Annotated in this window: 106 protein-coding genes (2 of these 106 running past the window's edge); 35 read left to right on the forward strand and 71 right to left on the reverse strand. The window is 64.4% G+C overall.

Annotation, left to right across the window (positions count from 1 at the left end; all coding sequences use genetic code 11):
• Positions 1 to 36 carry the 3' portion of an ABC transporter permease gene (locus tag GGD62_RS19810; RefSeq protein WP_183709692.1) on the forward strand. It extends 849 nt beyond the left edge of the window, so the window shows 36 of its 885 coding nt (coding positions 850-885); the start codon falls outside the window, past its left edge; its stop codon occupies positions 34 to 36.
• 118 nt (positions 37 to 154) lie between these two features.
• On the opposite strand, the gene GGD62_RS19815 is transcribed toward GGD62_RS19810, so the two are convergent.
• The 9 genes from GGD62_RS19815 to GGD62_RS19855 form a co-directional block, all read right to left on the reverse strand.
• Complete coding sequence (locus GGD62_RS19815) at positions 155 to 901, reverse strand: hypothetical protein (RefSeq protein WP_183709694.1); 747 nt, start codon at positions 899 to 901, stop codon at positions 155 to 157.
• Between the two features lie 9 nt (positions 902 to 910).
• Positions 911 to 2161 (reverse strand): adenylate/guanylate cyclase domain-containing protein, encoded by a 1251-nt coding sequence (locus tag GGD62_RS19820; protein WP_179739457.1) that lies wholly within the window; start codon positions 2159 to 2161, stop codon positions 911 to 913.
• Entirely contained in the window at positions 2158 to 2547 is a 390-nt protein-coding gene (locus GGD62_RS19825; RefSeq protein WP_018315558.1) for a response regulator, read from the reverse strand. Before GGD62_RS19825 ends, GGD62_RS19820 begins: the two co-directional genes overlap by 4 nt.
• Entirely contained in the window at positions 2544 to 5141 is a 2598-nt protein-coding gene (locus tag GGD62_RS19830) for an ATP-binding protein (protein ID WP_183709696.1), read from the reverse strand. Before GGD62_RS19830 ends, GGD62_RS19825 begins: the two co-directional genes overlap by 4 nt.
• Positions 5142 to 5287: 146 nt before the next feature.
• On the reverse strand, positions 5288 to 8383 hold the full coding sequence (locus GGD62_RS19835) for a MexW/MexI family multidrug efflux RND transporter permease subunit (RefSeq protein ID WP_183709698.1): 3096 nt from the start codon (positions 8381 to 8383) through the stop codon (positions 5288 to 5290).
• Between the two features lie 70 nt (positions 8384 to 8453).
• The gene (locus tag GGD62_RS19840) at positions 8454 to 9647 is read right to left on the reverse strand and encodes an efflux RND transporter periplasmic adaptor subunit (RefSeq protein WP_018315555.1); all 1194 of its coding nucleotides are present in this window, start codon (positions 9645 to 9647) and stop codon (positions 8454 to 8456) included.
• Position 9648: 1 nt separating this feature from the next.
• On the reverse strand, positions 9649 to 10335 hold the full coding sequence (locus tag GGD62_RS19845) for a TetR/AcrR family transcriptional regulator (RefSeq protein WP_183709809.1): 687 nt from the start codon (positions 10333 to 10335) through the stop codon (positions 9649 to 9651).
• A 161-nt stretch (positions 10336 to 10496) separates the two neighbouring features.
• Positions 10497 to 11087, reverse strand: a complete 591-nt coding sequence (locus GGD62_RS19850; protein WP_183237957.1) for a thiamine pyrophosphate-dependent enzyme — start codon at positions 11085 to 11087, stop codon at positions 10497 to 10499.
• Entirely contained in the window at positions 11084 to 11626 is a 543-nt protein-coding gene (locus GGD62_RS19855; RefSeq protein ID WP_183709700.1) for a phosphonopyruvate decarboxylase, read from the reverse strand. Before GGD62_RS19855 ends, GGD62_RS19850 begins: the two co-directional genes overlap by 4 nt.
• Positions 11627 to 11731: 105 nt before the next feature.
• On the opposite strand from GGD62_RS19855, the gene GGD62_RS19860 reads away from it, so the two are divergent.
• The 3 genes from GGD62_RS19860 (at position 11732) to GGD62_RS19870 (ending at position 16324) form a co-directional block, all read left to right on the forward strand.
• Positions 11732 to 12952, forward strand: coding sequence for a cytochrome P450 (locus tag GGD62_RS19860; protein WP_183709702.1), 1221 nt, complete (start codon positions 11732 to 11734; stop codon positions 12950 to 12952).
• Between the two features lie 194 nt (positions 12953 to 13146).
• Entirely contained in the window at positions 13147 to 14361 is a 1215-nt protein-coding gene (gene rocD, locus GGD62_RS19865) for an ornithine--oxo-acid transaminase (RefSeq protein ID WP_092259610.1), read from the forward strand.
• Positions 14362 to 14950: 589 nt separating this feature from the next.
• On the forward strand, positions 14951 to 16324 hold the full coding sequence (locus GGD62_RS19870) for a Spy/CpxP family protein refolding chaperone (RefSeq protein ID WP_246800165.1): 1374 nt from the start codon (positions 14951 to 14953) through the stop codon (positions 16322 to 16324).
• A 164-nt stretch (positions 16325 to 16488) separates the two neighbouring features.
• Here GGD62_RS19870 and GGD62_RS19875 read toward each other — a convergent pair whose 3' ends face one another.
• From GGD62_RS19875 to GGD62_RS19920, 10 genes are all read right to left on the reverse strand, one after another.
• Positions 16489 to 16680, reverse strand: a complete 192-nt coding sequence (locus GGD62_RS19875; protein WP_092259961.1) for a hypothetical protein — start codon at positions 16678 to 16680, stop codon at positions 16489 to 16491.
• 604 nt (positions 16681 to 17284) lie between these two features.
• Positions 17285 to 18148: a sugar phosphate isomerase/epimerase gene (locus GGD62_RS19880; RefSeq protein ID WP_183709706.1), complete on the reverse strand. Its 864-nt coding sequence runs from the start codon at positions 18146 to 18148 to the stop codon at positions 17285 to 17287.
• Entirely contained in the window at positions 18148 to 19338 is a 1191-nt protein-coding gene (locus GGD62_RS19885; RefSeq protein WP_183709708.1) for a dihydrodipicolinate synthase family protein, read from the reverse strand. The genes GGD62_RS19880 and GGD62_RS19885 overlap by 1 nt, the downstream gene beginning before the upstream one ends.
• 136 nt (positions 19339 to 19474) lie before the next feature.
• Entirely contained in the window at positions 19475 to 20626 is a 1152-nt protein-coding gene (locus GGD62_RS19890; RefSeq protein ID WP_092259617.1) for a Gfo/Idh/MocA family protein, read from the reverse strand.
• A complete protein-coding gene (locus GGD62_RS19895; protein WP_183709710.1) occupies positions 20623 to 22020 on the reverse strand; it encodes a hypothetical protein in 1398 nt (465 codons plus the stop codon). Before GGD62_RS19895 ends, GGD62_RS19890 begins: the two co-directional genes overlap by 4 nt.
• Positions 22021 to 22223: 203 nt before the next feature.
• Positions 22224 to 23069, reverse strand: a complete 846-nt coding sequence (locus GGD62_RS19900) for an ABC transporter ATP-binding protein (protein ID WP_183709713.1) — start codon at positions 23067 to 23069, stop codon at positions 22224 to 22226.
• Between the two features lie 151 nt (positions 23070 to 23220).
• Positions 23221 to 24213 carry an ABC transporter substrate-binding protein gene (locus tag GGD62_RS19905; protein WP_179739487.1) on the reverse strand — a complete coding sequence of 331 codons (993 nt, stop codon included), beginning with the start codon at positions 24211 to 24213 and terminating at the stop codon, positions 23221 to 23223.
• A gap of 56 nt (positions 24214 to 24269) precedes the next feature.
• On the reverse strand, positions 24270 to 25079 hold the full coding sequence (locus GGD62_RS19910; RefSeq protein ID WP_018322819.1) for an ABC transporter permease: 810 nt from the start codon (positions 25077 to 25079) through the stop codon (positions 24270 to 24272).
• Positions 25080 to 25394: 315 nt separating this feature from the next.
• On the reverse strand, positions 25395 to 26102 hold the full coding sequence (locus tag GGD62_RS19915; RefSeq protein WP_183709714.1) for a TetR/AcrR family transcriptional regulator: 708 nt from the start codon (positions 26100 to 26102) through the stop codon (positions 25395 to 25397).
• A gap of 211 nt (positions 26103 to 26313) precedes the next feature.
• Positions 26314 to 27162, reverse strand: a complete 849-nt coding sequence (locus GGD62_RS19920) for a VOC family protein (RefSeq protein ID WP_018322817.1) — start codon at positions 27160 to 27162, stop codon at positions 26314 to 26316.
• A gap of 224 nt (positions 27163 to 27386) precedes the next feature.
• Between GGD62_RS19920 and GGD62_RS19925 the strand changes: the two genes are divergently transcribed.
• A complete protein-coding gene (locus tag GGD62_RS19925) occupies positions 27387 to 28280 on the forward strand; it encodes a sugar kinase (RefSeq protein ID WP_018322816.1) in 894 nt (297 codons plus the stop codon).
• Between the two features lie 6 nt (positions 28281 to 28286).
• Positions 28287 to 29201, forward strand: coding sequence for a ribokinase (gene rbsK / locus GGD62_RS19930; protein ID WP_183709716.1), 915 nt, complete (start codon positions 28287 to 28289; stop codon positions 29199 to 29201).
• Here the strand turns inward: rbsK and GGD62_RS19935 are convergent, their stop codons facing one another.
• Positions 29202 to 30422: an NAD(P)/FAD-dependent oxidoreductase gene (locus GGD62_RS19935; protein WP_183709718.1), complete on the reverse strand. Its 1221-nt coding sequence runs from the start codon at positions 30420 to 30422 to the stop codon at positions 29202 to 29204.
• A 228-nt stretch (positions 30423 to 30650) separates the two neighbouring features.
• On the opposite strand from GGD62_RS19935, the gene GGD62_RS19940 reads away from it, so the two are divergent.
• Positions 30651 to 31445: an enoyl-CoA hydratase/isomerase family protein gene (locus GGD62_RS19940; protein WP_183709720.1), complete on the forward strand. Its 795-nt coding sequence runs from the start codon at positions 30651 to 30653 to the stop codon at positions 31443 to 31445.
• Positions 31442 to 32050 carry a histidine phosphatase family protein gene (locus GGD62_RS19945; protein WP_183709722.1) on the forward strand — a complete coding sequence of 203 codons (609 nt, stop codon included), beginning with the start codon at positions 31442 to 31444 and terminating at the stop codon, positions 32048 to 32050. Before GGD62_RS19940 ends, GGD62_RS19945 begins: the two co-directional genes overlap by 4 nt.
• Here GGD62_RS19945 and GGD62_RS19950 read toward each other — a convergent pair.
• The 4 genes from GGD62_RS19950 to GGD62_RS19965 form a co-directional block, all read right to left on the reverse strand.
• A complete protein-coding gene (locus GGD62_RS19950; protein ID WP_092259633.1) occupies positions 32010 to 33350 on the reverse strand; it encodes a TRAP transporter large permease in 1341 nt (446 codons plus the stop codon). The genes GGD62_RS19945 and GGD62_RS19950 overlap by 41 nt on opposite strands.
• On the reverse strand, positions 33347 to 33925 hold the full coding sequence (locus GGD62_RS19955) for a TRAP transporter small permease (RefSeq protein WP_018322810.1): 579 nt from the start codon (positions 33923 to 33925) through the stop codon (positions 33347 to 33349). Before GGD62_RS19955 ends, GGD62_RS19950 begins: the two co-directional genes overlap by 4 nt.
• Positions 33926 to 34111: 186 nt before the next feature.
• Positions 34112 to 35119 (reverse strand): TRAP transporter substrate-binding protein, encoded by a 1008-nt coding sequence (locus tag GGD62_RS19960; protein ID WP_183709724.1) that lies wholly within the window; start codon positions 35117 to 35119, stop codon positions 34112 to 34114.
• A 55-nt stretch (positions 35120 to 35174) separates the two neighbouring features.
• On the reverse strand, positions 35175 to 36890 hold the full coding sequence (locus tag GGD62_RS19965; RefSeq protein ID WP_183237996.1) for an IlvD/Edd family dehydratase: 1716 nt from the start codon (positions 36888 to 36890) through the stop codon (positions 35175 to 35177).
• Between the two features lie 175 nt (positions 36891 to 37065).
• Here GGD62_RS19965 and GGD62_RS19970 point away from each other — a divergent pair, with 175 nt between their 5' ends.
• Complete coding sequence (locus tag GGD62_RS19970) at positions 37066 to 37746, forward strand: GntR family transcriptional regulator (RefSeq protein ID WP_183709727.1); 681 nt, start codon at positions 37066 to 37068, stop codon at positions 37744 to 37746.
• A gap of 39 nt (positions 37747 to 37785) precedes the next feature.
• Here GGD62_RS19970 and GGD62_RS19975 read toward each other — a convergent pair whose 3' ends face one another.
• Both GGD62_RS19975 and GGD62_RS19980 read right to left on the reverse strand, forming a co-directional pair.
• The gene (locus GGD62_RS19975) at positions 37786 to 38199 is read right to left on the reverse strand and encodes a hypothetical protein (RefSeq protein WP_183709729.1); all 414 of its coding nucleotides are present in this window, start codon (positions 38197 to 38199) and stop codon (positions 37786 to 37788) included.
• 127 nt (positions 38200 to 38326) lie between these two features.
• A complete protein-coding gene (locus tag GGD62_RS19980; RefSeq protein ID WP_183709731.1) occupies positions 38327 to 39151 on the reverse strand; it encodes an NAD(P)-dependent oxidoreductase in 825 nt (274 codons plus the stop codon).
• 89 nt (positions 39152 to 39240) lie between these two features.
• Here GGD62_RS19980 and GGD62_RS19985 point away from each other — a divergent pair, with 89 nt between their 5' ends.
• Entirely contained in the window at positions 39241 to 40218 is a 978-nt protein-coding gene (locus GGD62_RS19985) for an SMP-30/gluconolactonase/LRE family protein (protein WP_183709733.1), read from the forward strand.
• 183 nt (positions 40219 to 40401) lie between these two features.
• Here the strand turns inward: GGD62_RS19985 and GGD62_RS19990 are convergent, their stop codons facing one another.
• A complete protein-coding gene (locus GGD62_RS19990) occupies positions 40402 to 41832 on the reverse strand; it encodes an aldehyde dehydrogenase family protein (RefSeq protein WP_026202817.1) in 1431 nt (476 codons plus the stop codon).
• 323 nt (positions 41833 to 42155) lie between these two features.
• Positions 42156 to 44519 (reverse strand): transketolase, encoded by a 2364-nt coding sequence (locus GGD62_RS19995; protein WP_183709735.1) that lies wholly within the window; start codon positions 44517 to 44519, stop codon positions 42156 to 42158.
• Positions 44520 to 44652: 133 nt separating this feature from the next.
• Between GGD62_RS19995 and GGD62_RS20000 the strand changes: the two genes are divergently transcribed.
• Together GGD62_RS20000 and ppk2 are read left to right on the forward strand one after the other, a co-directional pair.
• Positions 44653 to 45114, forward strand: a complete 462-nt coding sequence (locus tag GGD62_RS20000; protein ID WP_028144303.1) for an Lrp/AsnC family transcriptional regulator — start codon at positions 44653 to 44655, stop codon at positions 45112 to 45114.
• Positions 45115 to 45210: 96 nt separating this feature from the next.
• Entirely contained in the window at positions 45211 to 46131 is a 921-nt protein-coding gene (gene ppk2 / locus GGD62_RS20005) for a polyphosphate kinase 2 (protein ID WP_179739524.1), read from the forward strand.
• A 148-nt stretch (positions 46132 to 46279) separates the two neighbouring features.
• Here the strand turns inward: ppk2 and GGD62_RS20010 are convergent, their stop codons facing one another.
• From GGD62_RS20010 to GGD62_RS20060, 11 genes are all read right to left on the reverse strand, one after another.
• Positions 46280 to 47359, reverse strand: a complete 1080-nt coding sequence (locus GGD62_RS20010) for a zinc-binding dehydrogenase (protein WP_183709738.1) — start codon at positions 47357 to 47359, stop codon at positions 46280 to 46282.
• Positions 47360 to 47419: 60 nt separating this feature from the next.
• Positions 47420 to 48361 (reverse strand): DMT family transporter, encoded by a 942-nt coding sequence (locus GGD62_RS20015; RefSeq protein ID WP_018322796.1) that lies wholly within the window; start codon positions 48359 to 48361, stop codon positions 47420 to 47422.
• 187 nt (positions 48362 to 48548) lie between these two features.
• On the reverse strand, positions 48549 to 49388 hold the full coding sequence (locus tag GGD62_RS20020; RefSeq protein ID WP_018322795.1) for an aldo/keto reductase: 840 nt from the start codon (positions 49386 to 49388) through the stop codon (positions 48549 to 48551).
• Positions 49389 to 49434: 46 nt separating this feature from the next.
• On the reverse strand, positions 49435 to 50337 hold the full coding sequence (locus GGD62_RS20025) for an SMP-30/gluconolactonase/LRE family protein (protein ID WP_018322794.1): 903 nt from the start codon (positions 50335 to 50337) through the stop codon (positions 49435 to 49437).
• 205 nt (positions 50338 to 50542) lie between these two features.
• Positions 50543 to 53239, reverse strand: coding sequence for a nitrate reductase (locus GGD62_RS20030; RefSeq protein WP_183709811.1), 2697 nt, complete (start codon positions 53237 to 53239; stop codon positions 50543 to 50545).
• A 28-nt stretch (positions 53240 to 53267) separates the two neighbouring features.
• Entirely contained in the window at positions 53268 to 54485 is a 1218-nt protein-coding gene (locus GGD62_RS20035) for an FAD-dependent oxidoreductase (RefSeq protein ID WP_183709740.1), read from the reverse strand.
• A 10-nt stretch (positions 54486 to 54495) separates the two neighbouring features.
• Complete coding sequence (locus GGD62_RS20040; protein ID WP_179739535.1) at positions 54496 to 54924, reverse strand: globin family protein; 429 nt, start codon at positions 54922 to 54924, stop codon at positions 54496 to 54498.
• Positions 54925 to 55043: 119 nt separating this feature from the next.
• Positions 55044 to 56423, reverse strand: a complete 1380-nt coding sequence (locus GGD62_RS20045) for an MFS transporter (protein WP_183709742.1) — start codon at positions 56421 to 56423, stop codon at positions 55044 to 55046.
• 336 nt (positions 56424 to 56759) lie between these two features.
• Entirely contained in the window at positions 56760 to 57554 is a 795-nt protein-coding gene (locus tag GGD62_RS20050) for an ABC transporter ATP-binding protein (RefSeq protein ID WP_018322789.1), read from the reverse strand.
• Between the two features lie 13 nt (positions 57555 to 57567).
• On the reverse strand, positions 57568 to 58464 hold the full coding sequence (ntrB, locus tag GGD62_RS20055; RefSeq protein WP_018322788.1) for a nitrate ABC transporter permease: 897 nt from the start codon (positions 58462 to 58464) through the stop codon (positions 57568 to 57570).
• Between the two features lie 61 nt (positions 58465 to 58525).
• The gene (locus GGD62_RS20060; protein WP_179739543.1) at positions 58526 to 59845 is read right to left on the reverse strand and encodes a CmpA/NrtA family ABC transporter substrate-binding protein; all 1320 of its coding nucleotides are present in this window, start codon (positions 59843 to 59845) and stop codon (positions 58526 to 58528) included.
• A 673-nt stretch (positions 59846 to 60518) separates the two neighbouring features.
• On the opposite strand from GGD62_RS20060, the gene GGD62_RS20065 reads away from it, so the two are divergent.
• The gene (locus tag GGD62_RS20065; protein WP_092259682.1) at positions 60519 to 61358 is read left to right on the forward strand and encodes a formate/nitrite transporter family protein; all 840 of its coding nucleotides are present in this window, start codon (positions 60519 to 60521) and stop codon (positions 61356 to 61358) included.
• 60 nt (positions 61359 to 61418) lie between these two features.
• Positions 61419 to 63155 carry a bifunctional protein-serine/threonine kinase/phosphatase gene (locus GGD62_RS20070; RefSeq protein WP_018322785.1) on the forward strand — a complete coding sequence of 579 codons (1737 nt, stop codon included), beginning with the start codon at positions 61419 to 61421 and terminating at the stop codon, positions 63153 to 63155.
• Positions 63156 to 63989: 834 nt separating this feature from the next.
• Here GGD62_RS20070 and GGD62_RS20075 read toward each other — a convergent pair.
• Both GGD62_RS20075 and GGD62_RS20080 read right to left on the reverse strand, forming a co-directional pair.
• Complete coding sequence (locus GGD62_RS20075; protein WP_177237258.1) at positions 63990 to 64139, reverse strand: hypothetical protein; 150 nt, start codon at positions 64137 to 64139, stop codon at positions 63990 to 63992.
• Between the two features lie 389 nt (positions 64140 to 64528).
• On the reverse strand, positions 64529 to 65446 hold the full coding sequence (locus GGD62_RS20080) for an intradiol ring-cleavage dioxygenase (RefSeq protein ID WP_183709744.1): 918 nt from the start codon (positions 65444 to 65446) through the stop codon (positions 64529 to 64531).
• Between the two features lie 159 nt (positions 65447 to 65605).
• Here GGD62_RS20080 and GGD62_RS20085 point away from each other — a divergent pair, with 159 nt between their 5' ends.
• On the forward strand, positions 65606 to 66880 hold the full coding sequence (locus GGD62_RS20085) for a serine hydrolase (RefSeq protein ID WP_183709746.1): 1275 nt from the start codon (positions 65606 to 65608) through the stop codon (positions 66878 to 66880).
• A 52-nt stretch (positions 66881 to 66932) separates the two neighbouring features.
• Here GGD62_RS20085 and GGD62_RS20090 read toward each other — a convergent pair whose 3' ends face one another.
• The 3 genes from GGD62_RS20090 to GGD62_RS20100 all read right to left on the reverse strand — a co-directional run bounded on the left by GGD62_RS20090 (position 66933) and on the right by GGD62_RS20100 (position 69847).
• Positions 66933 to 68252: a TRAP transporter large permease gene (locus GGD62_RS20090; RefSeq protein WP_183709748.1), complete on the reverse strand. Its 1320-nt coding sequence runs from the start codon at positions 68250 to 68252 to the stop codon at positions 66933 to 66935.
• Complete coding sequence (locus GGD62_RS20095; RefSeq protein ID WP_018322779.1) at positions 68249 to 68764, reverse strand: TRAP transporter small permease; 516 nt, start codon at positions 68762 to 68764, stop codon at positions 68249 to 68251. Before GGD62_RS20095 ends, GGD62_RS20090 begins: the two co-directional genes overlap by 4 nt.
• 84 nt (positions 68765 to 68848) lie before the next feature.
• The gene (locus tag GGD62_RS20100) at positions 68849 to 69847 is read right to left on the reverse strand and encodes a TRAP transporter substrate-binding protein (RefSeq protein WP_183709750.1); all 999 of its coding nucleotides are present in this window, start codon (positions 69845 to 69847) and stop codon (positions 68849 to 68851) included.
• A 357-nt stretch (positions 69848 to 70204) separates the two neighbouring features.
• On the opposite strand from GGD62_RS20100, the gene GGD62_RS40845 reads away from it, so the two are divergent.
• The 8 genes from GGD62_RS40845 to GGD62_RS20140 all read left to right on the forward strand — a co-directional run bounded on the left by GGD62_RS40845 (position 70205) and on the right by GGD62_RS20140 (position 77138).
• Positions 70205 to 70480, forward strand: a complete 276-nt coding sequence (locus GGD62_RS40845; RefSeq protein ID WP_183709752.1) for a DUF1236 domain-containing protein — start codon at positions 70205 to 70207, stop codon at positions 70478 to 70480.
• 292 nt (positions 70481 to 70772) lie between these two features.
• Positions 70773 to 72230, forward strand: coding sequence for a sensor histidine kinase (locus tag GGD62_RS20110; RefSeq protein ID WP_183237992.1), 1458 nt, complete (start codon positions 70773 to 70775; stop codon positions 72228 to 72230).
• Between the two features lie 166 nt (positions 72231 to 72396).
• Complete coding sequence (locus tag GGD62_RS20115; protein ID WP_018322775.1) at positions 72397 to 73218, forward strand: FadR/GntR family transcriptional regulator; 822 nt, start codon at positions 72397 to 72399, stop codon at positions 73216 to 73218.
• A 151-nt stretch (positions 73219 to 73369) separates the two neighbouring features.
• Positions 73370 to 74191, forward strand: a complete 822-nt coding sequence (locus tag GGD62_RS20120) for an ABC transporter permease (RefSeq protein WP_183709754.1) — start codon at positions 73370 to 73372, stop codon at positions 74189 to 74191.
• Positions 74188 to 74994 (forward strand): ABC transporter permease, encoded by an 807-nt coding sequence (locus tag GGD62_RS20125; RefSeq protein ID WP_183709756.1) that lies wholly within the window; start codon positions 74188 to 74190, stop codon positions 74992 to 74994. The genes GGD62_RS20120 and GGD62_RS20125 overlap by 4 nt, the downstream gene beginning before the upstream one ends.
• Positions 74991 to 75749, forward strand: a complete 759-nt coding sequence (locus GGD62_RS20130) for an ABC transporter ATP-binding protein (RefSeq protein WP_028143059.1) — start codon at positions 74991 to 74993, stop codon at positions 75747 to 75749. Before GGD62_RS20125 ends, GGD62_RS20130 begins: the two co-directional genes overlap by 4 nt.
• Positions 75746 to 76078 carry a hypothetical protein gene (locus tag GGD62_RS20135; RefSeq protein WP_018322771.1) on the forward strand — a complete coding sequence of 111 codons (333 nt, stop codon included), beginning with the start codon at positions 75746 to 75748 and terminating at the stop codon, positions 76076 to 76078. The genes GGD62_RS20130 and GGD62_RS20135 overlap by 4 nt, the downstream gene beginning before the upstream one ends.
• A gap of 4 nt (positions 76079 to 76082) precedes the next feature.
• On the forward strand, positions 76083 to 77138 hold the full coding sequence (locus GGD62_RS20140) for an ABC transporter substrate-binding protein (RefSeq protein ID WP_091965682.1): 1056 nt from the start codon (positions 76083 to 76085) through the stop codon (positions 77136 to 77138).
• 58 nt (positions 77139 to 77196) lie between these two features.
• Here GGD62_RS20140 and GGD62_RS20145 read toward each other — a convergent pair whose 3' ends face one another.
• Both GGD62_RS20145 and GGD62_RS20150 read right to left on the reverse strand, forming a co-directional pair.
• Positions 77197 to 77928 (reverse strand): cytochrome c biogenesis CcdA family protein, encoded by a 732-nt coding sequence (locus tag GGD62_RS20145; protein WP_018322769.1) that lies wholly within the window; start codon positions 77926 to 77928, stop codon positions 77197 to 77199.
• 206 nt (positions 77929 to 78134) lie between these two features.
• Entirely contained in the window at positions 78135 to 78401 is a 267-nt protein-coding gene (locus tag GGD62_RS20150; protein WP_018322768.1) for a hypothetical protein, read from the reverse strand.
• A 481-nt stretch (positions 78402 to 78882) separates the two neighbouring features.
• Here GGD62_RS20150 and GGD62_RS20155 point away from each other — a divergent pair, with 481 nt between their 5' ends.
• From GGD62_RS20155 to GGD62_RS20170, 4 genes are all read left to right on the forward strand, one after another.
• On the forward strand, positions 78883 to 79932 hold the full coding sequence (locus GGD62_RS20155) for a LysR family transcriptional regulator (RefSeq protein ID WP_018322767.1): 1050 nt from the start codon (positions 78883 to 78885) through the stop codon (positions 79930 to 79932).
• A gap of 29 nt (positions 79933 to 79961) precedes the next feature.
• Positions 79962 to 80333: a helix-turn-helix domain-containing protein gene (locus GGD62_RS20160; protein ID WP_020608151.1), complete on the forward strand. Its 372-nt coding sequence runs from the start codon at positions 79962 to 79964 to the stop codon at positions 80331 to 80333.
• A gap of 271 nt (positions 80334 to 80604) precedes the next feature.
• Entirely contained in the window at positions 80605 to 81426 is an 822-nt protein-coding gene (locus GGD62_RS20165) for an enoyl-CoA hydratase (protein ID WP_183709758.1), read from the forward strand.
• A gap of 103 nt (positions 81427 to 81529) precedes the next feature.
• Positions 81530 to 81817 carry a hypothetical protein gene (locus GGD62_RS20170; RefSeq protein WP_018322764.1) on the forward strand — a complete coding sequence of 96 codons (288 nt, stop codon included), beginning with the start codon at positions 81530 to 81532 and terminating at the stop codon, positions 81815 to 81817.
• A 66-nt stretch (positions 81818 to 81883) separates the two neighbouring features.
• Here the strand turns inward: GGD62_RS20170 and GGD62_RS20175 are convergent, their stop codons facing one another.
• From GGD62_RS20175 to GGD62_RS20210, 8 genes are all read right to left on the reverse strand, one after another.
• Positions 81884 to 82963, reverse strand: a complete 1080-nt coding sequence (locus GGD62_RS20175; protein ID WP_183709760.1) for an isocitrate/isopropylmalate dehydrogenase family protein — start codon at positions 82961 to 82963, stop codon at positions 81884 to 81886.
• 129 nt (positions 82964 to 83092) lie between these two features.
• Positions 83093 to 84160 (reverse strand): alcohol dehydrogenase, encoded by a 1068-nt coding sequence (locus GGD62_RS20180; RefSeq protein WP_183709763.1) that lies wholly within the window; start codon positions 84158 to 84160, stop codon positions 83093 to 83095.
• 75 nt (positions 84161 to 84235) lie between these two features.
• Positions 84236 to 85207 (reverse strand): ABC transporter ATP-binding protein, encoded by a 972-nt coding sequence (locus tag GGD62_RS20185; protein WP_183709765.1) that lies wholly within the window; start codon positions 85205 to 85207, stop codon positions 84236 to 84238.
• On the reverse strand, positions 85204 to 86196 hold the full coding sequence (locus GGD62_RS20190; protein ID WP_183709767.1) for an ABC transporter ATP-binding protein: 993 nt from the start codon (positions 86194 to 86196) through the stop codon (positions 85204 to 85206). Before GGD62_RS20190 ends, GGD62_RS20185 begins: the two co-directional genes overlap by 4 nt.
• The gene (locus GGD62_RS20195) at positions 86193 to 87065 is read right to left on the reverse strand and encodes an ABC transporter permease (protein WP_018322759.1); all 873 of its coding nucleotides are present in this window, start codon (positions 87063 to 87065) and stop codon (positions 86193 to 86195) included. The genes GGD62_RS20190 and GGD62_RS20195 overlap by 4 nt, the downstream gene beginning before the upstream one ends.
• Entirely contained in the window at positions 87052 to 88002 is a 951-nt protein-coding gene (locus GGD62_RS20200) for an ABC transporter permease (RefSeq protein ID WP_183258577.1), read from the reverse strand. Before GGD62_RS20200 ends, GGD62_RS20195 begins: the two co-directional genes overlap by 14 nt.
• A gap of 7 nt (positions 88003 to 88009) precedes the next feature.
• Positions 88010 to 89554 (reverse strand): ABC transporter substrate-binding protein, encoded by a 1545-nt coding sequence (locus tag GGD62_RS20205; protein ID WP_183709769.1) that lies wholly within the window; start codon positions 89552 to 89554, stop codon positions 88010 to 88012.
• A gap of 131 nt (positions 89555 to 89685) precedes the next feature.
• Positions 89686 to 90882 carry a CaiB/BaiF CoA-transferase family protein gene (locus GGD62_RS20210; protein WP_183709771.1) on the reverse strand — a complete coding sequence of 399 codons (1197 nt, stop codon included), beginning with the start codon at positions 90880 to 90882 and terminating at the stop codon, positions 89686 to 89688.
• A gap of 193 nt (positions 90883 to 91075) precedes the next feature.
• Here GGD62_RS20210 and glgA point away from each other — a divergent pair, with 193 nt between their 5' ends.
• Positions 91076 to 92491: a glycogen synthase GlgA gene (glgA, locus tag GGD62_RS20215; RefSeq protein ID WP_092259728.1), complete on the forward strand. Its 1416-nt coding sequence runs from the start codon at positions 91076 to 91078 to the stop codon at positions 92489 to 92491.
• Between the two features lie 198 nt (positions 92492 to 92689).
• On the opposite strand, the gene GGD62_RS20220 is transcribed toward glgA, so the two are convergent.
• The 3 genes from GGD62_RS20220 to GGD62_RS20230 form a co-directional block, all read right to left on the reverse strand.
• A complete protein-coding gene (locus tag GGD62_RS20220; RefSeq protein ID WP_183709773.1) occupies positions 92690 to 93640 on the reverse strand; it encodes an oxygenase MpaB family protein in 951 nt (316 codons plus the stop codon).
• 91 nt (positions 93641 to 93731) lie between these two features.
• Positions 93732 to 94880 (reverse strand): patatin-like phospholipase family protein, encoded by a 1149-nt coding sequence (locus tag GGD62_RS20225; RefSeq protein WP_183709775.1) that lies wholly within the window; start codon positions 94878 to 94880, stop codon positions 93732 to 93734.
• Positions 94881 to 94938: 58 nt separating this feature from the next.
• Positions 94939 to 95763, reverse strand: coding sequence for a 3-hydroxybutyrate dehydrogenase (locus GGD62_RS20230; protein ID WP_183709777.1), 825 nt, complete (start codon positions 95761 to 95763; stop codon positions 94939 to 94941).
• A gap of 177 nt (positions 95764 to 95940) precedes the next feature.
• On the opposite strand from GGD62_RS20230, the gene GGD62_RS20235 reads away from it, so the two are divergent.
• Positions 95941 to 96822 (forward strand): LysR family transcriptional regulator, encoded by an 882-nt coding sequence (locus GGD62_RS20235; RefSeq protein WP_183709779.1) that lies wholly within the window; start codon positions 95941 to 95943, stop codon positions 96820 to 96822.
• Between the two features lie 17 nt (positions 96823 to 96839).
• Here the strand turns inward: GGD62_RS20235 and GGD62_RS20240 are convergent, their stop codons facing one another.
• Positions 96840 to 97556, reverse strand: coding sequence for a peroxiredoxin-like family protein (locus GGD62_RS20240; protein WP_183709781.1), 717 nt, complete (start codon positions 97554 to 97556; stop codon positions 96840 to 96842).
• A gap of 85 nt (positions 97557 to 97641) precedes the next feature.
• Entirely contained in the window at positions 97642 to 98151 is a 510-nt protein-coding gene (locus tag GGD62_RS41860; RefSeq protein ID WP_246800166.1) for a hypothetical protein, read from the reverse strand.
• Between the two features lie 13 nt (positions 98152 to 98164).
• On the opposite strand from GGD62_RS41860, the gene GGD62_RS20250 reads away from it, so the two are divergent.
• Positions 98165 to 98647: a cupin domain-containing protein gene (locus GGD62_RS20250; protein ID WP_183709783.1), complete on the forward strand. Its 483-nt coding sequence runs from the start codon at positions 98165 to 98167 to the stop codon at positions 98645 to 98647.
• A gap of 87 nt (positions 98648 to 98734) precedes the next feature.
• Positions 98735 to 99937, forward strand: a complete 1203-nt coding sequence (locus GGD62_RS20255) for an MFS transporter (protein ID WP_183709785.1) — start codon at positions 98735 to 98737, stop codon at positions 99935 to 99937.
• On the opposite strand, the gene ccoS is transcribed toward GGD62_RS20255, so the two are convergent.
• From ccoS to GGD62_RS20305, 10 genes are all read right to left on the reverse strand, one after another.
• Positions 99934 to 100101, reverse strand: a complete 168-nt coding sequence (ccoS, locus tag GGD62_RS20260; RefSeq protein WP_018322747.1) for a cbb3-type cytochrome oxidase assembly protein CcoS — start codon at positions 100099 to 100101, stop codon at positions 99934 to 99936. The genes GGD62_RS20255 and ccoS overlap by 4 nt on opposite strands.
• On the reverse strand, positions 100101 to 102290 hold the full coding sequence (locus GGD62_RS20265) for a cation-translocating P-type ATPase (RefSeq protein WP_183709787.1): 2190 nt from the start codon (positions 102288 to 102290) through the stop codon (positions 100101 to 100103). Before GGD62_RS20265 ends, ccoS begins: the two co-directional genes overlap by 1 nt.
• A gap of 11 nt (positions 102291 to 102301) precedes the next feature.
• Complete coding sequence (locus tag GGD62_RS20270) at positions 102302 to 102793, reverse strand: FixH family protein (protein WP_183237915.1); 492 nt, start codon at positions 102791 to 102793, stop codon at positions 102302 to 102304.
• A 15-nt stretch (positions 102794 to 102808) separates the two neighbouring features.
• Positions 102809 to 104275 (reverse strand): cytochrome c oxidase accessory protein CcoG, encoded by a 1467-nt coding sequence (gene ccoG / locus GGD62_RS20275; RefSeq protein WP_183709789.1) that lies wholly within the window; start codon positions 104273 to 104275, stop codon positions 102809 to 102811.
• Positions 104276 to 104387: 112 nt separating this feature from the next.
• Positions 104388 to 105263 carry a cytochrome-c oxidase, cbb3-type subunit III gene (gene ccoP, locus GGD62_RS20280; protein WP_183709791.1) on the reverse strand — a complete coding sequence of 292 codons (876 nt, stop codon included), beginning with the start codon at positions 105261 to 105263 and terminating at the stop codon, positions 104388 to 104390.
• 6 nt (positions 105264 to 105269) lie between these two features.
• A complete protein-coding gene (locus tag GGD62_RS20285) occupies positions 105270 to 105434 on the reverse strand; it encodes a cbb3-type cytochrome c oxidase subunit 3 (RefSeq protein ID WP_018322742.1) in 165 nt (54 codons plus the stop codon).
• A gap of 13 nt (positions 105435 to 105447) precedes the next feature.
• On the reverse strand, positions 105448 to 106182 hold the full coding sequence (ccoO, locus tag GGD62_RS20290) for a cytochrome-c oxidase, cbb3-type subunit II (RefSeq protein WP_179739619.1): 735 nt from the start codon (positions 106180 to 106182) through the stop codon (positions 105448 to 105450).
• A gap of 11 nt (positions 106183 to 106193) precedes the next feature.
• Complete coding sequence (ccoN, locus tag GGD62_RS20295) at positions 106194 to 107843, reverse strand: cytochrome-c oxidase, cbb3-type subunit I (protein WP_183709793.1); 1650 nt, start codon at positions 107841 to 107843, stop codon at positions 106194 to 106196.
• A gap of 220 nt (positions 107844 to 108063) precedes the next feature.
• Complete coding sequence (locus GGD62_RS20300) at positions 108064 to 108489, reverse strand: HPP family protein (protein WP_092259746.1); 426 nt, start codon at positions 108487 to 108489, stop codon at positions 108064 to 108066.
• A 34-nt stretch (positions 108490 to 108523) separates the two neighbouring features.
• Positions 108524 to 109357 carry a universal stress protein gene (locus tag GGD62_RS20305; RefSeq protein WP_179739622.1) on the reverse strand — a complete coding sequence of 278 codons (834 nt, stop codon included), beginning with the start codon at positions 109355 to 109357 and terminating at the stop codon, positions 108524 to 108526.
• Positions 109358 to 109557: 200 nt separating this feature from the next.
• Here GGD62_RS20305 and fixL point away from each other — a divergent pair, with 200 nt between their 5' ends.
• The 4 genes from fixL to GGD62_RS20325 all read left to right on the forward strand — a co-directional run bounded on the left by fixL (position 109558) and on the right by GGD62_RS20325 (position 113001).
• On the forward strand, positions 109558 to 111078 hold the full coding sequence (gene fixL, locus GGD62_RS20310) for a sensor protein FixL (protein WP_183709795.1): 1521 nt from the start codon (positions 109558 to 109560) through the stop codon (positions 111076 to 111078).
• 13 nt (positions 111079 to 111091) lie between these two features.
• Positions 111092 to 111709: a response regulator FixJ gene (gene fixJ, locus GGD62_RS20315; protein ID WP_018322736.1), complete on the forward strand. Its 618-nt coding sequence runs from the start codon at positions 111092 to 111094 to the stop codon at positions 111707 to 111709.
• Between the two features lie 73 nt (positions 111710 to 111782).
• Positions 111783 to 112199 carry a response regulator transcription factor gene (locus tag GGD62_RS20320; protein ID WP_018322735.1) on the forward strand — a complete coding sequence of 139 codons (417 nt, stop codon included), beginning with the start codon at positions 111783 to 111785 and terminating at the stop codon, positions 112197 to 112199.
• 103 nt (positions 112200 to 112302) lie between these two features.
• Positions 112303 to 113001, forward strand: coding sequence for a helix-turn-helix domain-containing protein (locus GGD62_RS20325; RefSeq protein ID WP_026202804.1), 699 nt, complete (start codon positions 112303 to 112305; stop codon positions 112999 to 113001).
• Positions 113002 to 113079: 78 nt separating this feature from the next.
• Here the strand turns inward: GGD62_RS20325 and GGD62_RS20330 are convergent, their stop codons facing one another.
• Both GGD62_RS20330 and GGD62_RS20335 read right to left on the reverse strand, forming a co-directional pair.
• On the reverse strand, positions 113080 to 114366 hold the full coding sequence (locus GGD62_RS20330) for an MFS transporter (protein WP_018322733.1): 1287 nt from the start codon (positions 114364 to 114366) through the stop codon (positions 113080 to 113082).
• A gap of 23 nt (positions 114367 to 114389) precedes the next feature.
• Positions 114390 to 114621, reverse strand: the 3' portion of a protein-coding gene (locus tag GGD62_RS20335; protein WP_183237911.1) for a PRC-barrel domain-containing protein. Its footprint extends 287 nt past the window's final position; 232 of the gene's 519 nt are visible here — the last part of the coding sequence; the start codon falls outside the window, past its right edge — the gene reads right to left on this strand; it ends in the stop codon at positions 114390 to 114392.

A 114621-nucleotide genomic window follows, 5' to 3' on the forward strand; every position in this document is an offset into this window, starting at 1 on the left:
GGCCTGCGCGACGCGCTCGATCCGCGGCAGCGCTAGCTATTCCTCATGGTAAGGAGCGCGCCCTTCGCGCGCGTCTCGAACCATGAAGGCCCCGCTGCAACCCGCGGCCATCCTTCGAGACGCGGCCTGACGGCCGCTCCTCAGGATGAGGACCTCAAATCACCACTTCCCGCAACACGCGGCGGCAATCCATCTCGTATTCGAGATCGACTACCGGAGGGCGGGCGAAATGCCAGGTCAGGCCGGAGCGCAGCGCGCCACGGCGGACCAGTTCGTCGGCGAGTGCGTGGTGGAAGTCGTGCACGGAGTAGGCCTGCACCGCGGTGGTGTCGCTCCAGCCGAAGCCGAAGGCCGCCATCCGGTTTTCCATCTGCGACGTCGTCGTGAAGCGCACCTTCTCCCGCAGCCCCTCCGGGCTGAGGTCGCGATAGCGCACGGTGCGCTCGACATAGGTGCCGCCGCCCTCGCGCGCCTCGGCGCCGCCTGATATCACGAAGGACGGCGCTTTCGAGCGGGTCGGACGCGTGAACGAGAACGCGTAGAACGACGGCTCTGACGGCGGATCGATCTCGGGACAGACATTGCTGCGCGCCACCGGATTGGTGGTGCCGTCGAAGATGCTCCATTCGGACAGCGTCTTCACATAGTGCAGGTTGAACGCGCGAAAGCCCTCTTCGCTGAAGGCTGCCGGTGAACGCAGCTCGCAGGCGCAGAATGCCGTCAGCGGCCGTCCTGCCTCCTGAATGAATCTTGCCGCCAGTGCAAACCCTTCCGCGAGCGACACCAGACGATCGAAGCGGACACGTTCGACCTCGTAGCCGTCGTCCGCGGCGGCCCCCGCCGAATACTGGAACACGGACGGAATGAAGCGGTAATTGCCGGCAGCGAACTCACGAACCATGGCGAACTCCTATTCCAGTTGCATGCGAATGCCCTTGGCGCCGTTGAGTAGGCGCTTCAGGTGAAAGCCGGCCAGGGAATCGTCGGCGTGCATGCCGACCAGCGCGGCAAAGGCCGGCATGGCCGCGGCATCACCGGCCTCCATCTTGGCGAAAGCCTCCGAATACAGCGCCGTTTCCGGCGCTTCGAACTTGCCCGGTGGGAGCGGCTCGAACGCGCGCAACGGCTCGCTGCGTCCGCGCAGCATCAGCTCCCCCACGGGGCGGCCTTGAAAATTCTCAGCCGCCTCGGCGACGCTGGCGCTGACGCAAATGCGGGTGCCCAGATGCTTGTTGGCGGCCTCCAGCCGCGCCGCGATGTTGATGGAGTCCCCATACGCGGTGTAATCGAAGAAGCGGTTGCCGCCGAAATTGCCGACCAGCGCGGGACCGGCGTGAATGCCGATGCGGGTGGCACCGAAGGTCACGCCCATGGCGCTCTGGCGCGCGCGAAAGTCCTGCGCCCAGGCATCGAGCTCATGGGCGCAGGCGACCGCACGCGTGGCATAATCCGGCTGATCGCCGGGCGCGTTGAAGAGCACCTGGATCGCATCGCCGATGATCTTTGCGACCGTGCCCTCATGGGCGAAGACGATTTCGGTCATGCCGCCGACATACTCGTTAAGCAACTTGCCCAACGTCTCGGGCGGCGCGCTCTCGACCAATGAGGTGAAGCCGGTAATATCGGTGAAGATGGTGGCGACATCGCGCCACTGCACTTCGATGCCCTCGCCGTCGCCGCTGGCGGCCAGACGCTTGGCAAGCTCGGGCGAGAAATGACGCGATAGCGCGGCATGGGCGCGCTCGGCTTCCATCTGGCGCCGCCGCACCTCGCGCAGCATCTCGATATGGCGGATGGTCTTCTCGATGGTGGCTTCCAGATCGGCGAAGTCGATCGGCTTGGTCAGGAAGTCGAACGCGCCGCGGTTCATTGCGGTGCGGATATTGCTCATGTCGCCATAGGCCGAGACAATGATGGTCGACTTCTTGTCCTCGGCCTCCTGGAGTTTCGCGAGCAGCGAGAGGCCATCCATCCTGGGCATGTTGATATCGGAGACCACCATGTCGACCTGCGGGTTCTGCTCGAGCGAAGCCAGCGCCTCGATACCGTCGCGGGCGAATATGATGGCGACCTGTCCGTCGCGGATCTGCCTGCGAAACTTTTGCAGGACCAGCGCTTCGAGATCCGGCTCGTCGTCGACGAAGAGGATGGTCGCGCTCATGCGGCTTGCTCGAGCCTCGTGTCGATCTCCTGTCGCAGCAAGGCAAAGTCGATCGGCTTGGTGAGAAGCCCGACGGCGCCGCGCTCGATCGCCTTTCGCCGCGTCTCGGCGTCGCCATAGGCCGTGATCATGATGACGGGGACGTCCGGATGCGCGGCACGCACCTTCGGCAGCATGTCGAGCCCGCTCATGCCGGGCATGTTGATGTCGGACAGGATCAGGATCAGCGAAGGATCGCGAACCTCGGCGGCCCGCTTGAGCGCATCGGGCGCCGAGGAGGCGAACTCCATCTGGAAGCGGCCGGCGCGCAGCTCGCGCCGGAATTGCTGCCGGAACAGCGCCTCGACGTCGGGCTCGTCGTCGACGACCAGGATGTAAACGTTCACGACTTGCCTCCGGAAGTGCCGTCCGCCGCCATCGTGCGCGGCAGGGTGATGATGAACTCGGTGAATACACCTTGTGTGGTGTTCACGTCGATGGTGCCACCGTGCTGCTTCACGACGATGTCATGGCTCATGGAGAGGCCGAGCCCAGTGCCCTCGCCGGCCGGCTTGGTGGTGAAGAAGGGATTGAACATCTTCTCCTTCACCTCGGGCGGAATTCCCGTGCCATTGTCACGAATCCGGATCTCGACGCTGCCACCAAGGTCTTTTGTTGCTGCGCTCAAACTCGGCTCGAAGGTCTCACCCGCGCTCTCCTTGCGCTTGGCCGTGGCATAGAAGCCGTTCGAGATCAGGTTGAGCAAGACGCGCGTGATCTCCTGCGGATAGATGTCGACCATACCGGCAGCGGGATCGAACGTGCGCTGGAGCGTAACGTTGAAGGACGGCCGTTCGGCGCGCGCGCCATGATAGGCGAGATTGAGGCTCTCCTCGACGATCGCATTGATGTCGACGGCCCGATGCTCGCCGGAACCCTCGCGCGAATGCAGCAGCATGTTCCTGACGATGGAATCGGCGCGCTTGCCGTGCTGCACCACCTTCTCGAGATTGCTCCTGAGCATGCGGGTCAGCTCGTCGACCTCCTCCCTGGTCTTGCCGTCGAGCGCAGCCGATTGCAGCGCCTCGTTGAGCTCATCGATCAGCTCCGTCGAGAGAGCGGAGAAATTGTTGACGAAGTTGAGCGGGTTCTTGATCTCGTGGGCGATGCCGGCGGTGAGCTGGCCGAGCGAGGCAAGCTTCTCGGTCTGGATCAGGCGATCCTGGGCGGCGCGCAGCTCGCTCAGGGATTGGGACAGTGCCTCGGTGCGCTCACGCAACTCTCGAAGCAGCCGCGTGTTCTCGATGGCGATGACCGCTTGCCTGGTGAAGTTTTCGACCAGCGCGATCTGCTTGTCCGTGAAGAGCCGTACCTCCTTTCGAAAGATCGTAATCGCGCCGATCAATTGATCTTCCTTAAGCATGGGGACGACCATGAGCGTGCGGGCTCCGGCAACCTCCACCATCGGAATGACATTGGGAACGCGAGCCAGGTAAGCCGGGCTCTCCCTAAGATCGGGAACCTGCGAAGACTTTCGTGTCTGGACGACAGTTTCAAGCGTGGTGCCGGGATAAGGACGCATCGGTGTGCGTCGCCTGAAATCAGAGAACTCGGATGGAAGGTTGTAGTCCGCAGCCAGATTGAACTCTTCGCCGTCCCAAAAATTCATCGTTCCAAAGGATGCGCCGCACACGCGCGTGGCATTCTCCAGCATTTTGCGAAACACCGGCTCCAGCTCGCCCGGCGAGGAGCTGATCACTTCCAACACTTCGGACGTTGCGGTCTGCTGTTCCAGCGATTCCCGCAGTTCCGCAGTGCGCTGCTCGACCTTGTTTTCGAGGTCGGCATAGGATTCCTGCAAGCGCGCGCCCATGTCGTTGAACTGGTCGGCGAGCCCTTCGAGCTCGTCGCCCGTCCGGATCGAGATGCGCTGGGAGAAGTCGCCACCGCCGATCCGTTCCGCACCGCTGCGCAGGGCCTGGATCGGCCCGACCATGCGGCGCGCAAGGAATACCCCCGCAAGCACCGCGAAGATCGACGCCCCGAGCAGCACGATCGCAAGCCGCTGCAGCGAGGCGTAGAGCGACGCATAGGCCTCCTCGACCGGCAGCTCGACGAACATGGTCCAGTGCAACGGCTCGATTGGTGCCGATGCGGTCAGGACCTTCTGGCCCTGGATGTTGCGCGCTTCCTCGAGCGCGTCCGGCATGGTGCCGCCGGCCGCCTGCGCGGCGCGCACCTGTGCGAGGCCGGACATGTCGGTGTTGCGCAGCACGAGACTGATATCGGGGTGCGCGATCAGGCGCCCTTCCGGGCCGACGACATAGGCATGCCCGTGCTGGCCGACCTTGATCTGCGAGACCACGTCCCAGATCAGCTTGAGATTGACCTCGGCAATACTGACACCTGCATCCCTGCGCGCGCCGGCCAGCGCCAGCGTCATGTAGGGCTCAGACTCCCGGCGGAAATAGACCGGACCGTAATAGACCTTGTGCGCGACCGCCTCGGTGAACTTCGGATCATTGGACAGGTCGATCCCGCTCTCGATCGCATCCATCGCCAGCCGCGAGACCCGCAACCGTTCCTTGCCGGTCGAATCCACCTGGGCAAGCTCGGTGATCCCGGGCACCTGGCGCAGCAGCCGCAGCGCGTCGAACCGGCGCTGCTCGGTCGAGCCCGCCGACCACGGCAGTTGCGTCGTCCATCCGAGCTGGTTCTCGATTTCCTTGACGAATTGGCCGATCTTGGCTGCGGCCGCCTCGGCCTGCTCATGCTGGACCCGGATCAGCGAAGCCTTGTGCTCGCGATAATAGAAGAAGACCTCGAACAGGCCGTTGGCCAGCAGCGCGATGGCGACGACAGCCACGAACAGCGCGACATATTTGGTGAACAGCCGGGTCCTGATCCCCCGCCCCGCACCCGCGCCGGCAGCGACGCCATCCGAGGCCGCGCTCGGCAGCGTCCTGGCTTGCGGGGTGTCGGGATGGAGAGAAAGGCTCATCACCCGGAACCTAGCAAGAAGACGGGACCTTGTCTTTCGCAAGCGCGGGATAAGGCCCCATCCAGTGAGCCCGGCGCCCGGACGCAACAAAAAGGGCGGCAGCGGACCCGCCGCTGCCGCCCTCGTTCGCTTGCTAGCTTGCGGCGTCAGGTCGGCCGCAGGGCCTTGGAGCCAAGGTCGAGCTCATTGACCTGCTTGTTCCGCTCGGAATCGGCGGCCGCGCGATGGTCGGTTGCCAGCACCACATAGACCGCGGGCAGCACGAACAGCGTGAACAGCGTGCCGATCGACATGCCGGCCACGACGACCAGGCCGATCGAGAAGCGGCTGGCCGCGCCCGCGCCGGTCGCAGTCAGGAGCGGGATCAGTCCGGTCACCATCGCGGCCGTCGTCATCAGGATCGGCCGCAGGCGGATGCGGGCCGACATTTCGATGGCCGAGCGGCGGTCGAGCCGCTCGTTGACCTGGAGCTCGTTGGCGAACTCCACCATCAGGATGCCGTGCTTGGTGATCAGGCCGACCAGGGTGAGCAGACCGACCTGGGTGTAGATGTTCATGGTCGCCACGCCGAAGAACAGCGGGATCAGCGCACCGACGATCGCCATCGGCACCGAGATCATGATCACCAACGGGTCACGCAAGCTCTCGAACTGCGCGGCCAGCACCAGGAAGATGATGATGAGCGCGAAGCCGAAGGTGATCGCAAGCTGATTGCCTTCCTGCACGTACTGCCTGGAGTCGGCGAGATAGTCGTGGCTGAAGCCTTGCGGCAGCTTCTTGGCCTCGCTTTCGAGGAAGTCGACCGCCGCACCGACGGTCACGCCGGGCATCGGCACGGCCGAGAACGTCGCCGAATTGAGCTGATTGTAGTGCGTCAGCGAGTTTGGATCGGTCTTGGTCTCGATCGACACCACCGTCGACAGCGGAAGCTGCTGGCCGGTGTTGGTCGTCACATAGAAGCCACCGAGCGATTCCGGCGACAGCCGCTTGGCGCGCGGAACCTGCGGGATCACCTGGTAGGACCGGCCCTCCAGATTGAAGCGATTGACGTAGTTGCCACCCAGCAGGACCGCGAGCGTGGCGCCGAGGTTCTGCATATTGACGCCGAGATCCTGCGCCTTGGTGCGGTCGATCGTGACCTTCACGTTCGGCTGGTTGTAGGCAAGATCGCTGTCGGAGACGATGAACATGCCGCTCTTGCGCGCAGCGTCCTTCAGCTTCTCCATCTGCTCATAGACCGTCTGGAACCCGGCGGTGGAATTGATCACCATCTGCACCGGAAGACCGCCCGGCCCGCCCGGCAGCGGCGGCAGGTTGAACGCGAAGGCCTGCACGCCCTCGATCTTGGAGAGCTCGGCCTGCACCAGCGGCTTCAACTGGATCGACGAGCGCTTGCGCTCCTCCCAGGGCTTGAGCAGCATGCCGGCGATGCCGCCCTGCGGGCCGTTGATGCCGTTCAGCACGAAACGCAGATCGGTCTCGGGGAATTTCGAAAATTCATGGTCGAGCTTGTCGCCGTAGAAATCGACATAGTCGATGTTGGCGTATTTCGGCGCTTTGGTCACCGCGAACACGATGCCCTGGTCTTCCTCGGGCGCCAGCTCCTTCGACGTGTGCATGTAAAGGAAGCCGACGAGTCCGAGGATCGTCACCGCGAACAGGCCCGTGATGGCCTTGTAGTCGAGCGAGCGGTCGAGCCTGCGGCCGTACCAGCGCGTCAGCGCGCCGAACACCTTGTTGACGGTCTTGGCGAAGCGGCCCTCTTCGGTGTTCTTCAGCAGCACCGAGCACATCATCGGCGACAATGTCAGCGCGATCACGCCCGACACGATCACCGAGCCCGCCAGCGTGAAGGCGAATTCGCGGAACAGCGATCCGGTGAGGCCGCCAAGGAAGCCGATCGGCGCGTACACCGCGGCGAGCGTGATGGTCATCGAGATGACCGGGCCGACGATTTCACGCGCGCCTTGCAGCGACGCCTGGACCGGCGTCTTGCCCTCCTCCAGATGGCGATGGATGTTCTCCACCACGACGATAGCGTCGTCGACCACAAGGCCGATCGCCAGCACCATCGCGAGCAGCGTCAGAAGGTTGAAGCTGAATCCCAGCGCCAGCATCAGGGTGCAGACGCCGATCATCGACAAGGGAATCGTGACGACGGGAATGATGACCGACCGCAGCGACGCCAGAAACAGGAAGATGACCACGATCACGATGATCACGGCTTCGCCGAGCGTCTTCTCCACCTCGTCGATCGAGGACTGGATGAACTTGGTCGAGTCGTAGGCGACCTTCATCTTCATCGACGGCGGCAGATTGCGCTCGAGCTCGGGGAACAGCGCGCGCACGCCCTTGACCAGCGTCAGCGGGTTGCCCTGTGGGGTTGCCTGCACACCGATGAAGATCGCGTGCTCGCCGTTGAAGGCGACGCTCGCATCCGTGCTTTGGGCGGCAAGCTCGACGGTGCCGATGTCCTCCATCCGCACGAAGCCGCCGTCCTTGGCCTTGACGATCATCTTCTTGAACTGGTTGACGTCGGTCAGGCCCGTGTTCGTCGAGACGTTCGAGACGATGAGATAACCCTTGGTCTGCCCCGCCGCGGACTGGAAGTTGTTGGCGGTGATCGCCGCCGCGACGTCGGCCGGCGACACGTTGCGGCCGGCCATCTTCTCGGGATCGAGCCACAGCCGCATCGCGAAGGTCTGGCCGCCGAGAATGTCGGCGGAAGCCACACCGTCGACGGTCGACAGCACCGGCTGCACCACGCGCGTCAGATAATCCGAGATCGCCGAGCCCGAGAGCTCCTCGGACGAGAAGCCGAGATACATCACGGCCGTAGTCTGGCCCGTAGTCTTGGTGACGATTGGGTCGTTGGATTCCTTCGGGATCAGGTATTTGACCGAATTCGTCTTCGCCAGCACCTCGGTGAGAGCCTGGTTCGGATCGAAGTTCAGCTTGATGTAGACCTGGATCGTCGAGGTGCCGAGCACCGAGGACGAGGTGATGTAGTCGACGCCCTCGGCGGACGCGACCGCCTGCTCGATCGGCGTGGTGATGAAACCCTGGATCAGATCCGCGGACGCGCCCGGATAGACGGTCGTGATGTTGATGACCGTGTTCGACAGCTTCGGATATTGCCGGATCGGCAGCACCATCGCCGCGCGCAGGCCGATCAGCAGGATCAGCAGACTGACGACGACCGACAGAACCGGGCGTTTGATGAAAATATCGGTAAAGCGCATCGCGGCGATCTCGATCTATATGTCTCAAGAAAAGTGATCCGGCCGAGCCGGATCACTTGAATGCAGAGGGTCAGTAGCGCGGCGGCTGCGCCGGGATCTGCGGAGCCGGGTCGGTCGAAATCGACACCGCCGCGCCCGATTGCAGCTTGAGCTGGCCGACGGCAACGACCTTGTCGCCCGCCTTCACGCCCTTGATGATTTCGACGCGACCTTCGACCCGGTTGCCGGTCTGCACGAAGGTGCGCACCGCGGACAGGCTGGTCTTGCCGTCTTCTTCCTTCTTCTCGGTGATCACGAACACCGAGTCGCCGTACAGCGTGTAGTCGACCGCCGTCTCCGGAACGGTGATCACGGCCGGCTTGTCCGGCAGCACCACCGTGGTGGTCACGAACATGCCGGGCTTCAGGATCTTCTCCGGATTGGCGATCGTCGCCTGCACGCGGATGTTGCGGGTGTCGGTCGAGATTTGCGGTTCGATCGTGGTGATCTTGCCTTCGAAGATACGACCCGGATAGGCATCGACCTTCAACTTGACAGTCTGGCCGACCTTGAGGCTGCCGGAATCCTTTTCCGTCACGGTGAAGTTGGCCCACAGCTCCGACAGATCGGTCAACGACACGATCGCCGTACCCGCCGTCAGATACTGACCGACCTCGACCTTGCGGACGCCGAGATCGCCGGAGAACGGTGCGCGCACCAGCTTCTGCGAGATCAGCGCCTCGGTCTTGGCGATGCCGGCCTGCGCCTGGTCGTAGGCGGCCTGCGCGGTATCGACGGTCGCCTGCGGACCGAACTGGCGCGCGGCCAGCTGCTTGGCACGATCAAGCGACAGCTGCGCGACGGTCGCCTGGGCCTTGTAATTGGCAAGGTCGCCCTGCTCCGGCGCGTCGAACAGCTGGACCAGCGGCGTGCCGGCTTCGACGCGCGTGCCCGGCGCGAACTTGATCTCGGTGACGCGGCCGTTGACGTCGGCACTGACGTCGACCTGGTGCACGGCGACGAGGCCGCCGACCGCGGTGAGCAGGTTCGGCACCACCTCGGACTTGGCCTCCGCCGCGCTGACCGCGGTCGGCGGCGGCTTGTTGTTGGCGAAGAACTGCTTGATCATCTGGCCGCGGAAATAATTGAACCAGACGAGGCCGCCGACCAGCACCGCCAGGAGCGTGCCGACGATGATGAACCAGAGCACCGGCCGGACCGGACGCTTGGGAGCCTTGTTGTCGATCGGTTCGCCCGAAATCTTGTGTTCGGTTACGATGTTCATGTCATGCACTCTCTGCAATCGCCGCCTTGCCGGCATCCGCGGCCTGATTGTGGCCCAGATGCGAAGCAATTGCGGCGTCGTTAAGTCCGATACCCCTCAGGAGAAACTCACACAGCTGCCGCTCGAGGTCTTCAGCCTTGCCGTAAGCGAGGCAAGGCGTGGCCGGCAGCCTGGTCAGCGCCGCAGTCATCACCGAGTGATGCGCAAACCAGAACAGATTGAGTGGATTGCCGCTGCATAGCCGCGCGTCCCCGGCGGCAACGGCACGTTCGAGCGAGGAGACGAAGATCGCCCCGATCAGCGTCTCGATCTTGGCATACAGCAAACGGGCGAATTCGCCATCATCCAAATGGCTCGTGGCCATCAGTCGCAGGCGCTGAGCCTCTTCCTGATCGGGACCATCAGCGATGTGCAGGAAATGCTCGACCATGCCGCGGATCACTTCGACCAGCGTGGCGGTCGAAGGCTCCCGCTCGAGAAGCTCGGTGAGCGCCGGGTCGGCCTCGCATTCGTCGCTGAGGATTTCGGCGTAGAGCGCCGCCTTGGACGGGAAATGCTTGAACAGCAACGCCTCGGAAATGGCAGCGGCGGCCGCCACGCTCTTGGTCGTGGTGCCGGTATAGCCATGTCGGGCAAAGCAGCGTTTCGCGGCTCCGAGGATCAATTGACGCCTCAGGTCGCTCGTCATACGCAATGAGCTCATGCTAGTGAGTAAGCACTCACCCACGCAAAAAGTCAAGCACTATGTTGCATCGCAACCTGAGTGCGTCGTTAATTCAGTGGAAATTGGCCCTGCCTGCACGGCTTCCGTGCAGGACCTGGGCGCCGGTGGGCACGGACAGGGCCGCCCTAGATTGGCTGGAAGCCGAGGTCGCCGCGGATCCGGTTGAGGATGTAAGTCCCGTCCCGGCTTGGCAAAATCCGCTCCAGGCTGGCGCTGTCGATCTTCATATTGGCAAAGCGCGGCCCCGCAGAGACGTCGTGGACGGCTTTGGCAAAGGCCTCGACCTCGGCCATGGTCGTGACGGCCCGGCTATCCCCGATGCCGCAGGCCTTGGCGACGCCAACGAGATCGGCGGCAGCGGAGGTGTGGCTGGTCTGGCCGCCCGTTTCGCCATAGGCCTCGTTGTCGAGCACTGCGATCGAGAGGTTGGACGGCTTCTGCAGCCCGATGGTGGCCAGGCTGCCCATGCCCATCAGCATCTCGCCGTCGCCGGTGATGACCAATACCGGCAGTTTTGGCTGCGCCAGGGCGAGCCCCAGCCCGATCATCGCGGCGCCGCCCATGCCGCCCCAGAGGTAGAAATTGCGGGCGTGGTCGCCGGCCGCGCACATGTCGTTGGTGGAGGCTCCGAGGCCGCCGATCGCGACGACGTCCTTGCGGTTCGCGAGCAGCGTGGACACCACCTGGCGGCGATCGAGGAGATTAGCCTTACTCATTTGGTGAAAACCTTGGCGCCGATCAGGCGCTGCGACAGAAGGACAGCGGTGGGGGTGAGCGCGTTGTAGGCTTGCGACGCAGCGGCTTCGAGCACGGCCGGCGCCTCGGCCGCGCTGGAGGCCCGCAGCACCTGGACACCCGACAGCTCGAACACGCCCTGCGTGGTCGAGCCCATCGGCACCTGCCACGGATTGAACTCGCCCCACTCGCCGCGCATGGTCACCAGCGTCAGGAACGGGAAGCGCAGGATCGGGATCAGCGACAGCATGTTGATGCAATTGCCGACGCCGCTCGACTGCATCAGCAGGACGCCGCGCTGTCCGCCGGCCCAGGCGCCGGCAAGAAGCGCCACGCCCTCCTCTTCCGTCGTGAGCGGAATGCCGCGCATCGTGGACGATGCCAGCACGCGCTGGATCAACTTGGAATGGCCGGCATCCGGCACGTAAGGTACCTGCCTGACATCGAAGCGTTGCAAGGTCGCGAAAATATCGTCGGGCCAATTCGGCGCCGTGTCGGCAGCGTCAGCGCGTGCGTGCATTTTCCTGTCCGGTCGGCTAGCAAGGTGGGCAGACTGTAGACGCATGCATGCGCCGACCAGAACAACAAAAACGGCATAACGGCTTTAACCGGCGAGTATAACGGGATGAACGCAGATGCGAAGGCGCTGGCGGCAAGCTTCGACCTCGAGAAGCTGACGCCGGAATTCTACGACGACCCCTACCCGACCTATCGTGCACTGCGGGAGAACGAGCCGGTCAAGCGTCTGCCGAACGGCACCGTGTTCCTGACCCGCTATGACGATCTCGTCACCACCTACAAGAACACCAAGTCGTTCAGCTCGGACAAGAAGCGCGAGTTCGCGCCGAAATACGGCGACACCCCGCTCTACGAGCATCACACCACCAGCCTCGTCTTCAACGATCCGCCGGCGCATACCCGCGTGCGCCGCCTGATCATGGGCGCGCTGTCGCCGCGGGCGATCGCCGGCATGGAGCCTGACATCGTCAAGCTGGTGGACGATCTGCTCGATGCCATCGCGGCCAAAGGGGCTTGCGAGCTGATCGAGGATTTCGCCGCGTCCATCCCGATCGAGGTGATTGGCAATCTGCTCGACGTGCCTCACGAGGAACGCGGGCCACTGCGCGACTGGTCGCTGGCGATCCTTGGTGCGCTCGAACCCGTGGTGTCGCCCGAGGTCGCCGCGCGCGGCAACAAGGCGGTGACGGATTTTCTCAGCTATCTCCAGACGCTGGTGGCATGCCGGCGCGACAAGCCGGGCAATCCCGAGCGCGATGTGCTGACGCGCCTGATCCAGGGTGAGGAGAATGGCGAGCGGCTGACCGAGAAGGAGCTGCTGCACAATTGCATCTTCCTGCTCAATGCCGGGCACGAGACCACCACCAATTTGATCGGCAACGGCCTCGTCGCGCTGGATCGCAATCGCGACCAGAAGCAGCGGCTGATCGGCAATCCCGACATGATCAAGACCGCCGTCGAGGAGATGCTGCGCTATGAGAGCTCGAACCAGCTCGGCAACCGCATGACCACGGAAAAGATCGAACTCGGCGGCGTCATGCTCGATGCCGGCACGTCGGTGACGCTGTGTATTGGCGCCGCCAACCGCGATCCCGCACAGTTTCCGGACCCCGAGAGCTTCGACATCGCGCGCACGCCGAACCGGCATCTCGCCTTCGCCACCGGCGCGCATCAATGCGCCGGCATGGCGCTGGCGCGGCTGGAGGGCGCGATTGCGATCTCGCGCTTCCTGGCGCGCTTCCCGAACTATGCCGTCAGCGGCCAGCCGGTGCGGGGCGGACGGGTGCGGTTTCGCGGCTTTTTGAGCGTGCCCTGTAGGATCGGCTGAGGGCTCGACACCAAAAACTGCGAAAACAACCCCATGCACAGTAGAGAACCCTCTGATACTTTTGGCAAATCAGATCGGGCTACGCCACCGGAGGGATGAAGACTTCCAAGGCGGCAAGTTGATACCCAGATCAAGCTGAGGGCCGGCGGTGCAGTCGGTTGGCACCGCCGCGCGCAGCCATGGAGTGACGACAGATGAGCGCGTCGGTCATTGATTTCGTCGCAACGGAAGCACGCTTTGGGGCCCATAATTACGAGCCGATCGGGGTCGTCCTGTCCCGCGGCGAAGGTGTCTGGGTCTGGGATACCGAGGGCAACCGCTATCTCGATTGCCTCTCGGCCTATTCGGCGGTCAGCCAGGGCCACTGCCACCCCAAGATCCTGGCGGCGATGGTGGAACAGGCGCACAGGCTGACGCTCACTTCGCGCGCCTTCCACAACGACCAGCTCGCCCCCTTCTACGAAGAGATCGCGGCACTGACCGGCTCCCACAAGGTGCTGCCGATGAACAGCGGCGCCGAGGCGGTCGAAAGCGCGATCAAGTCGGTGCGCAAATGGGGCTACGAGGTGAAGGGCGTGCCGGACGGCCAGGCCGAGATCATCGTCTGCGCCAATAATTTCCACGGACGCACGCTGGGCATCGTCGGCTTTTCAACCGACCCCGACACTCGTACACATTTCGGCCCGTTCGCGCCGGGCTTCAAGATCATCCCGTTCGGCGACGCCACGGCGCTGGCGGAGGCAATCACACCAAACACGGTCGCCTTTCTGGTCGAGCCGATCCAGGGCGAAGCCGGTGTCATCCTTCCTCCAGCCGGTTATTTCGCTGAGGTGCGGGAGCTCTGCACCACCAACAACGTGATGCTGGTGCTCGACGAGATCCAGACCGGGCTCGGCCGCACCGGCAAGCTTCTCGCCGAACAGCACGAGGGAATCGAGGCGGACGTGACGCTGCTCGGCAAGGCCTTGTCCGGCGGCTTCTATCCGGTGTCGGCCGTGCTCTCGAACAACGACGTGCTCGGGACATTGAGGCCCGGCCAGCACGGTTCGACGTTTGGCGGCAATCCGCTTGCCTGCGCGGTGGCGCGCGCGGCGCTGCGCGTGCTGACCGAGGAAGGCATGATCGAGAACGCGGCCAGGCAGGGCGCGCGCTTTCTGGAAGGCTTGAAAGACATTCGTGCCAACACGATCCGCGAGGTGCGCGGACGCGGCTTGATGCTGGCGGTTGAGCTGCATCCCGAGGCCGGCCGCGCCCGCCGCTACTGCGAGGCGCTTCAGAGCAAGGGCATCTTGGCCAAGGATACCCACGAGCAGACGATCCGCATCGCTCCGCCGCTGGTGATCACAAGCGACCAGGTCGACTGGGCGTTAGAGCGGCTCGCCACCACCCTGACGCAGGATTTCTCTTGAGGCAGCCTGCGTCGGAAGATCGCAATGCCGGCCGCGGCCGGCAACGAACGATTCCGCCAGCTGTGCGTTGAACGTCGTGGGCGATTACGAGCTGGGAGCGACAATCATGCTTCCGCATGGCGCTTGCCTTACGGCTGCTTTCATTGGTGTCTCGATGCTGGCGACGAGCGTCGGCGCGCTCGCCCAAGGACCCGGCCAGGGACATGGAAGGGGCGGACCTGCCGGTCCGGCCGCAGCGCCGGCAGCACGGCCAGCAGCACCGCCGGCCATGGCCCGTCCGGCGGCGCCGCCAGCGATGGCACGTCCCGCCGCCCCGGCATTCCATCCACCGGCCATGCCGCAGCGACCGGCCGTGGCGCCGCGCCCGGCGCCCCACATCGCCGCACCGCCGCCGCGTCCGGGCCCCCGTTTTGCAGCACCACCGCCGCGAGCCGCCCCGCACGTGGCAGCGCCGCGACCTGAAATCCACCGGGCGCCGGCAGCACCACAACGTCCGGCCATGGCCCCGCGGCCGACGCCGCATATCGCCGCCCCCTCGCGTCCAAGCGGGCCATCGGCTGTGACCGCGCGGCCGCCGCGACAGGAGGGGATGGAGCAGCGCGCGCAGCAGCATCAGCAGCAGATCCAGCAGCGACAGCAAATCGTGCAGCAGCGGCAGCGCGAGATGCTCACGCGTCAGAGCTCGGAACGGCAGAGCCGCATCGATCGGATGCAACAGCGCGTGCAGCAATTGCAGTCGCAGAAGCCGGAAGGCGTGCGGGCGCAACGTGCACAGGAGCGGACGCTGCAGACGCAGAACCGCCTGCTCCAGCGCGAACAGAGCATGCAGCAGCGCGATCAGGCACGCCTGCAGCGGTTGGGCCCCGAGCCCGCCACAGTCGGGCGAGCCGCCACTGCCGTCGCCGCCGTGCAGGCGGCCGAGCGCGGGCGATTTGCCGAACGCTTCCGCGAGCAGGCCCCTGCGCAAGCCCAGGCGGCGCTCACCACCCGCCAGAGCGGCTGGGCTCCCCGGCAGGCCTGGCGACACCGCCATCCCGCGGTGTTCGTGGCGTGGCTTGGGCCGGTGTTCTGGCCTTACGCTTATTCCGACATTTTCAACTACACGTTCTGGTCCTATGGCTACGAGCCCGGTTATTGGGCATATGCCTATGACGACTTCGTCGACACCGTGTTCTGGGGTGGTGACGGCCCCTATTCCGCCTATGCCAGCACCAACCCGTATGATTATCCGCAAGCCGGCGGCAGCAGTCGCGCCCGTCCGCGCGCGAGCGTGAGCCCGCAAACGCTACAGCAATTGTGCGGCACACCGGACAAGGGCGTCACCGCCTGGCCGCTTGCCGATATCGCGAAAGCGGTGCGGCCGACGCCGGAGCAACGCGCGCTGCTCGATGAATTGAAGACCGCGGCGGCCAGCGCTGCCGGCGTGTTCAAGGACTCCTGCGCGGAGACCTATGCACTGACTCCCCCCGGCCGCCTGCGCGCGATGATGAACCGCATCAGCGCGACGCTGGAAGCCGTCAAGATCGTTCGACCGGCCCTGGACAATTTCTACAACTCGCTCAGTGACGAGCAGAAGGCCAGCTTCAATGCGCTCGGCCCGAATGTCGGCGAGCGCTCGCCGCAGCAACAAGCCAACGTCGAGGGCTGCGGCGATCCGAAATCCAGCCTGACCCAGCTGCCGATCCAAAGGATCGAGGCTGTGCTCCACCCAGCCGGCAAGCAGAAGGAGGCGCTCGACCGCCTCAGTGAAGCGACAGCCAAAGGCGTTGAAGGCCTGCAAGCGGCTTGCCCGAACGATGTGCCGCTGACGCCGGTCGGACGGCTGGAGGCGATGCAGCACCGGCTCGAGGCGATGCTGACGGCCGCCAAGCTGGTAGAGCCTGCGCTGGACGAGTTCTATGCCACGCTGAGCAGCGAGCAGAAGGCGCGCTTCAACACGCTGCAACAGGTCGCGGGGCCGTGAGGACGGCATCGCGTTCTCTCGTTGCAATTTGCGTCGCGGTCGAACGAAGCGGGGTCACGTAATCGTCCTGCTTCAAAGCTCAACGAGACCATGTATGTCGCTGCCGCGCACTTTCTGTGAGGGTGCGGCGGCACGTAACGCAAGCGACAGCCTCGTTTCCGACCTCACGAGGACTGCCCAGCCTCATTCGTGTTTGTGATCGCGTTGCATTGCTGGAAGTGAGAAGACAACTCGAGATTAGCCAGATGATCCCAGTATTCCGCTTCTGCGAGCAGCTTCCATTTGTTCATGCTGTTGTACGCGGCCTGTTGGCGGCATAGTGAGCTCATCGCACGCAAACGCTGCACCTTATCCACTGCGAACCTCTCTTCACGCTTGCTTGTTTGCAAGCGCATTCTGTTGTCACAGCTTCGCAGATCGAATTGACAGGTGATAGTCCGGTGTTTGACGGTGAATCAATGATAGCGCAATCGTCCGACTTTTCGGCGAACGGCCGTGGCCGACAAATTCGATCGCAAAACCAGTTTGGCACGGCGCATTGAATTGCAGATCGTCCTTGGCGGTCCTTCGCCGCGCCAAAGCACGCCAGTGCCTTCGGCAAAGCTCGCCAGCCATGTCACGCCGGACACGGCAATGGCCCCGACGGTTGCACGTCGGGGCCATTCAAGGTCAACAGGCATGGGTACATCCGCCGTCCCTGCTGATCGTTGATGCCACTGATTACCGCATCCGATCTGGCACAGACTGTGGCGAGGCTGCGGCATCGGCATGATGACATTCTGCCTGAAAGCTGATGGCAGTCCACCACATCTTTGGTGGTACTCCGACCAGCTCGCCGCCTCGCCAGCGGGGCGAACTTGCGCTGGACCAGTTCTATCGACGCCGAACAGCGGGCAGAACGTCCGCTTCAACACGCTGCAACAGCTCGCCAGCCCGTAGGGGCCGCCACTCGTGGTAACTTTACACCGCCGCCTTATGCCGCGCGATGCAGGTCCGCAGCACCTCCTCCATCGGCTTGCCCCACCAATCGTGGGAGAAGATCTCGATCTCGGAATAGCCTTCAAAGCCCTCCGCTTCGACCGCCGCCCGCACGGATTTGATGTCGATGACGCCGTCGCCCATCATGCCGCGGTCGTTGAGGATGTCCTTTGTCGGCACCAGCCAGTCGCAGACATGGAACGCGAGCAGGCGATCCTTGCCGGCGCGCGCGATCTGGCTCATCAACTCCGGATCCCACCAGATGTGATAGACGTCGAGCGCGACGCCGAGCATGCCGCTGCGAGCAGGATCGAGCCGGTCGCAGATGTCGAGCGCCTGCTTCGTCGTATTCACGCAGGCGCGGTCGGCTGCGTAAGCCGGATGCAGGGGCTCGATCGCCAGCGGCAGCTTGGCCTGCCTCGCGTAGTCGAGCATGTCGGCGAGAGCCTCCTCGACCTGCCCGCGTGCCCGCACAATGTCCTTCGAGGCCTCGCTGCCCGGCCGCGAATATTGCGGCAGGCCGCCGACGACCAGGACGATGCAGGGCGCGCCCAGCGCCTTGGCTTCGTCGACGCAGCGCCTGTTGTCGTCGCGCACTTCGCTCCGGCGCGATGCGTCCGAGGTGAACATGCCGCCGCGGCAATAGCCTGAGAGCTCGAGGCCGGCATCGCGCACTGCGCGCACGGCGCGGTCGAGGCCGACGGATGCCACCTGGTCGCGCCAGGGATCGATGGCGGGGATGCCTTGCTTTGCACAGGCATTGATGATCTCGACCAGGTCACCCTGCTTGCGGACGGTCGCCGTGTTCAGCGACAGCCAGCGATGGTCGGACGAAAAATCGCGCATCAGGATTCGATACCGTGGGTGGCGAGCACGGTCTTCATCCGCTGCGTCGCGAGTTCAGGGTTTGCGAGCAGGCCGGCCTTGTCGGCCAGACGGAACAGCTCGGCCAGATGCAACGTGGAGCGCGTGCTCTCCTGTCCCCCGACCATGGTGAAATGGTCCTGGTGGCCGTTGAGATACGCCATGAACACCACGCCGGTCTTGTAGAACCGCGTCGGCGCCTTGAAGATGTGGCGCGACAGCGGCACCGTCGGCCCCAGCACGTCGTGGAATCCGGCCTCATCCCCGGCCGCCAGCCGCGACAGTGCGTAGGATGCCGCCGGCGCAATGGCGTCGAAGATGCCGAGCAGCGCATGCGAAAAGCCCTGCTCGTCGCCGGCGATCAGCTCCGCATAGTTGAAGTCATCGCCGGTGTACATCTTGATGCGCTTGTCGAGGCGCCGGCGCATGTCGATCTCGCGCTGCTTGTCGAGCAGCGAGACTTTTACGCCATCGACCTTGGCGGCGTTGCCGTTGATGATGGCCACGGCCGTGTCCATCGCCTTGTCGAGATCCGCGGTGCCCCAATAGCCCGCCAGCGCCGGATCGAACATGTCGCCGAGCCAGTGAATGATCACGGGCTCACGGACCTGCGACAGCACGCGGTCATAGACCTTGGCGTAATCGTCAGCGTTGCGGCCAAGCTTGGCCAGCGCGCGCGATGCCATGAGGATGATGCGGCCACCGACCTTCTCCACCGCCGAGATCTGCTCCTCATAGGCGCGGATCACGTCGTCGAGGCTCCTGGCATCCTCGACCGCGAGATGGTCCGTGCCGGCGCCGGAGAACACCAGCGCGTTGCGGCGCTTGGCGGCGGCGACCGAGCGCGTGATCAGCTCCAGCGAGGTCGGCCAGTCCAACCCCATGCCGCGCTGCGCGGTGTCCATGGCCTCGGCAACACCAAGACCGAGGTCCCAGACGTGCTCGCGGAAGGCGATGGTCTTGTCCCAGTCGACGGCAGCCGACAGCCAGGGATCGTTGTCCGCGAAGGGATCGACGACCGTGTGCACGGCCGAGAAGGCTATGCGGTTCAGCGGTCCTTCGAGCTTTGCGGGAAACGTACGGGAGGCTGCGAGCCGGTAGGTCTCGATCGACCGGTCGGCCTTGGGCAGCTTGAGCGACAATGACGACATCGGCAGAACGGGCTTGTTCATGACTTCAGACCTCTCCCCGTCATTGCGAGGAGCGAAGCGACGAAGCAATCCAGACTGCCTCTGCAGAAAGACTCTGGAATGCTTCGCTTCGCTCGCAATGACGGCTTAACAGACATCGAGACTTATCCAATCGATCTCACGCCTTGATCGGCGCGACGTCGATCCAGCGCCGTTCCTTCCAGCTCTTCAGCGCGCATTCGGCGAGCTGCACGCCCTTGACGCCTTCGAGCAGCGTGAACTTGTAGGGCGCATCCTCGTAGACGTGACGGATGAACATCTCCCACTGCTCCTTAAAACCGTTGTCGTAGCTGACGTTGTCGGGCAGCTTCTGCCAGTCGCCGTAGAAATCGTGCAGCCGCTTCTCGTCGGGATTCCACACCGGCCTCGGGGTGGCCTGCCGCGCCTGGATCATGCAGTCGCTGAGCCCCGCGACCGCCGAGCCATGGGTGCCGTCGACCTGGAAGGTGACGAGGTCGTCGCGATAGACGCGCGTCACCCAGGACATGTTGATGTGGGCGATGACACCGCCTTCGAGCTGGAAGGTCGCATAGGCGGAATCATCCGCGGTCGCCTTGTACTTCTTGCCCTGCTCGTCGAAACGCTCGGGGATGTCGGTGTTGCCGATGCAGCTCACGCTCTGGACATTGCCGAAGAGGTTGTCGAGCACGTAGCGCCAGTGGCAAACCATGTCCAGAATGATGCCGCCGCCGTCTTCGTCGCGATAGTTCCAGGACGGCCGCTGCGCTTCCTGCCAACCACCTTCAAACACCCAATAGCCGAACTCGCCGCGCACCGAGAGGATGCGGCCGAAGAAGCCGCTATCGCGCAGGAAGGCGATCTTCTTCAGGCCGGGCAGGAACAGCTTGTCCTGCACCGTGCCGTGCTTGACGCCCTTGGCATTGGCGAGCTTGACGACTTCGAGCGCCTCCTCAAAATTCGTCGCGATCGGCTTCTCGCAATAGACGTGCTTGCCGGCATTGATCGCCTGGGTCAGCAAACCCGGCCGGGCCTGCGTCGTCGCGGCATCGAAGAACATGGTGTCGTTCTTGTCGGCGAGCGCCGCATCGAGATCGGTGGTCCAGCGCGTGATGTTGTAGCGCTTGGCGAGCGCCTCGACCTTCTCGGCGCTGCGGCCGACCAGGATCGGATCCGGCATCACGCGGTCGCCGTTCTTCAGCCGTACACCGCCCTGCTCCCGGATCGCGACGATCGAGCGGATCAGATGCTGGTTGAGCCCCATGCGGCCGGTGACGCCGTTCATGATGAGGCCGAGGCGTTGGGTGGTCATGTCAAATGCTCCTGAAGTGATCTCGGCTGTTCGAGCGGGCGGAGCGCCGACCAGTCCGGATGAACCGACGTCGCAAAGCCCGTTGCGTGAAGCGATCCCGTCAGGAGATCGCCGTTGCGAATGGAGAGGCGGATGCCCTGCCCGGCATCGCCATAGAGATCGGGATGCGCGGCGGCGAACGCCTGCGCATCGGCGAGAGACGTGTCGCCAAAGCCGTCAACATAGTGATGGCCGTTGCGTTCGGCGTGGGTGACGCCGATGAAGGCGCCGAGCGCGAGGTCCTGCTGCACGGCGAGGCCGGCCTGGCAGGTCAGATCCTCACCTGTGATGAAAAACGTTTCAGCGCCGGTAGTCCATTGCGCGGCGCGGGTCGCATTAAGGATCGATTTGTAGAGACCCTTGCAGGATTTCGAGGAGATGCCGCGATAGCCGAGCGGCCTCATCGCCAGAAACGTTCCGTAGGAATCATCGGCTTCGTCAATGATGAAGTCACGCGTGGCGAGCGACCCGAGAGCGGTCTGGAATGTAATATCGCGCGGCATTGGCTGCTCGATGTAAAGAAGCCGGGTCGAGATTCCGTGCAGGGCTGCGTCGCCATCAAGGCGATCGATCAATGCACGCAATGCAGCAAGGTCGGCGTATTGTTCGTTGGCGTCGAGGGAGACCTTGTAGTCACGATCCAGATTTCCGAGTTCTTTGCCGATGCGCGCCAGCCGTGCCACATCTGCTTCCGGATCGCCCGACAATTTGAGCTTGAAATAGCGAGCGCCAGCGTTTTCGCGTACGTCCGCTACCCCACCCTCGCCCTCGATCTTGTCATCGAGGCCAACCGTGTGCCGTATAGCAACCCGCGGCAGAGGCGTTCGGCCCTTCAGAAACCCTGCGATCTCGGCGCCGGTCAGATCGAGTGACATCCGCCCGTCGATCCCCGCGATGTTGTCAGCCATTCCCTCGAAAAAGCTCGCACCGACCGCGCGCAGGAGCGCGTCGAGGATCGCCTTGTCGATTTCCGCCGGACCATAGCCCGCTGCAAGCGGCGGAATATCCTCTTCCGCGCACGCCTTGACTTGGGCGGCAATACACGACGCATGCAATCCAAACGCTGGACGAAACCCGGTCTCCGCAAGATAAAGCCCGCGCGCAATCTCGAGCGACCGCCGCAAGCCATCCACCGTCTGCGCCGGGGACAGCTCCGGCCGCTTGTCGAACCATTTTGGCACGAGCAGCTCGGCACTGGCGCCGACGGCAACGCGCCTGCCCTCCACCTCGATCTCGACTCGCACGAACAATTGCGGCGTCGCGTTGATGGTGATCGCACCGAAGCGGAACGGCCGCGCGAACTGCACGGGACGTTCGAAGAAGGCGATGTCTCGCAGCTTCAGGCGGGGTGACATGGTGCTAGTTGGTCCCGACGATTTCGCCACGGCGGCGGTGCACCTCTCCCGCTTGCGGGAGAGGTCGGCGCAACGCGCCGGGTGAGGGTTTTCTCCTCTTAGGGGTCCTCGCGAGCGGAGACACCCCCTCCCCAACCCTCCCCCGCAAGCGGGAGAAAGAGCGCACCGTTATCGTGGTTGCGACCGAAACCAAACGCATTGCCTTAGTCCAATGCCCCTTGCGAGAAGAAATGCTTGCGGATGCGCTGCACAAGCTCGGTGAAAACCGGGTCGGCCATGACGTCGAGCGAGCGCGGGCGCGGCAGCGGTACGTCGTAGATCGCGGCGATTGCGCCGGGGCGCTCGGTCATGACCAGCACGCGGTCGGCCAGGAACACGGCCTCCGGAATCGAATGCGTGATCAGCAGCACCGTCTTCCTGGTCTCGCGCTGGATCCGCATCAGCTCGACATTCATGCGCTCCCGCGTCAGCGCATCGAGCGCGCCAAACGGCTCGTCCATCAGCATGATTTTTGGATCGTGCACCAGTGCGCGACAGATCGAGGCGCGCTGCTGCATGCCGCCGGAGAGCTGCCACGGCAGCTTCTTCTCGAAGCCTTCGAGGCCGACCAGCTTCAGCAGCGCCTTGGCGCGGGGAAGATATTTGTCCCGGGGCAGCCGCTTCATGTCGATCGGCAGCATGACGTTGGACAGGATGTTGCGCCAGGGCAGCAGCAACGCGTTCTGGAAGACGACGCCGACATTGCCGTGCGGCGTCGTCACCTTCTCGCCCTCGACCAGAATCTCGCCTGATGTCGGCTGCAGCAAGCCGGAGATCAGCTTGAGCAGCGTGGACTTGCCGCAGCCGGATGGCCCGACCACGACGAAGAACTCGCCGTCGTTGATGTGGAAGTCGAGCGGACGCAGCGACGGCACATCGCCGTCGCGCGTCCGGTAGGTCTTCGACACGCCGGACAGTTTGATGCCCGAGGCATCGCCCGCGGCCCGGTCGCTCACCAGTCTCAGATGGGCGGCCGGCTGGACATCGATTGGTTTGGTCGCAGGGTTCATCGCAGCGCTCTCCCCCCGTCGTCCCTGCGAACGCAGGGACCCATACGCCGTGCCGGCGCATCCGGGCACGCGGAGTGAGACCTTTCATAACAATCGAGGCCGGTGGTAATGGGTCCCTGCGTTCGCAGGGACGACGGCGGATATTGATCGCTCACGAGCCGCTCTTCGGCAGATAGTCGTTGGTGTAGAAGGCTTTCGGGTTGTCCTTGGCCTTGGCATCCAGTCCGCCATATTCGACCATCAGGTTGACGGAGTCCGTCATGTTCTGGTCCGTGACCTGGAACGGCCGCTTGCTCTTGGTCTCCGCGGTCCGGTACAGCGGAATGGTCAGCTCAAAACCCTGCGTCAGCGTGTCGATCTTGCCGCCCTTGGGGTTGGCATCGAGGATCGACTGCGCCGCGGCCTTCGGCTCCTTCTCGGCGGCTTCGACCGCCTTGGTCGTCGCCGACATGAAGCGGCGAACGAGATCGGCATTGGCCTTCACATAGTCGGCATTGGCGATGATGCCGGAGGAGACCATGTTGATGCCGTAGTCGGCAAACTTGATCGGGTAGACGTCCTTGCCGGTGGCGTCCTTGATCTTCATCGACTGGTCCATGACATAGCCGAGCAGCAGATCAGCCTGGCCGTTGATGACCGCGTTGAGCTTGGTCTGGCCGTCGCCGGCAACGGTCTGGAAGTCGCTTTCCTTGAGGCCGGTCTTCTTCAGGAACAGCGGCCAGATCTGGGTCATGGAATCGGCCGGCGTGATCGCGACCGTCTTGCCCTTGATGTCTTCGGGCTTTTTGATGTTCTTGTCAGCAAAACCCATGGCGGACATCGGTGAGGTCTGCAGCAGCACGCCGGTCGCAACCACGGGCGCGCCCTTGATCGCGGCGCGCATCATGGTGGGAACGTCGACATAGCCGAAATCGGCGGTCTTGGCAGCGACGGCCTGCGTGGTCGCGGCCGAGCCGCGGCCTTCCTGGATTTCGAGCTCGATGCCTTCGGCGGCGTAGATGCCCTTGGCCTTGCCGTAATAGAACGGCGCGTGCTCGCCATAGACGTACCAGTTCAGCATCAGCACGACCTTGTCGGCCGCCTGCGCCGGCATGGCCGCGAAGGTCAGCAGCACCGCCGAGACAGCTCCTATCCACCGCTTCATCGTCACTCTCCCTTTGCCGTTGTTGCGTCGGCCATTGGTGGCCGTTTGTGCTTTAGTTAAGAAGCGAAAATCACGTCCTCGCGCTGGCTAACATGCCAGGGAATGACCAGCTTCTCGATCCGGTCGACGATCCAAAACAGGATCACGCCGAGCAGCGCGAGGATCACCAGGGCTGCGAACATCGTCGGCAGGTCGAAGGTGCCGATCGAGCGCTGCATCACGTAGCCAATGCCGGAATTGGACCCCACGAACTCGCCGACGACGGCGCCGACCACGGCGAGCGTCACCGACACTTTGAGACCCGAGAAGATCGCCGGCAGCGCGTGCGGCAGATTCACCGCACAAAACACCTGGAAGCGGCTGCCCTGCATGGCGCGGGCGAGATCGACCATGTCAGGATCGACCGATTTGAAGCCCTGCACCGCCGAGACCACCACCGGAAAGAAGCCGAGCAGAAATGCCGAGATCACCTTTGGAATGATGCCGAAGCCGAACCAGACCACGAACAGCGGCGCGATCGCGATCTTGGGCACGGATTGCGAGAACACCAGCAGCGGATAGATGTAGCTCTCCACCGTCTTCGAGCCCGCAATCAGCATCGCGACGGGAATGCCGAACAGAGCGGACAGCGCGAAACCGCAGACCGTCGCATAGGTCGTCGGCCAGGACTGGCGCAGCAATTCCGGCCAATCGGTACGCAATACGGCAACGACATCGAGCGGCGACGGGATCTGGTAGGCGGGGATCCTGAACAGCCGGATGGCGAGATCCCAGGCGACGACGATGAAGACGAGGAACAAGAACGGCCGAACCCAGGCCGCATTCAGCAGCTTGGAGATCGCATTCTGCGGCTTCAGCTCGGCCAATTTTCACTCCCGGCAGTCTTCTTCGTTGTGGGGAGAAATTAACCCGTTGGATAAATACTGTCCAGACCTTTCCCTGTGACGTTTTGCGGCGGCGGTTCCGCGGTGCTTTGGAAATGGGACGTTGCTGCGCTGCGTCCGGGGCATGAGACCGCCCCACTCTCGGTGTCAGTCTCCGCGAAAGCGGGAATCCAGTACGCGGCGCCCTCTCCGCATCCCTTCGCTGTCTCTGGAATACTGGATCGCCCGATCAAGTCGGGCGAGGACAGCGGAGAACTTGGCATCAGCAGCTGATCGTCGACCAGCGACGAGCGAGCACTACACCGTCTGCGCCACCACGCTGCGCGACTTCGGCTCTTTCGCGATCTCGAACAAGGCCACCGACTGTCCCGTCAGCGCAGCCAGCACCAGGCCGACCATGTGCGCCAGCCGTTCGTCCTTGGCCTTTTTGTCCAGGAGATCGCGGCCGAAGATCACGCTGAGCGTCGCCGAGTTCGAGAGGTAGAAGAAGCAGAGCCCCGCGATCGAGATGTAGAGCTGGACCGGATCGACTGCGACCTGGAAGTCGCCGCTGTCGACGCCGCGTCGCACCACGGTGCGGATCATCTCGACGAAGGGCGAGTGCATCGACTTGACCTTGGTCGATTTCTTCAGGTGCTTTGCGCGCGCGAGGTTCTCGGTCTGCAGCAGCGACAGGAATTCGGGATTGCGCAGGAAGTAGTTCCAGGTGAACTCGATCAGGCGCCGGATGGCCTTGGGCGGATCGAGATGTTCGAGATCGAGCCCCCGCTCCTCGCTGCGGATCTTGTCATAGGCGCCTTCGAGCACCGCGAGGTAAAGCTCGTCCTTGTTGCCGACGTGGTAGTAGAGCATGCGCTTGTTGGCGCCGGCCTTGGCCGCGATGCGGTCGACGCGTGCGCCGGCGAGCCCGTGGGCGGAAAACTCCTGCTTGGCGGCTTCGAGAATGCGCAGCCGCATCCCCTCGGGATCGCGCTGCCATTTCAGAGTTCGCTTTGCCTTCGCCAAGTGGAGTGCTCGCTGGGGTGCTGTCGGTACGCGTGTAACACGCGGGCAGCCCGCCGCATAGTTTCGCGACAGTGAAAGCCAAGCAAGCCGGTTTCGTAGGGTGGGCAAAAGCGCTCTTGCGCCGTGCCCACGTCTTCTCATCGAGCAGCCAAGACGTGGGCACGCTTCGCTTTGCCCACCCTACGAGAGTCTTCGAGTGGAAAGACCGCTTTCACCCCACCGGCTTGGGCGAGCGCTCCAGCAGCACGGTCTGAATGCCGCAGGTGCCGTTTCGCACCGTCATGATTCGCGTGCCGGGCTTGCGGCCGTTGCGGACCTCGGTGACGTCGAGGCCGGCGGCGATCAGGCGGGCGCGCGTGGCGTCGATGTCGGCGACCCGCCAGCTCAGGCCCCAGAGCCGGTCACGCGCGTGGTCACCGCCGGCGACCGGCCGGCGCACCACCTCGACGATCAGATCGCCGCAGCGGAAGAACATCAGCTGGCCCCAGTCCTGGTGCGAGCGATCGAGCGCCAAATCGAGCCCGAGCCGTGCGCCGTAGAGCGCGGCGGCGCGTTCGGAATCCTCGGTGGTGACGACGACATGGTCGAGTGCGTCGATCGGCGCGACGTCGGTCGCCGGGGAGAGCGGACGCTCGTCGGCCAGCTCGAGGAAGAACATGCGCACGCCGCGCGTGAGTTCCGTGGCGGCGCGCGTGCGCTTCCAGTGCAGGACGGCGCCCGACTCGTCGTCGCTGCTTTCGACCTCGGCAACCGGATCCGGGCTCAAGGCCACCCGCTGCAGCCGCCGGTGCATCCTGCTCATGTCTGCGACACGAAAGCACAGGCTGGCGAGCACGCCCTCCTGGTCGTCGAGCAGCGCACGCATCCGATCGGCCGTCACGCTGAAACCGCTCGGCGCCATCAATTCGATCGTCATGTTCTCGAGGGTGAACAGCACGCGGTCGGCGCCCTCACCGGAGTTCTGCCAGGCCGGCGCGCGGGCGAGCAGCGTCTGGTAGGCCGCCTTGGCTGCACCGATATCCCTGACCAGAGCGACGACGTGATCGAGGCCGGTGATCATATGTCCCACTTTTGATCGACCCTTTTATTGACCTGGAACCAATGCGCAGAAAACACGGCGTTTGTCCGGGCTTGGCATTGCCCGGTGATGGTCGTATTCCGGCCCCATGCTGACCTCAAGCGCTTGGGGCGGCAGATTTGCGAATAATTTCAGCGATCCCTGAGCGGAACCGGTGCTACAGTAAGCGCGCCGGCCTGGACCACAAAGCGCATGACGGACAAGCAATGCAGGCTCTCTTCATCGGACAGACCTATATCGACGTCGTCTTCATCACCGACCACATGCCGACTGGGGACGAGAAGCACGTGGCCTCGGACTACGCGGTCTCCTTCGGCGGCAACGCGGTGACGGCGGCGTTCTGCTGCGCCAAGCTCGGCATCGTGCCGGATCTTATCGCCACCGCGGCCAATGACTGGCTGGGGCGCATGTTCCAGGACATGTGCGCGAAATACGCGATCTCGCTGCACGGGCGGAAGGTCAACCAGTCCTCGCTCTCCTTCATCATGCCCAAGGACGGCAAACGCGCCATCGTCCGCTGCCGCGACGACGAGCACATCCACCCCTTTCCGATGCTCAATCTCGGCGGCTGCCGCGCGCTGCACGTGGATGGTCATCAGCCCGATGCCGCGATCCACTACGCCAAGGTCTGCCGCGAGGCCGGCATCCTGACCTCGCTCGACGGCGGCGGCCTGCGCACCAACACCCATGAGCTGCTGGAATATATCGACGTCGCCATCGTGGCCGAGCGCCTGTGCGAACAGATGGACCTGACGCCGGAGAAGATGCTCGACTATCTCAAGAGCCGCGGCTGCAAGATCGGCGGCATCACCATGGGCGAGAAGGGCCTGCTCTGGTACGACGAAACAGGGACGGTGCAGGTGATGCCGGCGATGCCGATTCCGCGCGAGCGCGTGATCGACACCAACGGCGCCGGCGACGTGTTCCATGGCGCCTATGTCTATTCCTACCTCGCCCATCCCGGCAAAAGCTGGCGCGAGCACTTTGATTTTGCCCGGGCCGCCTCGACCTTCAAGATCCAGCGCCTCGGCAACGAGGCCGGCTTGCCGACGCTCGTCGACATCGCCAAGGTCAGGCACGAGTTCGAGGTCAGGGTCTAGATCCAGATGGGGCGCGTTTTCGTCGCCGGCAGCATCAACATGGATGTGGTGGCGACCGCCGATCGCCACCCGCGCGTCGGCGAGACCGTCGCCGGCCGCGAGGTGCTGTATTTTCCAGGCGGCAAGGGCGCGAACCAGGCGGTGGCGGCGTCACGGCTCGGCGCGAAGACCATGCTGATCGGGCGACTGGGGAAGGATTCGTTCGGGGCCGAGTTGCGGACGTTTCTTGGCGATCAGGGCATTGATCTCGGCTCCGTCCGCGACGCCGACACCCACACCGGCACTGCGATCATCACCGTCGCCGCCTCCGACAATACGATCGTCGTCATCCCCGGCAGCAATGCGCAGGTCAGTGCGGACGACATCGCGGACGTGCCGCTGGCGAAGGGTGACGTCGCGGTCAGCCAGTTCGAGATCCCGCTGCCGACGATTGCCGCGTTCTTCCGGCGCGCACGCGATGCCGGGGCCGCGACCTTGCTGAACCCGGCGCCAGCGCAAAAGATGTCCGGTGAACTGCTCGCGCTCGTCGATATCCTCGTGCTTAACGAGACCGAGCTCGGCTTCCTTGCCGGAGTGGAGCTGTCCGACGGCGACGAGACCGCGAGGATCTTCGATGTCGCGCGAAAACTTCAGGCGCGCGCGGACCAGAGCATCTGCGTGACGCTCGGCAGACGTGGCGTGCTTGCGCTTGCTGGACGCGAAGAGGTCGCCGTGCCCGGGCGTGCCGTGAAGGCGATCGATACCACCGGTGCCGGTGATTGTTTTGTCGGCGCGCTCGCCGCGCAACTGGCTGACGGCGTGCCCTTGCGCGCCGCCCTCGCCTTCGCCAACGCCGCCGCTTCGATCAGCGTGCAGCGCATGGGCGCGGGGCCGTCGATGCCGACGGCTGCGGAAGTGGCGGCTGTGCTCCGCGCTGGCTGATCACGCCAGCGCGCTCTTCAGATCGAAGCTTTCATCCGCGGCCTGCGCCGGCGTGATCGAGCGATTCATGCCCTGCAACCGTCGGCCGAACATGTGATCGCCGGCGCGGTTGATCGATTCGATGCCGAGCAGCGTCTCACCCTTGTAGCAGAACGCGGAAAACGCCTTGTTCGCGGCGCTGCCACGCAGCACGACGCGGTCGTAGCCGGTGGTGAGGCCGGAGATCTGGAGCTTATCGTCGCCCTGGTCGCTCCAGAACCAGGGATGGCTGTCGTAAGGTTTGCGGTCGCCGGTCAGTCGCGCGGCGAGGCAGCGGGCGTGGTCGGTGGCGTTCTGCACCGATTCCAGCCGCAGCGATCCGCCGAAGCGCGGGCTTGCGAACAGTGCGCAATCGCCGATCGCGGAGATGTCAGGGTCAGCCGTCGAAAGATATTCGTCGACAATGATCCCGGCGGCGACCGGCAGCCCGGCTTCCGCGGCAAGCTCGATGTTGGGCAGCACACCGACGCCGACCACGACGAGGTCGGCGGGCAGATGCCGACCGTCGCTCAGGGAGACCCCGGTGACCTTGCCGCCTTCTGCCTCGATCGAGGTCGCCTGCACGCCGAGATGGACGCGGATACCGGCCTCGCGATGGCGTTCCTGAAAATACTCCGACACCTCCGCCGTCACCGCCCGCGCCATCACGCGCGGGGCGAGCTCCAGCACGTCGACCTCGAGGCCCTTGATCCGCGCGGTGGCGGCGAATTCCAGGCCGATGAAGCCGGCGCCGATCACCACGACCCGTGACTTCGAGGGCATGATCGCACGCAGCGCCTCGCTCTCGTCGAGGATGCGCAAATACTTCACGTCGGGCAGATTCGCATTCGGCAGATCAAGCAGCCGGTTGCGCGCGCCCGTCGCCAGCACGAGATGACCGTAGGCCAGCGTCTCGCCCGAGGCGAGCAGCACCTTGTGGCCGGCGCGGTCGATCGACACTGCACGGCCCGCGATCAGCTCGATCTTCTGGTCCTGATAAAATTTCTCCGGCCGGAACATCAGGCTCTCCGGCCCGGCCGAGCCCTTGATATAGGCCTTGGACAAAGGCGGCCGCTGATAGGGCAGATGCGCCTCGTCATTGATCAGGCCAATGCGCTGCGAAAAGCCCGCCTGGCGCAGCGATGCCGCGACCTGATAGCCGCCATGGCCGGCACCGACGATGATCACCGGACCGTCGCTCATTGGACAGCCCATTTCCGGAAGACACGAGCGTGACCCATGCCGTCTCCTCTCTCGCTGATTTTGGTTGCTGGCCTTACGAGGAGCCGGCGCTCGTGTCCGTCCCTTGGCAAAGGCAGCCCCATTTGAGCCTATCGTTTCGCCCCGCGCAAGGGCGGCGGTCGGGGATTGTCACCCCTGCCCTTCTGCGATTTAGTTGCAGCAACCACCTCCTGCCGGAGACTCTCTCAGATGCCAGCTCCCATCTCCCAGCCCGATGATCCCGCCCTGCTGCGGATCGACGGCTCGATCGCGACCATCACGCTCAACCGTCCCGCCGCGTTCAACTCCATCAATCTCGCCATCGCGCAGAAGCTAGAGCAGCTTGCGGCCTATCTCGAAGGCGACGACGACATCAGGGTCGTCGTGCTCGAAGGCGAAGGCCGTGCGTTCTCGGCCGGCGGCGATCTGCAGACGATTGGTGCCGCCGCCGAAGCGGGCACGGTGACGCCTGTTGTCGGCGAGCTCTTGAAGCACTATCACGCCTTCATCGAAATCATCCGGCGCATGCCGAAAATCTCGTTGTCCAGCGTTCACGGCTCGGCCGCCGGTGCCGGCATGGGCCTCGCCTTCGTCACCGATCTCTGCATCGCCGCGGACGACGCCAAATTCACGCCGGCCTATGCCAAGATCGGGGTGTCGCCGGACGGCGGCTCGACGGTCGGCATCGTCGGCACGGTCGGCTCCCGCCGGGCGCTGCAGATCTTTCTCGCCGAGGACAATTTTACCGCGCAGCAGGCCTATGAATGGGGCCTCGTCGCCAAGACGGTTCCGGCCGCCGAACTGAAAGCGGCCACACGAAAACTCGCGGAGCGTCTGGCGCAGAACCCGCCGGCGGCGATATCAGGCACCAAATCGCTGGTCTATCAGGCCGCCACCACGCCGGTGAAGCAGCAGCTCGATGCCGAGGAGCACAAGATTATCATGGCGATGAATACGGAGGAATTTCGCAGCGCCGTGAAGAAATTCACGAGCAAGTCGAAGTGACGACACCAGCGCGTACGTTCTACGGCCTTCGCCACGGCGCGACCGACTGGAATCGCGAGGGACGATTCCAGGGGCGGACCGACAATCCGCTGAACGAGGATGGCCTCAGGCAGGCGCACGAGGCGGTGGACATGCTGCGCGGCGCAGGCATCAGCCGCATCGTCGCAAGTCCCTTGGCCCGCGCGGCGCGAACGGCCGAGATCATCGCGGCCGCGATCTCGGTGCCGCTGGCGATTGACGACGGCATCATCGAGTTCGACTTCGGGAGCTTTGAAGGCTTGCCAGTTCGCGACCTCATGATCAAGCACGGGGTCAAGTCGGCGACGGGCCTCGTCTCGATCCTGCCGGCCGACGGCGAGAGCTGGGACGCCATGACGAAACGGTCGCTGGCTTGCGTCTCGGCGTGGCTCGACGGTCATCCCGGCGACGATCTCCTGTTCGTCTGCCATGACGCGGTGATGCAGGGGATGGCCAACGCGCTGTGCGGCAGCTACTTCAAGAATAGCCATGGCACGCCGTTCCGTTACCTGCGCGAGCAGGCCCAATGGCGCGTCGAGCAAGTCGTTACTTCGGACAGATATAGCCCGTCCCCGCCGGCGACTTGAAGCAGCCGACCGATTCCGGCAGCACCTTCTGCGGCAGCCACAGCACCACGCTCGGGAAGTAGATCGCGAATGCGATCGTCCCCAGGAACACCAGATAGATCGGCAACGCAGCGCGTAGCGCTTTCGCGAAACTAATGCCGACGAATTTCGAGGCCATCAGCAGCACCAGCCCGTAAGGCGGCGTGATCAGGCCGAAGGCGAGCGTGGCGATCAGCACCACGCCCATATGGACGCTATTGATGTCACCCGCCTCCGTCAGTGTGTTGACCAGCGGCATGAAGATGATGATGGTCGGCACAGGTTCGATGAAATCGCCGACCACGGTGAAGAGCAGCACCATCAGCAGCATGATCAGATGCGGATCGTTACCTGCCATCGAGGTGATGATTTCGGCGATGTAGCTCGCCCCACGCAGATAAGCGAGCATCCAGCCGAAGGCATTGGCCGCGCCGATGGTGACCAGCGGCAGCGAGAAGATCAGTCCGGCAATGCAGAAATCGTAAGGGATACTCTTGATGTGCCCGCGATTGAGCGCGGGGATCACGACCAGCACGATCCAGACCACGGCGACCACGCCGGCTTCCGTCGGTGTGAACCAGCCGGTCAGGATGCCACCGAGCAGGATCACCGGGATCATCAGCGGCAGCGCCGCATCGCCGGCAGCGAACACCACCTGCCGAAGCGGCGCGCGCGGCTTGCGCAGGCCGGAGGGGCCGAAGAAGTAGCAATAAAGCATCAGACCGAAGCCGATCATCAGGCCGGGCACCACGCCCGCCATGAACAGGCCCGCGATCGAGACGTTGCCGACCGCGCCATAGACCACGGCGGTGATGCTCGGCGGCACCAGCGCGGCGATTGTGGAGGCCGAGGCAATGATGGCGGCGATGAAGGCCGGCTCGTAACCCTCTCGCTTCATCGGCCCGCCAAGCGCGCGGCTCATCACGGCGACGTCGGCGGTGGTCGAGCCCGACATCTCCGAGAAGAACATGCTGAAGACGACGACGACCTGCGACAGCCCGCCCCTGATATGCCCGACCAGCGACACCGAGAGGTTCGCGATCCGCACCACCACATTCGCCGAGCTCATGAGCTCGCCGACCAGCAGGAAGAACGGGATCGCCAGCAGCGCCTCGGAATCCACGCCGTCAAAGATCTTCTGGATGATGGCCGCGAGCGAAACGTCGGACAGGATCGCGCCGATGAAAACGCCGGCCATCAGCGAGAACGGCACGGGCACGCCGAGATAGCCGAACGACAGGAAGCAGATCGTCATTAACGCCAGAACAACAGGTGCGCTCATAGCTGTGCCCTCGCCTGCGCGTCGGTGACGATGGGCGTTCCATCCTCCTCGGGCGGCTCGGGATGGTCGAAGCCGTTGCGCAGCCCGTTGACCAGCTGCTCGATGGTGAACAGGCCGATCAGCACGCCCGACAGCGGGATAATCGCATAGAGCGAGGCGATCGGCGTGCCCGATGGCAGGCGAAAGCTGCCGAAGCCGCGCAGATAATTCTGATAGCCATACCAGATCAGGCAGAAGGCGACACCGAGCACGACGAGGCGGATGATCAGCTCGACGATCAGCCGCGAGGTGCCGTGCAAGGCCTCGGAGATCGCGGTGAGATAGAGGTGGTCGTTGCGGCGCGTCGCAGCGGCCGTGCCGATGAAGATCGCGTAGATGAACAGCGTCGAGGTGACCTCCTGCAGCCACAGCCAGGGATGACCGATGGTCCGGGTGACGATGTCCGCGGTGACCGACAGCGAGAAGCCGAAGCAGAGCACGCCGCAGAGGATCATCAGCGCGAGCTCAAGCCAGTCGAGCCAGCGCCATTTCAGGTGGCGTTGGCGATGCACGAGCAGTTTGTCGGCGATGGCCATTAGTCCCCGTTCCAAAGCTATCGGATGTGACAGCTGGGAAGCTGCCGATCACACTCGGCCTGCATGGTTCGAGACGCCCGCTTCACGGGCTCCTCACCATGAGGGTCTAAAATCTCGCCGCGAAACGAGACCTCATCCTGAGGGCCCGCCGCAAGGCGGGCGTCTCGAAGGATGGCCGCAAGCGACCTAGTTGATTGACCGGATCAAGTCCTTGATCTTCTCGGCGTGCGGCCCGAGCTCCTTGGCGAGCTTGTCGAGATAGGGATCGGCGACCGCAACAAAGCTCTTCTTGTCGACGTTATCGACGACCTTCACGCCCATCTTCTTCAGCTTTTCGGCGGCGGTGCGCTCCAGCTCGAACGCCTTCGCCGGCTCCTTGGTGCTGATCTCGTTGGCCGCCGTCTGTACCCAGCCCTTCTGCTCGGCCGACAGGCCCTGCCAGAGCTTGTCGGAGATGAACACCAGCGCGTTGTTGGCCTCGTGCTCGGTGATGTTGAGGACCGGCGCCACCTCGTAATGCTTGTTGACGAGGTAGACGTTGATGCTGTTCTCGGCGACGTCGACGACCCCGGTCTGCAAGCTGGTGTAAACGCTGCCGAACGGCATGTGCACGGTCTGGGCACCGTAGGCCGGGAACATGGTGTCCTCGGTCGCGGTCGCCTGCACGCGGACCTTTGCGCCCTTGATGTCGCCGACGTTGTGGATCTCCTTCCTGGCGTACATGTGGCGCACGCCCTGCGATCCGGTCGCGATCACGTGCAGGCCCTGCGTGGTCTCGTCGATCATCGTCTTGAGCGCTTCAAACACGCGGGGATCGGCCAGCCCCTTGACCACGTGCTTCTCGTCACGGAACAAATAGTGCAGCGACATCACGCCGGCCTGCGGCGAGATCGTCGCGGTGTTGGCGGAGGAGATGATCGAGAATTCGACGTCTCCGGCTTTCACGAGCTGGAGCACCTGCGGCTCCTGCCCGAGCTGCGCGCCCGGATACTGATCGATGATCATGGTGCCTTTGCTCAACTCCTTGAGCTTTTCGGCAAAGATGTCGCCCGCAATGGAATAGCCGGTGTTGCGCGGCTGGTCATAGGCGAAGCGATAATGCTTCACCTCCTGCGCCCCCGCCCCGGTCACGAACAGCACGGCGGCCGCAGCCGCCAACCCATGTAAGAATCTTGGCATGGATCGTGCAATCATCGTTTCCCCCTATGTTATCGCCCGCCGCTTGTGCGGTCTGAGCGCTCGTCGTTCGTCAGCTTGTCTCGGTCTTCCCAGTCCTCTGCATGAAATCGAAGTCGCAGCCCTCGTCGGCCTGCATGATGGTTTCGTTGAACAGCCAGGCATAGCCGCGCCGCGCCTCATCGGGCGCAGCCGCCGGCTTCAAGGCAGCGCGCCGGCGCTCCAGTTCGGCCGCATCGACCAAGAGCTCGATGCTGCGCTTGGCTACGTCCAGGCTGATCTTGTCGCCGTTCTTCACCAGCGCCAGCGGCCCGCCGACGGCGGATTCCGGAGTGATGTGCAGAACGATGGTGCCGAACGCGGTGCCGCTCATGCGCGCGTCCGAAATGCGCACCATGTCCTTGGTGCCGCCGCGCGCCAGCTTTTTCGGGATCGGCAGATAGCCCGCCTCCGGCATGCCCGGCGCGCCCTTGGGGCCGGCATTGCGCAGCACCAGCACGTCGTCGGCGCTGACATCGAGATTGGGATCATCGACCCGCAAGGTCATGTCCTCGACGGATTCGAACACGACGGCCCGCCCGGTATGCTTCAACAGCTTCGGACTCGCGGCCGATTGCTTGATCACCGCGCCGCGCGGCGCGAGGTTGCCGTGCAACACGGCAAGGCCGCCCTCTTTCTTAATCGGATTGTCACGCGAGCGAATGGCGTCCTGACCGGGCACGTCCTCGGCATTGGCGACGACATCGCGCAGCGTCTGGCCCGAGATGGTCTTGGCGTCGAGATCGACGAGGTCGCCGAGTTGCGCGAGCAGCTTCGGCACGCCGCCGGCGTGATGGAAATGCTCCATATAGTGCTCGCCCGACGGCTTGAGGTCGACCAGCACCGGCACCTCGCGGCCGATCTGGTCGAACACTTCGAGATCGAGCCGATGCGGCGAGCGATGCGCCATCGCGGTGAGATGGATCAGGCCGTTGGTGGAGCCACCGATCGCCTGGAGCACGACCTGCGCGTTCTTGAAAGATGCGGGTGTCAAAAGCTCGCTCGGCTTCGGCCCCTTGGTCTTGGCCATCTCGGCGGCGACCTTGCCGCTCGCCTCGGCAAGGCGGAATCGTTCGGCATGCGGCGCCGGGATCGTCGCGCTCATCGGCAGCGACAGGCCCATGGCTTCGATCATGCAGGCCATGGTCGAGGCCGTACCCATCACCATGCAGGTGCCGACCGACGGCGCGAGACGGCCGTTCACTGCTTCGATTTCGACATCGTCGATTTCGCCGGCGCGATACTTGCCCCATAGACGGCGGCAATCGGTGCAGGCGCCCAGCACCTCGCCCTTGTGATGGCCGACCACCATCGGCCCGACCGGAATGACCACGGTCGGCAGGTCCGCGCTGATCGCGGCCATCACCTGCGCCGGAAGCGTCTTGTCGCAGCCGCCGATCACGATCACCGAATCCATCGGCTGGGCGCGGATCATCTCCTCGGTGTCCATCGCCATCAGATTGCGCAGATACATCGAGGTCGGATGCGCAAAGCTCTCCGCGATCGAGATGGTCGGGAACACGAACGGCATCGCGCCCGACAGCATCACGCCGCGTTTGGCGGCTTCGATGATCTGCGGAACGTTGCCGTGGCAGGGATTGTAGTCGCTATAGGTGTTGGTGATGCCGACGATCGGGCGCTCCAGCGCGTCGTCGGAATAGCCCATGGCCTTGATGAACGCCTTGCGCAGGAACAGCGAGAAGCCGGCATCGCCATAGCTCGTCAGACCCTTGCGCAACCCACTCGTCATCATGCCACTCCTTCAGTTTGCCATTGTGGTACAGCCCGCACCTCGATTGTCAATAAGATCGGTCCATATTGTCGCATTTTCCGCCTAAGGGCACCATCTCCGGCGCGAATTATTGACAATCCGTCCCTTCCCTGCTCCACAGGGCGAGCCGGCCAGACGCCGGGAGGCCGAGGGCATGTCCGACATTCGCACCGCAGACAGCATGCCGGTCCGGCACGACGATCCGGACGACGTCGTCGCGCGGCTGGAGGAGGACATCATCTTCGGCCGCCTCGCGCCCGGCGCGCGCCTCACCGAGGACGCGCTGATGTCGCGCTACGGCACCTCGCGCCACTTCGTGCGCCAAGCCTTGGTGGATGCCGAGCGCCGCGGCATCGTCCGCCGCGAAAAGAACGTCGGCGCCACCGTGCGGTTCTACTCGGCCGAGGAAGTCCGGCAGATCTACGAGGTCCGGGAGATGCTGACGCGGCAGGCCGCGCTGATGATCCCGCTGCCCGCGCCGCGATCGCTGATCGACAAGCTCTCCGCGCTGCAACGGCAATATTGCGCGAGAGCCGATGCGCAGGATCTGCGCGGCATCCACGAAGCCAACGACGCTTTCCACCTCGCGCTGTTCTCGGCCTGCGGCAATCCCTACCTGGTGGGCTCGCTCCAGGACTACATGAACCTGACCCTGCCGATGCGCGCCAAGAACCTCGCCGACCGCGATGGCCTCGCGCAATCGCGGCGGCAGCATGAGATGATGATCGAGCTACTCAGGGGACGCGACAGCTGGGCGCTGGCGCAGCTGTGTGTCGATCATATGCAGTTCAGCAAGAGGGATTATCTGGCGAGGATTGGAGGGGCTAGCGCGTAGACCGATCGAGCTGCCGTTGGAACGATGCTGAAGACCCGTTCAGTACCGCCTCAACAGTCCGCGATCCACGCTCGCCTCGCCATAATCGGCGCAGGCCCTTTTCGGGTTCCTGATCAAGTCCGTCCGGACACGCCTGAATGTTCTGCTGGCCATATCGGACACTTCGGGACGGAATTTGCCGGGATCGTAGCTCACGCCGTCGCGGGCCTTGATGGCAGCGGCATAGGCGTCGATCATCGCCATTGCCGCATCGGGACTGCCAAGGAGTCGGGCGCCGAGCTGGACGCTGCCGCTGCCATCGACCTCGTAACCGTCGCATCGCTGTTCGAGCACCACGGATGCCGTGACCATCTGGTCGAGGAACGTCGCTTCGGCGTCGCTGAGCGCCGCGGCTCGCGTTGGCCCTGGCAAGATCGCCGCGAGCATCGCGACGACTGACAATTTGACTCTCATTGTCGTGGCTCTCGCTGCCGGCGGTCGAACTACGATCGCACTTATCGAGAGCCAGACGACGAGAGGAAGGTTGATCTAGATCAACGGACCGTCATGCCCGGGTTTGTCCCGAGCATGACGACAGGCGCTACCGCTTATTCCAATCGATGATCCGGTCCGGATCCGCATCGAACTCCATGCTGCAGAACGTGCCGCCCTGGAAATAATCGCCGACCGGATCCGGCTTCAGCTTGGCCTGCTCGGCCATCGCGTGCTCGCGGAAATCTTCGGCGCGGCCCGTGGGGCGATAGCCGAATTCGTAGGCGCGGTGGTTGTCCCACCAGGCGCGCTCGTTGAGGGATGCACCGTAGAAGATTTCGAAATGGATGTCGGGATGCTCGAGCCCGATGCGGCAGAGCTGCACGAGGTCGTCGGGCTTGAGCCAGATCGAGAGCCGGCGCTGATCGAGCGGCATGTCGCCGAAATTGCCGATGCGCAGGCACGTCACCTTCATCCCGTGCTTGTCGGCGTAGAGCGCGCCAACGGCCTCGCCGAACACTTTGCTGACGCCATAGCGGCCATCGGGACGCGGGGTCACGTCGGTGTCGATCTTGTGGTGGCGCGGATAGAAGCCGACGGCGTGGTTCGACGAGGCGAACACCACGCGCTTGACGCCCTTGCGGTAGGCCGCCTCGAACAGATTATAGCCGCCGATGATGTTGGCCTGGAGGATCTGGTCCCAGGTGCCTTCGACCGAATAGCCTCCGAAATGAATGATGCCGTCGACGCCCTCGCAGATCGCCTCGCACTGCGCGAGATCGGCGAGGTCCGCTGCCTTGAACTTCTCGTTCGCGCCGAGATCGGCGGGCGGCTTGATGTCGGACAGCAGGAGATCCGAATAGATCGGCGGCAGCAGTCTTCGCAGGCTCGTGCCGATTCCGCCCGAAGCTCCCGTCATCAAAATACGCGGCATGTCTTCCCTCGCCGTTGGTGACCGATTTGCGGTCACGTGTCTCTAATGATAGCAGCATTGTCCAGAGGGAACGAAACGAGAGAACCGACATGAATGAGGCATCGTCCCACACCCAGGAGCGGCCAGGCTGGCGGCCGGCGACGTATTACCCCGACCCGGCCATTCGTGCACTCGATCCCCGGTTCGAAAAATACTGGCTGAAGCTGTCCGCGGTGGAGCGGCTCGCGACCGGCCTGCGCTGGGCCGAGGGTCCCGTGTGGTTCGGCGACGGGCGCTATCTCTTGTGCAGCGACATCCCGAACCAGCGCATCGTCAAATGGGAGGAGGAGACCGGCGCGGTCTCCGTGTTCCGCAAGCCTTCGAACTTCGCCAACGGCAACACGCGCGACCGGCAGGGCCGGCTCGTCACCTGCGAGCATGGCGGGCGCCGCGTGACCCGCACTGAGTATGACGGCAGCGTCAGCGTGCTGATGGATCAATTCAGCGGCAAGCGGTTGAACTCGCCGAACGATGTCGTTGTTAAATCGGACGGCTCGATCTGGTTCACCGATCCGACCTTCGGCCTGCTCGGCAATTATGAGGGCTACAAGGCCGAGCCCGAGATCGAGCCGAATGTCTACCGGCTCGATCCCGAGACGCGCAAGGCGGCCATTGTCGCCGAGGGGGTGCTCGGGCCGAACGGGCTGTGCTTCTCGCCGGATGAAAAGATCCTCTATGTCGTGGAATCCCGCGGCGTGCCAAACCGAAAAATCCTCGCCTATGACGTCTCGGCTGACGGCACCGAGATTTCCAACAAGCGCGTCCACATCGATGCAGGCCCTGGCACGCCGGACGGCATGCGCTGCGACATCGACGGCAATCTCTGGTGCGGCTGGGGCATGGGAGATCCCGAGCTCGACGGCGTGGTGGTGTTCGCGCCCGACGGCGTCATGATCGGCCGCATTGCCCTGCCCGAGCGCTGCGCCAATCTCTGCTTCGGCGGCGTCAAGCGCAACCGCCTGTTCATGGCGGCGAGCCAGTCGATCTACGCGCTGTATGTGAACACGCAGGGGGCGGTGGGGGGATAGCGCCGAGCTCGTAGGGTGGGCAAAGCGAAGCGTGCCCACCACTGCTCGCTTGTGGCGTGATGGTGGGCACGTCGCTTCGCTCCTTTGCCCACCCTACGGCACCTCGCCTTCGCGACACGCCGCCCAAAACAAAAACGCCGGAGCGGTTGCCCGCTCCGGCGTCATTCGTTCACGCGCTAAAACTTACGCCGCGTTGAAACCGGCGACGGCCTTCACTTCGAGGAAGTCCTCGAGGCCGTACTTGCCCCACTCGCGTCCGTTGCCCGACTGCTTGTAGCCGCCGAACGGCGCGGTGCGGTCGTTGGGCACGCCCTGGAGGTTGACGTTGCCGGCGCGGATCTGGCGGCCGACGCGCTTGGCGTCTTCGACCGAGGCACCCGTGACGTAGCCGGCAAGGCCATACGGCGTGTCGTTGGCGATCTGCACCGCTTCGGCTTCGTCCTTGGCGCCGATGATGGTCAGCACCGGCCCGAAGATTTCCTCGCGAGCGATCGTCATGTCGGGGGTGACGTCGGCGAAGATGGTCGGGCGGACATAGAAGCCCTTGTTGACGCCTTCGGGCAGGCCCGGGCCGCCGGCGACGAGCGTTGCGCCCTCGTCGATGCCCTTCTTGATCAGGCCCTGGATCTTGTCCCACTGGCCGCGGTTGACGACGGGACCGATGGTGGTGCCTTCGGCGCGGGGATCACCGGCCTTGGTCTTGTCGGCGACGGCCTTCGCGATCGCGGCGACGTCCTTCATCTTGGACAGCGGCACGATCATGCGCGAGGGCGCGTTGCAGGACTGGCCGGAGTTGTTGAACATGTGCATCACGCCGCCGGTCACCGCCTTCGTGAGGTCGGCGCCTTCGAGGATGACGTTCGGCGACTTGCCGCCGAGTTCCTGGCTGACGCGCTTCACGGTCGGCGCGGCGCGCTTGGCCACGTCGATGCCGGCGCGGGTCGAACCGGTGAAGGAGATCATGTCGATATCGGGGTGCTCGCTCATGGCGGCGCCGACCTCGGGGCCGAGGCCGTTGACGAGGTTGAACACGCCCTTGGGCACGCCAGCTTCATGGAGGATTTCCGCGAAGATCAGCGCCGAGGTCGGCGTGAACTCCGACGGCTTCAGGATCATGGTGCAGCCGGCGGCGAGCGCGGGCGCGACCTTGCAGGCGATCTGGTTGAGCGGCCAGTTCCAGGGCGTGATCATGCCGACCACACCGATCGGCTCGCGCAGCACCATGGCGGTGCCGACCGGCTCTTCGAAATGGTAGTTCTTGAGCACGTCGAGCGTGGTCATGAGATGGCCGAGGCCGGCGCCGGCCTGGAGCTTCTCCGCCATCGGCAGTGGTGCGCCCATCTCGTCGGAGACGGCCGCGCCGATCTCCTTGAGGCGGCCCTTGTAGACCTCGATGACCTTGGTGAGCAGCGCGACGCGCTCCTCGCGGCTGGTCTGGGAGAAGGTTGCGAAGGCGCGCTTGGCGGCGGCAACCGCCTTGTCCACGTCGGCCTTGGAGCCCAGCGCAACCTCGTACATCGCCTCTTCCGTCGCGGGATTGACCACGGCGGTGGACTTCTTGACGGCGGGATCGACCCAGGCGCCGTCGATGTAGAATTGCATGCGATTGACCATCGTTAACCTCTTTTTGGGGGCATGTGGGGCGTTTCGGCAGGCATCCTTGCACGAAAGCGCCGGCAATTGAACCCGCCATATGCGGGGCCAGCGTTGCGGCGGACGCGCGGAATATGGGCGGAGAGACGGAGCGAGGCAAGCGGCCTGGGTCCCGGCTCTGCGCCGCGACATTTCATGTCGCGCCTTGTCCGGGACACGAGATTGGAGCGAGTCCAACCAGGCTCGTGCCCCGGACGCAGCGCAGCGCTATCCTGGCGATGCGAAGCATCGTCCAGAGCAGCGGTGCGCTGCAGAGCCGGGGCCCATGCGACCGGTTACCTCGACTACACCGCCATCTTCCGGTGCAGCACCGGCGCGCCGGTGGTGAGGCTTTCGGCCGCATCGATGATGGCGTTGGCATCAATGCCGTAGTGCCGATAGAGGTCGGCGATCGTGCCGGTCTGGCCGAACTGCTCGACACCGAGCGCCTCGACGCGGTGGCCGCGGACGCTGCCGAGCCAGCCGAGCGCGGAGGGATGGCCGTCGATCACGGTCACGATGCCGCAGTCGCGCGGCAGCGGCGCCAGCAGCTTTTCGATGTGGCTGAGATGCTGCACGCCGCGGCGATCCCGCCGCAATTTCCGCGCGGCGGTCCAGCCCGCATGGAGGCGGTCCGCCGAGGTGATCGCGAGCAGGCCGATGTCGCGCCGGCTCTCGCCGATGAAGCCGGTCGCCTCGATCGCCTCAGGTGCCACCGCGCCGGTATAGGCGATCACGACTTCGGCATTCGGGCCCGGCTTGCGCAGCCAATAAGCGCCGTCGGTGATGCCCTGCTGCAGCTCCGGCGTCATGATCCGCTGCGCCTGCTCGATGCTGCGCGTCGACAGCCGCAGGTACACCGAGCCGCCCTCGCCCGCTTCGCGCTGCATGTGCTCAAACCCGAAAGCCATGATCACGGCGAGCTCGTCGACGAAGGCCGGCTCGAACGAGGCGAGCCCGTCCTGTGCCATGCCGATCAGGGGCGTTGCGATCGACTGGTGCGCGCCGCCCTCGGGTGCGAGCGTGATGCCTGATGGCGTCGCCGCCACCATGAAGCGCGCGTCCTGGTAGCAGGCGTAGTTCAGCGCATCGAGCCCGCGCTCGATGAAGGGATCATAGAGCGTGCCGACCGGCAGCAGCCGCTCGCCGTTGATCTGGTGCGACAGCCCAAGCGCCGAGAGCATGATGAACAGGTTCATCTCGGCAATTCCAAGCTCGAGATGCTGGCCCTTGGGCGAAAAGTCCCAGTTGAACGTGGAGGGAATTTTCTCGCTGCGGAATAAGTCCGCCTTCTCGGCGCGCGCGAACAGGCCGCGCCGGTTGACCCACGGGCCGAGATTGGTCGACACCGTGACGTCGGGCGAGGTCGTGACGATGCGCTTTGCCAACTCACTGTCGCTGCGCGCGATCTCGTTCAACACGAGGCCAAAGCCCTGCTGGGTCGACATCTGCGGTGACGGCTTGAACGCGAGCTGCTGGGGCACCTCGACGACGGGCGCGGTCAGCCGGCGGCCGTCCTGGTTGAACGGCACGCGCGCGAGGAACGCGTCGAGTTCGGCGACGGATTGCGCGAGCCCTTCGTACTTCTCCCATTCGTGACCGGGCCGGATGTTCTGGCTGTCGCGATATTTCTCCATCTGCGCGACCGTCATCAGGCCGGCGTGATTGTCCTTGTGACCCTGGAACGGCAGGCCGACGCCCTTGATGGTGTAGGCGATGAAGCAGACCGGACGGTCGTGATCGATGGACTCGAACGCCTCCAGCATGCTCGCCATGTCGTGGCCGCCGAGATTCGACATCAGCGCCAGCAATTCGTCGTCGCTGCGCTTGTCGATCAACCTGGTGATCGGGCCCTGGTCGCCGATCTCGTCATGCAGATGCTTGCGGAACGCGGCGCCGCCCTGGAAGCAGAGCGCGGCGTAGAGCGCATTCGGGCAATTGTCGATCCAAGCTTTAAGCGCCTCGCCGCCGGGCTCGGCGAAGGCCTCGCGCATCAGGCGGCCGTATTTCACGATGACGACGTCCCAGCCGAAATTGCGGAACATGGTCTCGAACTTTTCCCAGAGCCCTTCGCGCACGACGGCATCGAGCGACTGGCGGTTATAGTCGACCACCCACCAGGTGTTGCGCAGGCCGTGCTTCCAGCCCTCGGCGAGCGCCTCCCAAATATTGCCCTCGTCCATCTCGGCATCGCCGACGAGGGCAATCATCCGCCCTTCGCGGCGATCCTTCATCCAGCCATGCGCCTTGACATAGTCCTGCACCACCGAAGCGAACAGCGTCTGCGCAACGCCGAGGCCGACCGAGCCGGTGGAGAAATCGACGTCGTCGACGTCCTTGGTCCGCGAGGGATAGGACTGCGCGCCCTTGAAGCCGCGAAAGTTCTCTAGCTTCTCGCGGCTCTGCCGGCCGAACAGATATTGGATGGCGTGGAACACCGGGCTTGCATGCGGCTTCACCGCGACGCGATCCTCAGGGCGCAGCACATGGAAATACAGCGCCGACATGATGGTGGCGAGCGAGGCGGACGAGGCCTGATGTCCCCCGACCTTCAAGCCGTCGGCATTGGGGCGGATGTGGTTGGCGTGGTGGATGGTCCAGGACGACAGCCACAGCGCCTTGCGGCTCAGCGCGGTCAAGGTGTCGAGGCGGGCGGTATCGACGGGCATGGCAAGGCTCCCGGGAACAGGTGGCGCGATGATACGCCCGCGGGAGGCGCCAAACTTCTCAATTCTTCGCGCAATACCCGTCAATATTGGGATACTATACTAATAATCGCCAGAAATTTGAAGGCCTATCCCAATGCCAGAGCTCGACGCCATCGACCGCAAAATCCTCGCGTTGCTTCAGGCCGACAGCCGGCTGACCATGCAGGAACTCGCCGACAAGGTCGGGCTCTCGGTCTCGCCCTGCCATCGCCGGGTCAAGCTGCTGGAGGAGCGCGGCGTCATCAGCCGCTATGTTGCGACCGTGGATCAGAAGGCGCTCGGCCTGCATGTCAGCGTCTTCATCTCGATCAAGCTGGCGCGGCAGAAGGAGGAGGATCTCAACCGCTTCGCGCGCGCGATCTCGAAATGGGACGAGGTGCTGGAATGCTATCTGATGACCGGCAACCGCGACTATCTGCTCCGCGTCGTTGCGGCCGACCTCGCCTCCTACGAGACCTTCCTGAAGACCAAGCTGACCCGGCTCGACGGCATCGCCTCGATCGAGTCCAGCTTTGCGCTGAGCCAGGTGAAATATTCGATCGCGCTGCCGGTGTGACCTGCCTCCGCAGGACAGAGCGGCTGTCACATGGACGCAACAAACCCCGCCGATGGTCGTTGGTAACACTGGCACCCCAGCCGAGAGAAGAAGCCCATGACCGCATCCGACCGCACCTTCCAAACCGCCAAGCGCGAGCGCATCATTCAGGAGATGGCCGACGACCTCGACGAGGAGCTGGAGATGGAGCTCGATGACACGAGGCTCGACGAGCTCCTGGACGAAACCGACACACCGGGTCCGACGGTCGATCGCAAGCTCTATTTCCGGGAGCTGCTGCGGCTCCAGGGCGAGCTGGTCAAGCTGCAGGACTGGGTGCAAAGCGAGCGCAAGAAGGTTGTCGTGCTGTTCGAGGGCCGCGACTCCGCCGGCAAGGGCGGCGTCATCAAGCGTATTACCCAGCGCCTCAATCCGCGCATCTGCCGCGTCGCGGCGCTTCCCGCCCCGAGCGAGCGCGAGCGCACGCAATGGTACTTCCAGCGCTACGTGTCGCACCTGCCGGCCGGCGGCGAGATCGTGCTGTTCGACCGCAGCTGGTACAACCGCGCCGGCGTCGAGCGCGTGATGGGCTTCTGCTCGGAGGAGGAGTACCAGGAATTCTTCAAGACGGTGCCCGAGTTCGAGCGCATGCTGATCCGCTCCGGCATCATCCTGGTCAAATACTGGTTCTCGATCACCGACGACGAGCAGCAGTTCCGCTTCACCATGCGCATCAAGGATCCGCTCAAGCAGTGGAAGCTGAGCCCGATGGACGTCGAGGCGCGCAGTCGCTGGGAGGCATACACCAAGGCCAAGGAGACGATGCTCGAGCACACGCACCTGCCGGACTCGCCGTGGTGGATCGTCGATGCCGTCGACAAGAAGCGCGCGCGGCTCAACTGCATCGCGCATCTCCTCAGCCAGATCCCGTATCAGGAGGTCGCTCGCGCGCCGGTGATGCTGCCGCCGCGCGTCCGCCACCCCGACTATCAGCGCGGCCCGGTTCCGCCGGAGATGTACGTGCCGGAGAAGTATTGACGGGGGCGAACGAATTCGGCCTGCATGGGTATGGCCGCAAACTCAGGTCTCGTAGGGTGGGCAAAGCGAAGCGTGCCCACCATCTGCGTTTGAATCGGGAAAGATGGTAGGCACGGCGCTTTGCGCCTTTGCCCACCCTACGAGACCGTCACCGCCACGGCTGCACGATGATCTTGGTGTGGGCTTCAGGATTGGCGAGATCGGCGAACGCCTTGGCGACGCCGTCGATGCCGACCTCGGCCGTGACCATCGCCGCCGCATCCACCTGCCCTTCCGCGATCAGCCGAAGTGACGCGGCGAACTCCTCCGGCGTATAGCCGAGCACGTATTGGACGTTGAGCTCCTTCATGATGCCGAGCATGGGTTCGCTCTTGTCGGTCTCCATGCAGACACCGACCACCACGATGCGCGCGTCACGCGGTGCACCTTCGAACACCTGCTGCAGCAGGCCTGGCACACCCACGCATTCGAAGATGATCGCGGGCTTCAGCGCCGGCAGCATGGCCTGGAACGGCGGCCTCGCCGCCTTTTCGGCGTCCGACATCTGCGCGTGCTCGGCCCAGGTCGCATAGGGCTGCGACACCCTGGGATCGACGACGACGTCGGCGCCGAGCTTTGCCGCGAGCGCGCGCCGCGCCGGTGAATAGTCGGCGGCGACGATCGGGTGCAGCCCCTTGATCTTCAGCGCCGCGATCACCGCGAGCCCGACAGGGCCGCAACCGATGACGAGCGGCACTTCGCCGCCCTGGATATTGGCCTTTGCCACGGCGTGAATGCCGACTGCGAGCGGCTCGGTCAATGCCGCATGTTCCGGCGCAAGACCGTTGGGCACTTCGAGCAGGAGCGGCTCGCTCAAAATCATCTGCTCCGCATAGCCGCCGACTAAGTCGTTGGAGTAGCCGATCCCCTTGATGCCTTCCGGCGTCACCAGCGCGGGCAGCGAGCAGACATGCGTCCCCGGTTTGAGCTTGCGTTCCGTGCCGGGGCCGTAATCGACGATCTCGCAGCAGAATTCGTGGCCGAACACGACGTCCCGCGACAGATCCATCGGCGTGCGACCGGTCTTCCTGGCCATCTCCACCATCCGCGAGGCATGCTGGCGCGCATGCAGGTCAGAGCCGCAGATGCCGCAGGCGAGCGTCTTGACCAGCACCTGGCCGGGGCCCGGCTTCGGCTCGGCCATCCCGTCGACGACAATCTCACCGTTCCTGAAAATCGCAGCGCGCATCCGGCTCCTCCCGTATTGTTGGAGCCGTTGATAGCACGTAACGGGGCGCGCGAACTTGCGTCAGGGGTTCGGGGAACGCTCTTCCAGCACCAGCAGCTGGGCGCGGCGGATACGCTCGCGATGGGCGATGTAGAGACCGCTTGCGACAATGAAGGCGGCACCGACGACCGTCCAGAGGTCGGGGACCTCGCCGAAGATGAAGAAGCCAAGAATGCTGACCCACAGCAACTGGGTGTAGGAGAACGGCGCCAGCACCGAGGCATCGCCATAGCGATAGGCCAGCACGATGATCCACTGGCCGACGGTCGAGGCGACGCCGATTACGATGCCAAGCCCGATCGCGGTCCAGCTCGGCGTGACCCAGACGAACGGCACCATCACGGAAAGGATCGCAACGCCCGTGAGCGCGGAATACGCCATCGTGGTGAGCACGGCTTCACGTCCGCTCATCATGCGCGTCAGGATCAGCGCCGCCGCCCAGCAGAACGCCGAGATGATCGGGAAGAACGCGGCGGCGTGGAACGCGCTGGTGCCCGGCCGCAGGATGATCAGCACGCCCGTCAGACCGATTCCAGTCGCGATCCAGCGTCGCAGGCCCACCTTCTCGCTCAGGAAGACGATCGACAGCGCAGTGACGAACAGCGGCGAAACGAAGCCGGTGGCGGAAGCTTCCGCGATGGGCAGGAAACTCAGGCCGGTGATGAAGAACAGCGAGGAGCCGAGCAGCGCGGCACCGCGCATCAGCTGCAGGCCGAGCCGCTCGGTGCGCATCGCATGCAGCGGCGAGCCCGGCAGCATCACCGGCGTGAACATCAGCGCGAACGTGACGAAGCGGATCCAGGTGATCTCGATCGACGGCAGGCTGGTCGAGAGATATTTCGCGGTGGTGTCGGAGCAGCCGAGGAAGATCGTCGACAGCAGCACCAGCGCAATGCCCTTGAAGGGATGGTCGACGCGCGCGGGCGCGCGGCGAGCCTTCTGCTTCTTCTCCGGCACGGGCATGGGAATACTGTCGAGCCTTGCGGCTGCGGCGGGCGGCGGTGTCACGGCTGGAACCCGGGAAAATGCGAATCGAGAACGGTTGTAAAAAACGACAAATGCGCCGCGTTCACAACTTCCGAAAACAGGATGCCGATATGCGCGAGCCGCCGCGCGCGTCAATGCTCCGTTAATAATGGCCGTTTGTGCGTTACAGCATGGGCAGGCTGCGCGGCTTCGGACCGCGCGGAAACGCCGCATCTAACGCCGAAATCTCGTCTTTCGTCAGCACGAGATCACCGGCCGCCGCATTCTCGCCGGCATGTTCGGCGGACGAGGCCTTCGGAATCGCGAACACCGTAGTCGCACGGGTGAGGAAGCTGAGCGCGACCTGACGCGGCGTCACGCGACGAGCCTCTGCGATACGCGCCAGCACGGCACCGCCCTTGCTGCGTGCATCAGGGAAATCGTCATGACCGAACGGGGAATAGGCGACCACGGAAACACCATGCCGCTCGCACCACGGGATCACCGCGTGCTCGATCGCGCGTTCCTTCAGATGATAGAGCACCTGATTGCAGGCGATACGATCCTCGCCGGCGACATCGAGAATCTCGTCGAGATCGTCGGCGTCGAAATTGGAAACGCCCCAGGACTTGATCTTGCCTGATTTCACCAGTTCCTCGAACGCGGCCACGGTGTCTTCGAGCGGATAGGAACCGCGCCAGTGCAGGAGATAGCAATCGAGACGGTCGGTCTTCAGCCGCTTTAGGGACCGCTCGCAGGCGGTGATGGTTCCGCCGCGCGACGCGTTGTTCGGCAAGACCTTGGAGACGAGGAACACTTCATCACGGCGACCCGTGATCGCGTCGGCAATGACGAGCTCCGCATCACCATACATTTCGGCGGTGTCGATGTGCGTCATGCCGAGATCGAGCCCGCGCTGGAGCGCCGCGATCGCGCGCTTGCGATCGCCATGGTCGAGATACCAGGTGCCCTGCCCGATGACGGAGACGTTGGCACCGGTCTTGCCGAAAGGGTTTGTGTTCATGTTCGTCTCCGCTGTCGCTCTTCCGCTCGGGCAACTGCCACGAAGCTCAGGAGTTCAATCCGCTGATATCAGCAACCAGCACGCTGCCGGTCGATGACTCCGTGATATAGAGACGGTCCTTGCTTTCGCCACCGATCGCGACATTGGTGCAATTCGGCCCCGCACATGACTTGATCCGCGCAATCAGCTCGCCGTTCGGCGCGAACACGAAGACGTGGCCGAGCGAGGCATGACCGACGAACAGGCGGCCCTTGGCGTCCATGGTCAGGCCATCGGGACCGCTGGTGCCGAACAGCGAGCAGAAGCGGCCGACCTTGGACACACTGCCGTCCTTCATGAACGGCAACCGCCACACCGCGTTGTCGCGCGTCATCGCGACGAACAGCACGGTTTCTGTTGGGTCGAGCACCAGGCCATTCGGGCTGATACCGGTGTCGATCAGGCAATCGAGCCGGCCATTCGATGCGAGACGATAGACGCGACCGCTGGGGTCGTGCAGGCCGGTCTGGCCCTGATCGGTGAAATAGATGTCGCCGTTGGAAGCAAGATGCAGATCGTTGCAGCCGCGAAACGATTCCGAATTGCGCGCGGTCAGGATGGGCTTGATGCGGCCAGCCTTGGCGTCGAGCTCCATGATGCCGTGCCTGTAGTCGGCCACCAGGATGCACCCGTCCGCGGCAATCTTCAGTCCGTTCGGCCAGCCCTCATATTCGGCGACCTGCGACCACTCGCCGTCAGGCGCGATGCGAAAGATGCGGCCGAAGGGAATGTCGACGATGTAGAGATTGCCGTCCGTGTCGAAAGACGGTCCTTCGATGAAGCTGTCGGTCGGCACATTCGGCCGGTTGGCATCGGCCCAATCCGTCCGCACGCCCTTGCGGCGGAACTTTTCGGGCATGGTGGAGAAGAGCTTGGTTTCGATCAGGCGCGGCGGCGTTTCCAGGTACATCATTGTTGTTTTGGACGTGTTGAGGGGGAGCGCGCAGCATAGGGCACAATCGACGGCGCGTCGATTGAGGCGGAGGCATGGCGCCTCGCCCTCACTGTCATTCCCCGCGAAAGCGGGGAATCCAGTACGCCGCGGCCTCACCGCTTCGTCACAGATGTCTCGGCGTACTGGATCGCCCGGTCAAGCCGGGCGATGACAGCCGAGCCTATGCGACGACCTTCGCCTGCTTCACCGGCGCCACGTCCGTCGTCGCGATCAGGCGCTTCAGTTCCGGAATGCAGGAGCCGCAATTGGTGCCGGCCTTGAGCTTGGCGCCGATCTCGGCAGCCGAGCGCGCGCCGGCCGCGATGGTCTCGCAGATGGTGCCGCGACCGACACCGAAGCAGGCGCAGACGATCGGCCCGGTCGAGGCGGCGCCCTCGCCGGACTTGCCTGACAGCAACATGCGGCGCTGCTCGTCGCTGACGTGGTCGGCCATGAACAGGCTCTTCACCACCTCCCAATCGCCGGCATCATGCGCGGGACCGACGAACAAGCAAGTTTCGATCTGATCACCCGCGAACGAGGCCGCACGATAGACCCCGCCGCCGAAATCACGATAGTCGGCGACGTCCTCGCCGGCGACGCTCTCGACCCAGGCCGGCCAGCGCGAAAGGTCGGCGTTGTCGGCGAAGAGATAGCCGAAGCCGCCGGTGACCGTGACGCGGGTCCACAACAGGTTCGGCGGCAGATCGAGCTGCTTCCGCGACAGCGCAAAGCCACGGAAGACGAATTCGTAAGGCGCGATCGCGGCCGGCGTCGCCTTGGATTCCGGCTGCCCCGAGAACGGATCGGTGAAGGACTGAACCAGTGCTCCGACGCGGCCATGCGAGGCATTCATCGCGCTCCAATGGATCGGCGCGAACAACGTGCCACGCTGAGTGCCGTCACTGACGACGACCTTCAGGATGCACTGACCGTAATCGGTGGTAACGCGGGCATAGCCGTCGTGAACGATGCCGTATTTGCCGGCATCATCAGGATGGATCTCGACGAAGGGTTCCGGCAGATGCGCGCCCAGCCGCTGGCTGAGACCCGTGCGCGTCATGGTGTGCCACTGGTCGCGGATGCGTCCGGTATTGAGCCTGAGCGGGCGCGAGGCGCCGGTCTCGCCGCGCAGCGACGGCACCTCCGGCGCGACGAAGCGGCCCTTGCCGTCATTGGTGAAGAAGCCGCCCTTTGCAAAGAAGCGCTCGCTGGACGTCTCGCCTTCGCGCACCGGCCACTGCACCGGCTTCAAGGCGTCGAAGGCCTCGTTCGAAAGCCCGGTGAGCGCGCCGATGTCGAAATCGCGGCTACCGTCGTTCTCGAACGCCGAGAGCGCAGCATGCTCGCGGAAAATCTCCGCGGCGGATTTGTAGTTGAAGCTGTCGCCGAAGCCGAGACGCTTTGCCGTCTCGCTCAGGATCCACCAGTCCGGCCGCGCCTCTCCCGGAGCCGGCAGGAATGAGCGCTGGCGCGAGATGCGGCGCTCGGAATTGGTCACGGTACCCGACTTCTCACCCCAGGCGAGCGCCGGCAGCAGCACATGCGGACCGGCATCGACCGTGTCGTTGGAGAGCACGTTCTCGGAGACCACGAACAGCTCGAGCTTCTTCAACGCCTCGCGCACGAAGTCCGCATCGGGCAGCGACACCGCGGGATTGGTGCCCATCACCCAGAGCGCCTTGACCTCGCCGCGATGGATCGCCTCGAACAGCTGCACCGCCTTCAAGCCCTCATGGGTGGCGATGCGCGGCGCCTTCCAGAACCGCCTGACACGATCGATGTCGGGCGGCGTGAAGCCCATATGCGCGGCGAGCATATTGGCGAGACCGCCGACCTCGCGGCCGCCCATCGCGTTGGGCTGGCCGGTGAGCGAGAACGGCGAGGCGCCGGGCTTGCCGATGCGTCCCGTCGCGAGGTGACAGTTCAGGATCGCGTTGACCTTGTCAGTGCCCTGTGCCGACTGGTTGACGCCCTGCGAATACAGCGTGACGACGCGGTCCGTGTCGCGGAACATCTTGAAGAAGGTGGCGACGTCCTGCTCGGAGAGGCCCGTCGCGAGCGCCGTCGCAGTGACGCTGCCGGCGATGCTGCGCGCACGCGTCAGCGCATCGTCGAAACCGCTCGTGTTCTGCGCGATGTAGTCCTGGTCCAGCGCGCCATTGTCAGCGAGATGGACGAACAGGCCGGAGAACAGCGCGGTATCGGTGCCGGGCTTGAGGCCGAGGAACAGATCGACATCGCTCGCAGTGTCGGTGCGGCGCGGGTCGATCACGATCATGCGCGCGCCACGCTCCCCACGGTTCTTCAGCATGCGCTGGAACAGCACCGGATGGCACCATGCCGCGTTCGAGCCGACGAAGACCAGCAGATCGGCCTGGTCGAGATCCTCGTAGCAGCCGGGGACTGTGTCGGCGCCAAAAGCGCGGCGATGGCCGGCGACCGAGGACGACATGCAGAGCCGTGAATTGGTGTCGACATTCGCCGTGCCGACAAAGCCCTTCATCAGCTTGTTGGCGACGTAGTAATCCTCGGTGAGGAGCTGACCGGAGAGATAGAACGCGACCGCGTCGGCGCCGTCGCGTGCCACGATGTGCTGCATGCGATGGGCGACATGATCGAGCGCATCGCTCCAGGCGACGCGTTCGAGCGCGCCCTTGCAGCGGATCATCGGATAAAGCAAGCGGCTTTCCAGCCCGACGGTCTCGCCGAGCGCTGAGCCTTTCGAGCACAGCCGGCCGAAATTGGCGGGATGGTCAGGATCGCCAGCGATCGCCGCACCGCCCTTGCCATCCGGCGTCGCCAGCACGCCGCAGCCGACGCCGCAATAGGGACAGGTCGTCTTGGTGGCACGAAGCGCGGGATCGATCGCCGTCATATCAAGCTGCCTTGTCACGCCGGCTCTATCAAGCCGCCTCGGAAGAACGCGCAAGCGCGCGGCCGAACATCATGTCGGTGCGGATCGCCGCCACCTTGTCGCGATTGCGGATCAGCTCGAGATACCAGAGCGCATCGACGGTATCGCCGATCAGCACCGCGCCGGTGAGCCGGCCGTCGGCGATCACGAGCTTCTTGTAGGTGCCGCGCCTGCGGTCGGTCAGCACCAGGCTCTCGCTGCCCTCCCCGCCCGTGAAGTCGCCGGCGGAGAACACGCTGACGCCGGAGACCTTCAAATTGGTCGAGACCACGCTGCCCTGATAGGCGGCGGGCCGGCCGGCCAGATGCCGTGCCAGCACCCGCGCCTGCTCATAGGCGGGCTCGACCAGGCCATAGCAGGTGCCGCGATGCTCGGCACATTCGCCGAGCGCGAAGATGTCGGGCGATGCCGTCTGCATCACATCGTTGACGACGATGCCGCGGTTGACCGCGATGCCGGCGTCCTTGGCAAGCGCCACGTTCGGCTTGATCCCGGCGGCGAAGATCACCGCATCCGCCTCGATGCGGCTACCATCGGCAAGCTCGACGGCTTCGACATGACCATCGCCATGGATGCGGGCGGTCGAGGCATTGAGCAGGATGCGGATGCCCTTGCGCTCGACCAGCGTCTTGAGCAGGTCGGCGGCCGGCCCATCGAGCTGACGCTCCATCAGCCGGTCCATCAAATGCAGCAGCGTCACCGGCGCACCGGCCTTGGCAAGGCCGTAGGCTGCCTCGAGCCCGAGCAGGCCGCCGCCGACGACGACGACGCGCTTCTTCGCAGCGGCCAGCGTCAGCAAAAGGTCGACGTCGCGCGTATCGCGAAACGTGTGCACACCGGCGAGATCGGCACCCGGCAAATTGAGCCGCAGCGGCGTCGACCCGGTGGCGAGCACGAGCTTGGAATATTCCATGCTCTCCTCGCCTTCGATCTTGAGCTCGCGGCGGCCGGTGTCGATCTCGGTGACGCGATAGCCGTAGCGCACCGTGACGCCGCGATGGCGCCACCAATCGGCCGGCCGGAGCTCGATCTCGTGCGAGCCGGTCTCGCCGGCCAGCACGGATGAGAGCAGCACGCGATTGTAAGCGAGCCGCGGTTCCTCGCCGATCACGGCGACCGCGTAGCGGCCGAGTGCGGACTTGGCGAGCTCGTCGACCAGACGCGCGGCTGCCATACCGTTACCGACGATGACCAGCGGTTCACTCACGAGGCATCTCCTATTCAGCGGCCTGCGCTTGCGCGCCATAGGCCTCGGACATCATGTAGCCGGACAGCACGCCGTAAGCGTCGGTCCAGGCGTTTGCCAATTCCGGCGTCCAGGCGTCGCCAAGACCCTTCTCAAGGGTCCACAGCAGGGTCGCGCCGACCACGGGGTAGTGCTCGGCGGTGGCGCCGTAGGCGACGTGGCGCTTGGCGAGCGCGGAGGCCGCGGGAAGAATCGTCTCCAGGTTCGACAGGCCGCTGACGACGGCGGCGAGCATGCCCATCAGCTTCTTGCGCTGCTCGGTCATGTCTTCAGGGAACATCGCACGCACGGACGGCGCCACTTCGAACAGACGATCGTAGAACAACACGGAGGCAGCTTGCGAAATCGGCGCGACCTTGGCGAAGCTCTGCTGGATGAGGGTGATCTGTTCTGGCGTCATGATGTTCTCCTGCCTGTTGGGTTTGCCTTGGTGCGCGCCATTGCGAACCAGGTTCATGGTCAAACTGTCGGGCAATGCTTCTCCCCGCGTACGGGGAGAAACGAGATTCGTACCAAGTGTCAGACTCGCGCCTCCGCGAGGCTTGACGCGCCCTCACCCTGCGGGCCGCGACGCAGGTAGAACCACCACGTCAAGCCGAGGCAGCTGGCGTAGAAGCCGAGATAGATCGCGAGCGCGAGCTGGGGGCCTCCGGTCAGGGCGATCGACTTGCCGAAACCAGTCGGGATCAGGTAGCCGCCAACGGCGCCGATCGCGCCGATGAAGCCGACCGCCGCACCACTCTCGATGCTCGCCGTCTTCAGCGCGAGCGTGCGCGCCGCATCGCCCTTGCCGCGCACCTTGAACAGGTTCTCTTCGCGGAAGATCGAGGGGATCATGCGATAGGTCGACCCGTTGCCGATGCCCGTCGTCACGAACAGGATCAGGAACATCGACAGGAAGCCGATGAAATCCTTCTGCCCGACGAAGTAGAGCACGCCGACCGTTGCGCCCGCCATCACGATGAAGTTCCAGAAGGTGATGACGGAGCCACCGATCTTGTCGGCAAGCCAGCCGCCGAGCGGCCGCGACAGCGAGCCGACCAGCGGCCCCAGGAACGCGATCGCAATCGTGATTTGCGGGAACTGGGTCTTGATCAGCAGCGGAAACGCAGCCGAATAGCCGATGAACGAGCCGAACGTGCCGATATAGAGATACGCCATGATCCAGGTGTGCTTGCGCTTGACGATCGCAAGCTGGTTCTTCACCGACGACTTCGCCGTGGTGAGGTTGTTCATGAAGAACACGGCACCGAACACCGCGATCGCGATCGGCAACACCCACATCAGGCCGGCGTTCTGTAGGAAGATGCCGTCGACCGGCGTCGCCTGGAACAGGTTGAAGACGGCGAGCGTCATCAGGATCGGGGTCAGGAGCTGCACGCTGGAGACGCCGATATTGCCGCCGGCCGCGTTCAGGCCGAGCGCCCAGCCCTTCATCCGGTCGGGGAAGAAGAAGGAGATGTTGGTCATGCTGGAGGCGAAGTTGCCGCCGCCGAGACCCGCGGTCGAGGCGATCAGCAGCATCAGCCAGAACGGCGTATCGGGCTGGCTCACGAAATAGGCAAGCGACAAGGTCGGAATGAACAGGATCGCCGCGCTGAAGATGGTCCAGTTGCGGCCGCCGAACGTGGTCACCGCGAAAGTGTAGGGAAAGCGCATCAGGGCACCGATCAGCCCCGGCACCGCGATCAGCTGGAACAGCTGGTCGGTCGAGTAGTGAAAGCCCGCCTGCGGCAGCTTGGTGGTGACGATGCTCCAGATCAGCCAGACCGAGAAGCCGATATGCTCGGCCACGATCGACCAGATCAGGTTGCGTCGCGCGATAGTCTTGCCAGTCGCATTCCAGAACGCCTCATCTTCGGGGCGCCAGTCTGAAATCCAAGTAGGATTCTTCGTCATTGAGTATCCCTTCCAGGCTCACCGCTGCGTCGTTGCAGGCTCTGCCTCACATGGAGGCGCGCTCCGAGGCTTCACCCCGGTGGCGAGTTCACGATGCTGATTGATGATGTTGAGGGACGTCGTCGTTGGCGTCGCGCAAAGACATTTCAATTTCCGTGCCAGTTGCGCGCACGCTGGAAATACAGGGATTTCAGGACGTTATTCGTATTGCCAGAAATTTCTGCAGGGCTTTTTCGCACGCAAAATTTGCGATTCGCTCAATCCTTGTGCGACGCACAAGGATTGAGCGGGATGTCGATTATTTGTGCGCAGGCATCCGCTTGCGTTAACTCTTCGTTACGCGGCTTCGACGAAGCGATGACGCTCATAGAGGAATTCGAGCACGCGCTGGCGGCACTTCAGATAGGTGGTGTTGGTGGCGAGCTCGAGCCGCTTGCGCGGGCGCACCAACGGCACCTCCAGCACCTCGCCGATGCGCGCGCTCGGCCCATTGGTCATCATCACGATGCGGTCGGACAGCAGCACGGCCTCGTCGACGTCGTGAGTGATCATCAAAATGGTGTTGCCGAGCTTCTGATGCAGCGCCATCACCGAGTCCTGCAAGTGAGCACGGGTCAGTGCGTCGAGCGCGCCGAACGGCTCATCCAGCAGCAGCACCTTCGGCTCCATCGCCAGCGCCCGCGCAATGCCGACGCGCTGTTTCATGCCGCCGGAGATTTCGGAAGGACGCTTGTCCTTGGCGTGGGCCATCTGCACCAGATTGAGATTGTGCATGACCCAGGCGTCGCGCTCGGCACGGGACTTGGTCCTGGCAAAGACCTTGTCGACGCCGAGCCTGACGTTCTCGTACACGGTGAGCCACGGCAACAGGCTGTGGTTCTGGAACACCACGGCGCGGTCGGGCCCCGGCGAGTTGACCTCGCGATTCTCCAGCAGCACGCCGCCGGTGGTGGCGTTGGTCAGCCCCGCGATGATGTTGAGCAGGGTCGACTTGCCGCAGCCGGAATGGCCGATGATCGAGACGTATTCGCCCTTCTCGATCGTGAGATTGATCTCCTTCAGCACCTCCGTGGTGGCGGCACCGCGGGTGAAGACCTTGTCGATGTGGTCGAGCTTCAGATAGGCGGTCATGTACCCTCTCCTCTCAGTTCAGCGCGGTGCCGCGGGTGACGACCTTGCCGAGGCCCGCGATCACGCGGTCCAGCACGAAGCCGACGATGCCGACATAGAACAGCGCCAGGATGATCTCGCTGATATGCGAGGAGTTCCAGGCGTCCCAGATGAAGAAACCGATGCCAACACCGCCGATCAGCATTTCCGCCGCGACGATCGCCAGCCACGACAGGCCGATGCCGATGCGAAGGCCGGTGAAGATGTAGGGCGCGGCCGCCGGGATCATGATCTTGGCGAAGAATTCCAGCGGATTGAGCTGCACCACCGCGGCGACGTTGCGATAGTCCTGCGGGATGTTGCGGATGCCGACCGCAGTGTTGATGATGATCGGCCAGATCGAGGTGATGAAGATGACGAAGATCGCCGAGGGCTGACCGTCGCGGAAGGCCGCGAGCGACAGCGGCAGCCAGGCCAGCGGCGGAATCGTGCGCAGGACCTGGAATAGCGGATCGAGCCCGCGCATGGCCCAGACCGACTGTCCGACCAGGACGCCGAGCGCGATGCCGGCGATCGCCGAGAGCGAATAGCCCAGGGCAACGCGCTGCAGACTGGCGGACAGATGCCAGAACAGGCCCTTGTCGATGCCGCCATGGTCGAAGAACGGATCGAGGATCAGCTCCTTGGTGTCCTTGAATACTTTCGACGGCGGCGGCAGCGCCGAGCCGGCGCGGCGGCAGACCAACTCCCACACCAGCGTCAAAAGCGCAATCACGACCAGCGGTGGGATCACGCGCACGGCAGTTTCCCGCGCCATCCGTGCATAGGCATCCGTGCGCGGCGGGCGCTTCGGCGTCAGCGCGACGACCGGCGCGGCAGCGGCCGCAGGCGACGCGATCTCAAGCTCAATCTTGGTGGCAGGCATGTTCATCGAAAATCCCTCTCCGGCTTCAAAGGACGAAGCGGCCGCCTGACGGCGGCCGCAGGCTCCATCAGACTTCGACGCGCTTGATCGCGAGCGACTTCAGATAGGCTGCCGGATTTTCGGGATCGAACACCTTGCCGTCGAAGAAGGTCTCCTTGCCACGCGAGGTGGAGGTTGGAATTTCCGCGGCGGCGACGCCCAGAGTCTTGGCCGCATCGCGCCACATGTCCTCGCGATTGACCTTGGCGATCAGCGCCTTGGTGTCGAAGCCAGGCTCGTACTTGCCCCAGCGGATGTCCTCGGTGAGGAACCAGAGGTCGTGGCTCTGGAACGGGTAAGAAGCGAAGTCGCGCCAGTACTTCATGATGTGCGGCGAGTTTTCGACCACCTTGCCGGGGATGCCGTAGTCGAACTTGCCGGCGCTGCGATCGAGCACGTCCTCGACCGGGCAGTTCATCCACTGCCGTTTGCCCATGATGGCGGCGAGCTCGGCCTTGTTCTCGGCCTTGTCGGCCCATTGCTGGGCTTCCATCACGGCCATCAGCAGCGCCTTGGCGGCCTTCGGATATTTGTCGACGAAGGCGGCGCGCATGCCGAAGGACTTTTCCGGATGCTTGTTCCAGAGCTCGCCGGTGTTGACCGCGGTGTAGCCGATCTTCTGATTGATCAGCTGCAGATTCCAGGGCTCGCCAACGCAGAAGCAGTCCATGGTGCCGACCTTCATGTTGGCCACCATCTGCGGCGGCGGCACCACGATGGTCTCGATGTCCTTGTCGGGATCGATGCCACCGGCGGCGAGCCAATAGCGGATCCAGAGATCATGCGTGCCGCCGGGGAAGGTCATCGCGGCCTTCACGGCCTTGCCGGAGGCTTTCTTCTTCTCCAGCGCCGCCTTGAACGGCGATGCGTCGACGCCGAGCTTGAGATCGGCATATTCGTTGGCGACCGAAATGCACTGACTGTCGAGGTTGAGCCGCGCCAGGATGTACATCGGCGTCGGCTGGTTGTTCTGCGTCACCTTGCCGGCCGAGATCAGGTAAGGCATCGGGGTCAGGATGTGCGCGCCGTCGATGCCGTTGCCTTCGGAGCCGAGCACGAGATTGTCGCGCGTGGTGCCCCAGGAGGCCTGCTTCTGCACGTCGGTGTCGGGCATGCCGTATTTGGCGAACAGTCCCTTGTCCTTGGCGACGAAGAGTGGGCCGGCATCGCTCAGCGCGATGAAGCCGAGCTTGGCACCCTTGACCTCGGGGCCTGAATCCTGCGCGAAAGCGCCGGCGGGGAAATTCAGTTTTGCGGCGGCGAGAAGTGCGGCGGTCGAGCCGGTGGCCTTCAACAATTGACGGCGGCTGAGGCCACTCTCCGAGGGCCGGCGGGTGCGCTTGGTCATAGGCTGTATCGTCCTTTGCGTCGTTGCAGAATTGATGGCGTCAGTGCACACGAGCAGCCCGTCCGTCCGGCGGCGCCGTCTTTGGCGCATGCGAACGCACGACGGGGAGACCCCCGTCTGGTGGCGTCGGCAAGTCGGATGAGAAGTCTCGCGGGACGGCTTCAATGGCGTCGGCATGGAACTATTCAAGCTTCATGCCAAGCCCGCCACACCGAAAACTTATTATAGATCAGTACATTAAAGAGACTGCGCGCGACTGTCGCAGGTCCCGCCCGCATGCGAAAGTTGCGGCCTGCTTAATTCTTGTGCGGCGCACAAACCTTGTGCAACCGATCAAGCAACAGGCCGCCAAGTGCTGTGACGCCGGATCGGGCCCGGATCCATGTTATTGATGTGACTATATTTTTCTTGCCGGACGGCGCGGCACGCAACTTGCTTCTCTATGAACGTCAACGAAGACTGCGGCTCGCCGCATTGTGCAGCCTCTGGCGGCTGCATCCGGAAGCTCAACTGCCTCGCGGCCGTTCCTGGCTTTAGTCCTCGTGACGCGATTCCCAAGGCTTCCAGACATTCCATAGCCCTCGTGCGCGGCAGGCCAGCCGGCACGGCCCATGACGTTGCAGCCGCGCTCCCGGGCGCGTCGATCTCTCTTACGAAGCAAAAGGAACCATTGATGTCGTATCTCGCGCCTTCGGAATTCGTCACCAAGATGGTGGATGCGGGCGAGTCCAAGATCTTCATGTCCACCCGGGATACCATCATCCGCGCCTACATGGCCGGCGCCATCCTCACGCTCGCCGCATGGTTCGCCGTCACGATCAACGTCAACACGGGTCAGCCGCTGGTCGGCGCGCTCTTGTTTCCGGTCGGCTTCGTCATGTTGTACCTCCTCGGCTTCGACCTCCTGACCGGCGTGTTCGTGCTCTCGCCGCTCGCCCTGATCGACAAGCGTCCTGGCGTCACGATCGGCGGCGTGCTGCGCAACTGGGGCCTCGTCTTCATCGGTAACTTCGCCGGCGCGTTCACGGTCGCCTTCATGATGGCCTTCGTCACGACCTTCGGCTTCACGCAGCCGCCGGACAAGGTCGGTACCGCCATCGGAATCATCGGTGAGAGCCGGACGCTCGGTTACGCCGCGCACGGTGCAGCCGGCATGGCGACGCTGTTCATGCGCGGAATGCTCTGCAACTGGATGGTCTCGACCGGCGTCGTCGGCGCCATGATCTCGACGTCGGTCCCCGGCAAGGTCATCGCGATGTGGATGCCGATCCTGGTGTTCTTCTACATGGTGTTCGAGCATTCCGTCGTGAACATGTTCCTGTTCCCGTCCGGCCTGCTGCTCGGCGCAAAGTTCTCGATCCTGGACTATCTGATCTGGAACGAGATCCCGACTGTGCTCGGCAACCTCGTCGGCGGCCTCGCCTTCACCGGCATGACCCTTTACGCCACGCACGTCATGACCCTGCCGAAGCGGCAGGTCGACAAGGCCGCGAAGCCCCGCGTTGCGGCCTGATCAAACACGTCTCGACAGGGGAGCCTCGCCCAGCCAAGGTGAGGCTCCTCTCTCCTGGTGATGACGATGACCCGCGGACTCCTGATCTCGGTCGGCCAGCACTCCGACAAGGGCCGCAAGCCGGTCAATCAGGATTTCCACGGCGTCTTGATTCCGGAGGAGCCGCTGCTCGGCCTGAAGGGCATCGCGGCGGTCCTCGCCGACGGCATCTCCTCTAGCACGGTGAGCCAGATCGCCAGCGAGTCGGCGGTCAAGAGCTTCCTGATGGACTATTACTGCACGTCGGAATCCTGGACGGTGAAGACGTCCGCCCGCCGCGTGCTGGATGCGACCAATTCCTGGCTGCACGCGCAGACGCGCAAGAGCCAATACGCCTATGACCGCGACAAGGGTTATGTCTGCACGCTGAGTGCCATGGTCATCAAGGCGACCACAGCGCACATCTTCCATGTCGGCGACTGCCGCATCTACCGCGTCGCGGGCAAGGCGCTCGAGCAGCTCACCGACGATCACCGGATCATCGTATCGTCGGAGCAGACCTATCTCGGCCGCGCGCTCGGCATCAATCCGCAGCTCGAGATCGACTACCTGGCGTTCGAGGTCGAGGCCGGCGACACGTTCCTGCTGGCGACCGACGGCGCCTACGAATTCGTCGACGCGCGCTTCATCACAAGCGCGCTGAACGAGCACGCAGGCGAGCTCGACGGAGCGGCCAAGGCGATCGTCGAGGAGGCCTACCGGCGCGGCAGCGACGACAACATCACCGTCCAGATTATCCGCATCGACGCGGTGCCGCAGCGCGAGCCGGCCGGCATCTTCAATCAGACCTCACAATTGCCGCTGCCTCCGCTGCCGGAGCCGCGCGCGATGTTCGACGGCTACCGCATCGTCCGCGAGATCCACGGCAGCAGCCGCAGCCACATCTATCTCGCCGTCGATGTCGAGACCGAGGAGCCGGTCGCGCTCAAGCTGCCGTCGGTCGATTTGCGCGACAATGCCGCCTATCTCAAGCGCTTCCTGATGGAGGAGTGGATCGCGCGCCGGATCGACAGCCCGCACGTGCTGAAGCCGCTGTCACAGTCGCGGCGCCGCAATTATCTCTATGTCGCGACCGAGTTCGTCGAGGGGCAGACCCTGAAACAGTGGATGACCGACAATCCGCGCCCCGATCTCGAGACGGTGCGTGGCATCATTGAGCAGATCGCCGCGGGCCTGCGCGCCTTCCACCGCATGGAGATGCTGCATCAGGATCTCAGGCCCGACAACATCCTGATCGACAAGACCGGCACCGCGAAGATCATCGACTTCGGATCGGTCAGGGTCGCGGGCGTCGCGGAGGCCGCGCCACGGGACGAGGCCGACGAAATCCTGGGCACGGTCCAGTATACGGCGCCGGAGTATTTTCTCGGGCAAGGCGGCTCGCCGCGCTCCGACATGTTTTCGCTGGCGGTGATCTGCTACCAGATGCTGACGGGAAAGCTTCCCTACGGCGCCCAAATTGCCAGGATCCGGCGTAAGGCGGACGTGCGGAAGCTCAAATATCGCTCCGCGGACGACGACCGCAGCGTGCCGGCCTGGATCGACGGCGCGCTCCGCCGCGCGCTTCATCCCGATCCCTACAAGCGGCACGAGGACCTGTCCGAATTCGTCTTCGAGCTTCGTACGCCCAATCCGGCCTATCTGGACACGCGGATCACGCCGCTATTGGAGCGCAGCCCGCTGATGTTCTGGAAGCTGACCTCGGCCGCTCTCGCCTGCGCCGTCGTCGTGCTGCTGGCGCTGCTGCACGCCCGCTAGGGCCGAAGCGTCGACTCTTGACGGTCATGCGGGAACTTTATCGAGCTCTCCCTAGATCAATCTTTTGTCGGACGCGTCCATCGGCGCCGATTATCCGCCAGCGTGATAGCGCCTGCAGCCACTAGGACAATGATGATGACCGTAGCAAGCGCCTCCACTGACGCCAGGGTGTCGTACCAGCTGTTCCAAAGCTCAAGCATGCGCTGACCTCTATCGAGCGCCGCCCATCAGCGATAGAATACACTTTCTCAAAAGGACGCGCCTTCGCGCGCAAGTACAATGCTGCGTTTCGTCGCGTGCCTTTTGATCGCGCGGCAACGTGACCCATGCCGGGGCCGGAATAACGAGCGAACGTAGTTTGCGGTCGCCGCGTAGTGAGATGGGCCGCGGCTATGTCGAAGATGTTGACCAACTGTGAAGTGGTTTACATCCTTGGGTCTTGGCTCGAGCTAAAGTGACGAAGGCTTCTTGCTTTGAAGGAGGCATCCAATGCTCGCGGCAATCAAATGGAACTCCCGATATAACGCTCGCGAATGGGTGATGAAGGCTGGGGCGCTCGTCGTCCAACTCCGCGCACCGAATGCAAACCGACAGAGCGGTGAGAGTAAGTCGAGGCGGCCACTCTGGAAACAGTTCGACGACACCCATCATTGGGACTCAACCGCGGAGGAATGGGTCCCAAACCCTGATCGGTGATCGTGCAACGCATCGTGCGCGCACCGGCCGAATTCCGAGACTTCAAGATCCCCGTCGCTGACGGGCCCATCTAGCGGTGAGGCCGCGTCTTGAGTTTTGTTTGCCTGACATCCGTATCACGGACAGACGCAGTCGGCCCTACGGGGCTTGATCGTAGGCCTGCAGGATCCTGACAAAATCAGCCATGCTGGATCGATCCTGGTTTTCAGCGATAGCCGCAATCTGAGTATTGGACGCGGGTCGGCTTCCCTGCCAGAACCGCATCAGGAGATCGGCGATGTTTCTCATGGCGTACTCTCTGCACCAACCATGGCAATCAGCAGCAATTGAGCGGCAAAGCGCCGGTTAGTTCGGGAGAAGGGCCGGCGGGCGCTACGCCGCCGGCCTTGTCCCGCAACTGCCGGCTCGCAGACCGGTTCCGTTGCTTTTCACTCTGGATGCATCGGTACCACCAAGCACCTGGTCGGCGCCATCGCGCGCAGGTATGAAGTGACCATACCTAGGTAGACTTGGGTGGTGACTCGGGATCAGTCGACCAAGTGCCGGCTTAATCTCTGGTAGGTTGACGACTTCCATGGATGGCCCAACTCCGAACGCTCAGGTCCGTTATTGTGCCGCTATCGGAAACACAGCGGACGTCGTACGCGCCCGGAGTGCCGCAGCATCCCGGCGGGCCATCAGGCCCGCTCCACAGCCTTCACACCAAGCGGCGTCGGCGCCATGCCGCCACCGGGCTTGAGGTGGAATTCATAGCGCATCAAATGCCACTGACCGTCCGCCTTGGAGCCGTCAGGCATCGCGGGATCGTTGCGCGGCTCGACCTTGGCGACGAGATCATCCTTGACCCCGAACACCACGTCGGAATCCAGATATTTGTCGCCGTCCATGAAGACGTGCGTGATCAGCGGCTCGTATCCCTTCGCGTTGACCAGGAAGTGCACATGCGCCGGGCGCATCGGATGACGCTTGGTCTGCATGATCATCTCGCCGACCGGGCCGTCGGTCGGGATCGGATAGCTGCATGGCAAGATGGTACGGAAGAAGAAGCGGCCGTCGTCATCGGTGATGAAGCGCGCCCGCGCCGAAGCGCCGACCTCGTCATAGTTCGGCTTCTGGGAATCGTAGAAGCCGTCGTCATCGGCGTGCCAGACGTCGACGGGGACATTGGCCAGCGGCTTGCCCTTGAGATCGGTAACGCGGCTCTGCACGAACATCCGCTCGCCGGTTTGATTGTTCGGCGAGATGTCGGTGCCGTGCGCGGTCACCTTGTGCTCGCCGACATAGAACGGGCCGAGCACGGTTGTCTGGGTGGCGCCCTCGCGGTCGCGATGGTTGACCGCGTCGACCAGCATGGAGACACCGAGCACGTCGGACAGCAGGATGAACTCCTGGCGGGTGTCGGTGCATTTCTGCCCGGTGCGGGTCAGGAAATCGATGGCGTAGTCCCATTCCTCGAAGGTGAGACCCGTCTTGCTCACGTAATCGTGCAGCGACTTCACCAATTCCTGGAGCAGGAATTTCGCGCGCGGATCGGGCGTGCTGTCGAAGCTTTTGACGACGGCCTGGGTGAGATCAGTCTCGTTGAACTGGGTCATGATGGTTTGCCCTGCGTTTTCTCATTGGCCCCGGGGGGGCCTGGAGGCGTTCCAGGGGCCAGCCTACACCAGCCGGCCCGCTCGCGTTAAGCGCGAGCGGCTTGGAATGGGGCCGTCATTTGGCTATCAACGGACCGACAAAACTGCCCGGAGGAACTGATGCTCGCCCCCACCCCCGCCTCGCCCGAATCCGTCGGCATGTCCAAGGCCGCGCTCGACCGCATCGATGCGCATCTGAAGAACCGGTACATCGATGCCGGCCGCTTCCCGGGCACGCATCTTCTGGTCTACCGCCGCGGCAAGGTCGCGCGCAGCTCGGTTCAAGGCTTTGCCGACGTCGAGCGCAAGCTGGCGGTCAAGGACGACACCATCTACCGCATCTATTCCATGACCAAGCCGCTCACCAGCGTCGCCTTCATGATGCTGGTCGAGGAAGGCCTGGTCGCGATCGACGAACCCGTCGCCAAATTCATTCCGGAATGGAAGGATCTCGGCGTGTTCGTCGCCGGCACTTCGCCTGCCTTCCTGACTCGCCCGCCGTCCCGGCCGATGCTGATCGTCGACCTCCTGCGCCACACCTCCGGCCTCACTTACGGCTTCCAGCAACGCTCCAATGTCGATGCCGCCTACCGCGCCGAGAAAATCGGCGAGGTCGAGAAGTCAGGCACGCTCCAGACCATGATCGAGAGCCTCGCAAAAATCCCGCTGGAGTTCTCGCCGGGCGAGGCCTGGAACTATTCGGTCTCGACCGACGTGCTCGGCTATCTCATCGGCAAGATCTCCGGCATGCCCTTCGAGCAGTTCCTGAAATCACGCATCCTTGACCCGCTTGGGATGACCGACACCGATTTCCACGTGCCGGCCTCAAAGGCGCATCGGTTCGCGGCCTGCTATTCCGCCGATCCCGGCGGCGGCATGACATTCCATGCCGGCCAGCGACGCGAGGGCCTGACGCTTCAGGACGACCCCGCGACGAGCTCATTCCTCACCCCGCCCTCCTTCATCTCCGGGGGCGGCGGCCTCTGCTCGACGGTCGCCGACTATCTCACCTTCTGCCGCGCGCTTCTCAACGGCGGCGAGCTCGGCGGTATCAGGCTGGTCGGGCCGAAGACGCTGGCGCTGATGACCAGCAACCACATTCCGGGCGGTGGTGCGCTGCCCGAAGTGTCGCGCTCGCTCTTCTCCGAGGCCACCTATAACGGCATCGGCTTCGGCCTCGGCTTCGCGGTGACCATGCGCCCGTCCGAAACGCTGATCGCCGGCAGCCCCGGCGAATACAATTGGGGCGGCGCAGCCACGACCTCGTTCTGGATCGATCCGGCCGAAGAGCTGATCGCGATCTTCATGACGCAGGTGCTGCCGTCGAGCGCCTACCCGATCCGGCGCGAGCTGCGCAGCATGGTCTACGCCGCGATCACCGAGAGCAATCTGTAACCAATCCAACCGATCCCGCGGCCCACCGCCGCGGGATCGCGCCATCAGACGCTCATTTAAGCATCTCCGGCACGATCAGACGCGGCAGGAACAGCGACACGCTGGGCCAGACGATGACTGCCGCGAGCACGAGCAGCATCGGAATCAGCATGATGACCGTGTCCTTCAGCGCATAACGCAGCCGCACGCCCGCGATCGAGCAGGCGATCATCAGACACAGACCGTAGGGCGGCGTCACCAGTCCGAAGGCCAGCGACACGATGGAGATGATCGCGAACTGGACCGGATGGAGATCGACCGACTTGGCGAGCGGCTCCAGCACCGTGCCGACGATGATGATCGCAGGGATGGCGTCGAGAAAGCAGCCGACCACCAGAAAGCAGAAGGAGATGAAGAAGCCGGCCGCAACAGCGCCCATGCCCCATGTCGAGACATTGGCCAGCAGTTCCTGAGGGATCTTGTAGTAGGCGAGCAGCCAGCCAAACGCACTTGCGGTGCCGACGCAGAACAGTGCCACGCCGGCGAGGCGCCCGGTATCGAGCAACGCCTTGTACAATTCGCGTAGACCCGTCTCGCGATAGAAGAATGCTGAGAGCACGACAGAATAGAGCACCGCAACACAGGCGGACTCGGTCGCGGTGAACCAGCCGAGCAGGATGCCGCCAACGATGATGAACGGCGTCATCATGGCCGGTATCGACCGCCAGATGGCGCATCGCATCTCGACCCAGCTTGCCTTCGGATAGGTCGGGTAGCCGCGGCGCACGGCATAGACGTGCACCGTCGCCATCTGCGTGCCCGCGATCAGCAGGCCCGGCACGATGCCAGCCAGATACATCGCCGCAATCGAGGTCGAGATCAGCCCGCCCCAGACGATCATCAGGATCGACGGCGGGATGATCACCGCCAGAACCGCCGACACCGCCGTGATGGCGATGGAGAACGAGAGATCGTAGCCCTCCTTGGTCTGCGCATCGATGAAGATCTTGGACTGGCTCGCCGCGTCGGCGGTCGAGGAACCGGAGATACCGGCAAAGAACACCGACAGCACGACGTTGATTTGCGCCAGCGACCCCGGCCAGTGACCGACCATCGAGCGCGACAGCGCCACCAGGCGGTCGGTGATGCCGCCGACGCTCATCAGGTTCGCCGTCAGCAGGAAGAACGGCACCGCCAGCAGGATGAATGAATTGTACGCATTGAAGGTCTCCTGCGCGAGCGTCATCAGCGACAGATGCGGCTCGATCAGCAGGATCGGCACGCAGGCAAGGCCGAGCGCGAAGGCCACCGGCACGCGCGCGATGAGCAGGCCGATGAAAACCCCGAACAGCACCATCGCGGCCTGTCCGGCAGAGAGTACATTGCCGCTCATCGCCCTGCCCCAACCAGAATGCGCATTTCATCGACGATCTGTTCACCCGCGAAGACGATCCACGTGACTCCGGCAACGGGCCAGGCGACGTGAATCAGCCAAAGCGGCAGATCGGCCAGTTCCGAAGTCCTGTTCCAGGCGAAGCGGGTGAACTCGAGGCCGGCCGATACGAACACCAGCGCCAGCGCCAGTATGCCGAGCCGCGCAAGGATTCGCACCGCGGCCTCCGACCGCCGCGACAAATCGGGCCACACATCGACCTCGAAATGCTGCGCTTCGCGCACGCCGACCATGGCGCCGATCATGATCGTCCAGACGAACAGGAAGCGCGCCATCTCCTCCGTCCAGATGTAGGACGGAATGAAGGGCGTGTAGCGTGAGATGATTTGCAGCGTGACCGGAACCACCAGGACGCCGACGCAGACGGCCAGCAGGAATTCCAGCAGCTTCGCATAGGCCGCCGAGACGCGACGCCACAGCGACGGTGTGGACGGGACGGGCATTTCAGACATTGGGGCTCCGTGCAGCAGCTCATCCGCCAGCTCCGGGCAAGAAGCGGGGCTTGCCCGGAGATGCTGTCGGCGGACGCAAAGACCTCAGACGACGTTGATCTTCTCGAAAATGCCCTCCGCACCGATTTCCTTGGCGTAGGTGGCCATCACGGGGTCGGCGAGCTTCTTCATGGCGTCCCGCTCCTCGAAGGGAACGCGCTTGAGCTTGCCGGCCTTCTCGAGCGTGTCGAGCTTGACGACCTCTTCGCTCGACTCGAGCTGACGGCCGTAGTCGCCGGCCTCCTTGCCGGCCTTCATGATCGCGTCCTGCAACTCCTTCGGCAGGGTCTTCAGCGTCTTCACCGAGAAGCAGATCGGCCGGATCGACACGGCGTGCTGGGTCAGGTTGAGATGCGGAGCGACTTCGTAGAACTTCATCGCCTCGACGCCGGCCGCCTCGTTTTCGCCGGCCGATATCACGCCGTTCTGGATCGCGTTGTAGATCTCGTTATAGGCGATCACCGTCGGGCTCATGCCGACCGCCGCAAAGGTCTTCGACCAGATCGGCGCGCCCTGCACGCGAACCTTGAGTCCCTTGAGATCGGCGAGATTCCTGAGTGGCTTGTTGGCGAAGATGTTGCGGATGCCGCCGCCGGCATAACCGATCAGGACGACCTCGGCCTTCGCCGCGACCTCGTCAGCGATCGGCGCCAGGATGTTGGCTTCGACGACCTTGTTCATGTGCTCGATGCCCTTGAACACGAAGGGCGCGTCGATGAAGGGGGCCGCCTTGGCGAAGGTCGACATGTGAGCCGGCGAGACGATGCCGTAATCGACCGCCTTGCCCTGCGACATGTACTCGAAATACTGCTTCTCGAGGCCGAGCGAGGAGTTCCTGTGCAGCGTGAAGTTGACGGGCTTGCCGTAATACTTCTTCACCAGCTCCTCGAACCGGAGCAGTGCCCGGTTGAAGGCGTGGTCGTCGTTGAACTGGACCGCGCCGTTCAGCGAGATCGGCGCTTGCGCCCTGAGGATCGACGGCATCCCAATCGTAGCCGCCGCAGTGGTCGCACCGATACCAGCGAGAAATGACCTTCGCTTCATCGTCTCCCCTCCCTTTTGATGCTCCGGCCCTGTAGCCGGGCCGTGAGCGCAGCCGGTATGCGGCTGGCGAAGGGGAAGCGTATGAAAAACGTCGGCCGGACGGAAGTCATTTCGCGTGCGCTGGAGGTACTCTTCGTCGCAGGGCTACGCCCGGCACACCTGCTGCACTGCAACTCGCGCTCCTGCCGGCGCGGCCAGTCCGCATGGGCGCAGTAGCACTCTCGCAGGAGGCGGACCACGAGCGGACCTGTGCGCTGCCCGCACGGACCCGCTCGCCCGCATAGCCCACAAGATCAATACTGACATTTGTCATCCTCCTCAGTTTGACGTGCAGACCTTTACTTCGCGCAATCCACCGTGGTGACCACCACCGGAACCGATCACGCGGCAGCGGTTCAGATCGAGCCGCAATACCGGACCAGGATCAAATCCTACGTCACCGAGCATCACCTTCGCCCGATCACGACAAAGGAAAAGATCATCGTCGGCGCGCCCGTGCCGGGCGACGTCGAGCTGGAGGCCGTGCCGTCCGATCGGGGTCCCCTCGCTCACCAAGTATCGCTACGTGTATTCCGGCGATCGCGTGCTGCTTGTGGACCAGGCTCGCGCACAGTGGTTCAGGAAATCGATTGATCAAGTCGTGAGGCGGCCGTCGTGAAGGCGGTCGCCAACCCGGACTTAACCCGCATTGAGAGGCCCGGATCGCCACTCCTGACCGCACTCCGCATGAGCTGAAGTGCGGGTATCCCGGACTGCGCTGCAACATCTCGTTGCTCGCCATCTGTGAAATACATGGCGCTGCGCAAGTCCCGCACGTATGGTCTGCCCAAAATCATAATCCGGCGCCGCTGCGCCGGAACCGGGACGCCCGCGTTTGTCAAAGCTCACCCTGCCGGTCCGGCTCGCTCTTCTGGTGACGGGAACGATGTTGCCGCTGATCGTCTTTGCGGTTGGCATTGTGCTCTACAATTACAAACAGGATCGAAGCGACGCGACCCGCCGGGTGCTGGAGAACGTGCGTAGCATGCGCCTCGTGCTCGACTCCGAGGTGCAGCGGATGACCGGCGGCTTGCAAGTCCTTGCACTGACGAATTCGCTGCGTAACGACGACTTCCAGAACTTCCGCCGCATCGCGCTCGGCTTCGTCGACCAATATGGCAAGGGCGGGTTGGTGCTGATCTCCGATCGCAAGGGCCGGTTGCTGTTCTCCTCCGCAACGGAAGACACCGCAAGCCTGCCGCCACGCGGCCATCTCGAGATCATCGAAAAGGTATTTGCGACCAGGTCGCCGCAATATTCCGACCTGTTCACCGGCGCGATCAACGGGCGGCAGGTGCTCACCGTCGAGGTTCCGGTGTTCCGCGACGGCGAGGTGATCTACGACCTCTGCTTCAGCCCGCCGATCAGTATCTTTCAGGAGCTGGTGGAGAAGCAACGGCCCGACCCGCTCTGGACCGTGACTCTGCTCGACACCAAGGGCATCGTGTTTGCGCGCGCGCCGAACCCCAGCGAGACTTTTGGCAAGCGCGCCTCGCCCTCGCTCTATGCCGAGATGTTTCGCCGCAGCGAGGCATCGCTCCCGACGGTGTCACTCGACGGCGTCGCTCTGGCTGCGGCCTACACACGCTCGCGGCTGACGGGCTGGACGATCGCCGCCGGCGTCGACGAAAGCTCGCTGATCGCGCCGCTCTGGCGCAACATCGCGATCACCAGCCTGATCGGCGGCATCCTGCTGCTGACCGGCCTGACCTTCGCGGTCAGGATGGCGACCACGATCGCGCGCGGCGAGATGCTGCACAATCTCCTGATCGATGAGCTCAACCATCGCGTCAAGAACACGCTTGCCTTGATGCAGGCGATCGCCGTGCAGACCTTCCGCAGCGCCAGCCGGGACGAGCGGATGAAATTCGAGGGACGGCTTGGCGCACTGGCCGAAGCGCATAATTTGCTGAGCCAGGAGAAATGGGCGGGCTCCGAGCTGCGGGAGGTGATCGCCCGCGCGCTTCAGCCGTTCCTGATGAACAGTCCCGACCGCATCCGCATGGCCGGACCCGCCGTACCGCTGTCGCCGCGGCTCGCCGTCGTGCTGTCGATGATCGTGCACGAGATCGCCACCAACGCCGCGAAATATGGCGCGCTGTCCAACGAGACCGGCCGGGTGACGCTGGATTGGGAGATCGTCGCCGATGCCCCGAAACCGCGGCTGCGCCTGATCTGGACCGAGATCGGCGGACCGCCGGTGACCGCGCCGGTACAGCGCGGCTTCGGTTCGCGCCTGATCGAGCGCAGCGCACGCGACCAGCTCGGCGGCGAGGCCACCGTCGATTTCCTGCCGCGCGGCGTGGTCTGCACGGTGGTCTGTACGTTGGACGAGGCGCGGTAGCCGCTCCGGGCCCGGGCCATATCGCAGCGCAATACGACCCATCCTGCGACAATTGCGCTCGCCCCACGCAATCATCCGATGTTAAACATCGGATGAATGTGAAGCTGCCGGCGGCAGCCAGGACAAATGAACCGGCCGGGACAGGCCGGCGGGGAGAAACAATCCGGTGGCAAGAGCGCGGCCGAGCCCAGCCGACAAACTGATCAAGCCCGGCCGCATCCGCGCCGTGCTGACGACGCTTGGCCGCGAGATCGCCCAGGATCTCATTCCCGTCGGCACCACCCTGCCGCCGGAGCCGGAACTCGAAGCCCGTTTCGGCGTCGGGCGCGGCGTGGTGCGCGAGGCGATCAAGACGCTCGCCGCAAAGGGCCTCGTCAGCGTGCGGCCGCGCCACGGCACGCAAGTGCTGCCGCGCCACGAATGGAGCCTGCTCGATCGCGACGTGCTGAGCTGGCTCGTCGGCCAGGACGAACCGGATCGCGACCTCCTGCTGGCAATCCAGGAGGTGCGCTCGATCATCGAGCCTGCAGCCGCAGCGCTTGCGGCCGAACGCGCGACCAGGAACGATCGCTGGCGGATCGATACGGCCCTGGCCGCCATGCAGACCGCAAAGGACCAGGCCAGTGCCCTGGCGGCCGACAAGGCCTTCCATCTTGCCATCCTTGATGCGACCCACAACCCGGTACTGCAGGGCTTTCGCAGCGCGATCGACACCATCCTGAGCACCGTCTTCACCGTTGCCGTCGGAAGCCCCGGCGGCTGGTTCAAGGACAATTTGCCGAACCACGTGGCGGCGGCGCGGGCCATCGAGAGCGCCAACCCGGAGAAGGCGCGCGCCGCGATGGAACGCCTGCTCGGCTACACCCGGTTGAAGCTCTCGAACCGGAAGACAGTCATCGCCGCGGCAACTCGGAAAACGGACGGATCGGCCGTGCGCGCGACCAGGACGTCGAGCGTCAAGAGCAGGAGGCAACGTCGTGGACCATGACAGGAAGGGCTCGTCCCACATCCTCGCTCCGCCCGAGGTCGCGGTCGTGGCAACCGACGGGCAACCGCGATCGCGCGAGACACGGCGACGATGTCAGGAATGATCAGCGTGAAATGCCGGCACAGGCATAGCTGAACGTCAGGGAGGTCAAATGCAGGTGACGGGCAGTCTGAAAGGTCGATCGTCGCGATTGATCCGCAGCGTCAATTCGCTGGCGGGCGCTGCGATGTTCGTCGCACCGCTGCTTGCGCTGGTGGCGATCTGGGCGATCGTGGTCCCGCTGTTCAACGTCAATCCGCGCGTGTTTCCCTCGGTCGGTGCGGTCGGCGCGGCCGCCATGGAGTCGATCCGCGACGGCACGTTGTTCGCCCATGTCGGCGCCAGCCTGCTTCGCGTCGGCCTCGGCACGCTGATTGGCATCGCCACCGCCGTACCGCTTGGCATCGCCATGGGCGTGAGCCCGACGGTGGCGGCTTTTCTCACGCCATTGTTCCGCTTCTTCTCGGTGCTCGCCGGCATCGCCTGGATCCCGATCGCAACCTTGTGGTTCGGCTACGGCTTCGGCGCGATCGTCTTCGTGATCTTCAACGCCGTGTTCTTCGTCGTCGCCTACAACACCCTGCTCGGCGTCAGGACCATTCCACACACGCTGCGCAATGCTGCCGCCTCGCTCGGCGCCGGCCGCGGGGCGCTACTGACCGAAGTGCTGCTGCCGGGCGCGCTGCCCAACATCGTCACCGGCATCCGCACCGGCCTGGGCTTTGCGTGGCGCGGCCTGATCGCCGCCGAGATGATCGCGACCAATGTCGGGCTCGGCTACATGCTGTTCGTGGCGCGCGACTTCTACCGCACCGAGGTGATCGTGTTCGGCATGATCGTGATCGGCGTGCTCTGGCTACTGATCGACCGTCTACTGCTGGTCCCGCTGGAACGGGCGACCATCGAACGCTGGGGCTTGGTGAGGCGCGCATGAACCTGCTGCTGCAAATCTGGGGCGGCTACACCCGCCTGACCCGGCGCTGGCCGGGGATCGCCGCCATCATTCCCTTCATCCCGGTGCTCGCGCTGTGGACCGCGGTCAGCGAGGCCGGGGTGTTTCCGCGCGCGTTCTTCCCGGGCCCCGCCGACGTGGTACGCGCGTTCTTCGCGCTCACCTACAAGGGGATCCTGCCCGACTATCTCCAGGACAGCCTGATCCGGCTCGCGACCGGCGCCGCCCTCGGCATGGCGCTCGGCATTCCCTTGGGCATCCTGATCGGCACGAGCCGCTGGGCGCACCGGATCTGCTGGCCGGTGCTGCTGTTCTTCCAGGCGATCGGCGACATCGCCTGGCTGCCGATCCTCTTGATCTGGTTCGGCTTCGGACTGACGACGATGACCTTCGTCATCGTCTACACTGTGCTGTTCCCGGTCGTGCTCAACACCGTGCTCGGGGTCGAATCCGTGCCGCGCGACCTCGCGCGCGCCGCCCTGAGCCTCGGTGCCTCGCGCGCGCGGGTGCTCTGGGAGGTGACGCTGCCGGGCGCGCTGCCCAACATCATCACGGGCCTGCGCAACGGCCTCGGTTATGGCTGGCGCGCGCTGATTGCAGTCGAGATGATCGTCGGCACATCGGGCATCGGCTTCATGATGTTCGATGCCCGCCGCGCCGGCTCCACCGTCGAGATTCTGCTCGGCATGATCATTCTCGGATTGCTCTGGTACATCGTGGACGCCTGGGTCCTCGCGCCGCTCGAGCGCGTGACCGGCCAACGCTGGGGATTGGTGACATCATGAAGACGCTTTCGCTGCGCAATCTCGGCAAGACCTACTTCGATCCTTACGCAGGCGCGCATGTCACCGCCGTTCACGACGTCTCGCTGGACGTCGAACCCGGCGAGTTCATCTCCGTGGTCGGCCCGTCCGGCTGCGGCAAGACGACGATCCTCAACATGATCGCCGGCTTCATTCCCTATTCGAAGGGCGACATCCTGCTCGACGGCAAGCCGGTGCACGGGCCCGGCCCCGAGCGTGGCGTCGTGTTCCAGTCGTTCGCGCTGTTTCCCTGGAAGACGGTGCTCGACAATGTCGGCTTCGGCCCGAAGATGCGCGGCGTTCCGAAGGCCGAGCGCGACCGCATCGCGCGCGAATATCTCGCGCTGGCGGGGCTGTCGCATGCGGCGCACCGCTATCCCAACGAGCTCTCCGGCGGCATGCAGCAGCGCGTCGGCGTGGTGCGCGCGCTCGCCAACAATCCCGACGTCCTGCTGATGGACGAACCGTTCGCCAGCGTCGACGCGCAGACGCGCATGACGCTCCAGGAGGAGCTGACCCGGATCTGGCAGGAGCGCAAGCCGACGGTGATCTTCATCACCCATGACGTGCCGGAAGCGGTGTTTCTCGCCAACCGCGTGGTCGTGCTGTCGAAGGGACGCGTGCTCGACGAGATCGCGGTCGACCTGCCGCGTCCCCGCGTCTGGGACGACCTCGTCAAGGACGACCACTTCAAGCAGCTCTCGGCGCGCGTGCTTCAGATGGTGCGCGCGGCATGAGCATCGCTTCCGACGCCCTGCGCTCGCCCAAGGGCCGCATCGTGCTCGGCACGATTGCCGCATGGGCGCTGTTCCAACTCTGGTTGACGGTCGCCGCGCCGGGAAAGATCTCGCCGGAGCTCACGGGAACCTCGGAAAAAGTGAACGTGCAGATCGAGCTGCCGTTCACGCCGGAGCGCTTCCACGTGCTCGCATTCCAGCAATATGGACGCGTCTCGGGAACGGACGAGCATTCGATCGAACTACGCGGCGTCAAACGAACGGACCTCAACGCCGTTGCCCGCCCCTATTGGGTGACGGCGGTGGGGCCGATAAAAGAGGGAGGCTGAGAATATGAAACGACTCTTGCTGCTCGGAATCGCGCTCTTGGCCGGCATGGTGCCGGCGAGCGCCCAGACCCCGACGAAACTGAAGGCCGGCATGGTCACCGGCATCGACCAGATCGGCCTGCCGATCGCACTCGAGCGCGGCTTCTTCGAGAAGTACGGGCTCGATGTCACGATCGCACGCCCCTACGCGACCGGCGTCGACGCGCTGAACGCATTGCAGGCCGGCGAGAGCGAGATCGTGCAGGTCGGCGTGCCCATGATCGGCGCCGTGCTGCGCGGCATGGACCTTGTCGCACTCGGCAATTACAGCGGCAACGCCACCAAGGCCGGCTCCGATGCCACCATGGCGATCATTGCGCGTGAAGGTTCAGGCATCGTCAAGGGTGACCTCTCGACGCTCAAGGGCAAGAAGATCGCGGCCTCCTTCGGCACGATCAACCACCTCTACATCCTGGCGACGCTGGAGAAGGCCGGGCTGAAGCCCGATGACGTGACGCTGGTCAACACGCCGCCGCCGGACATGACCGTCGCCCTGCTCGCCAAGGGCATCGACGCGTTCTCGGGCTGGGATCCCTGGCCGATCGTTGCAGGCAAGGATGTGCCCGGCGCGGTCGAGATCATCAGGGGCGGCGACGTGATCTCCTATATCGGATTCAACGTCGCGCTTCGCCCCTGGGTGCAGGCCAACGGCGAGACCATCGAGAAATTCCTCGCCGCGGTCTCCGAAGCCGATCAATGGATGCGCAAGAACCCGAAGCAGGCGGCGCAAGTCGCCACGCGCTGGATTCCGGGGCTGAAGCAGGACGTCGCCGAGGCTGCGATGCAGTTCAACATCCAGCAGGCGGACCGCCGGCTGTCGGCGAACAATTACCGCGCGCTCTGGAGCGCCGAGGATCGGCTCTCCCGCCTCGGCATCCTCAAATCGACCTTCGACGTCAATGCGCATATCGAGCCGAAGCACATTCTCAAGGTCATGAAGGATCGTCCCGAACTGTTCGCCGATCTGCCGCCGATCCCGGAGACGGCGGCGATCTCGCCGGGCTACGTGTTCAAACCCTAAGCAGTTGCACACGACGAGGCCGGCGCGATCAGCGCGCCGGCATTTTCCGGATTGCGCCCTACCCGATGGTCTGCAGCGCCGGGAACGTCTCCAGCAGCCAGATGCTCACATTCGAGACCGCGCCGGTGAGAAAGCCGATGCCGGTGATCACCATCAGGACGCCCATGGCGCGCTCGACATTGACGAGATGGCCCTTCATGCGCGCGAACAGCGCGGAGAACTGCTCGATCATCAGCGCGGCGATCAGGAAGGGAATGCCGAGACCGGCCGAATAGACCGCGAGCAGGCCCGCGCCCTTCGCCACCGTGGCCTCAGCGGCGGCGATCGACAGGATCGCGGCGAGGATCGGGCCGATGCAGGGCGTCCAGCCGAAGGCGAAGGCGAGCCCCATGATATAGGCGCCCCAGAGGCCGACCGGCTTGGGGATCGGCAGCCGTCCCTCGCGCATCAACAGGCCGATGCGGGTCAGTCCGAGGAAGTGCAGGCCCATGATGATGATGACGATGCCGGCGAGGATCGACAGCTCCGCCGACCAGGCACGGATCAGCCCGCCGATCAGCGAGGCGCTGGCGCCGAGGGCGACGAACACCGTGGAGAAGCCGAGCACGAACAGGAGCGCCGACATCATGATCGCGCGCTTGGAGGCCGAGCCCGGCTCGTCGCTCTCGACATGCTCGATCGTGGCGCCCGTCAGGTAGATCAGATAGGGCGGGACCAGGGGCAGGACGCAAGGCGAGAGGAAGCTGACGAGGCCGGCAATCAGCGCCGCCGGGATCGAAACATTTTGCATGATGCCGTCTGAGCCATCTCAGGCACCGGTGCGGCGCGCCGGGAATGCGCGCGGCCAGGAGCCGAACCGGCTCTGGTGTAACCGATGCCGGAGAATGCGCAACAGAGGCGCACCAAACCAGGGCTCCTCCCGATGCCGCCTGCGATCACAGGTGCGGCATCGGGACGCGCACAAACCTCGCCAAAAAGCGAGATTCGGCGGCGTGGCTACTTCACCACGCGGAGCAGCGGACGCCGGGGCTGGTCCTGCGTCTGCTTGGAAGGGGACGGCGGCTCGCTCGCAGCGCTCCGCAACATTTCGTCGCACAGTGCCTTGAGTTCGGCACTGTCAATTCCTTTGAGTTTCATCCTGACGTCGAGGATGACAATCGACAGCAGCTCGGCCGACTCACGGCTGTCGCACGCGTTGAGAACCCTGCGGCACCCCTCGAGCGTTTCCAGCACCGACTGCAATTGTTCGTCTGAATGCGACACCGGCGTTCTTTCCGTTAATTCGGCCTGCGAGACGTGTTGGTGACGACCCCTTCGGCCCCCATGGAATACGGAGGATAGCACGAGGCCACAGCGCCTCTGAACCTGATTTCAGTGGGTTTCTGCCGCGGAACAGCGGTTCTGGCTAACTTCGCCGCGCTGCGCCGTTGGCCGCGATCGAAGCAGTCCGAGAGCAAACGCCCGGCCCGCTGTGATTGATCCATTGAAGGAGACGGCGCCGGCTTTCGCGCAAGCACATTCATTACGGACAGCGCCTGCAATCCCGCAGCCATTTCACGGCTCGCAACGGAACTCACGCCACACCCCTCATCCGGGCGATGGTCCGCCCGATTCCCAGCCTTGGCAGCATTCAGATACCACCCACGACGTAGTAAGGATGACGTTCAAAACTCATCATCCCCCAACTCGCAGTAGTTGTGGTTTGCGCCAGATTCTGCCAGTTTAGCCACCCGAAGGAAATTGTATGCACTCCTTGGCGGAAAGGGGCGTTCCTGTGGCGGAACGCCCAAAGACAAATCTCAGCGGCCTCTCTGATTGGGATGCCGCTCGCATATTCCTTGAAGTCGTCCGATGCGGAAGTTTCCGATCGGCGGCTGAGCGCCTGTCGCTGTCGATCAACGCCGTGCGCCGGCGAATCGACGATTTCGAACGCCAGACCGGCACCACACTGTTCACGCGTGACGTCCACGGCACCCATCTGACCGATGAAGGCGCGCTGGTGGTCTCCGCCGTCGAGCGCATGGAGGCCGCCACCTTCGACGTGCTGCGCGCCAGCGATTCGATGGCCAACGCCCTGTCCGGCGAGGTGCGCGTCGCCGTCACCGAGGGGCTCGGCACGTTCTGGCTCGCCCCGCGCCTGGTTGAATTCCAGCAGGCCTATCCGAAGATCCTGGTCGACCTGCATTGCGCGATGCGCTCGGCCGACGTCTCGCGCCACGAGGCCGACGTCGCCATCCATCTGTCGCGTCCCTCCGCGCTCGACATCAAGCTGGTGCGGCTCGGCCGCATGCATCTGATGTTCTGGGCCTCCGAGAAATACATCGAGAAGCATGGCGCGCCGCGCACGGCGGCGGAATTGATCAAGCATCGCCTGGTGCTGCAATTCGCCGACCAGCTTGCCGCCAAGGAATCCTTCGAGAGCTTCTTCCCGGGCGTGTCGGAACGTGACCTTCTGGTCATGAAGACCAACGTCTCAAGCGCCAACTACTGGGCGGTCGCGAATGGCGCCGGCATCGGCGTCTTTCCGAGCTACGCCATTGCGCTTGGCGGGAAGTTGATTCCACTGGAGGTCGAGTTGAACCGACCGCTGGATATCTGGTTGTCCTACCATCCCGGTAGCGGCCGTATTCCGCGCGTGCGGCACATGATTGATTGGCTGATCGAAGCTTTCAGTCCGGCTCGCTTCCCGTGGTTTAAGGAAGAGTTCGTGCATCCGCATGAATTCAAGGACTCGTATATGGGCGAACCCCTGACCCAGCTCTTCGGGGGATTTTCAACCGAAGAACAAAGGTGAAAACGAAGATGAAAGCAGCGGCGAAAAGAATGAAGCAGCGCAGCGCTGGCAAGCCGGACATCGAGCTTGGCAAGCGGATTCGTCTGCGGCGCGTCGAGATGAAGATCTCGCAGGCCGAGCTCGGCGAGAAGCTTGGCGTCAGCTTCCAGCAGGTCCAGAAATACGAGAAGGGCGTCAATCGCGTCGGCGCGGCTCGTCTGCAGCAGATCGCTTCCGCCCTCGACGTGCCCGTGACCTTCTTCTACGACGGTGACAACAAGGCGCGCGAAGTCGAGAGCCTGCTGTTCCTCGATTCGGCCTTCAGCCTCCGCTTGCTGCGCGCGTACAGCAAGATCAAGGACCAGACCGTGCAGCGTCAGCTGGTCTCGCTGATGGAATCGATCGCGGCGAACGAGAGCTGAGACCGGTCGACGGTCTGGCCTTTACGGCCGATCTTCAATCCGCCGCGTCGCGGGGACGCGGCCGGATTGAACGATCATATTCCGGCTCGCGCGCTTGCGCGCGGCCTTTGCGGGGCGGCACGACCGCCCCTTTTCTTTGCACGCGCGACACTCGGGACGACGCGCCATGCAATCCCGGTACAGGCGGATGCAGACTCGCCCACCCTGCCCGGTTGACCCCGGAAGCGCCAGCGCAGCACATTGCCCCTCGCACATGACGAGCGAGCGCGCGATGTCCGACATATTCAGCACGACCGGTACCCCCTACGCGGACGGCAAGATTTTCCAGCACACCACCGACGGCGTCGGCGTGATCACCTTCAACAATCCCGACAAGCGCAACGCGATGTCGCTGGAGATGTGGGAGGGATTTGGCGAGGCGCTGACCGCCTTGCGCGACGACGAGACGGTGCGCGTCGTGGTCCTGCGCGGAGCCGGCGGTAAGGCCTTCGTCTCCGGCGCCGACATCAGCCAGTTCGAGAAGACCCGGCACAACGCGGCGGCCTCTGAGGAATATGCCAGGCGCAGCGCCGCCCAGCGCGCACTGCTCGCAGACTATCCCAAGCCGACGATTGCCTGCATCGAGGGTTTTTGCCTCGGCGGCGGCATGCAGGTCGCGATGCTCGCCGACATCCGCATCGCCGCGCACGGCAGCCAGTTCGGCATTCCCGCGGCCAAGCTCGGCATCGCCTATGGCTTTGACGGCCTCCGCCACCTGGTGTCGCTGGTCGGCCCGTCCTGGGCGCGGCTCCTGATGTACACGGGCATGCGCATCGACTCCGCCGAAGCGCTGCGCATTGGCCTTATCGAGCGCGTGTTCCCGGTCGACGAGCTCTGGGGCGAGACCATGACGATTGCCGAGACGATCTCGCGGAACGCCCCGCTCGCGATCAAGGCCGCCAAAATCACCATCGCGCAGGTGCTGAAGGATGAGAGCCAGCGCGACATGGACGCGATCAAGGCGATCGGCAACGCCTGCATGGATTCCCGGGATTTTCGCGAGGGCCGGCAGGCCTTCATGGAAAAGCGCAAACCGCAGTTCCAGGGGCGTTGAAGCTGAACCGACGTTCACGAAGATTAAATTCCTCGTGCAACTCCGTGCGGTTGCAACCAGTTGATCTGACGAAAGTTCTCCCGTCACAACGAGGGAGATCGCGATGACACTGAAATCTGCTGTTCTTGCTCTGGTTGCCATCGGCGGTGTGACGCTCGCGTCGGGCGAGGCGTTCGCGGCCATGCCGAATGGCATCCCGCAGGCGGACAAGATTGCAAGCGGTCCGGCCGCTGACGTCGATCAGGTGCGCTGGGTATGCAACCCCTGGGGCCGCTGCTTCTGGCGTCCGAACTATTACGGCGCCTACGGCTATTACGGCGGCCCGCGACGCTTCTACGGCCCGCGCCCGTGGGGCTGGGGCCATCGACACCATCATTGGCGCCGCTGGTGAACGACAAAGGGGCCGCGAGGCCCCTTTTTCTTTTGAGATGAACTGGCGCCGCGACTCGGCTGCTTCTCAGAGCGCCCCTAGCACCGCCTTCGTGATATCGGCGGTGCCGTTGTTGCCGCCGAACTCCATCGGCTTGATGCCGCCGGCATAGATCTGATCCACTGCACGCTCGATCGTCTCGCCGGCTTCCGCCGCGCTCTCGACGCCGTGCTTGTCGGCGAGCCAGTCCAGCATCATCGCTGCCGACAGGATCATGCCGGTGGGATTGGCCTTGCCCTGCCCCATGATGTCGGGCGCGGTGCCGTGGCAGGGCTGGAACACGGCATATTTGTCGCCGATGTCCGCCGACGGCGCCATGCCGAGGCCGCCGATCAGGCTCGCGGTGATGTCGGAGACGATGTCGCCGAACATGTTCTCCATCACCATCACGTCGAAATCCCAGGGCCGCTTCACCAGCATCGCCGAGCAGGCATCGACATAGAGCCGGTCGGTCTTCACCTCGGGATGCTTCTTCGCGATCTCGTCGAAAATGCCGCGAAAGAACGCGAACGCCTTGAACACGTTCGCCTTGTCGACGCAGGCAAGCGCGCCGGGCTTGCCGCGCGCCTTGCGCCGCTCGGCGAGGCGAAACGAGAAGTCGAACAGGCGCTCGGAGGTCCTGCGTGTGATCACCATGGTCTCGCGCGCGTCCTCATGGGTGACGACGCCCTTGCCCATCGAGGCGAACAGGCCTTCGGTCGATTCCCGGATCACGACGAGATCGATGCCGCGCGCATCAGCGCCGACGATCGGGCTCGGCACGCCCGGAATGAGGCGCGCCGGCCGCACGCCGGCATAGAGATCGAAGATGAAGCGCAGCTCGATCTGCGGCGCGATCTCGGTATTGTCGGGGTAGCGCACCGACGGCAGGCCGCAGGCGCCGAGCAGGATTGCGTCCGCCTCCTCGCACAGCTTGATGGTCGAGTCAGGCATCGACTTGCCGGTGGCACGATAATTGTTGGCGCCGGCGGGTGCCTCGGTGAAGCGAAAGCGCAAATCCGATTTCTGCTCGATCTTGCGCAGCACCTCGAGGGCCGGCGCCATGACTTCGGGACCGATGCCGTCACCGGCGAGCACGGCAATGTGGAAGGCGTTGTTTGCGGACATTTAGGGCCTCAAGGAAAGGAGCTAGCCAAGTCGTCACTGCGAGCGAAGCGAAGCAATCCAGAAATCCATCCGCAGAGGCAGTCTGGATTGCTTCGTCGCTTCGCTCAATGACGGAGGAGAGAGTGTTCACTACGGCGTCAGCACTGTGCGCCCGACCACCGCGCCCTGCTGCAATTGCACCAGCGCGTCGTTGGCCTTGGCGAGCGGTGCCGTCGTCACCGGGATCGGCGGCACCTTCTTGGTGCGGACGAGATCGAGCAATTCCTGCGTCTCGCGCAGGTTTCCGACATAGCTGCCCTGAATCGTCACTGCCTTGATCGGAATCAGGGGCAGCGCCCAGGTCGCGCCGCCGCCGAACAGGCCAACGATCACGAGCTTGCCGCCCTTGGTCAGGCAGTCGAATCCAAGCTGCGTCGTCGCGGCATTGCCGACGAGGTCGATCACGGCGCGGATCGGCCCGCCCGCCTTCTTGGCAAGCTGCTCCAGCGCATCCGGCGCCTTGGGGTCGACGGTGGCGAGCGCGCCGGCCTTCTCCGCCGCCTCACGCTTCCTGGCATCGATATCGACCATGATAGCGCCCTTGCCGCCCATCGCCTTCAGCAGCGACAGCGCCATCAGGCCAAGCCCGCCCGCGCCGAACATCACGATCGGGGTGTCGAAATGCTGCTCGACCTTCTTGAGCGCGCTGTAGGTGGTGACGCCCGAGCAGGCATAGGGCGCGGTCGTCGCCGGGTCGAGCCCTCTCAGATTGAGCAGGTAGCGCGGATGCGGCACCAGCATGTGATCGGAATAGCCGCCGTCGCAATAGACGCCGAGCGAGCGCGGCGTCAGGCACATGTTCTCGTCACCGGCCAGGCACGTCGCGCATTTGCCGCAGCCGATCCAGGGATAGACCAGGCCGACTTCGCCGAGCTTGAGGTCGCCCTGGTCGGTCGGTTTCACGTCGGGGCCGAAGGCCAGGATTTCGCCGACCGTCTCGTGACCCATGGTCAGCGGCAGGTTGATGCCGCGGTCCTTCAGCGACAGCGGCTTGCGGCCGTGGCCGAGATCATAGCCGCCCTCCCAGATGTGGAGGTCGCTGTGGCAGACGCCGGCGGCCTTTACCTTGATCAGCACCTGCATGCCCGACGGCTGCGGCGTCGCCTCGTCGAACTCCTGCAGCGGCGCCTTGAAATCGGCAACCTTGAAACTCTTCATCGGCGTTCTCCCGCATTCTTCTTGTCGCCGCGCCACCATGCCATGGCCGGCAAGGCGAGACAAACCGGTCTTAGTTCAGGCCAGCGGATGATGGCAAGCCGCGAACTGGCCGGGTGCGATTTCGCGCAACTCCGGTACCTCAGCGCTGCATCGCTGGTCGGCCCGCGGGCAACGGGTGCGGAAGCGGCAGCCGGACGGCGGCGCAATCGGCGATGGTGGCTCACCCGCTGCCACACTCTCGGCGGGACGCATATCCGGATCGGGCACCGGGATCGCCTGCAACAAGAGCCCGGTATAGGGATGCGCCGGATTTGCAAACAATTGCTCCGACGGACCGACCTCGCAAAGCCGGCCGAGATACATCACCGCGACGCGGTCGCTGACCGCTTTGACCACCGCGAGATCATGCGCGATGAACAACAGCGTCAGGCCGAAGCGCCCCTTCATCTCCTCCAGCAAATTGAGGATCTGCGCGCGGATGGAGACGTCCAGCGCCGAGACCGGCTCGTCGCAGACAATGAACTCGGGGTTAAGCACCAGCGATCGCGCGATGCAGATGCGCTGGCACTGCCCACCGGAGAACTCATGCGGCAGGCGGCCCGCGACGAGATCAGGATCGAGCCCGACCGCAGAGAGCACCTCGTAAACCCTACGCTTGCGCTCGGCGGCATCCCTGACGCCGGCGATGATCAGCGGTTCGGCCACGATGTCGCCGATGCGACGGCGCGGATTGAGCGAGGCGATCGGATCCTGGAAAATCAGTTGCACGCGGCGCCGCATCTTGCGCAGCGCCTCGCCCTCCATCGCCGTCAGGTCCTCGCCGTCGAACAGCACCCGGCCGGATTTGGCGCGGCGCAATTGCAGCACGGCGCGCCCCAGCGTCGACTTGCCGCAGCCGGATTCTCCGACCAGCCCGAGCGTCTCGCCGCGCGCGACCTGGAGGCTGACGCCGGAGACGGCGTGCACCGTCTTGTTGCCGAGGCCATATTCGACGACGAGATTGTCGACGTTCAGCAGCGGCTCGACGCGCGCGGCAAGCTGCATCATGCGCCGATTCCTTCCGCCATCTGGATCGGGTGGAAGCAGGCATAGAGATGATCGGGCTTCTCAGCGCTCTTCAGGTCGGGCTTGGCCTCATGACAGCGGCTAGCGGCATAGCGGCAGCGCGGCGCAAAGGAGCAGCCCTTGAGCGGTCGTGTCGGATCGGGCGGACGGCCGGAGATCGCCGGCAGCGGCGTATGCGGCGCGGCATCCAGCTTCGGGATCGCCGCCAGCAGCGCTTCGGTGTAGGGCATGTGCATACGCTTGAACAAGGCTTGCGTCGGCGCGCGCTCCACCACCCTGCCCGCATACATCACCGCGACCTCGTCGGCCCGGCCGGCGACCACGCCGAGATCGTGGGTGATGATGATCATGGCCATGTGGCGGCGGCGCTGCTCGCGCGCGAGCAGATCGAGGATCTGCGCCTGGATGGTGACGTCGAGCGCCGTGGTCGGCTCGTCCGCAATCAAGAGCTTCGGCTCGCAGGACAGCGCGATCGCAATCGCAATGCGCTGGCGCATGCCGCCGGAACATTGATGCGGATATTGCGCGAGCCGCTGCTCCGGCGCGGGAATGCCGACGGCCGCCAGCAGCTCGATGCTGCGCTTCCGTGCCGCGGAGACGTCAAGCTCGAGATGCTCCTGGATCGTCTCCATCAACTGCGTGCCGATGGTCAGCACCGGGTTGAGCGAGGTCATGGGGTCCTGGAACACGACCGCGAGATCGCGCCCGCGCAAGCGACGCAGGCTTTCCGGCGCGAGCCGCACCAGGTCCTGGCCGTCGAACATCACGCGGCCCGTGAGCCTTGCTTTTTTCGGCAGCAGTTGAAGCACCGCGCGCGACAGCATGGTCTTGCCGCAACCGGATTCGCCGACGATTCCGAGCGTGCGGCCCGCCTCCAGCGACAGATCGACATGATCCACGGCGCGCAGATTGCCGCGCGGCGTCGGTAGCTCGACTGCAACGTCCTCGATGGTCAGCAGCGCAGCGCTCACAGCGCCCCCTGACGCGGGTCGGTCAGTGCCCGCAAGGTGTCGCCGACCAGATTGAAGGCCAGCACGGTGAGGAACAGTCCGGCCGCCGGCAGGAACGCCAGCCGCGGCGCGACGTCGAGGCTGTCGCGCCCCTCGCCGATCATGCTGCCCCAGCTCGCCATCGGCGGCGGCACGCCGAGACCGAGGAAGGACAGCGCCCCCTCGACCACGATGGTGACGGCGACGCCGAGCAGGAAGAAGGCCAGCAGCGGCAGGATCACGTTCGGCAACAGCTCGCGCATGAGGATGCGCGCATGGCTGGCACCTAGCGCCTCGGCCGCGATCACGAATTCGCGGCGAGCCAAGCTCAGCGTCGCCGCGCGCGCCACGCGCATAAACGCGGGAATGCCGAGCACACCGAGAATCAAGGTGAGGTTGGGGACGGACTGGCCGAGATAGGCGGTCACGGCGAGCGCGAAGATCAGCGGCGGAAAGGCGAGCAGCACGTCCATGCTGCCCACCACCAGCGTCTCAAACCGGCCGCGGAAATAGCCGGCGAGCAGCCCAAGCGCGCCGCCGAGCGTAAGGCCGATCATCGGCGCGATCAGCCCGACAGTCAGCGACACCCGCGCCCCGAAAATCAGGCGGGAGAGTTCGTCGCGGCCGAGCCCATCGGTGCCGAGCCAGTGCTCGGAAGAGAACGCCGCACGGCGCTCCAGCATGTCCATGTCTACAGGGTTCTGCAGCGGCAGCACCGGCGCGAGGATCGCGAGCGTCAGGATGATCGCGAGCCAGGCACTCGCGATCCAGAACAACAGGCCGAGCCTGCGCTTGCGGCCGACCGGCACGGGCACCGCCTCGTCCTGCATCGAGAGCTCAAGCGTGGCCATGGCGGATCCTGGGGTCGAGCACGGCGTAGAGCATGTCGACGATGAAATTCACGATGACGAAGCCGCAGGCGACCAGCAGCACCACGCCCTGGAGGATGACGAGGTCGCGGGTATAGATCGCCCCGACTAGAAGTCGGCCGATGCCCGGTAGCGCGAAGATCGATTCCACGATCAGCGTGCCGCCGAGCAGGCGGCCGATATTGATGCCTGTGACCGTCACCAGCGTCAGCGACGAGGGCTTGAGCGCATGCACGAACAGGATGCGCGCGGGCTTGAGACCCTTGGCCTTGGCGAGCGCGATATAATCCTCCTGCAGGGTCGCGATCATGTCGGAGCGCAGCACCCGCATGATTCCAGGCCATTCGGCCAGCGCCAGCGTCAGCGCCGGCAGCACGAAGAAGCGTAAATTCGCCAGCGGCGCCTCGGTAAACGGCACATAGCCGGTCGCCGGCAGCCAGTGCAACTCGACCGCGAACAGATAGATCAGCAGGATCGCCACCAGGAACGACGGCATCGACAGCATCGCAAACGCACTGCCGGTCATGAAGCGGTCGAACGCGCCGCCGGCGCGCGCGGCGCAGGCGATCGCAACCGGGACGCCGATCAACAGGCCGATGAACTCGGCCATCAGCATCAATTGAAGTGAAACCGGAATGCGCTCGGCGACCGCCTGAAGCACCGTCTGCCCGGTACGGAACGAGCGGCCGAGATCGCCCTGCAGGACGTGACCGAGCCAGCTCAGGTAACGCCACCACAGCGGCTGGTCGAGCCCCATGTCCCGGCGTAGCGCCGCGACATTCTCCGGCGTCGCCTGATCGCCGAGGATGACGAGAGCGAGATCGCCCGGCAGCAGCGAGGCGATCAGGAATGTCAGCAGCGAGACGGCGAGCAGCACCGGCAGCATGGCAAGCAGCCGCCGAACGACGAAGTTCAGCATCGCGCCATCATTCCAGCCAGGTCGTCGAAACGTCGATCACGCCATTGTAGATCTTCGGGAAGCCCTTCAGCTTGGCGCTCGATAGCGCGTAGTAAGTATTCTGGAAGGTCCAGAACCAGATTGCCTCCATGTTGATCAGGCGGCTGATGGCGCAGTAATCCTCGGTGCGTTGGCCGAGGTCGGCGGTGACGCGCGCGTGGTCCAGCAGCTTGTCGAGCTCGGGATTCGAGAAACCGGCCAGTGCCAGCGGGCTGCCGCTGCGAAAATTCGCGTACATCTGCGGGTCGGGATCGGCGAGATCGACGATGCGCCATGGCGTCATCTGGAACTGGCGTGTAAAGGCGCGCGAGGGAATGGTGGCCTGATCGACCTGCTCGATCTCCATGCTGGCGCCGACGCGCTTCCAGAATTGCTGGAGCACCTGGCCGATCATGCGGCCGCGGGGCGTCGCGGTCACCAGCATCTTGAACTCGACCGGCTTGCCGTACTCCTTGATCAGCGCCTTGGCCTTCTCGACGTCGAACGGCAGCGCGCCGTCGTCCTTGCATTTGACCCAGGAGCCATCGCCATAGGGATTGGTCGCGGGCCGGCTCAAGCCGTTGCTGATCGCCTGCGACATTTTCGGGCGGTCGAGCGCCATCACCAGCGCCTGACGCACGCGGACATCGTCGAACGGCGCGACCTTGGTGTTGAAGGCGTAGACCTGGGCGCCCGAGCCCTTGTAAGTGTGCACCGTGAGCTTGGAGTCCTTCTGCGCCCTCATGATGTTGTCGGCGTCGTTCTCGTCGTCCCAGATGATGTCGGCCTCGCCCGATTGCAGCGAGGCGAAGCGCGACTGTGCATCGGGCAGCGGCTTCAGGATGATGCGATCGAGATAGGGCCGGCCCTTGTCCCAGTAATTGGGATTCTTCTCCAGCACCATGCGGTCGCCTGCGGTCCATGATTTCAGGATGTAGGGACCAGTGCCGACGGGATTGCGATTGTAGTCGTCACCCTTGGTCTTCCACGCGGTCGGCGAATGAATGACGTTGTTGGAGCTCTGGATTGTGATCACCGCCGGCCAGTTCACCGAGGGATCGGTCAGATTGAAGACAACGGTGGTTTCGTCCGGCGCCAGCACCTCCTTGACGTTGGTGATGTAGAAGGCACAGCGGCACTTGTTGGCGGGGTCCTTCTGTCGGTCGAAATTCTCCTTGAAGGCCTGCGCATTGAACGGCGTGCCGTCGTGGAATGTCACGCCCTGGCGCAGCTTGAAGGTCCAGCTCTTGAAATCGTCGGAATGAGTCCAGGACATCGCGAGCTTTGGCGCGGCTTCGCCCTTGTCGTCGAGCGTGGTCAGCGTATCGAAGATCGCGGCGGCAGCGGTGAAGGTGGAGGTGTCGTAGACACCGACCTTGAGCGGATCGAAGCCCGCAATCTCCAGCTCCTGGCCGACTGTGATGCTGCCGCCCGGCTTCTGTGCCTGCGCCGGCCCGGCCAGCGGAAGGAGGGCAAATGCCGCAACAAGGAAAATCGGCGCGTGCTTGCGCGCTGCGGCAGCGATGTTCGTCATGGTTCCTCCCGGGATCCCTCGTCCGATGTTTCGGATCGTTGAATGACTGAGGACGAGATTGGCGACAAAAGCTCGCCACGGCAAGAGGAACGCGCGACAGATCACACGCCGCACGTGCGGCGTAATGGTGCTCAGCCTGTCGCGGCAGTTTTGCCTGTCGGAATTGATGCATCATCGCCGAGGCTGATCTCCTCGCGCAGCGCATCCGTATGCTCGCCGAGCACGGCCATCGTCTTGGCCGGCGTGGTATCGGCACCCGACATCCGGAATGGCAGGTTGAGCACCTGAAAGGAGCCGCCCTCGTCCCGCACCTCGGAAAGCGCCTGCCGGTGCGCGAGCTGCGGATCGGCCAGCGCCTCCGACACGGTGCGATAGGCCGACGCCGGCACGCCGGCAGCCCCTAGCGCTGCGAGACACGCATCGGTCGTGAGTTCCCGCGACCAGGCTTCGACGCCATCCATCACCTCCGCCCAATTCTCGCGGCGCGCGGCATAGGTCGCAAAGCGCGGATCGGAGATCCATTCGGGGTGACCGATAACGCCCATCAATCCCTGGAACGTCTTCTCGCTGGCGACCGTGATCATGACATAGCCGCTTGCCGTCTCGGTCGGGCCGAACATCGGGCGCGGCGGCGGCTTCACGGCGAATTGCGCGCTCTGCAATTCGGTCAGCGTCAGTGACAGCATCGATTCCAGCATGGACACGTCGATGTGCTGGCCGAGGCCGGTCACGGTCCGCTGATAGAGCGCCGAAGCGATCGCGCCGAAGCCATAGGTGCCGGTGACGACGTCGGCGTGATAGATGCCGCAATAATCAGGACGATTGCGGCCGGGCTGGTAGGCCAGATGCGCCATGTCATAGCCGGAGGCCGCATGGATCACCGGAGCATAAGCCGGCAGCTCGGCCGAGGGGCCGGTCTGGCCGTAGCCTGAGATCGAGCAATAGATCAGCCTCGGATTGACGGTGCGCAGCCTATCGTAGTCGAGCCGCAGTCGGTGCATCACGCCGGGGCGAAAGTTCTCGACCAGGATGTCTGATGTCGCGGCCAGCCGGCGCACCGCCTCCTTGCCGTCCTCGGACTTGAGGTCGAGCACGACGCTCTTCTTGCCGACATTGAGCTGGCCGAACGCGGTGCTGCACCCCTTGCGCAGCGGCGGCCGGGTCCGCATCGTCTCCCCGCCGTCGGTCTCGATCTTGATGACCTCGGCGCCCATGTCGGCAAGCATCCGCGCGCAGTGAGGACCGGCGATGGTGGTCGAAAAATCCAGGACCCTGAGGCCCGCGAAGGCTTTTGTCGTCGTCCCCTCATGCTTATCTGCTAGCTGCATGCCTGCTCACGTCCTTGGGTCTCAGGAACTCTCGAAGTTCTCTGTTGTTGATGCGGCGACCCTAGAGGGCGGCGGCCGAGTAGGAAAGTGTTTACCGAACCGATGCGCCGCGTAGGCGGGCTTTAAGAATTCCCGGACAACTGGACCCGTTCTTGCATAGCAAGCGAACGGGATCGACAGAGGGCAGCTGTTCTTGAGGGTCTTGTTCGTCACCACGGAGTTGGACGACTTCGTCCGCGTCGGCGGCCTTGGAGCCGTGTCCGCTGCGCTGCCCCGCGCCCTTCGCTCCTTTGCCGATATCCGGATCATGCTGCCCGGCTATCGCGACATCATCGAGCAACTCACGCATATTCAGATCGTTGGGCGCTGCCCGGCCTTCGCGGAGATGCCGGCCTGCTCGCTCGGACGGGCCGCGACCAAGGACGGCCTGCCGGTCTACGTGCTGCTCTGCTCGCAACTCTACGACAGGCCCGGTAACCCCTATGGCGACGAGTCCGGGCGTGACTGGCCGGACAACGACGTCCGCTTCGCGCGCTTTGCCTCGGCCGCCGCTGAGCTGGCCATGGGCAAGCTGGACAAGAATTGGGCAGCAGACCTGATCCATGCCAATGACTGGCAGGCCTCGCTCGTGCCGGCCTATCTCGCCTGGCGCGGCTCCAAGCTGCCCTCGATCCTGACGATTCACAACCTCGCCTACCAGGGCCTCTTCCCGAAGGACTCGTTGCGGCGGATCGGCGCACCGGAAAGCTCTTTCCACATCGACGGCGTCGAGTTCTACGACCAGCTCTCGTTCCTCAAGGCCGGCCTCGTCTACGCCTCGCACCTCACCACCGTGAGCGGCACCTATGCGCGCGAGATCACCACGGCCGAATTCGGCTGCGGCCTGGAGGGCCTGCTCCGCCTGCGCTCGGACGCATCCGAGCTCACCGGCATCCTCAACGGCATCGACGAGAGCTGGGACCCGCGCTCCTGCGCCCAGCTCGCCCAGCAGTTCGGCGCCGGCGACTGGGTCGGCAAGAGGGCCAATGCGGATTACGTCCGCAAGCAGTTCGGCTTAGCGGTGTCGCGCGGCCCCATGTTCGGCATCGTCGCGCGTCTCGTGCACCAGAAGGGCATCGACCTCGTGCTGTCAGCGGCCGACGAGATCGTCGATGCCGGCGGACAGATCGTGGTCACCGGCTCCGGCGAGCCGGCGCTCGAGCAGGCTCTGATCGACGCGCATCGCCGCCGACCAGATGCCATCGGCGTGGTGATCGGCTTCAACGACGCCCAGGCCCGCCGTATCTTTGCCGGCAGCGATTTCACCCTGATGCCCTCGCGCTTCGAGCCGTGCGGGCTCAGCCAGATGTACGCCCAGCGCTTCGGCTCGCTGCCGATCGGTCACCAGACCGGCGGCCTTGCCGAAACCATCACCGACGGCGAGACCGGCTTCCTGTTCTCGAGGCCCTCGCGCGAGTCCTTCCTTGGCGGTGTCCGCCGGGCTTTCTCCGCTTTCATGGCCCAGGACCAGCTCGACACCATGCGCCGCAGCGCCATGGGACGGTCGTTCTCCTGGAGCATCTCGGCGGGGAGCTACAGCGCGCTGTACCGGAAGCTGGCTTCGGTGTGAGAGAGGCGCTTCCGCGCGCTCGGTCATTGCGAGGCTTATCTCTCCCCGTCACCCTGAGGTGGCCGCTTCTTCAGCGGCCCTCGAAGGGCGACGGCCCGGCTGCAGCAGCGGGGCCGTGCATCCTTCGAGGCTCCCGGCGCGATGCTTTTGCATCGCGCCATGCGCACCTCAGGATGACGGGGCTACAGGCGGCGAACCTCACCCTCTCCCGCGCACATCCATTTGCGGCCGCCCGATCCACGCCCTGTTGAGACAGCGCGTCATCCAGTCCGGCTGCGCTTCGCCTCGCAGCCGCGCCTGGGCTTCCTGGTAGGGGCCGACATAGCGCAGCCGGTCCGGCAATGTCGGATAGATGCGCCGGATCCATCGCAGCGCGTTGTCGGCGGATCTGGCGTCGCGCTCGCCGAGCTCAAACCCGAAGTCGGCGCGCAATCGTTCCGGCAACAGGCTCGCCGTGAGCGCGCGATACCATCGCGGCGGCCGCAACCACGGACGCGCGCCGTCAAAAATCTGCGCCGCGATCTCGCGCGCCGCCGGGCTCACGGTCAGCGTGTCCGACTGCGCCATCGCCGCGGTGTAGGCCGTGAAGCCGGCCCAGTCCGCGGGCAGATCATCCGCCGTCAATCCAAACAACGCACCGAACATCCGGCTCTCGATCCAGTAGCGCTCGCGTTCCTCCACCGAGAATGGCGGTAGAACCAGCTCGTGCGCCATCAACGCCGTCTCGACCAGCGTCGCATGGACCCAACGCAGCGAGGGGATATCGTTGGCGCAGTAGCGCGAGCCTGCCGCAAAGGGGCCGACCGTCTCGGGCATCTCTCCGACGATCATGCCGTGCCGCCGGTGCAGCTGCCGGGACGAGCGCAAGGCACGGTCGAGCGAGCCGAACACCATGGCAAAGACGATATCGAAGGTGCGATGGAAGCGGCCGATCGGATCGGCCAGGGTTTTCGAATGCTCGGCGATGGCGGCGGCGACCCAGGGATGCGCCAGTTGCAGCAACAACGCACGGCCGGCGCCGAGAAAGATGACGGCCTCCCGGTCGATCCGCCAGGTCAGCGTCTCAGGACCGAACACGCCCGCCACCGGCCCCGCCGCGTTGGCGCGGACCAGATCGAGCGTTGCCTCGAGATCCTTTTCAGCGACCAATTGCAAGCCTCGCGACCAAGACGGCGCAACAATAGCCCAGACCGCTCCGTCGGGAAATCGTCACTGCGCCAGACAATAACGCGCAAGGCCCTCACTCCGCCGCAATCGGCATCTCCTCCATGTGCTCGTGCAGCACCACGCCGGCGAGCGGATCGAATTCGCCGATCCAAGGCTTGCGCGCAAGCACCGACTTCGTGTGCGCATAACCAGCGTGCCAACGCCGCGTGATTCCCGACGGGCTGAAGTCGATATCCTTGGTATGGGTCTCGCGCTCGAGCTGCGGCGCGAGCAGCCGCACCACGTGCATGCGGGTCGGACAGCCGTAGCTCGTCAACTCCCTCACAGCAGGATCGTTGCGCTCGACCTCCGAAAGCCGTGCCGCGAGCTGGTTGATGACATGACGCAGACGATGGGCCTGCTGCTGGCGCGCAATCTGGCTCGAAATGCGGCTGGAATATTGCACGTCCTTGTGCCGGTTCAGCACCTCCGCCATGGTGCTCGGCTCGGCCCCGACGGGATTCCACAAATGCACGGAGAAGATCAGCGAATCCCTGCGCGGGTTGTCATCGAACACCGCTTCCGTCGGCGTGTTCGACAGGATGCCGCCGTCCCAGTAGAGCTCGCCGTCGATGCGCACCGCCGGGAAAGCCGGCGGCAACGCGCCCGACGCCATTATATGCTTGACCGTCAGTTCGCCGTCGCGGCTGTCGAAATAGCGCATTTCACTGGTCCCGACGTGGGCCGCACCGACCGTCAGGCGCGGCGCGCAGCGATTGGCGAGGTCGAAATCGACCAGCTCGCGCAGGGTCTTCTCCAGCGGTACGGTCGAATAATAGCCCGCATTGTCGGCACCGAGCGGATAGGAATCGCCGGCATGCGCCAGCGGATTGGGCCGAAAGAAACCTGGAATGCCGTGAGTGACCGTCGACCAATAGGCCAGCTTCTCATTGAAGCCTGGAAACGCGGCGCGCCAGTCCCAGACTGGATTCTGCTCCATCCGCTTCCAGAATTCCCTCAAGCGCGCGACCCGATGCTCCGGTGCGTTGCCTGCGATGAGGCTCGCATTGATGGCACCGATCGAGGTGCCGATGACCCAGTCCGGCTCGATGCCGGCCTCATGCAGCGCCTGGTAGACACCCGCCTGATAGGAGCCAAGCGCACCGCCGCCTTGCAGCACGAGGACGACCTGTCCCGGCAGGTCGTGGCTCTCGCCTCGTGCGTTGTCCTGTGTGCCGTTCATATCTCGCTCCTGATGAGCTTGCATTGGCCGAAGATTCGACTTGTTGCGCTGGCTCATGTCAATGGGCGGTCCAGCCGCCGTCGACCGGCAGCGCAACGCCGGTGATCGAAGCCGCCGCATCCGTCGACAGGAACACCGCGAGCGCGCCGAGTTCATCGACCGTGGCAAAACGCTTGTTCGGCTGCTGCGCCAGCAGCACGTCGCGGATCACCTGACCGCGGGAGATGCCGTGCGCCTTGGCCTGCCCGTCGATCTGCGCTTCGACCAGGGGCGTATAGACGTAGCCGGGACAGATTGCGTTGCAGGTGATGGCTTCTTCAGCAGTTTCGAGCGCCGTCACCTTGGTCAGGCCGACGATGCCGTGCTTGGCCGCGACATAGGCGGCCTTGAACGGCGAGCCGACCAGGCCATGCGCCGAGGCGATGTTGATGATCCGGCCAAAACCGTTCTGGCGCATCGCCGGCAGCGCGAGCCGCGTGGTGTGGAACGCCGAGGACAGGTTGATCGCCAGGATCTGGTCCCATTTCTCGACCGGAAACTGGTCCAGCGGCGCGACATGCTGGATGCCGGCATTGTTGACGAGGATGTCGAGCCGACCGGATTGGGCGATCGTCGCAGCGACCATCTCGGCGATCGATTTCGGCCTCGTCATGTCGGCCGGCGAGTAGCTTGCTTTGACGCCGAACTCGGCGGCGATCTGCTCGCGCGTCCGGCCGATCTCGCTGGCAACCCCGAGGCCGTTCAGCACGATGTCGGCGCCGGCCGCCGCCAGCGCACGTGCGATGCCGAGACCGATGCCGCTGGTCGAGCCCGTGACGAGTGCCACCTTGCCGGCTAGCACGCGTGACGAAGCGGGCGCCTGCGTCTTGATGGGGATATTCATGATCCAGACCTCTTCTGGGCGCGATACCGCGCCGTGATTGGAGCGAAATCTGCGGGATCATCCCCTTTCACGGAAATGCCAGTTGGCTTCCGACTCCATACGTCCGCGCTATCGCGGCCGGGATGTCATTCGCCGCCCCGATCGGATAAGATCGCGTATCTTGCTGGGAGCCGATCCATGGAAATGCATCAGGTCCGCTATTTCCTCGCGGTGGCGCAGCTGCTCAATTTCACGCGCGCGGCGGAGGAGTGCAACGTCACGCAACCCTCGCTCACGCGCGCGATCAAGCAGCTCGAGGCCGAGCTTGGCGGCGACCTGTTCCGCCGCGAGCGGCCGGCCGCGCAACTGACCGAGCTCGGCCAGCGCATGCATCCGCTCCTGAAGCAATGCTTCGACGCCGCCGCCGGCGCGCGCTCACTCGCCTCCTCGTTTAGAAGCGGAGAGGTCGGCGCGCTCCGTATCGCTCTGACGCATTCGATCGATCTGGCATTGCTCATTCCCCACCTCAACGAGATCAGGCGGCAGTTCAACCGGCTCGAGCTGCGCTTCCTGCGCGGGACGAGCCGCGAGGTCGGTGAATTCCTCAAGAAGGGCGAGGCCGAGCTCGGCATCGCCGCCGAGATCGACGAGGCCTGGGACCGGCTCGACGCCTGGCCGCTGTTCACCGAGAGCTTCGAGCTCGTCGTTGGCGACGGACATCGGCTGGCCGGACGCAGCAGCATCGAACTGGACGATCTGCGCTCGGAACAACTGCTGAGCCGGACCTTCTGCGAGCACTCGCGCCGCATCTCCGCCAGCCTGCGTGAGCACGGCATCGAGCATGGCCACGAGATTTCGAGCGAGCGCGACCTGATCGAGCTGGTCGAGGCCGACATCGGCGTCGCCATGATGCCGCACACCTCGCCCCTGCCGCAGACGCTGACGCGCGCCACGGTCACCGGGCTCGACGCCCGCCGCACCGTCAGCCTTTACGGGGTCGCCGGGCGGCAGCGCACGGCGGTCGCCAACGCCGTGATGCGCATGCTGCGCGGCGCCGACTGGCGGGAAATTGCAGGATAAGCCCGCGTCGCGAGCGCTCAGTTCTCCCTTCCCGCGCTCTCCAGCGCCGCGAGCAGATCATCGATCTCCATCCGCTTGCGGAAATCGGGATCGACGAAGCGGGCCTTCACGATCCCGTCGCGGCCGACCAGGAACACGGCCGGGATCGGCAGCATCCAGCCGTCATTGCCGTGGAATTTCGCCATGTCCTGGTAGGACAACAGGTCCTGGATCTCGGCGCCGAGCCAGATCGCGAGATTGAGCGACAGCGCATAGCCGTTGTCGAGATCGGTCAGGATCGGAAACAGCGCGCCGGATTCAGCCTTGAGCTGCCTCGTGTATTCCTGCGTCTCCGGCATCACTGCAACGATCTGCGCCCCCACGGCCTCGATGCGATCGAGCGCCTGAACCACCGCGCGGACATTGAGCCGGCAATAGGGACACCAATGGCCGCGGAAGAACATCACGGCGAGCGGACCGCGCTCCAGTAGCGACGGCAACGTGACGAGACGCCCGGACTCGTCCGGCAGCATGAACGGCGGCATCGCATCGCCCGGGCGCGGCGCGGTTTCACCACCGCCGTTCCCGCCCAATCTCGCCACCAGTCGATCGACAGCCTCACCATACGCCGGAAAGACCGCACGGCTGGCATCGGCATAGGCGCGGAGCTGATCGTTCAGCGTACCGTCCATGTCGCGGCAGCGCTGGAAGGCAAGCCTGAGCTGTTCCGCGGCGGCTGGCGAGAGAGCTGTCATCTTTCTGCTCCGGCATTCCCTTCGGCGAATATTAGTTTCCCGGTTCGGCCGCCCGCAAGGGGGCGGCCACGATGCCAGGGCCCGTTCAGTTCACGTAGAAATTGCCGGTCGGATCGAGCCGTCCCGAGGTGGTGTACATCGACCCATTGCTCATGAAGAAGACGGTGTTGTCGGGCACCTTCTTGGCGTTCTTCATCATCGCCTCGTGGTTCTTCTCGGCCGGCGCCATGGCCATCGCCGACATCTTGCCGGGGCCGCCATAGACATAGGCCATCCCGGCCTTGAAGTCCCAGGCGGCCTCCGAGAAGGCCGACGTGGCGATGACCGCAAACGCGGCGGTAGCGATCAGGGTCTTGGACAATTTCGGCATGGGGTGCTCCTCCGAATTGACGTGAACGCCCGCCAATCGGGCGCCCTGCAATCGGACGCCGAATGCCGCGAAAGCGGAAATGCCGTTGCCCAATCGGATCGATAGCCGCCGCGCATCAACATAGCGCACCGCTATCGCATCGAGAGCAAGCGGGCATTTCAGGATGGACGCGATCTCGATGAAGCTCCCGTCAGCGCCGGCGACCAGCGGGGTTGCGGCCAACACAGGAGACCTTTCCATGTCCAAGAGCCATGCCTTGCCGCGTCTGATCTGGCCGGGCCTTGCCATCGTCGGCGCGCTGACGCTCTCGGCGCAGCCGATCGTTGCCGGCGAATGTCCGGCCGGCAAGATCAAGCCGAACGCCCAGCAGATGGTCGACTACAAACCCGTCGGGGTGACCGACGTCACGCTGGGCGCGATCGACCTCGGCAAGCAGCCGGCGCATATCGAGGGCCGCGAGCTGCGCTTCCGCAAGCTGACCATCGAGCCCGGCGGCATCGTGCCCTGGCATAGCCATGACGACCGCCCCGCTCTCATCTTCGTGCAACAGGGCGAGATCGTCGAATACGCCTCCAACTGCGTCGATCCGATCGTGCACAAGGCCGGCGACATCCGCCCCGAGGTCCACGGCACCTCGCATTGGTGGAAGAACCTCGGCAAGGAGACCGTCATTCTCTATGTCGGCGATGTCCGCAAGGATCCCAACGACCACCACATGTAACCGAGTGCCCCCGGCCCCATCGCATTTCGTTACGAGAGGTGGCGCCCGGACTTTCCCCGGGCGCCGCATCCCTACAGGACAATCGCCATGACCGATCTTTCCGCGCCGATCAAACCGGCCGCCATGACGATGGAGGCGCAGGCGCCGGGTCTGGCGCTGCGCTCGCTCGTGATCGGCCTCACTGCGTTCCTGACCGTCGTCGATCTCTTCGCGACGCAGGCGATCCTGCCCTCGCTGACGCGCCATTACGACGTCACGCCCGCGGCAATGAGCTTTGCCGTCAACGCCAGCACTTTCGGCATGGCCGCAGCCAGCCTCGTGATCGGCTTTCTTAGCCCGCATATCGACCGCCGCACCGGCATCCTGCTCAGCCTGATGCTGCTGGCGCTCCCGACCGGCCTGCTGGCGATCGCGCCAAATCTCGCCGTCTTCACCGCCCTGCGCGTCGCGCAGGGCCTGTGCATGGCCTCGGCCTTCGCGCTGACACTGGCTCATCTCGGCGAGCAATGCAGCGCGATGGACGCCGGCGGCGCCTTTGCCGCCTACATCACCGGTAATGTCGCAAGCAATCTCGTTGGCCGGCTGATCTCGGCGGCTGTTGCCGAAAGCCTCGGCCTTGCCTGGAATTTCTATCTGTTCGCAGCGCTCAATCTGGCCGGCGCAGTGCTGGTTTACTTCACGATCAGGCGCGTGCCGCCGATGCATGCGGCGGCGCCGGCGGCATCGCCGCTGGCCGCCACGATGGCGCATTGGCGCAATCCGCGATTGCGCGCGGCCTACGGCATCGGCTTCTGCATTCTGTTCGCCTTCATCGGCACCTTCACCTTCGTCAATTTCGTTCTGGTCCGGCCGCCGCTGTCGCTCGGGATGATGGATCTCGGCCTCGTCTACCTGGTGTTCCTGCCCTCGGTCGTCACGACCTTGCTGGCGGGGCGGGTTACCGCACGCATCGGAGCACGCCCGACGATCTGGGGCTCGCTCGCCGTTGCCGGCATCGGCCTACCGCTGATGCTGACTGGGCGGCTGCCTGAAGTGCTCACCGGAATGGTGCTGGTCGCGGCCGGGACCTTCTTTGCACAGGCGGCAGCGACCGGCTTCGTCGGGCAGACCGCGACCGAGCACCGCGGCGTCGCCAGTGGCACCTATCTAGCGTGCTACTTCTGTGGAGGGCTCGTCGGCACCGCCGTGCTCGGCCGACTGTTCGATGCCTTCGGCTGGCACGCTTGCGTGACTGGCGTGGGCATAGCCCTTGTGGCCGCTGGCCTGCTCGCACTGAACTTGAAGCGCTAGCGCTTGGCCGGCACTTCCTGCGGCGGTTCGTCGTCGGCGATGGCGCGCCAGGCGGCGCCGTCGAGATCATCGTACTGGCCGCTTCTGAGCGACCACAGGAAGGCGACGAGACCGGCGCCGCCGAGCATCAGCGCCAGCGGGACCAGGATGACCAGGATCTCCATCACAAGATCTCCCGCGAGGCGCTACGCGCGCGCAGCGAATTCAGCATCACCAGGATCGAGGATCCGCTCATGGCCGCCGCCGCGATCAGGGGCGTCACGACGCCGCTGATCGCAACCGGCACCGCGAGCACATTGTAGCCGATCGCAAGCCAGAGATTCTGCCGCATCAGATGCAGCGCCTTGCGCGAGGCGTCGATGGCGGCAACCACCGGCGCCAGCGGCCGGCCGAGGAAGACGAGATCGGCGGTGGCCTGGCTCAAATGCGCCGCCGAAATCGGCGACATCGAAACATGGGCTGCCGCCAGCGAAGGCGCGTCGTTCATGCCGTCGCCAACCATCAGCACCTTGGCGCCGCGCCGCTTCAATTCCTCGATCCGTGCGATCTTGTCGGCCGGCGTGACGCCGGCACGCCATTCCGCGATGCCCAGCGCATGGGCCGCCGCGATCACTGCCGGCTCCCGATCGCCGGAGAGAATCTCGATGCCGATGTTGCGCGCCTTCAGCGCCGCGATCACGGCCTGCGCATCCGGACGCAGGCCCTGGCGGACCGAGAGGATGAACCTTTCGCTGCCCTTGCTGAACGCGACGATGGAGGCTTCGGGATCGACAACGGCGCTCCCAACCAGCGCCTCGGCACCGCAGAAGGAGGGGCGGCCGAGGCGAAGCTCGACGCCCTCCACGGTCGCACGGACGCCCTGCCCGGCCTCTTCGACCGCACCGACAACAGGCGATCTGGCGCCGGCCGCCTGCGCCACGGCGGCGGCGATCGGATGATGGCTCGACAGCGCGAGTCGGCCGGCGAGCTCGAAGATGTCGGCGGGGATGTTGGCGGCATTCATCACTTCGAGATCGGGCAGCGTCAGCGTGCCGGTCTTGTCGAAGATGACATGGTCGGCTTCGGCCAGCCGCTCGATCGCGTCGCCGGAATTGAGCAACACCCCGGACTTGAACATCGCGCCGGAGGCGACCGTCTGCACGGTCGGAATGGCGAGCCCCAACGCGCAGGGACAGGTGATGATCAGCACGGCAACGCCCGTCACGATCGCATCATGCCAGGACGCGCCGGCGATGACCCAACCGAGGATGGTCAGAAGCGCGGTCGCATGCACCACCGGCGCGTAGAGACGCGAAGCACGGTCGGCAAGCCGCATGTAGCGCGAGCGCGCCTGCAGCGCGTTGTCGAGCAGCCGCGTGATCTCGGCGAGCAGCGTCGCCTCGGACGCCGCCGAGACCCGCACCCGCAACGTGCCAGAGATGTTCATCGAGCCCGCATAGACCGGCGTGCCCTGCCCGGCCGTGACATAGAGCGTCTCGCCGGTGATCAGGCTCTGGTCGATCTCCGAACGGCCCTCGATCACGGTGCCGTCGACCGCACAGCGCTCGCCGGGCCTGAGCAGCACGATGTCGCCCGGATGGATCGCGGCCACCGGCACCTGCGAGATCTCGTCGGAGCCGACGAACTTCGCGGCCGTCTCCGCCTTCAGCGCCGCGAGATTGCCGGCGACCGCGCGGGTCCGCCGCCGCATGTTCTGGTCGAGGAAGCGGCCGACGAGCAGGAAGGTCAGCAGCATGATCGCCGCGTCGAAATAGGCGTGCTCGGCGTGGTGGATGGTCTCGACTACGGACATGCCGAGCGCGAGGATCACGCCGATCGAGATCGGCACGTCCATGTTGGTCGTCTTCGCCGACAGCGCTCGCCAGGCCGAGCGAAAGAACGGCTGGCCGGCATAGGCCGCCGCCGGCAATGCGATCAGCGCCGACAGCCAGTGGAAGAAGTCGCGCTGCTCGGGCAGCATGTCCGAGACGTTGCCCGACCACACCGGGATCGACAGCATCATCACGTTCATGGTGGCAAAGGCGGCGACGCCGAGGCAGCGCAGCAGGAAACGCGATTCGGCGACCTCGGACGCTTCCGCGCTCTCGGTCTCGAACGGATAGGCCTTGTAGCCGAGCTCCTCGAGACGATCGATGAAGCGGCCGGGGTCGAGCGTGCCCGCCTTCCATTCCAGCGCGACGCGGCGGTCGGTGAGGTTGACGCGCGCCAGCGTGACGTCAGGAATGGCGGACAGGCCGCGTTCGATCTTGGCCATGCATCCAGCGCAATGAACGCCTTCGACCGCGAGATCGATGTGCTGGACGCCCTCGCCCGCCTCGCGGACATAATGGGAGAAATCGCGCGTGACCTGCATGACAAAATCCTTCAGTTCAGGATCACGCGGTTACGCGACAGGAACACGCGCGTCCCCCGCGCCTCGCCCTCGATCACCAGATCCCATTGCCCGGGCGCGACGGAGGCGGCATTGCCGCGATAGAGGCCGATGCCGGCTTCGGTGAGCTCGACGGCGAGATCGGCCCGCTTGTCGGTCGGCCGCTCCAGCCGGCCGCCGAATTTAAGTCCGGCGATCGGCTGGCCGCCGGCATCGCGTGCTTCGACCTGAAGCAAGGCACCGCCGTCGTTGCGGCGCTCGATATGGGCGTTGACCTTCCATTTGCGCGCGGTCTGGTCCTGCGCTGCCGAGATCTCGCGATCATAGGTCAGTCCCGCGGCATAGGGGCTGTCGACCTCGGTGCCGGGCAGCGTCGCGATCGCGAGCTTCATCATGGTGACGTTGACGCCGATCACGAGGCCGAAAAAGGCGACCAGCATCAGGAAGACTTTCGTTCCGGTCAGCGGCTTCGGGGCGGATGCCATGATAGTCTCCTGGATCTACGGCGCGACGAAATTGTCGACGGCGCTCGCGGCGACGCCGAGGCCAATGTCCATGACGTGAAAGCGGACCGGAATCGACTTCTCCGGATTGTTCTCGGCTGGCGCGGTGACGAGCAGCCGCAGCTCACTGGTGGAGTCGCGAGGAATCACGATGATCGGCCGGTCCGGCGTCACCGAATCGACGCCGACGACATGCATCGTGGGGTTGGCTGGCCCCTCCACGTCGATGGCGATGGCGCGGTCGTAGCCGCTCTTGTTCAGCAGGCGCACCGTGTAGGCGTTGCGGATCGAGCCGTCGCTGAGCTTGACCGCGACCGGATTGCGATCGTGCAGCACGTTGACGTCGAGCAGGCGGCGCGTCGCCAGCGTGTAGACCATGAAGCCGCCGATGGCCGCGATGATCGCGCTGTAGACGATGGTGCGGGGCCGGACGATCCGGTAGATCGGCACCTTGCCCTCCTGGCGGCGATGGATGTTGATGTCGTTGTCGTAACCGATCAGTCGCTTCGGCCGGCCGATCTTGGTCATGACGTTGTCGCAAGCGTCGATGCACAGGCCGCACTGGATGCATTCCATCTGCGGTCCGTTGCGGATATCGATACCGGTCGGGCAAACCGCGACGCATTGGTAGCAATCGACGCAATCGCCAACCTGCTCGCCGAGCGCGCGCAGCTCGGCGGCCTTCTTGACCGAGGTGCGCTTCTCGCCGCGATCGTAGCGGTAGGTGACATTCAGCGCCCATTCGTCGGTGAGCGCGGCCTGGATGCGCGGCCACGGGCACATATAGGTACAGACCTGCTCGCGCATGTAGCCGGCGAGCAGATAGGTCGTCGCCGTGAGGATTCCGATCCAGACATAGGCAATCATCGGGCCCTGGAAGGTGACGAGCTCCTTCACCAGGGTTGGCGCGTCGTTGAAGTAGAGCACCCAGGCGCCGCCGGTCCACCAGGCGATCATGAGCCAGATCGAATGCTTGAGCACGATCTCGGAGATCCGCTCGAGCTTCAACGGGTCGGACGATTTGTCCTTCTTCATCCGCTCGCGCCGGTCACCCTCGACCAGGCGTTCGACGGCATAGAACAAGTCGGTCCACACCGTCTGCGGGCAGAGATAGCCGCACCAGATGCGACCGCCGACCGAGTTCATCAGGAACAGCGCCACCGCGGCCACGATCAACAGGCCGGTGAAGTAGTAGACCTCCTGCGGCCACAGCTCGATGAAGAAGAAGTAGAAGCGGCTATTGGGAAGATCGATCAGCACCGCCTGGCTGGGGGCGCCGAGACCGCGGTTCCAGCGCACGAACGGCAGGAAATAATAGACGCCGAGGCAGATCGCCATCAGGCTCCATTTGATCCGGCGGAACGTGCCGGAGACGCTCTGGGGATAGACCTTCTTGTGGGCTGCGTAGAGCGGCCCGACGTCATCTTCCGATGTGAGGTCTTTGGGGTTCACGGTCTTGTTCATCGCCTGGAGCTTCTCGAAAAGGTGCGATTGAACCTAGACCCGACACCGCCGCGTCAGTTGATCCAGCGCAAACGGGGGCATTTTTGTTCACCCCCGTCTGCAGCGAGATCTGCTATTTTCCACCGCCCAGCGAGTGGACGTAGACAGCCATTGCCTTGATGGTGGCGGGATCGAGCCGCCCTTCCCAGGCCGGCATCACGCCGGCGCGGCCCTGGCTGATGGTCTCGATCAGAGCCGCTTCGTCGGAGCCGTAGAGCCAGATCTTGTCGGTGAGGTTCGGGGCGCCCATTTCCAAATTGCCCTTGCCGCCGTCGCCGTGGCAGGCGACGCAATTCTCCGCAAAGATCTTCTCGCCCTTGGCGGCATCAAAGCCGTTGCGGGTTGAAAGGCCCGACAGCGACCGCACGTAGTTGGCGACCGTGACGATCTCGTCGGGCTTCAGCACGCCGTCCTTGCCGAAGGCGAGCATCTGGCCCTCATGGGTCTTGGCATGACCGGAGCGCGCGCCGAACTGGATGGTCTGCATGATCTGGTCGAGCGTGCCGCCCCACAGCCAGTCGTCGTCGTTCAGGTTCGGATAGCCCTTGGCGCCGGCGGCACCCGAGCCGTGGCAAGGCGCGCAATTGTCGCCGAACACGGTCTTGCCCTTGGCGCGGGCGAGCGCCAGCAAGGCCGGGTCCTTCTCGATGTCGGCGAGCGAGGCGACGCCCAGCGCCGCCATCTTGTCACCTCGGATCTTCTCGAGGTTGGCGAGCTCGACCGCGACGTCGGCGCGCGAGGAGTAGCCGAACATGCCCGTGGTATTGCTGGAGATCAGCGGCCAGGCCGGATAGACGATCCAGTAGCCGATCGACCAGATGATGGTGAGGTAGAACGAGATCACCCACCAGCGCGGCAGCGGTGTGTTGAGCTCCTTGATACCGTCCCACTCGTGTCCAGTCGTGGACTTGCCGGAGACGGAGTCGATGTCGCTATGATGATCGGTCATGGTCTCTCACTCCTCCCGCAACGGCAGGTGCGCTGCTTCGTCGAAGACAGCCTTGTTACGGGGCCAAAATGCGTAGGCGATGATCGCGAGAAAGATCGCGACGAACACCGGGGTCCAGATCGTCGTCACGAGCTCGGACGCTAGATTATGGACTGACAGGATAGCTTTCATCGTTCATGCCTTCTCAGCGAAGATTGGCTTTCTCGTTGTAGATCTTGAAGTCGACCAGCGTGCCGAGCATCTGCAGGTACGCGACCAGCGCGTCCATCTCGGTCGGCGTGCCGGCCTTGCCGTCGAAATTGCGCACGACGGCTTTGGCGTAGCGCTTGTTGAAGGCGTCGCCGCCGGAATTGTCCGGGTCGGCCTGGGCCTTCATGTCGGCGCCCGCGTTGGCGATCTGGTCGTCCGTATAAGGCGTGCCGACGGCCTTCAGCGTTCGCATGTGGTCGGAGATCGTGTCCGGATCGACCTCGGTCTGGCTGAGGAACGGATAGCCCGGCATCACCGACTGCGGCACGATCGCGCGCGGGTTGGTCAGATGGGTGACGTGCCAGTCGTCGGAATACTTTGCGCCGACGCGGGCAAGGTCGGGGCCGGTGCGCTTCGAGCCCCACTGGAACGGATGGTCGTACATGCTCTCCGCGGCGAGCGAGAAGTGGCCGTAGCGCTCGACCTCGTCGCGCAGCGGGCGGACCATCTGCGAGTGGCAGAGATAGCAGCCCTCGCGAACGTAGACGTTGCGGCCCGCCAGCTCCAGCGGCGTGTAGGGCCTGACCCCGTCGACCTTCTCGATCGTGCTCTTGAGGTAGAACAGCGGGGTGATCTCGACGAGCCCGCCGATCGCGATCACCAGCAGGATGCCGACGATCAGGATGATCGAGTTCTTTTCGAAGATTTGGTGGCGTGTCCAGAACGACATGGTGGAGCTCCTCATTCCGCCGGCTGAAGAGCGACGGGCATCTGGACTTCCGCCTCGCCGACGCGAACGGTCATCCAGAGGTTATAGGCCATGATCAACGAGCCGATCAGGAACAGCCCGCCGCCGGCGGCGCGGATGATGTAGAAGGGATGCATCGCCTCGACGGTCTCGATGAAGGAATATTCGAGGAAGCCGAGCGAGGTGTAGGCGCGCCACATCAGGCCCTGGAGGATGCCGGACACCCACATCGCCGAGATGTAGAGGACGATGCCGAGGGTCGCGACCCAGAAGTGCCAGTTGACGAGCTTCAGGCTGTAGAGTCCCTTGCGATTCCAGGCCCACGGAACCAGGCAGTAGAGCGCGCCGAAGGACACGAAGCCGACCCAGCCGAGCGCGCCAGAGTGCACGTGGCCGATGGTCCAGTCGGTGTAGTGGCTGAGCGAGTTGACCACCTTGATCGACATCATCGGGCCTTCGAAGGTCGACATGCCGTAGAAGGCGACGGAGACCACGAGCATGCGCAGCACGGGATCGGTGCGCAGCTTGTCCCAGGCGCCCGACAGCGTCATCAGGCCGTTGATCATGCCGCCCCAGGAGGGCATCCACAGCATGATCGAGAAGGTCATGCCCAACGTCTGCGTCCAGTCCGGCAGCGCCGTGTAGTGCAGATGGTGGGGACCTGCCCAGATGTAGAGGAAGATCAGCGCCCAGAAGTGGATGATCGACAGCCGGTAGGAATAGATCGGCCGCTCGGCGCGCTTCGGGATGAAGTAGTACATGATGGCGAGGAAGCCGGCGGTCAGGAAGAAGCCGACCGCGTTGTGGCCGTACCACCACTGGAACATGGCGTCCTGGATGCCGCCCCAGGCGACGTAGGACTTCGAGCCGAACACCGAGACGGGAAGCGCCGGGTTGTTGCCGAGATGCAGCACCGCGATCGTCACGATGAAGGCGAGATAGAACCAGTTCGCGACAAAGATGTGCGGCTCCTTGCGCTTGATGACCGTGGCAAGGAAGACGAGCAGATAGACGACCCAGACGATGGTCAGCCACAGGTCGACATACCATTCCGGCTCGGCATATTCCTTCGATTGAGTGACGCCGAGCAGATAGCCGGTGCCGGCGATCAAAATGAAGAAATTGTACCCCACCACGACGAACCAGGGCGCGAGGTCGCCGGCGAGGCGCGCGCGGCAGGACTTCTGCACCACGTAGAAGGAGGTCGCGATCAGCACGTTGCCGCCGAAGGCGAAGATCACGGCGGAGGTGTGCAGCGGCCGCAGGCGGCCGAAGCTGGTCCAGGGCAGGTCGAAGTTCAGCGCAGGCCATGCCAGCTGCGAGGCGATGATGAGGCCGACGAGGAAGCCGGCAATGCCCCAGAACATCGCCATGAAGGAGGAGAATTTGATCGGGCCCATGTTGTAATTCGGGCGCCCGTTGATCTCCTGTGGCGGCAGCGCCACCGGACGGTCGAGGTAGCGGTTGACGATGACGAACACCGCAGCAAGGCTCGCCGCCGCGCTGAGCGCGGCGTGGAAGGCGAACGGCGCATCGAGCGCCTTGGCCGAAGCGACCACGCAGAGGAAAGCGGTGACTGCGAACACGACAGCCAGGCCGCTTTCACCGATGGTCATGGATTTGGAGATGGAGGGCTGGCTCATGCGGATTCTCTCTGAAAGAACACAGCGCCAGAAACCACATTCATCCTCACTCGGAATTGATTGAAATCAAGAGCGGCATTTAAGTTCTTCGGAGCAGGCGATCCCGCTGGTTCCCTTCAAAATCTCGACGCACGAGCAGACCGCCCGGCGTGACGCCGCAAGCGGGAATAACCTCCGTATGATCACGGAGGCGACAATGAAATCGATCAGGGATAGTGCGTCAGTCGCGCGCCGTCGCCTTCAGCGCCGCGATGACATCCTCACGGGCGATGATTCCGACCAGCTTCTGCGCACCATCGAGCACGATGATGCTCCTGATGCGGTGCTCCACCATGATCTGGAGCACGCGCGTCAGCCGCGTGTCGGGGCTGACATAGATGAACTCGGGCGTCATGACGTCGCCGATCTTGCGGCTCATCAGGTCGTGATAGCGCGGCAGCATCTGGCTCGGCGTGAAGGCGAAGCACTTCAGGATGTCGAATTTGGTGACGATGCCGACCACCTGCCCGTCGTCCTCGACCGGATAGGAGTTGAAATCGTCGGTTTCGAACATCTGGCTGAGCTCGAGCAGGTCACGGTCGCGCTGCACCGCCTTGACGTTGCGCGTCATGTAGCCGTCGACGGTCTGTTCAAGAAATCTGTACACGGCGCGTCCTCCTCGATTCGATTCTGGCCGGCCGTCAGTGCGACAGCAGCACGCTGCGGGCGGTCTGCGTGACCAGATATTGGGTGACGCCTCCCAGGATCAATTCACGAAACCTCGAATGACCATAGGCACCCGCAACGATCAGTCCGGCATCGACGTCGCCGGCGACTTTCTCCAATTGCGCGGCGGCGGTTTCGTTCCGGGCGCCTTCGCAGATCCGCGCGGCCGCGGTGACGCCGTGGCGGGCGAGCCAGGCGGCAACGTCGGTGACGCCGGCCATCACGACCGAACGGTCGTCGTCGCGCTCCGGAATTGTGGCGATGGTGACGTCTCTTGCCTTGCGCAGCATCGGAAGCGCATCGGCCACCGCCCGCCGCGCCTCCGGCGTGTCCTTCCACGCCACCAGCACATTCCGCAGATCGAGCCAGTTGATTCGATCAGGCACCACCAGCAACGGTCGGCCGACCTGCATCACCAAGTCCCTGGGGCTTGCGAGCGAAAAGGCATCGGAGAAGGCCGGACTCTGCCCGCCGCTGACGATGATGTCGGCGCAGCGCGCCTGAGCCAGGACGAACCGCGTGGGAAAATCCGTGGCGCAGCGCCATTCCACGCGCCCGCCGCGAGTCCGGGTCGCGGCGCGGAATTCCGCCTCCAGATCGCCCAGACACCGCTTGACTGAGGCCTCCTCCTGATCGATCAGGCGCTGGGCCTCCGCACCGTCGGTGAAATAAAGCGGCGGCGTAAACCGGGCTGCAGCAACCCCGACGAGCGTGGCCTCGAATCGTTCGGCGAGTTCGCCCGCGACCTGAAGACGCGCTTCGTTGGACTGGTCGAGCGCCAGGCTGACCATCACCGTCGCGTATGTCATCGGTATTCTCCAGTGCAAAGACTTTGGTAAAATTTACACCTGCCTCCGCACATCGGGATGAGATAGATCAAGGAGGGCGCCGGCGCCCGACTTGCCGTCAATCGGCAAGCCGACAGAACTTGCCTCCGGCCCGGCCTTAGGCGACATTAGGGGAGCGGTAACCGCGTCCGGAGCCGCCGCATCAGGATGAGGAACATCATTTGTCGCCGACCCGCGTAACGCACTCGCAGGACGACGGTGGGGGCGAACGTTTTCGCGTTCGGATCGAAGGGTTTGGCGTCGGCACCTGGGATCTCGACCTCGCGACACGGGAATTGGATTGGTCCGATACCGCCAGAGCCCTGCTCGGCGTCGAGCCGGGTCAGCCAGCGAGCTACGATCTCTTCCTGTCGCGGCTTCAACCGACGGACAGGGAGCGGGTCGAGAGCGCAATCAAGCGCGTTTCCGAGCGTGGCGGCAGCTTCGACGTGTCTTTCAAGGTCGCGAACACCTCAGGCAACGGGCAATGGATCCGCGCCCGGGCCGGACTCATTCGGGACGAAGCCGGCACGGCGCGTCATCTCAGCGGCATCTTTCTCGACATCGACGAGGAAAAGCAGGTCGAGGAGGCGCTGCGCACGCGCGAGACCCACCTCCGCTCGATTCTCCATACTATTCCCGACGCCATGATCGTCATCGACGGCCACGGCATCATGCAGCTGTTCAGCACGGCCGCGGAGCGCCTGTTCGGCTGGTCCGAGCACGAGGCGATCGGTCAGAACGTCAGCATCCTGATGCCGGAGCCCGATCGCACCCGCCATGACGGCTACATCGCCCGCTACCGCTCCACGAACGATCCGCACATCATCGGCATCGGCCGCATCGTGACCGGCAAGCGCCGCGACGGCACGACCTTTCCGATGCACCTGTCGATCGGAGAGATGGAATCCGCCGGCGAGCCCTATTTCACGGGATTCGTCCGCGACCTCACCGAGCACCAGCAGACCCAGGCCCGGCTCCAGGAATTGCAATCCGAGCTGGTCCACGTCTCGCGACTGACCGCGATGGGCGAAATGGCCTCCGCGCTAGCCCACGAGCTCAACCAGCCGCTGGCCGCGATCAGCAATTACATGAAGGGATCGCGGCGGCTGCTCGCCGGCAGCACCGACGCGAACACGCCGAAGATCGAAAGCGCGCTGGATCGCGCGGCGGAGCAGGCCTTGCGCGCCGGCCAGATCATCCGGCGCCTGCGCGACTTCGTCTCGCGCGGCGAGTCGGAGAAGCGGGTCGAGAGCCTGTCCAAGCTGATCGAGGAGGCCGGCGCGCTCGGGCTCGCCGGCGCGCGCGAGCAGAACGTGCAGCTCCGCTTCAGCCTCGATCCCGACGCCGATCTCGTCCTCGCCGACCGGGTGCAGATCCAGCAGGTGCTGGTCAATCTGTTCCGCAACGCGCTGGAGGCGATGGCGCAGTCGTCGCGCCGCGAGCTCGTCGTGGCCAACACCCGCGTCGCCGACGACATGATCGAGGTGGAGGTCTCCGACACCGGCTCCGGCTTCCAGGGCGACGTCATTCCAAACCTGTTTCAGACCTTCTTCACCACAAAGGAAACCGGCATGGGCGTGGGACTGTCGATCAGCCGCTCGATCATCGAGGCTCACGGCGGCCGCATGTGGGCCGAGAGCAATGCATCGGGCGGCGCGACATTCCGCTTCACCTTGCCGGCGACCCCGAGAACTGACTGACGAGAACCAATTCATGACCACCAAGGGACATATCTACGTCATCGACGACGATGCGGCGATGCGGGATTCGCTGAACTTCCTGCTGGATTCCGCCGGCTTCGGCGTCACGCTGTTCGACAATGCGCAGAGCTTCATCGACGCCCTGCCCGGCCTCGCCTTCGGCTGCGTCGTCTCCGACGTGCGCATGCCGGGACTCGACGGGATCGAGCTGCTCAAGCGGATGAAGGCGCAGCAGAGCCCGTTTCCGATCCTGATCATGACCGGTCATGGCGACGTGCCGCTCGCGGTCGAGGCGATGAAGCTTGGGGCGGTCGACTTCCTGGAAAAGCCGTTCGAGGACGACCGCCTCACCACCATGATCGAATCGGCGATCCGCCAGGCCGAGCCCGCCGCCAAGAGCGACGCCGTCACGCAGGACATCGCCGCCCGCGTCGCCTCCTTGAGCCCCCGGGAGCGCCAGGTCATGGAGGGGCTGATCGCGGGCCTGTCCAACAAGCTGATCGCCCGCGAATACGACATCAGCCCGCGCACCATCGAGGTCTACCGCGCCAACGTCATGACCAAGATGCAAGCCAACAGCCTGTCGGAGCTGGTCCGCCTCGCAATGCGCGCCGGCATGCTCAACGATTGAGGCACGTCGGATAGGGGCAAACGGGATTGAGCCAAGTCAAGGCCCCTTCCCGGCGCCGTGCTAGCCAAGCAGCATGATCGAGGTCGGTTCACATCACGAGCGGCCGTCGTCCTCAGCGCTCCCCACCGTGTACGTGGTCGATGATGATGCCGCCGTCCTGGGCTCTCTGCGGTTCCTGCTGGAAACCGACGGCTTTGCCGTGCGGACCTTCAGGAGCGGCACCGCGCTGCTCAACGCCGGCGGCGCGCGCGGGGCGGACTGCTACGTGATCGACTACAAGATGCCCGACATCAACGGCATCGAGCTTGCGGGCCGCCTGCGCGAGGCCGACCGCGGCGCCCCCGTGATCCTGATCACCGGCTATCCGGACGAGAACATCTCGACCCGTGCGGCTGCGGCGGGCGTCAAAGACGTGGTTTTGAAGCCGCTTCTCGACGAAACCCTGATCAAGCGCATTCGCCGCGCGATTCAGGACCGCCCCCGCGCGTGACCTACGGGATTCTACGTAGGTAGACCCCCTTAAGATATCGCTCGAAATTTTCGAAACCCCCGATACCGCGTACCAAAGCGTCATCACAACGGAGATGGCGCAGATGCTCACCCAGACCCTCAACACCCAGGCGATCAACACCCAGATTGTTGGCAAGATCGCCCCCGGCCATCCCGTCACCGACCAGTTCGGCGCCATCACCGGCCATGTCGGCCTCGTCGCCACCGAGTTCTCCTACCGCAAGGACGAGGAGATCTATGGCGAGGACGAGCCGGCCGAATATGTCTACCAGGTCGTGTCCGGCGCAGTGAGCAGCTACAAGCTCCTGTCCGACGGCCGCCGCCAGATCGGCGCCTTCCATCTTCCCGGCGACGTGTTCGGCCTCGAATCCGGTCCCGCTCACCGCCTTGCTGCCGAAGCCATCATCGACACCACCGTGCGTCTCGTGAAGCGCGCCAGCCTCGAGAAGGCCGCAGGCACCGACGTCCAGGTCGCCCGCAAGCTCTGGGCCATGACCGCCTCCGAGCTGCGCCATGCCGAGGACCACATGCTGCTGCTGGGGCGCAAGACCGCGATGGAGCGCGTTGCGACCTTCCTGCTCGAAATGGACCGCCGCCTCGCCGTTGCCGGCATGATGGCGCTGCCGATGTGCCGCCGCGACATCGGCGACTATCTCGGCCTCACCCTCGAAACCGTGTCTCGCGCGCTGTCGCAGCTCCACGCCCAGGGCATTCTGGGCTTCTCCGGCGCCCGCCAGATCGTGCTGCGCAACCGCCAGCGCCTGCAACATCTCGACGCCTGAGCTTCGCCTGATCTTCCTCCTCCTACCCACTTGGCCGGCCGAACGCGTTTCGGCCGGCCTTTTTCTTTGGGCCTCGAGTCATGCCGTGCGCCGCGTCTCCGGCATCACGAAGAGAATCAGCAAGAGCCCGGTCGCGGCCACACCCGACAGCCCGATGAAGGCGGTCGCATTGCCGAACTTGTCGCTGACATAGCCTCCGAGCACCGTGCTCAGCGACGCGCCGATGCCGGTTGCGGTGCCGACGATGCCCTGCGCCAGGTTGAAATGGCCGCTGCCAAAGGCGACGTCGGCCACGATCAGCGGAATCATCACCGCGAACACCGCCGCGGTGATGCCGTCAAACACCTGCACGGCGACCAGCAGATACGGATCGCGCACGGTCGCAAATAACAGGCCGCGAATCGCCAGCGCACCGAACCCGATCAGCAGCAGCGGCCGCCTGCCCCACGCTTGCGCCTTGCGGCCGACCGTCGGTGACAGCAGCGCCACGATCGCTTGCGGAACGACGATGCAAAAGGCGACGAGCACTGTCGCCCATTGGGCGGACCGCGCCGTCACTGCACTCGCCATCAGTGGCATCATCGCGGCATTCGCGAGTTGCAGCAGCAGCACGCTGAGCGCGAAGACGATGAGCGGACGCTGCCGGATCAGGTGCCAGATGTTGGTGTCGCCGCGATCCGCCGATTCGCGCGGCATCTCGCCATGACAGCGGGCGATGTCGACCTCATTCTCACGGATGCGCGAGAGCGCGATCAGGGTGGGGATCGCGAGCAGGAAGGTGACCAGGAAGACCGAGCGGCTCGACAACAGATAGCCCGCGGTACCCATCACCGCCGCGGCAACGCCGTTACCGAGGGAGGCAAAGCGCGCGTTGCGGCCGAGCCGCTCGCCGATCGCGAACGGGCCGACCAGACCAAGGCTGATCGCCGCAATCGCCGGCCCCAGCACGCAGCTCGCCGCCGCGTGCAAGGTGGCCGCGGCCACCACCACGGGAAAGATCGGCATCGCCGCATAGGCCAGCGCGCAAGCGCCGATGGTCGCGATCGCGAGGGCGGCGACCAGTCGCTCCGATTTCGCGGCATCGATGATCGCCCCGCCCGGCATCTGCCCGATCAACGCGACGATACCACCGATCGACAGCACGAGGCCGATCTCGACCTGGGTCCATTTCTGGGTCGTCAGATAGACCGCGATGAAGGGACCGAATCCGGTCTGCACGTCGGCGAGGAAGAAGATGAACCAGTCGAGGCCGCGCAGGCTCTGGCGCGACGGCGCAGGAATGCCCGCGGCCGATGGCGCGGCGACGTTGTCCTGCTCGGCGCGGCCGTCACGATCTGCATGGTTCGGCTTCCTCGACAACAGCACAGGCGGTCAGCCCTCCCGGCACCTCACTGGATCGCTTGCAGCGGTTGAAGGCTGCCGGATGCGCCGAGCACGACGATCGGCGTGTCTTCCTTGTATTCGGGCGCGGCCGCGACCTGCGCCTTGGTCAGTTCCAGCGTGATGCTGTCTTTCTTGTTGGCAATCTTGCCGAAGCGCAATGCGTTCCAATCCACCACGATCTTGCGGCTGCCGACGCCGAGAAATCCGCCGAAATCGATGGCTGCGGCGCGGACATGG

Source organism: Bradyrhizobium sp. ERR14 (assembly GCF_014198235.1).
GTDB lineage: Bacteria > Pseudomonadota > Alphaproteobacteria > Rhizobiales > Xanthobacteraceae > Bradyrhizobium.

Excerpts from the sequence above, each read along its gene's own strand:
- GGD62_RS19815 (WP_183709694.1), bottom strand. The coding sequence starts at position 901 with ATGGTTCGTGAGTTCGCTGCCGGCAATTACCGCTTCATTCCGTCCGTG.
- GGD62_RS19820 (WP_179739457.1), bottom strand. The coding sequence starts at position 2,161 with ATGAGCGCGACCATCCTCTTCGTCGACGACGAGCCGGATCTCGAAGCG.
- GGD62_RS19830 (WP_183709696.1), bottom strand. The coding sequence starts at position 5,141 with ATGAGCCTTTCTCTCCATCCCGACACCCCGCAAGCCAGGACGCTGCCG.
- GGD62_RS19835 (WP_183709698.1), bottom strand. The coding sequence starts at position 8,383 with ATGCGCTTTACCGATATTTTCATCAAACGCCCGGTTCTGTCGGTCGTC.
- GGD62_RS19840 (WP_018315555.1), bottom strand. The coding sequence starts at position 9,647 with ATGAACATCGTAACCGAACACAAGATTTCGGGCGAACCGATCGACAAC.
- GGD62_RS19845 (WP_183709809.1), bottom strand. The coding sequence starts at position 10,335 with ATGACGAGCGACCTGAGGCGTCAATTGATCCTCGGAGCCGCGAAACGC.
- GGD62_RS19850 (WP_183237957.1), bottom strand. The coding sequence starts at position 11,087 with ATGAGTAAGGCTAATCTCCTCGATCGCCGCCAGGTGGTGTCCACGCTG.
- GGD62_RS19855 (WP_183709700.1), bottom strand. The coding sequence starts at position 11,626 with ATGCACGCACGCGCTGACGCTGCCGACACGGCGCCGAATTGGCCCGAC.
- GGD62_RS19860 (WP_183709702.1), top strand. The coding sequence starts at position 11,732 with ATGAACGCAGATGCGAAGGCGCTGGCGGCAAGCTTCGACCTCGAGAAG.
- rocD (WP_092259610.1), top strand. The coding sequence starts at position 13,147 with ATGAGCGCGTCGGTCATTGATTTCGTCGCAACGGAAGCACGCTTTGGG.
- GGD62_RS19870 (WP_246800165.1), top strand. The coding sequence starts at position 14,951 with ATGGAGCAGCGCGCGCAGCAGCATCAGCAGCAGATCCAGCAGCGACAG.
- GGD62_RS19880 (WP_183709706.1), bottom strand. The coding sequence starts at position 18,148 with ATGCGCGATTTTTCGTCCGACCATCGCTGGCTGTCGCTGAACACGGCG.
- GGD62_RS19885 (WP_183709708.1), bottom strand. The coding sequence starts at position 19,338 with ATGAACAAGCCCGTTCTGCCGATGTCGTCATTGTCGCTCAAGCTGCCC.
- GGD62_RS19890 (WP_092259617.1), bottom strand. The coding sequence starts at position 20,626 with ATGACCACCCAACGCCTCGGCCTCATCATGAACGGCGTCACCGGCCGC.
- GGD62_RS19895 (WP_183709710.1), bottom strand. The coding sequence starts at position 22,020 with ATGTCACCCCGCCTGAAGCTGCGAGACATCGCCTTCTTCGAACGTCCC.
- GGD62_RS19900 (WP_183709713.1), bottom strand. The coding sequence starts at position 23,069 with ATGAACCCTGCGACCAAACCAATCGATGTCCAGCCGGCCGCCCATCTG.
- GGD62_RS19905 (WP_179739487.1), bottom strand. The coding sequence starts at position 24,213 with ATGAAGCGGTGGATAGGAGCTGTCTCGGCGGTGCTGCTGACCTTCGCG.
- GGD62_RS19920 (WP_018322817.1), bottom strand. The coding sequence starts at position 27,162 with ATGATCACCGGCCTCGATCACGTCGTCGCTCTGGTCAGGGATATCGGT.
- GGD62_RS19925 (WP_018322816.1), top strand. The coding sequence starts at position 27,387 with ATGCAGGCTCTCTTCATCGGACAGACCTATATCGACGTCGTCTTCATC.
- rbsK (WP_183709716.1), top strand. The coding sequence starts at position 28,287 with ATGGGGCGCGTTTTCGTCGCCGGCAGCATCAACATGGATGTGGTGGCG.
- GGD62_RS19935 (WP_183709718.1), bottom strand. The coding sequence starts at position 30,422 with ATGAGCGACGGTCCGGTGATCATCGTCGGTGCCGGCCATGGCGGCTAT.
- GGD62_RS19940 (WP_183709720.1), top strand. The coding sequence starts at position 30,651 with ATGCCAGCTCCCATCTCCCAGCCCGATGATCCCGCCCTGCTGCGGATC.
- GGD62_RS19950 (WP_092259633.1), bottom strand. The coding sequence starts at position 33,350 with ATGAGCGCACCTGTTGTTCTGGCGTTAATGACGATCTGCTTCCTGTCG.
- GGD62_RS19955 (WP_018322810.1), bottom strand. The coding sequence starts at position 33,925 with ATGGCCATCGCCGACAAACTGCTCGTGCATCGCCAACGCCACCTGAAA.
- GGD62_RS19960 (WP_183709724.1), bottom strand. The coding sequence starts at position 35,119 with ATGATTGCACGATCCATGCCAAGATTCTTACATGGGTTGGCGGCTGCG.
- GGD62_RS19965 (WP_183237996.1), bottom strand. The coding sequence starts at position 36,890 with ATGACGAGTGGGTTGCGCAAGGGTCTGACGAGCTATGGCGATGCCGGC.
- GGD62_RS19970 (WP_183709727.1), top strand. The coding sequence starts at position 37,066 with ATGTCCGACATTCGCACCGCAGACAGCATGCCGGTCCGGCACGACGAT.
- GGD62_RS19975 (WP_183709729.1), bottom strand. The coding sequence starts at position 38,199 with ATGAGAGTCAAATTGTCAGTCGTCGCGATGCTCGCGGCGATCTTGCCA.
- GGD62_RS19980 (WP_183709731.1), bottom strand. The coding sequence starts at position 39,151 with ATGCCGCGTATTTTGATGACGGGAGCTTCGGGCGGAATCGGCACGAGC.
- GGD62_RS19985 (WP_183709733.1), top strand. The coding sequence starts at position 39,241 with ATGAATGAGGCATCGTCCCACACCCAGGAGCGGCCAGGCTGGCGGCCG.
- GGD62_RS19990 (WP_026202817.1), bottom strand. The coding sequence starts at position 41,832 with ATGGTCAATCGCATGCAATTCTACATCGACGGCGCCTGGGTCGATCCC.
- GGD62_RS19995 (WP_183709735.1), bottom strand. The coding sequence starts at position 44,519 with ATGCCCGTCGATACCGCCCGCCTCGACACCTTGACCGCGCTGAGCCGC.
- GGD62_RS20000 (WP_028144303.1), top strand. The coding sequence starts at position 44,653 with ATGCCAGAGCTCGACGCCATCGACCGCAAAATCCTCGCGTTGCTTCAG.
- ppk2 (WP_179739524.1), top strand. The coding sequence starts at position 45,211 with ATGACCGCATCCGACCGCACCTTCCAAACCGCCAAGCGCGAGCGCATC.
- GGD62_RS20010 (WP_183709738.1), bottom strand. The coding sequence starts at position 47,359 with ATGCGCGCTGCGATTTTCAGGAACGGTGAGATTGTCGTCGACGGGATG.
- GGD62_RS20015 (WP_018322796.1), bottom strand. The coding sequence starts at position 48,361 with ATGCCCGTGCCGGAGAAGAAGCAGAAGGCTCGCCGCGCGCCCGCGCGC.
- GGD62_RS20020 (WP_018322795.1), bottom strand. The coding sequence starts at position 49,388 with ATGAACACAAACCCTTTCGGCAAGACCGGTGCCAACGTCTCCGTCATC.
- GGD62_RS20025 (WP_018322794.1), bottom strand. The coding sequence starts at position 50,337 with ATGTACCTGGAAACGCCGCCGCGCCTGATCGAAACCAAGCTCTTCTCC.
- GGD62_RS20030 (WP_183709811.1), bottom strand. The coding sequence starts at position 53,239 with ATGACGGCGATCGATCCCGCGCTTCGTGCCACCAAGACGACCTGTCCC.
- GGD62_RS20040 (WP_179739535.1), bottom strand. The coding sequence starts at position 54,924 with ATGACGCCAGAACAGATCACCCTCATCCAGCAGAGCTTCGCCAAGGTC.
- GGD62_RS20045 (WP_183709742.1), bottom strand. The coding sequence starts at position 56,423 with ATGACGAAGAATCCTACTTGGATTTCAGACTGGCGCCCCGAAGATGAG.
- GGD62_RS20050 (WP_018322789.1), bottom strand. The coding sequence starts at position 57,554 with ATGACCGCCTATCTGAAGCTCGACCACATCGACAAGGTCTTCACCCGC.
- ntrB (WP_018322788.1), bottom strand. The coding sequence starts at position 58,464 with ATGAACATGCCTGCCACCAAGATTGAGCTTGAGATCGCGTCGCCTGCG.
- GGD62_RS20060 (WP_179739543.1), bottom strand. The coding sequence starts at position 59,845 with ATGACCAAGCGCACCCGCCGGCCCTCGGAGAGTGGCCTCAGCCGCCGT.
- GGD62_RS20065 (WP_092259682.1), top strand. The coding sequence starts at position 60,519 with ATGTCGTATCTCGCGCCTTCGGAATTCGTCACCAAGATGGTGGATGCG.
- GGD62_RS20070 (WP_018322785.1), top strand. The coding sequence starts at position 61,419 with ATGACGATGACCCGCGGACTCCTGATCTCGGTCGGCCAGCACTCCGAC.
- GGD62_RS20075 (WP_177237258.1), bottom strand. The coding sequence starts at position 64,139 with ATGAGAAACATCGCCGATCTCCTGATGCGGTTCTGGCAGGGAAGCCGA.
- GGD62_RS20080 (WP_183709744.1), bottom strand. The coding sequence starts at position 65,446 with ATGACCCAGTTCAACGAGACTGATCTCACCCAGGCCGTCGTCAAAAGC.
- GGD62_RS20085 (WP_183709746.1), top strand. The coding sequence starts at position 65,606 with ATGCTCGCCCCCACCCCCGCCTCGCCCGAATCCGTCGGCATGTCCAAG.
- GGD62_RS20090 (WP_183709748.1), bottom strand. The coding sequence starts at position 68,252 with ATGAGCGGCAATGTACTCTCTGCCGGACAGGCCGCGATGGTGCTGTTC.
- GGD62_RS20095 (WP_018322779.1), bottom strand. The coding sequence starts at position 68,764 with ATGTCTGAAATGCCCGTCCCGTCCACACCGTCGCTGTGGCGTCGCGTC.
- GGD62_RS20100 (WP_183709750.1), bottom strand. The coding sequence starts at position 69,847 with ATGAAGCGAAGGTCATTTCTCGCTGGTATCGGTGCGACCACTGCGGCG.
- GGD62_RS20110 (WP_183237992.1), top strand. The coding sequence starts at position 70,773 with ATGTTGCCGCTGATCGTCTTTGCGGTTGGCATTGTGCTCTACAATTAC.
- GGD62_RS20120 (WP_183709754.1), top strand. The coding sequence starts at position 73,370 with ATGCAGGTGACGGGCAGTCTGAAAGGTCGATCGTCGCGATTGATCCGC.
- GGD62_RS20125 (WP_183709756.1), top strand. The coding sequence starts at position 74,188 with ATGAACCTGCTGCTGCAAATCTGGGGCGGCTACACCCGCCTGACCCGG.
- GGD62_RS20130 (WP_028143059.1), top strand. The coding sequence starts at position 74,991 with ATGAAGACGCTTTCGCTGCGCAATCTCGGCAAGACCTACTTCGATCCT.
- GGD62_RS20135 (WP_018322771.1), top strand. The coding sequence starts at position 75,746 with ATGAGCATCGCTTCCGACGCCCTGCGCTCGCCCAAGGGCCGCATCGTG.
- GGD62_RS20140 (WP_091965682.1), top strand. The coding sequence starts at position 76,083 with ATGAAACGACTCTTGCTGCTCGGAATCGCGCTCTTGGCCGGCATGGTG.
- GGD62_RS20145 (WP_018322769.1), bottom strand. The coding sequence starts at position 77,928 with ATGCAAAATGTTTCGATCCCGGCGGCGCTGATTGCCGGCCTCGTCAGC.
- GGD62_RS20155 (WP_018322767.1), top strand. The coding sequence starts at position 78,883 with ATGCACTCCTTGGCGGAAAGGGGCGTTCCTGTGGCGGAACGCCCAAAG.
- GGD62_RS20160 (WP_020608151.1), top strand. The coding sequence starts at position 79,962 with ATGAAGCAGCGCAGCGCTGGCAAGCCGGACATCGAGCTTGGCAAGCGG.
- GGD62_RS20165 (WP_183709758.1), top strand. The coding sequence starts at position 80,605 with ATGTCCGACATATTCAGCACGACCGGTACCCCCTACGCGGACGGCAAG.
- GGD62_RS20170 (WP_018322764.1), top strand. The coding sequence starts at position 81,530 with ATGACACTGAAATCTGCTGTTCTTGCTCTGGTTGCCATCGGCGGTGTG.
- GGD62_RS20175 (WP_183709760.1), bottom strand. The coding sequence starts at position 82,963 with ATGTCCGCAAACAACGCCTTCCACATTGCCGTGCTCGCCGGTGACGGC.
- GGD62_RS20180 (WP_183709763.1), bottom strand. The coding sequence starts at position 84,160 with ATGAAGAGTTTCAAGGTTGCCGATTTCAAGGCGCCGCTGCAGGAGTTC.
- GGD62_RS20185 (WP_183709765.1), bottom strand. The coding sequence starts at position 85,207 with ATGATGCAGCTTGCCGCGCGCGTCGAGCCGCTGCTGAACGTCGACAAT.
- GGD62_RS20195 (WP_018322759.1), bottom strand. The coding sequence starts at position 87,065 with ATGGCCACGCTTGAGCTCTCGATGCAGGACGAGGCGGTGCCCGTGCCG.
- GGD62_RS20200 (WP_183258577.1), bottom strand. The coding sequence starts at position 88,002 with ATGCTGAACTTCGTCGTTCGGCGGCTGCTTGCCATGCTGCCGGTGCTG.
- GGD62_RS20205 (WP_183709769.1), bottom strand. The coding sequence starts at position 89,554 with ATGACGAACATCGCTGCCGCAGCGCGCAAGCACGCGCCGATTTTCCTT.
- GGD62_RS20210 (WP_183709771.1), bottom strand. The coding sequence starts at position 90,882 with ATGCAGCTAGCAGATAAGCATGAGGGGACGACGACAAAAGCCTTCGCG.
- GGD62_RS20225 (WP_183709775.1), bottom strand. The coding sequence starts at position 94,880 with ATGAACGGCACACAGGACAACGCACGAGGCGAGAGCCACGACCTGCCG.
- GGD62_RS20230 (WP_183709777.1), bottom strand. The coding sequence starts at position 95,763 with ATGAATATCCCCATCAAGACGCAGGCGCCCGCTTCGTCACGCGTGCTA.
- GGD62_RS20235 (WP_183709779.1), top strand. The coding sequence starts at position 95,941 with ATGGAAATGCATCAGGTCCGCTATTTCCTCGCGGTGGCGCAGCTGCTC.
- GGD62_RS20240 (WP_183709781.1), bottom strand. The coding sequence starts at position 97,556 with ATGACAGCTCTCTCGCCAGCCGCCGCGGAACAGCTCAGGCTTGCCTTC.
- GGD62_RS20250 (WP_183709783.1), top strand. The coding sequence starts at position 98,165 with ATGTCCAAGAGCCATGCCTTGCCGCGTCTGATCTGGCCGGGCCTTGCC.
- GGD62_RS20255 (WP_183709785.1), top strand. The coding sequence starts at position 98,735 with ATGACCGATCTTTCCGCGCCGATCAAACCGGCCGCCATGACGATGGAG.
- ccoS (WP_018322747.1), bottom strand. The coding sequence starts at position 100,101 with ATGGAGATCCTGGTCATCCTGGTCCCGCTGGCGCTGATGCTCGGCGGC.
- GGD62_RS20265 (WP_183709787.1), bottom strand. The coding sequence starts at position 102,290 with ATGCAGGTCACGCGCGATTTCTCCCATTATGTCCGCGAGGCGGGCGAG.
- GGD62_RS20270 (WP_183237915.1), bottom strand. The coding sequence starts at position 102,793 with ATGGCATCCGCCCCGAAGCCGCTGACCGGAACGAAAGTCTTCCTGATG.
- ccoG (WP_183709789.1), bottom strand. The coding sequence starts at position 104,275 with ATGAACAAGACCGTGAACCCCAAAGACCTCACATCGGAAGATGACGTC.
- ccoP (WP_183709791.1), bottom strand. The coding sequence starts at position 105,263 with ATGACCGATCATCATAGCGACATCGACTCCGTCTCCGGCAAGTCCACG.
- GGD62_RS20285 (WP_018322742.1), bottom strand. The coding sequence starts at position 105,434 with ATGAAAGCTATCCTGTCAGTCCATAATCTAGCGTCCGAGCTCGTGACG.
- ccoO (WP_179739619.1), bottom strand. The coding sequence starts at position 106,182 with ATGTCGTTCTGGACACGCCACCAAATCTTCGAAAAGAACTCGATCATC.
- ccoN (WP_183709793.1), bottom strand. The coding sequence starts at position 107,843 with ATGAGCCAGCCCTCCATCTCCAAATCCATGACCATCGGTGAAAGCGGC.
- GGD62_RS20305 (WP_179739622.1), bottom strand. The coding sequence starts at position 109,357 with ATGACATACGCGACGGTGATGGTCAGCCTGGCGCTCGACCAGTCCAAC.
- fixJ (WP_018322736.1), top strand. The coding sequence starts at position 111,092 with ATGACCACCAAGGGACATATCTACGTCATCGACGACGATGCGGCGATG.
- GGD62_RS20320 (WP_018322735.1), top strand. The coding sequence starts at position 111,783 with ATGATCGAGGTCGGTTCACATCACGAGCGGCCGTCGTCCTCAGCGCTC.
- GGD62_RS20325 (WP_026202804.1), top strand. The coding sequence starts at position 112,303 with ATGCTCACCCAGACCCTCAACACCCAGGCGATCAACACCCAGATTGTT.